At 60.7% G+C, this 115343-nt stretch carries 105 protein-coding genes and 6 pseudogenes (2 of these 111 cut by a window edge); 38 read left to right on the plus strand and 73 right to left on the minus strand.

Annotated elements, in window-relative coordinates:
- Positions 1-135, minus strand: the 5' portion of a protein-coding gene (locus tag BC363_RS09395; protein ID WP_065781954.1) for a protein-L-isoaspartate(D-aspartate) O-methyltransferase. The gene continues 537 nt to the left of window position 1, outside the view; the window shows 135 of its 672 coding nt (coding positions 1-135); the start codon lies at positions 133-135; the stop codon falls past the left edge of the window.
- Between the two features lie 413 nt (positions 136-548).
- Positions 549-734, minus strand: a pseudogene (locus tag BC363_RS09400) (Tn3 family transposase); the annotation flags it as partial.
- Between the two features lie 223 nt (positions 735-957).
- Between BC363_RS09400 and BC363_RS09405 the strand changes: the two are divergent.
- Positions 958-2733, plus strand: coding sequence for an adenylate/guanylate cyclase domain-containing protein (locus BC363_RS09405; protein WP_065781950.1), 1776 nt, complete (start codon positions 958-960; stop codon positions 2731-2733).
- Between the two features lie 414 nt (positions 2734-3147).
- On the opposite strand, the gene BC363_RS35385 is transcribed toward BC363_RS09405, so the two are convergent.
- The 3 genes from BC363_RS35385 to BC363_RS09420 are packed head-to-tail and all read right to left on the minus strand — an operon-like array spanning position 3148 to position 5784.
- Entirely contained in the window at positions 3148-3405 is a 258-nt protein-coding gene (locus BC363_RS35385; RefSeq protein WP_065781948.1) for a hypothetical protein, read from the minus strand.
- Positions 3406-3451: 46 nt separating this feature from the next.
- Entirely contained in the window at positions 3452-4660 is a 1209-nt protein-coding gene (locus tag BC363_RS09415; RefSeq protein WP_065781946.1) for a metal transporter, read from the minus strand.
- Complete coding sequence (locus BC363_RS09420) at positions 4657-5784, minus strand: multicopper oxidase domain-containing protein (RefSeq protein WP_141690264.1); 1128 nt, start codon at positions 5782-5784, stop codon at positions 4657-4659. Before BC363_RS09420 ends, BC363_RS09415 begins: the two co-directional genes overlap by 4 nt.
- 194 nt (positions 5785-5978) lie before the next feature.
- On the opposite strand from BC363_RS09420, the gene mntR reads away from it, so the two are divergent.
- On the plus strand, positions 5979-6464 hold the full coding sequence (gene mntR / locus BC363_RS09425) for a manganese-binding transcriptional regulator MntR (protein WP_065781939.1): 486 nt from the start codon (positions 5979-5981) through the stop codon (positions 6462-6464).
- Here the strand turns inward: mntR and BC363_RS33395 are convergent.
- Positions 6455-6742, minus strand: a pseudogene (locus BC363_RS33395) (MerR family DNA-binding protein); the annotation flags it as partial. The gene mntR and the pseudogene BC363_RS33395 overlap by 10 nt on opposite strands.
- A gap of 20 nt (positions 6743-6762) precedes the next feature.
- The gene (locus tag BC363_RS35080) at positions 6763-6945 is read right to left on the minus strand and encodes a hypothetical protein (RefSeq protein WP_065781937.1); all 183 of its coding nucleotides are present in this window, start codon (positions 6943-6945) and stop codon (positions 6763-6765) included.
- 88 nt (positions 6946-7033) lie between these two features.
- Here BC363_RS35080 and BC363_RS09435 point away from each other — a divergent pair, with 88 nt between their 5' ends.
- From BC363_RS09435 to BC363_RS09450, 4 genes are all read left to right on the plus strand, one after another.
- Positions 7034-7405 (plus strand): hypothetical protein, encoded by a 372-nt coding sequence (locus tag BC363_RS09435; RefSeq protein WP_244519825.1) that lies wholly within the window; start codon positions 7034-7036, stop codon positions 7403-7405.
- A gap of 112 nt (positions 7406-7517) precedes the next feature.
- Positions 7518-7922, plus strand: a complete 405-nt coding sequence (locus BC363_RS09440) for a FixH family protein (RefSeq protein ID WP_065781933.1) — start codon at positions 7518-7520, stop codon at positions 7920-7922.
- Positions 7919-9346, plus strand: a complete 1428-nt coding sequence (locus BC363_RS09445) for an efflux RND transporter periplasmic adaptor subunit (RefSeq protein ID WP_065781931.1) — start codon at positions 7919-7921, stop codon at positions 9344-9346. The genes BC363_RS09440 and BC363_RS09445 overlap by 4 nt, the downstream gene beginning before the upstream one ends.
- Positions 9343-12519 carry a CusA/CzcA family heavy metal efflux RND transporter gene (locus BC363_RS09450; RefSeq protein ID WP_065781929.1) on the plus strand — a complete coding sequence of 1059 codons (3177 nt, stop codon included), beginning with the start codon at positions 9343-9345 and terminating at the stop codon, positions 12517-12519. Before BC363_RS09445 ends, BC363_RS09450 begins: the two co-directional genes overlap by 4 nt.
- A gap of 221 nt (positions 12520-12740) precedes the next feature.
- On the opposite strand, the gene BC363_RS09455 is transcribed toward BC363_RS09450, so the two are convergent.
- A complete protein-coding gene (locus BC363_RS09455) occupies positions 12741-13175 on the minus strand; it encodes a hypothetical protein (RefSeq protein WP_065781925.1) in 435 nt (144 codons plus the stop codon).
- A 106-nt stretch (positions 13176-13281) separates the two neighbouring features.
- Here BC363_RS09455 and BC363_RS09460 point away from each other — a divergent pair, with 106 nt between their 5' ends.
- The 6 genes from BC363_RS09460 (at position 13282) to BC363_RS35880 (ending at position 17209) form a co-directional block, all read left to right on the plus strand.
- Positions 13282-13689, plus strand: a complete 408-nt coding sequence (locus tag BC363_RS09460) for a hypothetical protein (protein WP_244519826.1) — start codon at positions 13282-13284, stop codon at positions 13687-13689.
- 101 nt (positions 13690-13790) lie between these two features.
- Positions 13791-15245 carry a multicopper oxidase family protein gene (locus BC363_RS09465; protein ID WP_065782132.1) on the plus strand — a complete coding sequence of 485 codons (1455 nt, stop codon included), beginning with the start codon at positions 13791-13793 and terminating at the stop codon, positions 15243-15245.
- Between the two features lie 30 nt (positions 15246-15275).
- Entirely contained in the window at positions 15276-15716 is a 441-nt protein-coding gene (locus BC363_RS09470) for a DUF411 domain-containing protein (RefSeq protein WP_065781924.1), read from the plus strand.
- A gap of 207 nt (positions 15717-15923) precedes the next feature.
- Entirely contained in the window at positions 15924-16289 is a 366-nt protein-coding gene (locus tag BC363_RS35390; protein ID WP_141690266.1) for a hypothetical protein, read from the plus strand.
- Positions 16290-16292: 3 nt separating this feature from the next.
- Positions 16293-16985, plus strand: coding sequence for an SCO family protein (locus tag BC363_RS09480; protein WP_065781922.1), 693 nt, complete (start codon positions 16293-16295; stop codon positions 16983-16985).
- Entirely contained in the window at positions 16982-17209 is a 228-nt protein-coding gene (locus tag BC363_RS35880) for a GDCCVxC domain-containing (seleno)protein (protein ID WP_083223434.1), read from the plus strand. Before BC363_RS09480 ends, BC363_RS35880 begins: the two co-directional genes overlap by 4 nt.
- Positions 17210-17364: 155 nt before the next feature.
- On the opposite strand, the gene BC363_RS09485 is transcribed toward BC363_RS35880, so the two are convergent.
- The 10 genes from BC363_RS09485 to BC363_RS09530 form a co-directional block, all read right to left on the minus strand.
- Positions 17365-17577, minus strand: a complete 213-nt coding sequence (locus BC363_RS09485; protein ID WP_065781920.1) for a hypothetical protein — start codon at positions 17575-17577, stop codon at positions 17365-17367.
- A gap of 136 nt (positions 17578-17713) precedes the next feature.
- Entirely contained in the window at positions 17714-18940 is a 1227-nt protein-coding gene (arsK, locus tag BC363_RS09490; protein ID WP_065781918.1) for an arsenite efflux MFS transporter ArsK, read from the minus strand.
- A gap of 2 nt (positions 18941-18942) precedes the next feature.
- Positions 18943-20427 (minus strand): FAD-dependent oxidoreductase, encoded by a 1485-nt coding sequence (locus BC363_RS09495; protein ID WP_083223433.1) that lies wholly within the window; start codon positions 20425-20427, stop codon positions 18943-18945.
- Positions 20394-20714: a metalloregulator ArsR/SmtB family transcription factor gene (locus BC363_RS09500; protein WP_065781915.1), complete on the minus strand. Its 321-nt coding sequence runs from the start codon at positions 20712-20714 to the stop codon at positions 20394-20396. The genes BC363_RS09495 and BC363_RS09500 overlap by 34 nt, the downstream gene beginning before the upstream one ends.
- 107 nt (positions 20715-20821) lie before the next feature.
- The gene (arsH, locus tag BC363_RS09505) at positions 20822-21532 is read right to left on the minus strand and encodes an arsenical resistance protein ArsH (RefSeq protein ID WP_083222589.1); all 711 of its coding nucleotides are present in this window, start codon (positions 21530-21532) and stop codon (positions 20822-20824) included.
- Positions 21525-21953: an arsenate reductase (glutaredoxin) gene (gene arsC / locus BC363_RS09510; protein ID WP_065781913.1), complete on the minus strand. Its 429-nt coding sequence runs from the start codon at positions 21951-21953 to the stop codon at positions 21525-21527. Before arsC ends, arsH begins: the two co-directional genes overlap by 8 nt.
- The gene (gene arsB, locus BC363_RS09515) at positions 21950-23023 is read right to left on the minus strand and encodes an ACR3 family arsenite efflux transporter (protein ID WP_065781911.1); all 1074 of its coding nucleotides are present in this window, start codon (positions 23021-23023) and stop codon (positions 21950-21952) included. The genes arsC and arsB overlap by 4 nt, the downstream gene beginning before the upstream one ends.
- The gene (locus tag BC363_RS09520) at positions 23023-23550 is read right to left on the minus strand and encodes an arsenate reductase ArsC (RefSeq protein WP_065781909.1); all 528 of its coding nucleotides are present in this window, start codon (positions 23548-23550) and stop codon (positions 23023-23025) included. Before BC363_RS09520 ends, arsB begins: the two co-directional genes overlap by 1 nt.
- Before the next feature lie 63 nt (positions 23551-23613).
- The gene (locus BC363_RS09525) at positions 23614-23952 is read right to left on the minus strand and encodes a metalloregulator ArsR/SmtB family transcription factor (protein ID WP_065781907.1); all 339 of its coding nucleotides are present in this window, start codon (positions 23950-23952) and stop codon (positions 23614-23616) included.
- A gap of 145 nt (positions 23953-24097) precedes the next feature.
- The gene (locus tag BC363_RS09530) at positions 24098-24931 is read right to left on the minus strand and encodes a nickel-binding protein (RefSeq protein ID WP_065781905.1); all 834 of its coding nucleotides are present in this window, start codon (positions 24929-24931) and stop codon (positions 24098-24100) included.
- A gap of 346 nt (positions 24932-25277) precedes the next feature.
- On the opposite strand from BC363_RS09530, the gene BC363_RS09535 reads away from it, so the two are divergent.
- The 4 genes from BC363_RS09535 (at position 25278) to BC363_RS09550 (ending at position 28842) form a co-directional block, all read left to right on the plus strand.
- Positions 25278-25595: a hypothetical protein gene (locus BC363_RS09535; protein WP_139110067.1), complete on the plus strand. Its 318-nt coding sequence runs from the start codon at positions 25278-25280 to the stop codon at positions 25593-25595.
- A 215-nt stretch (positions 25596-25810) separates the two neighbouring features.
- Entirely contained in the window at positions 25811-26407 is a 597-nt protein-coding gene (locus tag BC363_RS09540; protein WP_244519827.1) for a GTP cyclohydrolase I, read from the plus strand.
- Positions 26408-26534: 127 nt separating this feature from the next.
- The gene (locus BC363_RS09545) at positions 26535-27248 is read left to right on the plus strand and encodes an RNA polymerase sigma factor (protein ID WP_065781899.1); all 714 of its coding nucleotides are present in this window, start codon (positions 26535-26537) and stop codon (positions 27246-27248) included.
- A 64-nt stretch (positions 27249-27312) separates the two neighbouring features.
- A complete protein-coding gene (locus tag BC363_RS09550) occupies positions 27313-28842 on the plus strand; it encodes an FAD-dependent oxidoreductase (protein WP_065781897.1) in 1530 nt (509 codons plus the stop codon).
- A 48-nt stretch (positions 28843-28890) separates the two neighbouring features.
- On the opposite strand, the gene BC363_RS09555 is transcribed toward BC363_RS09550, so the two are convergent.
- A complete protein-coding gene (locus BC363_RS09555; RefSeq protein ID WP_065781895.1) occupies positions 28891-29622 on the minus strand; it encodes a GntR family transcriptional regulator in 732 nt (243 codons plus the stop codon).
- Positions 29623-29839: 217 nt separating this feature from the next.
- On the opposite strand from BC363_RS09555, the gene BC363_RS09560 reads away from it, so the two are divergent.
- Positions 29840-30853 (plus strand): SIS domain-containing protein, encoded by a 1014-nt coding sequence (locus BC363_RS09560; protein WP_065781893.1) that lies wholly within the window; start codon positions 29840-29842, stop codon positions 30851-30853.
- An 83-nt stretch (positions 30854-30936) separates the two neighbouring features.
- Positions 30937-31749, plus strand: coding sequence for a PfkB family carbohydrate kinase (locus BC363_RS09565; protein WP_065782128.1), 813 nt, complete (start codon positions 30937-30939; stop codon positions 31747-31749).
- A 12-nt stretch (positions 31750-31761) separates the two neighbouring features.
- On the opposite strand, the gene BC363_RS09570 is transcribed toward BC363_RS09565, so the two are convergent.
- From BC363_RS09570 to BC363_RS09635, 15 genes and pseudogenes are all read right to left on the minus strand, one after another.
- Entirely contained in the window at positions 31762-32649 is an 888-nt protein-coding gene (locus BC363_RS09570; protein ID WP_065781892.1) for a DMT family transporter, read from the minus strand.
- A complete protein-coding gene (locus BC363_RS09575) occupies positions 32639-33610 on the minus strand; it encodes an amino acid ABC transporter permease (RefSeq protein ID WP_065781890.1) in 972 nt (323 codons plus the stop codon). Before BC363_RS09575 ends, BC363_RS09570 begins: the two co-directional genes overlap by 11 nt.
- 21 nt (positions 33611-33631) lie before the next feature.
- Positions 33632-34912 (minus strand): FAD-binding oxidoreductase, encoded by a 1281-nt coding sequence (locus BC363_RS09580; protein WP_065781888.1) that lies wholly within the window; start codon positions 34910-34912, stop codon positions 33632-33634.
- Positions 34913-34976: 64 nt separating this feature from the next.
- Entirely contained in the window at positions 34977-35804 is an 828-nt protein-coding gene (locus tag BC363_RS09585) for a transporter substrate-binding domain-containing protein (RefSeq protein ID WP_065781886.1), read from the minus strand.
- A 326-nt stretch (positions 35805-36130) separates the two neighbouring features.
- Positions 36131-37561 (minus strand): FAD-binding oxidoreductase, encoded by a 1431-nt coding sequence (locus BC363_RS09590; RefSeq protein ID WP_065781884.1) that lies wholly within the window; start codon positions 37559-37561, stop codon positions 36131-36133.
- A gap of 55 nt (positions 37562-37616) precedes the next feature.
- Positions 37617-38198, minus strand: a complete 582-nt coding sequence (gfa, locus tag BC363_RS09595; RefSeq protein WP_065781882.1) for an S-(hydroxymethyl)glutathione synthase — start codon at positions 38196-38198, stop codon at positions 37617-37619.
- 117 nt (positions 38199-38315) lie between these two features.
- Positions 38316-39443, minus strand: coding sequence for an S-(hydroxymethyl)glutathione dehydrogenase/class III alcohol dehydrogenase (locus BC363_RS09600; RefSeq protein WP_065793295.1), 1128 nt, complete (start codon positions 39441-39443; stop codon positions 38316-38318).
- 49 nt (positions 39444-39492) lie between these two features.
- A complete protein-coding gene (locus BC363_RS09605) occupies positions 39493-40179 on the minus strand; it encodes an ABC transporter permease (RefSeq protein ID WP_065785894.1) in 687 nt (228 codons plus the stop codon).
- Positions 40180-40182: 3 nt separating this feature from the next.
- Positions 40183-40890 carry an ABC transporter permease subunit gene (locus BC363_RS09610; protein WP_065785893.1) on the minus strand — a complete coding sequence of 236 codons (708 nt, stop codon included), beginning with the start codon at positions 40888-40890 and terminating at the stop codon, positions 40183-40185.
- A gap of 103 nt (positions 40891-40993) precedes the next feature.
- Positions 40994-41791 (minus strand): transporter substrate-binding domain-containing protein, encoded by a 798-nt coding sequence (locus BC363_RS09615; protein WP_065785899.1) that lies wholly within the window; start codon positions 41789-41791, stop codon positions 40994-40996.
- Between the two features lie 77 nt (positions 41792-41868).
- A complete protein-coding gene (locus BC363_RS36320) occupies positions 41869-42621 on the minus strand; it encodes an ATP-binding cassette domain-containing protein (protein WP_065785898.1) in 753 nt (250 codons plus the stop codon).
- A gap of 162 nt (positions 42622-42783) precedes the next feature.
- Positions 42784-43881: pseudogene (locus BC363_RS36325) on the minus strand (DUF2817 domain-containing protein); the annotation flags it as partial.
- 73 nt (positions 43882-43954) lie between these two features.
- Positions 43955-45070, minus strand: coding sequence for a histidinol-phosphate transaminase (gene hisC / locus BC363_RS09625; RefSeq protein WP_065785892.1), 1116 nt, complete (start codon positions 45068-45070; stop codon positions 43955-43957).
- 61 nt (positions 45071-45131) lie between these two features.
- Complete coding sequence (locus tag BC363_RS09630; protein ID WP_065785891.1) at positions 45132-46232, minus strand: FAD-binding oxidoreductase; 1101 nt, start codon at positions 46230-46232, stop codon at positions 45132-45134.
- 12 nt (positions 46233-46244) lie between these two features.
- Positions 46245-47291 (minus strand): aromatic ring-hydroxylating dioxygenase subunit alpha, encoded by a 1047-nt coding sequence (locus BC363_RS09635; protein WP_065785890.1) that lies wholly within the window; start codon positions 47289-47291, stop codon positions 46245-46247.
- Between the two features lie 124 nt (positions 47292-47415).
- On the opposite strand from BC363_RS09635, the gene BC363_RS09640 reads away from it, so the two are divergent.
- On the plus strand, positions 47416-48348 hold the full coding sequence (locus BC363_RS09640) for a LysR family transcriptional regulator (RefSeq protein ID WP_065785897.1): 933 nt from the start codon (positions 47416-47418) through the stop codon (positions 48346-48348).
- Between the two features lie 505 nt (positions 48349-48853).
- Here the strand turns inward: BC363_RS09640 and BC363_RS09645 are convergent.
- The 7 genes from BC363_RS09645 to BC363_RS09675 all read right to left on the minus strand — a co-directional run bounded on the left by BC363_RS09645 (position 48854) and on the right by BC363_RS09675 (position 56185).
- A complete protein-coding gene (locus BC363_RS09645; protein ID WP_065785889.1) occupies positions 48854-50473 on the minus strand; it encodes a dihydroxyacetone kinase subunit DhaK in 1620 nt (539 codons plus the stop codon).
- 11 nt (positions 50474-50484) lie between these two features.
- Positions 50485-51480, minus strand: coding sequence for an ABC transporter ATP-binding protein (locus BC363_RS09650; protein ID WP_065785888.1), 996 nt, complete (start codon positions 51478-51480; stop codon positions 50485-50487).
- Positions 51473-52570, minus strand: coding sequence for an ABC transporter ATP-binding protein (locus tag BC363_RS09655; RefSeq protein ID WP_065785887.1), 1098 nt, complete (start codon positions 52568-52570; stop codon positions 51473-51475). Before BC363_RS09655 ends, BC363_RS09650 begins: the two co-directional genes overlap by 8 nt.
- A 3-nt stretch (positions 52571-52573) precedes the next feature.
- Positions 52574-52762, minus strand: coding sequence for a hypothetical protein (locus BC363_RS09660; RefSeq protein WP_065785886.1), 189 nt, complete (start codon positions 52760-52762; stop codon positions 52574-52576).
- Positions 52759-53700, minus strand: a complete 942-nt coding sequence (locus BC363_RS09665) for a carbohydrate ABC transporter permease (protein WP_065785885.1) — start codon at positions 53698-53700, stop codon at positions 52759-52761. The genes BC363_RS09660 and BC363_RS09665 overlap by 4 nt, the downstream gene beginning before the upstream one ends.
- A complete protein-coding gene (locus BC363_RS09670) occupies positions 53697-54644 on the minus strand; it encodes a sugar ABC transporter permease (protein WP_065785884.1) in 948 nt (315 codons plus the stop codon). Before BC363_RS09670 ends, BC363_RS09665 begins: the two co-directional genes overlap by 4 nt.
- Before the next feature lie 203 nt (positions 54645-54847).
- Complete coding sequence (locus BC363_RS09675) at positions 54848-56185, minus strand: extracellular solute-binding protein (protein WP_065785883.1); 1338 nt, start codon at positions 56183-56185, stop codon at positions 54848-54850.
- 289 nt (positions 56186-56474) lie between these two features.
- Here BC363_RS09675 and BC363_RS09680 point away from each other — a divergent pair, with 289 nt between their 5' ends.
- Entirely contained in the window at positions 56475-57497 is a 1023-nt protein-coding gene (locus tag BC363_RS09680) for a LacI family DNA-binding transcriptional regulator (protein WP_065785882.1), read from the plus strand.
- Between the two features lie 263 nt (positions 57498-57760).
- On the opposite strand, the gene BC363_RS09685 is transcribed toward BC363_RS09680, so the two are convergent.
- Positions 57761-58558 carry a DUF1194 domain-containing protein gene (locus tag BC363_RS09685; RefSeq protein WP_065785881.1) on the minus strand — a complete coding sequence of 266 codons (798 nt, stop codon included), beginning with the start codon at positions 58556-58558 and terminating at the stop codon, positions 57761-57763.
- 404 nt (positions 58559-58962) lie between these two features.
- Here BC363_RS09685 and BC363_RS09690 point away from each other — a divergent pair, with 404 nt between their 5' ends.
- From BC363_RS09690 to BC363_RS09705, 4 genes are read left to right on the plus strand one after another with little or no spacing between them, the layout of a single operon-like run.
- The gene (locus tag BC363_RS09690; RefSeq protein WP_065785880.1) at positions 58963-59220 is read left to right on the plus strand and encodes a hypothetical protein; all 258 of its coding nucleotides are present in this window, start codon (positions 58963-58965) and stop codon (positions 59218-59220) included.
- Between the two features lie 38 nt (positions 59221-59258).
- A complete protein-coding gene (locus tag BC363_RS09695; protein ID WP_065785879.1) occupies positions 59259-61208 on the plus strand; it encodes a PrkA family serine protein kinase in 1950 nt (649 codons plus the stop codon).
- Positions 61209-61232: 24 nt separating this feature from the next.
- The gene (locus BC363_RS09700) at positions 61233-62549 is read left to right on the plus strand and encodes a YeaH/YhbH family protein (RefSeq protein ID WP_065785878.1); all 1317 of its coding nucleotides are present in this window, start codon (positions 61233-61235) and stop codon (positions 62547-62549) included.
- A 12-nt stretch (positions 62550-62561) separates the two neighbouring features.
- Positions 62562-64103, plus strand: coding sequence for a SpoVR family protein (locus BC363_RS09705; RefSeq protein WP_065785877.1), 1542 nt, complete (start codon positions 62562-62564; stop codon positions 64101-64103).
- A 106-nt stretch (positions 64104-64209) separates the two neighbouring features.
- Here the strand turns inward: BC363_RS09705 and BC363_RS09710 are convergent, their stop codons facing one another.
- The 5 genes from BC363_RS09710 to BC363_RS09730 are packed head-to-tail and all read right to left on the minus strand — an operon-like array spanning position 64210 to position 70188.
- The gene (locus BC363_RS09710; protein ID WP_065785876.1) at positions 64210-65733 is read right to left on the minus strand and encodes an amino acid permease; all 1524 of its coding nucleotides are present in this window, start codon (positions 65731-65733) and stop codon (positions 64210-64212) included.
- Positions 65734-65768: 35 nt separating this feature from the next.
- Complete coding sequence (locus BC363_RS09715) at positions 65769-66128, minus strand: DUF1937 family protein (RefSeq protein WP_065785875.1); 360 nt, start codon at positions 66126-66128, stop codon at positions 65769-65771.
- Positions 66129-66166: 38 nt separating this feature from the next.
- Positions 66167-67561 carry an FGGY family carbohydrate kinase gene (locus BC363_RS09720; protein WP_065785874.1) on the minus strand — a complete coding sequence of 465 codons (1395 nt, stop codon included), beginning with the start codon at positions 67559-67561 and terminating at the stop codon, positions 66167-66169.
- Positions 67562-68788 carry an FAD-dependent oxidoreductase gene (locus BC363_RS09725; protein WP_065785873.1) on the minus strand — a complete coding sequence of 409 codons (1227 nt, stop codon included), beginning with the start codon at positions 68786-68788 and terminating at the stop codon, positions 67562-67564.
- Positions 68785-70188: an NAD(P)/FAD-dependent oxidoreductase gene (locus tag BC363_RS09730; RefSeq protein ID WP_065785872.1), complete on the minus strand. Its 1404-nt coding sequence runs from the start codon at positions 70186-70188 to the stop codon at positions 68785-68787. Before BC363_RS09730 ends, BC363_RS09725 begins: the two co-directional genes overlap by 4 nt.
- Positions 70189-70450: 262 nt before the next feature.
- Between BC363_RS09730 and BC363_RS09735 the strand changes: the two genes are divergently transcribed.
- On the plus strand, positions 70451-71221 hold the full coding sequence (locus BC363_RS09735) for a DeoR/GlpR family DNA-binding transcription regulator (protein WP_065785896.1): 771 nt from the start codon (positions 70451-70453) through the stop codon (positions 71219-71221).
- 446 nt (positions 71222-71667) lie between these two features.
- Here the strand turns inward: BC363_RS09735 and BC363_RS09740 are convergent.
- From BC363_RS09740 to BC363_RS09770, 8 genes and pseudogenes are all read right to left on the minus strand, one after another.
- Positions 71668-72688 (minus strand): annotated as a pseudogene (locus BC363_RS09740) (IS110 family transposase).
- A gap of 80 nt (positions 72689-72768) precedes the next feature.
- On the minus strand, positions 72769-73077 hold the full coding sequence (locus BC363_RS09745) for a hypothetical protein (protein WP_065785871.1): 309 nt from the start codon (positions 73075-73077) through the stop codon (positions 72769-72771).
- A 449-nt stretch (positions 73078-73526) separates the two neighbouring features.
- Entirely contained in the window at positions 73527-74549 is a 1023-nt protein-coding gene (locus BC363_RS09750) for a putative 2-aminoethylphosphonate ABC transporter substrate-binding protein (protein WP_065785870.1), read from the minus strand.
- A 197-nt stretch (positions 74550-74746) separates the two neighbouring features.
- The gene (locus BC363_RS09755) at positions 74747-75586 is read right to left on the minus strand and encodes a DMT family transporter (RefSeq protein WP_065785869.1); all 840 of its coding nucleotides are present in this window, start codon (positions 75584-75586) and stop codon (positions 74747-74749) included.
- A 214-nt stretch (positions 75587-75800) separates the two neighbouring features.
- Positions 75801-75938, minus strand: a pseudogene (locus BC363_RS34295) (DeoR family transcriptional regulator); the annotation flags it as partial.
- Between the two features lie 58 nt (positions 75939-75996).
- Complete coding sequence (locus tag BC363_RS09760) at positions 75997-78420, minus strand: FAD-dependent oxidoreductase (RefSeq protein WP_065785868.1); 2424 nt, start codon at positions 78418-78420, stop codon at positions 75997-75999.
- A 92-nt stretch (positions 78421-78512) separates the two neighbouring features.
- Positions 78513-79484, minus strand: a complete 972-nt coding sequence (locus BC363_RS09765) for a PDR/VanB family oxidoreductase (RefSeq protein WP_083223660.1) — start codon at positions 79482-79484, stop codon at positions 78513-78515.
- 7 nt (positions 79485-79491) lie between these two features.
- Positions 79492-80685: an aromatic ring-hydroxylating dioxygenase subunit alpha gene (locus BC363_RS09770; RefSeq protein WP_065785867.1), complete on the minus strand. Its 1194-nt coding sequence runs from the start codon at positions 80683-80685 to the stop codon at positions 79492-79494.
- Between the two features lie 113 nt (positions 80686-80798).
- Between BC363_RS09770 and BC363_RS09775 the strand changes: the two genes are divergently transcribed.
- From BC363_RS09775 to BC363_RS09785, 3 genes are all read left to right on the plus strand, one after another.
- Complete coding sequence (locus BC363_RS09775; RefSeq protein ID WP_065785866.1) at positions 80799-81683, plus strand: LysR substrate-binding domain-containing protein; 885 nt, start codon at positions 80799-80801, stop codon at positions 81681-81683.
- A gap of 726 nt (positions 81684-82409) precedes the next feature.
- Positions 82410-82799, plus strand: coding sequence for an antitoxin Xre/MbcA/ParS toxin-binding domain-containing protein (locus BC363_RS09780; protein WP_065785865.1), 390 nt, complete (start codon positions 82410-82412; stop codon positions 82797-82799).
- Complete coding sequence (locus BC363_RS09785) at positions 82796-83314, plus strand: RES family NAD+ phosphorylase (protein ID WP_065785864.1); 519 nt, start codon at positions 82796-82798, stop codon at positions 83312-83314. The genes BC363_RS09780 and BC363_RS09785 overlap by 4 nt, the downstream gene beginning before the upstream one ends.
- Positions 83315-83861: 547 nt before the next feature.
- Here the strand turns inward: BC363_RS09785 and BC363_RS09790 are convergent.
- Entirely contained in the window at positions 83862-84875 is a 1014-nt protein-coding gene (locus BC363_RS09790) for a methyltransferase (RefSeq protein WP_065793296.1), read from the minus strand.
- A gap of 449 nt (positions 84876-85324) precedes the next feature.
- Here BC363_RS09790 and BC363_RS09795 point away from each other — a divergent pair.
- Positions 85325-86417: pseudogene (locus BC363_RS09795) on the plus strand (RHE_PE00001 family protein); the annotation flags it as partial.
- 53 nt (positions 86418-86470) lie between these two features.
- On the opposite strand, the gene BC363_RS34300 reads toward BC363_RS09795, so the two are convergent.
- From BC363_RS34300 to BC363_RS09845, 9 genes are read right to left on the minus strand one after another with little or no spacing between them, the layout of a single operon-like run.
- Positions 86471-87352, minus strand: a complete 882-nt coding sequence (locus BC363_RS34300) for a hypothetical protein (protein ID WP_141690268.1) — start codon at positions 87350-87352, stop codon at positions 86471-86473.
- A gap of 4 nt (positions 87353-87356) precedes the next feature.
- On the minus strand, positions 87357-88475 hold the full coding sequence (locus tag BC363_RS09810; RefSeq protein ID WP_083223628.1) for an AAA family ATPase: 1119 nt from the start codon (positions 88473-88475) through the stop codon (positions 87357-87359).
- Positions 88472-89962, minus strand: a complete 1491-nt coding sequence (locus tag BC363_RS09815; protein WP_065785428.1) for an FtsK/SpoIIIE domain-containing protein — start codon at positions 89960-89962, stop codon at positions 88472-88474. The genes BC363_RS09810 and BC363_RS09815 overlap by 4 nt, the downstream gene beginning before the upstream one ends.
- Entirely contained in the window at positions 89956-91998 is a 2043-nt protein-coding gene (dndD, locus tag BC363_RS09820) for a DNA sulfur modification protein DndD (protein WP_065785427.1), read from the minus strand. Before dndD ends, BC363_RS09815 begins: the two co-directional genes overlap by 7 nt.
- A complete protein-coding gene (locus BC363_RS09825) occupies positions 91995-92195 on the minus strand; it encodes a hypothetical protein (RefSeq protein ID WP_065785426.1) in 201 nt (66 codons plus the stop codon). The genes dndD and BC363_RS09825 overlap by 4 nt, the downstream gene beginning before the upstream one ends.
- A 58-nt stretch (positions 92196-92253) precedes the next feature.
- Positions 92254-92661: a DndE family protein gene (locus BC363_RS09830; RefSeq protein WP_065785425.1), complete on the minus strand. Its 408-nt coding sequence runs from the start codon at positions 92659-92661 to the stop codon at positions 92254-92256.
- Entirely contained in the window at positions 92658-94931 is a 2274-nt protein-coding gene (locus tag BC363_RS09835; RefSeq protein ID WP_065785424.1) for an AAA family ATPase, read from the minus strand. The genes BC363_RS09830 and BC363_RS09835 overlap by 4 nt, the downstream gene beginning before the upstream one ends.
- Positions 94924-96054, minus strand: coding sequence for a DNA phosphorothioation system sulfurtransferase DndC (gene dndC / locus BC363_RS09840; protein ID WP_065785423.1), 1131 nt, complete (start codon positions 96052-96054; stop codon positions 94924-94926). The genes BC363_RS09835 and dndC overlap by 8 nt, the downstream gene beginning before the upstream one ends.
- A complete protein-coding gene (locus tag BC363_RS09845) occupies positions 96051-97211 on the minus strand; it encodes a cysteine desulfurase family protein (RefSeq protein ID WP_065785422.1) in 1161 nt (386 codons plus the stop codon). Before BC363_RS09845 ends, dndC begins: the two co-directional genes overlap by 4 nt.
- A 480-nt stretch (positions 97212-97691) precedes the next feature.
- Here BC363_RS09845 and BC363_RS09850 point away from each other — a divergent pair, with 480 nt between their 5' ends.
- The gene (locus BC363_RS09850; RefSeq protein ID WP_065785421.1) at positions 97692-98000 is read left to right on the plus strand and encodes a hypothetical protein; all 309 of its coding nucleotides are present in this window, start codon (positions 97692-97694) and stop codon (positions 97998-98000) included.
- A gap of 443 nt (positions 98001-98443) precedes the next feature.
- Complete coding sequence (locus BC363_RS09855; RefSeq protein ID WP_065785420.1) at positions 98444-99025, plus strand: intradiol ring-cleavage dioxygenase; 582 nt, start codon at positions 98444-98446, stop codon at positions 99023-99025.
- Positions 99026-99259: 234 nt separating this feature from the next.
- On the opposite strand, the gene serA is transcribed toward BC363_RS09855, so the two are convergent.
- The 6 genes from serA to BC363_RS09885 form a co-directional block, all read right to left on the minus strand.
- The gene (serA, locus tag BC363_RS09860) at positions 99260-100498 is read right to left on the minus strand and encodes a phosphoglycerate dehydrogenase (RefSeq protein ID WP_065785419.1); all 1239 of its coding nucleotides are present in this window, start codon (positions 100496-100498) and stop codon (positions 99260-99262) included.
- Positions 100499-100977: 479 nt separating this feature from the next.
- Complete coding sequence (locus tag BC363_RS09865; RefSeq protein ID WP_065785418.1) at positions 100978-101886, minus strand: homocysteine S-methyltransferase family protein; 909 nt, start codon at positions 101884-101886, stop codon at positions 100978-100980.
- Positions 101887-101985: 99 nt separating this feature from the next.
- Positions 101986-102675, minus strand: a complete 690-nt coding sequence (locus BC363_RS09870; RefSeq protein WP_065785417.1) for an ABC transporter permease — start codon at positions 102673-102675, stop codon at positions 101986-101988.
- A gap of 12 nt (positions 102676-102687) precedes the next feature.
- Positions 102688-103413, minus strand: coding sequence for an ABC transporter permease subunit (locus BC363_RS09875; protein ID WP_065785416.1), 726 nt, complete (start codon positions 103411-103413; stop codon positions 102688-102690).
- Positions 103414-103425: 12 nt separating this feature from the next.
- Complete coding sequence (locus BC363_RS09880) at positions 103426-104199, minus strand: transporter substrate-binding domain-containing protein (protein WP_065785415.1); 774 nt, start codon at positions 104197-104199, stop codon at positions 103426-103428.
- Positions 104200-104244: 45 nt separating this feature from the next.
- Positions 104245-105024: an ATP-binding cassette domain-containing protein gene (locus tag BC363_RS09885; RefSeq protein WP_065785414.1), complete on the minus strand. Its 780-nt coding sequence runs from the start codon at positions 105022-105024 to the stop codon at positions 104245-104247.
- Positions 105025-105185: 161 nt separating this feature from the next.
- Between BC363_RS09885 and BC363_RS09890 the strand changes: the two genes are divergently transcribed.
- The 3 genes from BC363_RS09890 to BC363_RS09900 all read left to right on the plus strand — a co-directional run bounded on the left by BC363_RS09890 (position 105186) and on the right by BC363_RS09900 (position 106885).
- Positions 105186-105659 carry an Lrp/AsnC family transcriptional regulator gene (locus BC363_RS09890; protein WP_065785434.1) on the plus strand — a complete coding sequence of 158 codons (474 nt, stop codon included), beginning with the start codon at positions 105186-105188 and terminating at the stop codon, positions 105657-105659.
- Positions 105660-106094: 435 nt separating this feature from the next.
- Positions 106095-106391, plus strand: a complete 297-nt coding sequence (locus BC363_RS09895; protein ID WP_053249433.1) for a DUF1778 domain-containing protein — start codon at positions 106095-106097, stop codon at positions 106389-106391.
- The gene (locus BC363_RS09900; protein WP_065785413.1) at positions 106388-106885 is read left to right on the plus strand and encodes a GNAT family N-acetyltransferase; all 498 of its coding nucleotides are present in this window, start codon (positions 106388-106390) and stop codon (positions 106883-106885) included. The genes BC363_RS09895 and BC363_RS09900 overlap by 4 nt, the downstream gene beginning before the upstream one ends.
- A gap of 580 nt (positions 106886-107465) precedes the next feature.
- Here the strand turns inward: BC363_RS09900 and fabF are convergent.
- Positions 107466-108734 (minus strand): beta-ketoacyl-ACP synthase II, encoded by a 1269-nt coding sequence (gene fabF, locus BC363_RS09905; protein ID WP_065785412.1) that lies wholly within the window; start codon positions 108732-108734, stop codon positions 107466-107468.
- A gap of 66 nt (positions 108735-108800) precedes the next feature.
- Positions 108801-109391, minus strand: a complete 591-nt coding sequence (locus BC363_RS09910; RefSeq protein ID WP_065785411.1) for a TetR/AcrR family transcriptional regulator — start codon at positions 109389-109391, stop codon at positions 108801-108803.
- A 96-nt stretch (positions 109392-109487) separates the two neighbouring features.
- Here BC363_RS09910 and BC363_RS09915 point away from each other — a divergent pair, with 96 nt between their 5' ends.
- The 4 genes in view from BC363_RS09915 to BC363_RS09930 are tightly spaced (at most 45 nt apart) and all read left to right on the plus strand, a layout consistent with a single transcriptional unit that may run on beyond the window.
- Positions 109488-110600 carry an efflux RND transporter periplasmic adaptor subunit gene (locus tag BC363_RS09915; protein WP_065785410.1) on the plus strand — a complete coding sequence of 371 codons (1113 nt, stop codon included), beginning with the start codon at positions 109488-109490 and terminating at the stop codon, positions 110598-110600.
- Positions 110600-113713, plus strand: a complete 3114-nt coding sequence (locus BC363_RS09920; RefSeq protein WP_065785409.1) for an efflux RND transporter permease subunit — start codon at positions 110600-110602, stop codon at positions 113711-113713. The genes BC363_RS09915 and BC363_RS09920 overlap by 1 nt, the downstream gene beginning before the upstream one ends.
- Before the next feature lie 5 nt (positions 113714-113718).
- Positions 113719-114519: a TetR/AcrR family transcriptional regulator gene (locus BC363_RS09925; protein ID WP_141690270.1), complete on the plus strand. Its 801-nt coding sequence runs from the start codon at positions 113719-113721 to the stop codon at positions 114517-114519.
- Positions 114520-114564: 45 nt separating this feature from the next.
- Positions 114565-115343, plus strand: the 5' portion of a protein-coding gene (locus BC363_RS09930) for an SDR family oxidoreductase (protein WP_065785408.1). The gene runs 55 nt beyond the window's last position; 779 of the gene's 834 nt are visible here — the first part of the coding sequence; it begins with the start codon at positions 114565-114567; the stop codon falls past the right edge of the window.

Raw genomic sequence — 115343 nt, forward strand, 5'->3', positions numbered from 1 at the left:
CAGCATCGCTGCCATCACCCTTTCATCGAACGCCGCCTTGCCCAGCTCTTCGCTTTCAAGGTCGGCATAGATTGCTATCACCTCGACCATGTGCCTGCGCAGAACCGCGAGGTGCTTTTCGTTCATTGGCTTCATGAGCGCGGGCTCTCCTCAGCCAGTTGGCTGCCAGCTACAGCGCCGCGCGTCAAATATGACGCGCTAACGACGCTGTAACACTTTAAACTTGCTGCATAATTTGAACCTTAAACCGGATCCGATTTAAGGAATTATGCAGTAGGCTTCTGACATTAAAGGGCCATGGGTATACGAGCGCAAGATCAAAAAGCGAACAGTGGCCCCAGCGATCCGGCGCCTCACAGGCAAACTGGCGGCAGGGTGTGCGTGCCCAGAACGCGGTAGCCGATCGCGTCAGCGAGTTTGATGTTGTCGGCGGTCGGCTTGATGTCGGGATATGCGGTGCGGAAGAAGTCACGCGCGATGGCTGGCGCAGCCTCGCTTCTCCAAGCGAGCTCGCTGACGAGGGGTCGTTTGCGGAAGGGGGCGATATACTACCTTAACGGCGGCCACCGATATTCCCCGGTGAGCGTTATATGCTCCCATCCGAGCGGTGAGACGTGAGGAAGCAGCCCGAGGTCGATCTGTTCGCCGCTGGCGATTTGCTCGGCGACGATTTCGCCGAGCTTCCTTGTGTTCCAATAGATGATGATGGCGGTGAGGAGGTCGAGACCGGCAATGCAGACATTCCTAAATGAACGTGGACGCGCCACAGTCGCTGCTCTTTCTAAGCTGCCACCATTCCCGCTCGGCATCGGCAAGCCGAAGAGAGAAGCGGATCCCTTCGGGTGCGACAGCGCATTCGCTCTGGATTTTTCGTTCCTATCCTGATTCGCCCGGTTCCAGAGCGCTTTCGCATTTGCTTATCAGGCGGTACTGTATTTTCTTGGCGGAGGGGCAAGCGTGGAACGTCGCCTTACCACAATAATGGCTGCCGATTTGGTCGGCTATTCTCGTCTCATGGCGGCGGACGAGGAAGGCACCATTTCGCGGCTGCGCGATGCGCGAACCTACGTGATTGACCCGGCGATTATGGAAGGCGGTGGCCGCATCGTCAAAACCATGGGTGACGGGCTCCTAGTCGATTTCCCATCGCCAGTGTTGGCGGTAAGAGCGGCTCTTCTAATGCAGCGCAACTTGATCTCGCGCGAGTCTCCCCAAGGGGAAGACCGACGTCTGCGTTTCCGGATCGGTATTCATCTGGGAGACGTGGTGATCGATGGGGACGACATCCTCGGCGACTGCGTCAACATCACTGCGCGTTTGGAAACCATCGCACCCGCCGGAGGCATCTGCATATCTCGTGCAATCTACGATCATGTGCAACGCAAGATAGAGGCTGGGATGACGTGGCTCGGGCCACAGTCCGTTAAGAACATCCCCGAACCAATTGACGTGTGGCAGGTCGAGGTGGACGGCACGGCGCCCAGCCCGGTTCGGCTCTCTGGACAGGAACGTGCTTCGATCGCGGTTCTCCCATTCCAGAATTTTTCTGCCACGCCCGATCAGGACTTCTTTGTCGACGGACTGGTCGAAGACGTCATCACGGAACTAGGTCGCTTTCGATGGTTGTTCGTGATCGCTCGCAACTCGACTTTCGCCTACAAGGGAACAGCCAAGGACGTACGCAAGATCGCCCGGGAACTTGGTGTGCGCTATGTCGTGGAAGGATCGGTTCGGCGGTCCGGTGATCGGTTGAGGATCACCGTGCAGCTAATCGACGCGCTGTCCGGAGCACACATCTGGGCCGAGCGGTGGGATCGTCCGATCGCGGATTTTTTTGATGTGCAGGACGAGATAACGCGCCGGATTATCGCGGGCATCGAACCAGAACTGGGAGCGCACGAACGGGGTCTCGCCCTCGCCAAATCGACGGACAACCTTACTGCTTGGGAACTTTGTCACCGCGGCTTTGCTGAATTGCTTTCCTTCGAAGCAGGTTCTCAAGCCACTGCCGAGAAGTTGCTTCGACAAGCGCTCAAACACGATCCGAATTTCGCACTTCCCTACGCCTATTTAGCTCGTCACCGATACGCACTCGTCCTTTGGGGGCGTGCCGCAGACGTGCCTGTCGCTGTCAAGGAAGGACTATCGTTCGCCACGAAGGCCTTAGAAATCGACAGGCGGAGCGATATCGCGTACGCGATGATGTCGCTCCTTCTTACGGTGGACGGGCGAGCGGCTGAGGCCATGCCCGTCGCTGAACAGGGCCTTGCATTAAATCCCAACTACGCGTTTCTTCACTTCGCACATGGAATGGCAGCCGTGCGGCTCAGGGACGCCGATACGACGATTAGAGCCGCACAAAATGCCATCGATCTCAGTCCTCACGATCCGTCTATGTTTGCGTTCAAGACACTACTCGGTATTGGCTTGATGCTGAGAGGCGAGCCCGATGACCTCTCAACGGCCCGGATGCATCTACGGGAAGGCGCGTCCTTCGAACGCACAACCTATTATCCATTCATTGGGGCAGCGTTGCTCGCCCTCAGGGCGGGCAATACCGATGAAGTGAGGATCTGGATCTCTGATGCTTTGAAGAAGTTTCCAAACCTGAATGCGGAATACGTCCGAGAGGCGGCCCACCCATTCTATGAAGGCAGTCCTTACTGCGACTACCTCGACAGGTTGATCGAGCAGGGGCTTCCCCCGGGAGAGAAGCGTCTGATCGAAGAATAATCGCGCCACTTAGAAGACTCCTGTTCCCGGCTTCTATGCCGTGTTCAGGCAGAAATTCCACTTATAACCCCTGTCCACGTTTCCCGATCCAGCTCTGGCCGCTGCGTCGACGGCATTGGAAGGCCGGCGGAAGCAAACACCTTCGCACGCGCAGACTGTCAGCACAAATGTATCGCGGAGTGTCGCTGATCCCGCACGCATGTGCCCAGGCATAGGTAGATGACATCGCGCGGGCGGGCGGCGGCAGGCAGCGCGACTACGGTTCAATTATTGCCCGCAACGAACGACCCCTCTCCACGCCTTTCGCGTCGTTGCCGCTGTGCAGCGGCAATGACCGGTTCGGGTCATCGGCGTGAATTCGCCCTCGACGAACGAACTTCCGCTCGGGGTCGCACTTTGCCGTCTACAGGGAGACTATCCAACGGCTGTTGTGTGGCGAAACCCGCCAAAAATCCCTATCGTGTGAAAGTTGTCATGGTCGCTAGTGTAAACCGCCCGATCGCTTAAGGTAGTATTTCGCCCCCTCCCGCAAACGACCCCGACGACGGCAAAGCCGCCGGTCCGCAGCGCCGCCTTCCGCAATGAAAGCGCGTCGGTGAAGCCGATGTCGTAGGCAGCGCCTTCCGACCAGAGCAGATCGATCGAGGAGAAGACGTCCGGAATGTCGCTCATGTCCTGCAGCGCGGCGCTCTCGCAGGTACATCTGTTGGCGATGGCGTCAGATCTTGACGAGCATGGCGGTCGCGTACATGAACGCCAGCCCGGCCGCGATGCCGCTCAAAGCTGCAGGTGTCAGAACCTGAGTGTAGCTGGCCCGGTCGCTGTCGCTCCGGGCAAGCAGGCCCGTAACTTCCAGTATGACCTGCGCGATAGCACCAGCGCCGATCGCCAGGGCAATTGCGGTCCAATGCGGCGCGACGGCGAGGCTTCCGAGCCAGATCCCGAACACCGCGGGGCCGCCGGCGAGCAACGTCAGGCCGAGAAAATGAACGAGCTTCGGGCCGACTTTCAGCATGGGGGCGGCGATACCGATCCCCTCGGTGATGTTGTGAAGCGTGAAGCCGAGCACCAGGAACGTCCCGAGCCCCGCCGCGCCCGCCGCAAACGCCGCACCGATGGCCAGACCTTCGCCGAAATTGTGCAGCCCGATGCCGAGGGCGATATAGGTCGCAAGCGCAAGACCGGTCGGTGAACCCTGGCGGCGGCCGATCGCGACGAGCATCAGGAAGCTGCCCACTACTGTCAGGATCACCATCACGCTGCCCTGGAAAATCGCCGCCGACTCAGCCGCGAATTCCAACGCTTCCTGGATGGTGTCGACGAACAGGAAGGCGAGCAGACCGACGGTCATCGCCAGCAGGAACGTCATGGTGTTGCGGCCCGCGCCGCGCAGCGCCGGATAGCACAGCAGACCGACCGCCACTGGCAGGATTCCGACGAAGGCTCCGAGCAATGCTTGGGAAACAAGGGCCTTTCCGCTGACCTTCGGCGTAGGGACGGCCACCGGAATTTCATGTTCGAAAGTCGCACCGGTGTTGGTGACGAATGTGACATTGTGCGCCTCACCGAGAACCCACGGGAATGGGATCGCAACCCAGGCAGTGTCGCCGCGCGGGATCGTTCCGGCGGGTTCCTGAGTGAACTGCCAGTAGGCGGCGTCGACCTGCACCTGCGCGATCGTCATCGGTTCCGATCCGCCGCCGCGCACCTTGAGCCTCAGGCCGTTCTCGTCGAGCACGGTTCGCTCGATCGTCAGGTTCTCGACAGGCGGAGCGCCGTTGTTAAAGCCGCTCAGAAGATTGCTCTGCAGCAGCCAGGCCGCCGCGGCGACCAGCACGATCAGCGGTAAGGCGAGCCAAAGGAGATGTTGTGCCCCACTCGAAGCGACGGTGGAGACCGGGCGGAGGTTGCGGGGATTTTCGTTCATGACAGCGTCTCCACAACATCGAACATGCCCATCCAGCCGAGTTCGGTGAATTCGGACTGGTGGGCGTGGAACATGTAAAGCCCGGCTTCGTGCTCGCCGTAGGAAAACTCGAGGATGCCGCGCTGCGCCTGGCACTGCATGACAAGATCGACCATGCGCAGCGTCGGCGTGAGCGTCGTTCCCTGGTCGAAATAGTTGAAGAAGTTGCCATGGAGATGGAACGAGTTGACCGGATCGAACTCGGTGACATTCACCAGGTAGATGCGAACCTTACGGTGCTTTTCGATCCTGATCGGTTCCTTGGCGTAGCAGTGCGCGATCGTGTTGCAGGCATAGAACTCGTTCTCGCCATCGAAATTGGTGTCGAACGCATTCATGATCATCGCCAGTTCCTGCCATTCGGCGTTTTCCGGCGAGCCGAAGAGGCGGGACTTCGCTACCTCGGCATTGTCAGGGTGGCGAGCCGGGTCGGGGTCGATGACGAAGAGGCCGTACATGCCCTTGTGAATGTGGCGTGCGAGCGGAAGGGCGTGACAGTGGTAGAGGTGGCAGCCGAACGGCTTGGCATCGAACTCGTACACGAATTCCTCACCGGGTCCGATCAAGCCCGCTCCAGGCACACCGTCCATGCGCGCCGAGTGGATCCCGTGGAAGTGCATCGAATGGGGATGCGACGCGTAGTTCCTGAAGACTATCCTCAGCCGCTCGCCCTCGGTGGCGCGGAGCGCCGGGCCTGGCACGCGGCCATTGTAGGTCCAGGCGGGAAACATCACGCCGGGCGCGATCTCGATCTCCCTGTCCTCGGCGGTGATCTCGAAGGTCCGGAGCTTTCGTCCGTCTGGAAGATCGGTCAACGTGCCGGTGTACCAGTCCGTCAGGATGCTTGAAGGATGGAAGCCGTTGCGTTCGTTGTCCACCGTCCCGACGGTAATCATCGCCCCGTGCCCGGACTGATGGGATGGCGCCGCGGCGGAGCTCTGCGCGGTGGCTGCCGTTGTATGGTTGCCGTGGTTTTCCTGAGCCATCGTGTTGGTCGAGCAGATCGCGGTCGCCCCGATGGTCGCCGCGCCGCCGCCCAACAGCAAGCTCCGTCTGCTCAATGCCGCCTGCGCCCATCTCAACATGTCGGCTCCGCTCCCAATTAGCGATTGACAAGAAATAGAGCATAGGAGGTGGATTATAGCAAGTGCTATAATTTGATGGATATGCTAAGCGCCGCTGTCGTTCTCGCGCGCAATGAATGTTCGGTTCCGGATTGAAAAATAGCCCAGGCTATACTATCTCATAGACGTAGCAATTTCATACGAGGAACACTGGATTGTCGAAGCATGAGAAAATCGGGCCCGAGGTGGAATCGAGCCTGATCAATGCCGACGCGCAGGTCGAGAGCTTCCGCCAGACGCGGAACAATCGCCGTACCGAACTCGTCGAAGACTATGTCGAACTCATCGCCGATCTCATCGAGGATGGTGGAGAAGCCCGCCAGGTCGACATCGCCCAGCGCCTGGGGGTTGCTCAGCCGACAGTCGCCAAAATGCTGAAAAGGCTGATAACCGAGGGATATATCCAGCAGCGTCGCTATCGGGGCATTTTCCTAACGGAGGCCGGGCGCAAGCTCGCGGAGCTTTGCCGCGAGCGGCACCATATCGTTGAATCGTTCCTATGCTCCATCGGGGTGTCGCCCGAAACGGCGCGCATTGACGCCGAAGGAATGGAGCATCATGCCAGCGCGGAGACGCTCGAGGCGTTCAAGGCCTTTCTAGCCCGCACCACGCCACCGCGCCGCGTCGCAGGTCAGGCGTGATCGGCCTCGCAGAGGTTGTGGTTTGCCAGCGCCTGGATGACATAGCAGGCGCGAACCTGGCTACCATGGCAATGTGTGGCGATGCGCTCCAGTTCCGTTTCCAGCTTCGTCAGCCGGGCGATCTTGCCGCGGACCGCCTGTAGCTGTTCGGCGGCGATGCGGTCGGCCTCGGCACACGGCTTCTCCGGATGGCGGCTGCGGTCAATGAGTTCCCGGATGGCCTCGATGGTCAGACCTAGTTCCCGCGCGTGCTTGACGAAGGACAGGCGCTCGCGCTCGCGCGACTCCTTTTAGTCCGCTAGCTCCGGAACCACAAAACGCCGTCGCTGGTCGAGATGACCGCGCTCTGGCAGAAGGACAGGATTACCGGACGATTGATAAAGGCGATCGTTGCCGAGTTCATCGAAGCGTTCAAGACGAGGCAAGGCTCATCGTAGTTCTCTCGTGACCAGAAATGGTCCTTTTCGAGAAGGATCTTCATTGGACAACCTGTTGACCCACTGCGTCCGTCCGTCGCAACTTTCCGTGACCGACTTCCAATCGGACTTTGCCTATGCAAGCATATACGCATGTTGTTCGTTGCCCTCCGGCGTTTGCTGCTTTCGCTCGCATTGCTCGGGATCGTGTTCGGTCCGGTGAGCGTCGGCGTGGCCGCCAGTGCAATGGCGCGTTCCAGCGAAATGCAGATGGCGGCCATGCCCGGCATGGACAATCCCGACGACATGTCTTGCTGTCCAGAAGAGAAACCCGTTCAGAAGAGCGACTGCGCGAGCGCATGCCCATTAGCGTTGATCTGCTCCTCAAGCATCCTGGTGCATGAGCCGAAAAGCGACGGCTGGCAGGTCAATCTTGCATGGCATGGCCTGTCGCATGATCTCCTTCAGGAAAGCCATCTGCCCTCGGCCCTCGTCGAACCGCCGGCGCGACCTCCCAAGGCCTGATCTCCCTCCGAGTAACCGGATCGGCGCTTCCCTTATGCGGGGACGCGTCCGCTCGATCATCGCTGTTTTTGAAGGGCGGGGCCCGACGTGCCCGTCCTGGGTGAGATTTTCCATGACCGCAAATTATCTTTCGCCGAGAGCAATCCTCGGCTCCCTGGCCATTGTGCTGGCCGCAACGACCACATCCTTTGCAGCCGCAACGGATTACGAGTTCCAGCTCGTCGAGACACAGGTCTCCCAAGGCCCCGAAGCGACTGTCGCAGTCCGCCTCATCGACAAGAGGACGGAAAGACCCGTGCCCGACGCCGTCATCTTCACGACGCGGATGGACATGGCTCCGGAAGGCATGGAGGCCATGACCACGCCCGTCGAGCCGCTGTCGTCGCCCGAACCAGGGGTATACACGTTCAGGACGAACCTGAGCATGGAAGGTGGCTGGCGCTTCAAGCTGGCGGCCAAGGTCCAGGGCGAGACCGACACCGTCCAGGGCGAACTCGTTTTGCAGGCGACGCCGTGAATACGTCCAAATTCCTGCTCCTCGTCAGCTCCCTCGCCATATCAGGCGGGGGAGGGTACGTGGCTGGCACGCGTGGCCTTGCCCCGGAACTCAACGCATTTCTCTCCGGGTCCGCGCTCGGGGAGACCGTCAGTCACGGGCCTGTTGCGACGGGCGAGATCATCTACTACCAGCACCCGGACGGAACGCCGGACTATTCCGCCACAGCGAAATCGACATCGGACGGGCGGGCCTTCCGGGCCGTGCGGCAAAGCGAAGACGTGAGCTTCGAGCCGACAAAGGCGTTCGCGACCCACGCGGATGCGGGTTCGTCCGGCGACGGCCGGAAGATACAGTACTACCGGAACCCGATGGGCCTGCCGGACACCTCGAAGGTGCCGAAGAAGGATTCCATGGGCATGGACTACATTCCCGTCTACGACGGTGACGAGGAAGACAGTTCGATCGTGAAGGTCTCCCTGGGCAAGCTGCAGCGCACGGGCGTGAAGACCGCCACCGCGGAGCGCAGCGTGATCGCCCGCGAGGCGCGCGTACCGGGCACAATCGCCTTCGACGAGCGCCTGATCCGGATCGTCTCGATGCGGGCGGACGCCTTCATCGACGACGTCGCGAATGTCACGACCGGCGACCGTGTACGGAAGGGTGACGATCTCTTCCATTTCTACTCGAAGGACATAGCGAGAGCCGGAGCCGAGTACGCCACCGAACTCCTGAGTGGCGGCAAGGCGAACGCCAACGTTGGAGCGGCGCTGCAACTGCGCAACCTCGGCGTCGCGGACGAAACGATCAGAGCCATTGCCAAGACCAGGGCGGTGCCACGGAGCATTGCCTATCTGTCGCCGAGCAATGGAGTGGTGCTGGAGCGCAGCGCGACGACCGGAATGATGGCCGAGGCAGGCGATGTCCTGTTCCGCATCGCCGACACGTCGCGGATCTGGGTGATCGCGGATGTCCCGGAGTACGATGCCGCGTCCATCCGGCAGGGCGCGGCGGCGACGGTGACGCTCCGGAACCTGCCTGGCAGGACCTTCAAGGGCATCGTCGACCTGATCTATCCGGAAGTGCAGATGCAAACCCGGACCGCCAAGGTTCGCATCGAGCTTGCGAACGCCGAAGGCCTGCTGCTCGCCAACACCTATGCCGAGGTCGACATCGCCACGGATGGGGCCGAGGCGGTCGTTGCCATTCCCAACAGCGCCATAATCGACACGGGCGACCGCCAGTTGGTGTTCGTCGACAAGGGCGAGGGGCGGTTCGAGCCGAGGAACGTGTCGCTGGGCATCCGGGGCGAAGAACAGACCGAAATTCGCAGCGGGATCGATGCGGGTGACAGGATCGTGGTTTCGGCGAACTTCCTGCTCGACGCCGAAAGCAACCTCAACGCGGCGCTGAATGCGCTCGCCACCAGCGAGGCAAAGCCATGATCGCCAACGTCATCGCCTGGTCGGCTCGCAACCTCGTTCTTGTCGTCATCGCGGCGGCGCTGGCCATCGCTGCGGGCGTCTATTCCCTGCGCACGCTACCCCTCGATGCGATCCCCGACCTTTCGGATGTGCAAGTGATCGTCTTCACCGACTATCCGGGGCAAGCCCCGCAGGTCGTCGAGGATCAGGTCACCTATCCGTTGACGACGTCGATGCTGACGGTGCCGCGCTCGAGGGTCGTTCGTGGTTTTTCTTTCTTCGGCGTATCCTTCGTCTACGTGATCTTCGAGGACGGCACCGATCCCTACTGGGCGCGCAGCCGCGTGCTCGAATACCTGAACGCCGCCTCGAGTCGTCTCCCCGACGGCGTTTCGCCGAGCCTCGGGCCGGATGCGACCGGCGTCGGCTGGGTCTACCAGTATGCGCTCGTCGCCAAGGAACTGTCGCTCGCGGAGCTGCGGTCGCTTCAGGATTGGGTGGTCCGCTTCGCGGCTTCCAAATCCGAAGGCGTCGCCGAGGTAGCAAGCGTCGGCGGCTTCGTGAAGCAGTATTCCGTCGTCGTCGATCCCGTGCGGCTGAAGGCCCAGAACGTCACGCTCAGGCGGATCGCCGACGCGGTGCGTGCCAGCAACCGCGATGTGGGCGGGCGGACCGTCGAAATCTCCGAGTTCGAGTTCATGGTCCGCGGCAGAGGATACCTCCGGGGCATCAAGGACATCGAAAACATCGTGTTGGTGACCGAGGGGGGCACGCCGCTCCGCCTCGGCGATGTCGCCCGGGTGGAGATCGTACCCGACGAGCGGCGCGGCATCACCGAACTGAACGGCGAGGGCGAGGTCGCGAGCGGCATCGTGCTGCAGCGCTTCGGCGCGAACGCCCTGACCGTCATCGACAACGCCAAGAAGAGCCTCGCTGCGATCAAGGATAGCTTGCCCGCCGGAACGGAAATCCTCCCCGTCTATGACCGCTCCGAACTGATCAATGCCGCGATTGAGACGCTGAAGGGAACGCTGGTCGAGGAGTCGATCGTCGTTGCGCTGGTGACCATCGCCTTCCTTCTCCATGTGCGCAGCGCTCTTGTCGCGATCATCATGTTGCCGATCGGCATCCTGATATCGTTCATCGCGATGCGCGCATTGGGAATCGGGGCGAACATCATGAGTCTCGGCGGCATCGCCATCGCGATCGGCGCGATGATTGACGCCGCGATCGTCATGATCGAGAACGCCCACAAGCACCTCGAACGCGCGCCGCCCGACAAGTCCCGCACCGAGGTCCTGATCAAGGCCGCGAGCGAGGTCGGGCCTGCGCTGTTCTTCAGCCTGCTGATCATCACCGTTTCGTTCCTGCCGATCTTCACACTGGAATCGCAGGAGGGCCGCCTGTTCGGGCCGCTTGCCTTCACCAAGACTTTTGCCATGGCGGCGGCCGCGCTGCTGTCGATCACGCTGGTCCCGGCGCTTATGGTTGTCTTCGTCCGCGGCCACATCGTCCCGGAGCACAGAAACCCGCTCAATCGCTTACTGATCTGGATTTACCGCCCGGTCATATCCGGCGTGCTCCGGGCGAAGACGGCTACGATCCTTCTGGCCGTGGTCGCCCTGGCCGTGACGGTATGGCCTGCGCGGCAGATCGGCAGCGAGTTCATGCCGAGCCTGAACGAAGGCACGCTGATGTACATGCCAACGACGTTGCCGGGTCTGTCGGTGACCAAGGCGGCCGAGTTGATGCAGACGCAGGACCGGATCATCAAATCCTTCCCGGAAGTGGAGACGGTATTCGGCAAGGCGGGCAGGGCGCTGACCGCGACCGATCCGGCACCGACGGAGATGTTCGAGACCATCATCACCCTGAAGCCGAAGTCCGAATGGCGGCCGGGCGTGACGATCGACAGCCTCAAGCAGGAGATGGACAAGGCGCTGCAGTTCCCAGGGGTCTCGAATGCATGGACGATGCCGATCCGCGCGCGCATCGACATGCTCTCGACCGGGATCAGGACGCCGGTCGGCGTCAAGGTCTACGGCACCGACCTCAAGGAGATGGAGCGGATCGCCCGCGATGTCGAAACCGTCCTGAAGACGATCCCCGGCACATCGAGCGCCTATGCCGAGCGGGTGATCGGCGGATACTATCTCGACATCGTTGCGGACCGCATCGCGCTCGGGCGTTACGGCCTGAGCATCGACGACGTCCAGGAGGTCATCGGCACGGCGCTCGGCTCCGAGGTGGTCACCTCGACCGTGGAAGGCCGCGAACGCTACGGGGTAGCGGTGCGTTATCCGCGCGCCTGGCGAAGCGATCCGCAGTCGATCGCCCGCGACGTCCAAGTGGCGCTGCCGGGCGGTGGAACAGTCCCTCTCGGCGAGGTCGCCGAGGTGAAGCTGACGCGGGGCGCGACGACGATCCGAACCGAGAATGGGCAACTGGCGGTCTACGTCTTCGTCGACATCGCCGGACGCGATCTGGGCGGCTATGTCGGGCAAGCACAGCAGGCGGTCGCCGATAGCGTCAAGCTACCGCCCGGATATTCGGTCGCCTGGAGCGGCCAGTACGAATATCTCGAACGGGCGAAAGCACGGCTGGCGATCGTCGTTCCGCTGACGCTCGCGTTGATCTTCCTGCTGCTCTACCTGAACTTCAAGGCGCTCGCCGAGACACTGATCGTCATGCTGTCGCTGCCGTTCGCGCTCGTCGGCGGCATCTGGCTGATGTGGTGGCTCGGCTTCAACGCCTCCGTGGCGGTCGTCGTCGGCTTCATCGCGCTCGCCGGAGTCGCGGCCGAGACCGGGGTGATCATGCTCATCTACCTCGACCAGGCCTGGAAAGAGCGGCGGTCTGCCTGCCAAGCCGAAAATCGGGACCTGACGAGAACCGATCTTCACCAGGCGATCATGGTCGGGGCGGTCGAACGCGTACGGCCGAAGATGATGACCGTCGTCGCGATCATGGCGGGCCTTGTGCCGATCCTGTGGAGCACGGGCGCCGGCTCGGAAATCATGCAGCGCATCGCCGTGCCGATGATCGGCGGCATGATCTCGTCGACGATCCTGACGCTGGCGGTGATCCCGGCGATCTACGGGCTGGTCAAGGGATGGCGGCTGCCGGCTGCAGCAGCCGTCCCGTCGGTCGCAACTGAGGTCGAGCAGGCCGCCCTGAAGGAGGCTGCCGAATGAAGGGAGAATGCCATGATGAACGATATGATGGGCGGCGGCATGATGTGGGGTATGGGCGGCGTCGGAATCCTCGCGCTGCTTGTGATCGCGCTCGTGATTTCGGCCCTGATCAAGTATCTGTTCTTCCGCTGAAACTAAAGCGGGATGACCATTGGACGCCATGCTGGTTCCAACCGGGGCCGTGGCGATCATAGAGCCGCGGCCCCGTCGGGGCGATTTGATCAGGCGGGTACCAGTTCAATAATCCGCATGGTACTGGGTTTGTCGCTCTTGTTCGTGTCGGTTTCTACGTTTCCGACCGGGCAGAAGTAAATGTCGCCGGGCTGTAACGTGAAAGGTTCCTTCCCTTCAATTTCCACATAGAGGGGCGCACCCTGTATTTCGCAGATATCGACGGTCTTCGATGTGTCAGGGCCGAATTTTGATCCGGGCTGGAAGGTGATTTCCATCAGCAGCGCTTTCGAGAAACCGGGAATCGGCGCTACAGGTGCGGCCTCTTTGAACGTTTTCAACGTTACCCCCGGAGCAAGTTCCTCCACTTTCACCTCGTCCGACAGTGCGGGCGAAACTCCTCCGAAGATCGCGGCAACGCCCGCCGCACCGAAGATCAGTACTGACCGCCGATCGATTTCAGTCCGCGTTTGAACATGTTCCATGTTCTCCTCCTGTCTTTCGGAAAATGAACACGTGAGAGTAGCATTTCGAGACGTAATCTACCATCACCCCAGCGAGCGACCGAATGCGGACAGAGGCTGACGCGGCTTGTTTTTGGCGCAGTTCGGCGTAATTCTTTTCTTGATGAAACTTTGGTCGGTCCGACAGCTTGTCACCTCGCTCCTCGCGGTCTTCGTCGCCGCGGGGATGAGCCTGTCGGTCGCCCATGCGAGCGGCATGGCCGCCAGGATGGCGACCAGGATGGCGACGATATCCGACATGGCCATGCCCGACCACGGCGACTGCCAGGATTGTCCTGAGCCGTCTCCTGACGGCAGCATGAAGGCGATGGCTTGCGGCAATGTTTGCGCCGCTCCCGTAGTCGCGCCGCTGCCAATCGCGGTGCTCCTGCCGATCGGGGAGAAGGTGGCTTCCTTCGCGGCCGGCAGTCTGCTCCTCAGTGGCAGGGCGTTGCTGCCCGATCCCGATCCACCACGAACCTCCGACATCGGCTGATTTCCGGCTATCGCGACCCAAGCGACCGAGCCGGACAAGCGAACGCGTGCGCATTGAAGGTCCACGCGTTCCATCATCCTCGATGATTGGAAGGATCGAACGTGAATAGAGAGTCCAACGGCCTCGTATCGCGTCGGAGCCTGCTCCAGACCGGAGCGGGCCTTCTGTTCGCGACGGCGTTGCCGCCGTTCCCGGCACGGGCTGCATCGTCCGACGGTTACCGGATTGTCGCAGCACCAGCCCGCGCACGGCTTGTCGGTGCAAATCAGCCCGAGACGGATGTCTGGGCCTACAATGGCACTGTGCCCGGCTCGCTCGTGCGGCTCCGCCAGGGCGAGCCCGCTCGCCTGCTGGTCGAGAACCGCCTCGACCAGGACACGACCGTCCATTGGCACGGCATAAGGCTGCCCAACGCCATGGACGGTGTGCCCGGCCTCACACAGCCGCCCATCAAGCCTGGCGAGACCTTCGTTTACACGTTCACCCCGCCCGACGCCGGGACCTTCTGGTACCACCCGCATGCGAACAGCCTGGAGCAGCTCGGGCGCGGTCTTGCCGGGGCCGTGATCGTCGAGGAACGCGAAGCCGCCGCCGTCGATCGCGATCTTCTCTGGTTCGTAACCGATTGGCGGCTGAACGAGGAAGGTGGGATAGCCGCCGGCTTCGGCAATCGCATGGAGGCGGGGATGTCCGGGCGGGTCGGCAATACCGTCACGCTCAATGGCCGGGTTTCTGAGGCAGAAGCGGTCCGCGCCGGCGAACGCGTCCGCCTGCGTCTCGTCAACGGATCCCTCGCGCGGATCATGGCGCTGCGTTTCGAAGGGCACCGGCCTGTAATCGTGGCGATCGACGGACAGCCGTGCGATGCGCACGAGCCGGAGCGCGGCCGCATCCTGCTCGGCCCGGCCATGCGTGTCGACGTTATGCTCGACATGCAGGCAGAGCCAGGGCGGCGCTACGGCGTCATCGACGATTTCTACGAGGGGCTGTCGTACCAACTGACGCAGCTCGCCTATGAGGAGAGACGTCCCGTCCGCGAGCATCCGCTCGATGCTCCGCTTGACCTGCCGCGCAACCCTTTGCCGGAGCCAGACCTTGCTGCAGCACTGCGACAGGATCTGACCATCCAGGGCGGCATGATGAGCGGTATGATGACCGGAACCGGCGGCATGATGGGTGGGGGGATGATGCACGGCACCATGAAGGGTATGGCCGGTGGCCCGTCATGGACGATCAACGGCATGTCGATGACGGGCGACGGCCATGCGGGCATGGAACCTGCCCTTACGTTCCAGCGTGGACGCAGCATCATGCTGGTGTTGCGCAACGATACGGCCTGGTGGCACCCGATGCATTTCCATGGCCATAGCCTGAGGGTGCTGAGCCGCAACGGCACGCCGGTACTGCATCGCCAATGGCAGGACACCGTGTTGATGGCACCGAAGGACGTCGTCGAAGTCGCCTTCGTTGCCGACAATCCCGGCGACTGGATGCTGCACTGCCATGTGATCGACCACCAGATGGCCGGGCTGATGACCGTGCTTCGTGTCGCCTGAAACAAACAGAGCTACTCAAGGAGAACCGAAATGAACCGCACCATCCGCTTCGCCAGTCTCACCGCTCTCGTTGTCTTCGCCACCCCGGCACTGGCCGACCCCCTCCAGGCGACGCTCTACAAGAACCCGCAATGCGGCTGCTGCGAGGGCTATGCCGCCTATCTTCGGGAAAACGGCTTTAACGTCGACGTGAAGCCTACCAACGACCTCGCCGAAATCAGCCGCAAGGCGGGCGTGGCTGAGGGAATGCAGGGCTGTCACACCATGTTCATCGACGGCTATGTGGTCGACGGGCACGTGCCGGTGAACGTCGTCCGCAAGCTTCTCACCGAGAGGCCCGCGATCGCCGGCATTACCCTGCCAGGAATGCCGATGGGGTCGCCCGGCATGGCCGGCACCAAGACCGAGAAGTTCGTGATCTACACCGTGCCCAAGGACGGCGAGGCCCCTTCCGTCTATGCGGAGGAGTGAGGTCGGACGGGAGGTCATTGCCATGGCCGAAATCATCATGGAGGCAACATCGAAGGCGGAGGGCGGGCCGACATCCGCCTTGAGTCGTCGGTTGCTCCTGGCATGCCGGCTGTCGCATTCGCGCGACTGGCCGCCGTGCTTGCCTGGGGCGTCAGTCGTGATCCGCGGCGGCTTCCGTCGGCGCTGATCGGCAAGGGGAGAAATCTTATGAGAGCACCCATTTCGGCCGAAGTTCAATCTCGTACCCAATCGCAGCCGCTTGGTCACAGGCTTCCGTGCTCGCTGCGAGGCCGGCGGGGACGGCTTGTTCTGCTGGGCATCCTCGTGCTTGGCCTTGGCGCGGCCCTCAACTGGAGTTGGCTGGTCGCCGTCGGCGTTGCACCACTGCTGGTGAGCGTGCTGCCCTGCGTCGCCATGTGCGCGCTCGGATTCTGCATGAGCCGCGTGGTTGGCTCTCCGGATGGGGCGTCGTCGGCCATTTCGTCGGAAACCGACGATGCCTCCGCTTCACTCGCGGTTCCGCGGTCGTATTCGTCGTCCAGGCACGGCGATGCCACCGCTGTCGGGAGGTGACCCATGCGCGCATTGCATTCAGCCCTGATTGTCATCGCAATGACGGTGGCTTGCGTCGCCCCGGTGCTGGCACATTCGCTCGAGGAGGTCGATCAGGACCTCCGCGCCACGGAGACATACTTCCAGGCGGTCGACAACGAAGGGCCCGCATTCACATTGCAGGATTCGGCGGGCCGCACCGTCAGCCTGTCCGACCTTCGAGGCAAGGTCGTAGTGTTGAACTTCGTCTACGCCAACTGCCCGGACGTCTGTCCCCTGCATGCCGAGCGAATCGCGGAACTCCAGACGATGATCAACCGGACGCCGATGAAGGCGATGGTCGAGTTCGTCACCATCACCACGGACCCGAAGCGCGATAAAGGAACGGTGCTCAGCGAGTACGGACAGGCGCACGGCCTCGACCCGGTGAACTGGATGTTTCTGACCGCAGTGCCGGGCCAGCCGGAAGACAGTACCCGCAAGATCGCCGAAGCTTACGGCCTCAAGTTCACCGAAAGCGAGGAGGGCATGCAGATGCACGGGATCGTCACCCACGTCATCGATCAGGACGGCCGCCTGCGCGCCCGTTTCCACGGCCTGAAGTTCAAGCCTGTCAATCTCGTCGTCTTCGTCAACGCGCTCACCAATCAGACCCAGAAACCCCACGGACATCCGGTACCGGGATTGTGGGAACGATTGAAGGGGTTGATACGATGACGACCGGCGAGTCCCGTAGCCCGTCCATTCTCGAATCCGTGCTGACCTGCCCACATTGCGGCTTTGCCAAACGCGAGACCGTGCCCTTGGATGCCTGTCAGGTCTTCTATGAATGCCTCAATTGCAAAACCCTGCTACGCCCAAATCCCGGTGACTGCTGCGCGTGTTGCTCGTTCGGTTCGGTGAAGTGCCCGCCGATCCAGCAGCACGGGTCCTGCGGGTAGGGCTCGGCTCCGATTTCCGAGGCGATTTCCCGGTTTATCGACCGGTTCAGGGCGGCGCCTGCGCGCCTACAGCGCCGCGCGTCAAATATGACGCGCTAAGGACGCTGTAACACTTTAAATTTGCCGCATAATTTCATCCTTAAATCGGATCCGATTTAAGGAGTTATGCAGTAACGAAGTTTGGCCACAGTGCGATACGCTTTGATCAATGCTTCACGACCACGGGGCAGCCCGGCGCGGCTGCCTTTTTCGCTCGACGCTTCGAGTGCTTGTAGCAGGTGCTCGGCGACGTCCAGCCGACCCTGTCGGCAAGCTTGCTTGAACAGAGTGAGGATGTTCTCTTCTAGTTTGTCGGCGCGACGGTCCATTCCTGATGACCTCCATGCTGGGCGGAATCTTAACGCTTCCAACGATGGCAAGGTCAAGCGAACAGAAGGAGGAGAATATCCGGCTCCAGCTTCCTGGAAGGTCAAGGCGCTATCCGAATCTCAGCGCGTTCTGAGATCACTGCATGCGTCTGACGTTCACCGTTTGTCGAAGGGCCACAGGGCGCCGCTCGACTGACACGATCGCAAGGAATGCCAAAGCCCCGGCTACACCGATAGCTATCGTCACCCCGATCGAGACGACGACGCCGATCCCCGCCATAGACATGGACATGGCGAGTGGCGCAATTGCCGACATCATCTGTTTCGCAGACGTGGCCCAGCCGAGGCGGCTGCCGTACCCCTTTGATCCAAACAACTCGAGCGGCAATGTCCCCCCGACAATGCTTGTGAGACCGGAGCCCAGTCCAAAGCAGATTGCGAACATTACCGCTCCGGGCACCCACGGTGTCGTCATCAGCAGGATCGTCAGACCGATTGGTAGAAGTCCAGTCGCGATGACGGCCAGCCATTTCTGTGACAGCTCGCGGCCGAAGAGCAGGTTGATCAGGCGGCTTGCAACCTGGGCTGGACCGAACAGGGAAGCAACCAGCAGACCTGCTGCACCAAACCCGAGCGCCTGTGTCAGCGGTACCATGTGAACCAGGATCGCCGACAGGGCATAGCCCTCGATGGCAAAGCCGAGCAGCATCAGCGAGAACAGCAGTGTTCCGTTCGCAACAGGCCGGTGTTCGCTAATAGGGACAGTGCTGGTCTTGGAGGCTGACACTGCTGTGGTCGTCAGCCGGGCAAGCGCCAAGTGCACTGGAAGGCAAACGAGGAGGTTCAACGCTGCGAACAGCAGATAGACTTCCCGCCAGGACAGAAAACCATGCAGCCAGGACGTCAGCGGCCAGAACACCGAGGAGGCGAAACCGGCGATCAGCGTCAGGTGAACAATGGATTTCTGCGCATTTTGTCCCCCGGTCTGAACGATTGCAGTGAACGCGGTGGCATAGAGAACGGCGACCGAAACGATCTCGGTCAGCGCCAGTGCGACAGCGAAGGTGATCGGTCCGGTGGACACGGCCATCAAGGCGAGTGTTGCGGACGCCAGCAGCGATCCTGCCGCCATCAACCGCCCCGCGCCAATCCTGTCGGCAAGGTAGCCTGACAGGGGTGCAGCAAGGCTGCCAACGAGCAGAGCCACCGAGAAGGCTCCAAACACCCATTGCTGCGATTTGCCGATATCTTCCGCGATTTCGGGCACAAGGATACTGAAGGCATAGTAGAGCGTGCCGTATCCGATGATTTGCGTTGCGCCGAGCCCCGCAAGCGCCCATGCGGGTAGCTTTCGTTCTCCCATCATCACGCTCGCGCTTTTTCGACAACTGGTGCGGCACAGCCGCATCCGGATTTTCCAGCGGCCTTCGCGGTCGCATCAGCGGCACAGCAGGCGTCCGCCTCCACGGGCGCGGGTCCGCCGCAGCATCCCGATGTGGCGTTTACTGCGAGATCGACGGAGCACACACCTGTTTCAGGAAGAACCAGTTCCACCCGCCGCGCGGCAACGTGATCTCCTGCAAGCTCGGCGACCACGGAACGGACCTGTTCGTAGCCGGTCTTCATCAGGAATGTTGGAGCGCGGCCATAGGACTTCGAGCCGACAATGTAGAAATCCTTTTCCGGATGGGCCAATTCGTCGACGCCATGGGGTGGAACGGTGCCGCAGGAATGAAGGTTCGGATCGATGAGGGGCGCCAGGGCTGGCGGGGCCTCGACGGCAGGATCGAGATCAATGCGGAGTTCTCGGAGAAACGATAGGTCGGGCCGGAAGCCAGTCGTGACCACCACCCGATCTAGCGCCAGTGTCACCGGCTCTCCATTTGCCATGGCCTTGACGACGAGCCCTTCGTCTTCGGATATCACGCTCTTGGCGGCAAAGGACGTCAGCATTCTGAGGCGACCCTCGTCCATGGCCTTCTTCGCAGCCAATCCGAGGGCACCGCGCTCGGGAAGCTGGTCATTGAGACCGCCGCCGAGCAGGCGAGCCACTCCATGATGGCGGAGCGCCCAGAAGATTTCGGTAGCAGGATCACTTTCCTGAAGTTCCAGCAGGGCCAAGGCGACATTGATTGCTGAATGACCGCTTCCGACAACCAGTGTTCGCTTGCCGACGAAGTCAGACCGCCTGATTCCGGCAACGTCAGGTATGCCATAGGAAACCCTGCTGGAACTGCGTTCGCCAAAGACGGGCAGACCGTTGATCCCCATCGGGTTCGGATGCGTCCATGTGCCGGAGGCATCGATGACAGCTCGTGCCAGAACGTCGTGCTCGCCCCAGATGTCGTCGTATCGGACTACGAAAGGCGCATCCTGGCGACCGTTTGATGAGACCTTGTCAAATCCCTGACGGGTAATCGCCGTGACCGTTGTGCCGAGCTTGAGGTTGGCCGCAATCTTGGGAATACCCGCCAAAGGCAGAAGATAGTTTTCAGCGATTTCCCGGCCTGTCGGCACACCATCAGGCTGCGGGGCGTTCCAGCCGAGATCATCGAGCAATCGTCGCGCGGCATCGTCGATATTGTATTTCCAGGGGGAGAAAACCCGCACATGGCCCCAGTCGATCAGGGACGAGCCTACGGAAGCTCCCCGCTCCAAGATGAGGGGCGTGAGGCCTGCCTCCACCAACCTCGCGGCAGCCGCGAGTCCAACGGGGCCAGCGCCAATGACAGCGACCGGAAGCCTTTCAGGGAATACCACGTGCCTCTCCTTTCGTATTTCTGGAAATTTCGAAATTTGAATGCAAAAAAACGCCTTCAGGCCACGGTTTCGCGGGTTTGCTTCGAGCATCCCGCATCGGCGCAGCACTCGTCCGCGAGGTAACCGATCAGGGCATTCATGTGCTTGTAGTTCGCGGTACAGATCAGCGTCGTCGCCTGACGGTCCTGGATAACAAGGCCAGTGTCGATGAGCCGCTTCAGATGGTGTGAAAGCGTGGAAGCTGGAATTTCCAGCTTTTCTTGGAGCCTCCCGACCGGCAGGCCATCGTCACCTGCACGCACGAGCGCCCGGTATATCTGGAGGCGTGTGACGTTGCCGAGGGCTTCGAGTTGGGATGCTGCTTTTTCGATAATCATGGAAATAGGCTACGGCCCCGTCCACATTCTCGTCAAGTGTTATTTCCACGATTATCGAAATATCGACGAGGCGAGCGACCTGATCGTCTCGCAATTGGTGCTGCATGTCAGATGGCTTTGAGCTGGACCCGCTTTTCCAGCTTCTCCGCATCCTCTTTCCGCTCGCTGTAGCGGTCGGTGAGGTACGGCGAAGCATCTCGGGTCAGCCAGGTAAACTTCACCAGCTCCTCGCATACATCGACGACGCGGTCGTAAAAGGACGATGGTTTCATTCGGCCGTCGGCATCGAATTCCTGCCATGCCTTGGCAACCGAAGACTGGTTCGGGATCGTGATCATCCGCATCCAGCGCCCGAGAATGCGCATCTGGTTGACGGCATTGAAGGACTGGCTGCCGCCGGAGACTTCCATGACGGCCAGCGTCTTGCCTTGCGTCGGCCTGATGGAGCCGAGGGAAAGCGGTATCCAGTCGATCTGGGCCTTCATGATGCCAGTCATCGCGCCATGCCGTTCTGGGCTGACCCAGACCTGGCCTTCCGACCACTCCGAAAGATCGCGCAGTTCCTTCACCTTGGGATGGCTGACCGGCGCTTCATCGGGCAACGGCAGGCCCTTCGGATCGAAGACCCGTACCTCGCATCCGAAGTGCTCCAGGAGACGACGAGCTTCGTGAGCGAGAAGGCGGCTGTAGGAGATTTCCCGAAGCGAACCGTAAAGGACCAGGATGCGTGGTTTGTGCATCGAGAACTGAGGACGCAGCGCATCGAGATCAGGCATGCGGAAGTGTTCGGTGGCGGCGGCAGGCAATGCTTCAGACAATGCGCTGCCCCTTCTCGTCGAGGACCCTTTCGCCGTCTTCCTTGGTGAAAGCGCCCTTGTGGGTGTCGGGAAGGATTTCAAGGACGACTTCGGAGGGACGGGAAAGACGCGTACCCATCGGCGTGATGACGAACGGCCGATTGATGAGGATCGGGTCCTTCAGCATGGCGTCGAGCAACTGTTCATCTGTCAGTTCCGGGTTGTCGAGGCCGAGTTCCGCGTACGGGGTGCCTTTTTCGCGAATTGCCTCACGAACTGTGAGCCCGGCATCGGCAATCATCTGCACAAGCCGGTCGCGCGTCGGAGGCGTGTCCACGTATTCAATGACAGTTGGCTCAATACCCGCATTGCGGATCATCTCCAGCGTGTTGCGCGACGTTCCGCATTCGGGATTGTGGTAGATGGTGACGTCCATGATCATGCCCTTTCGGCAACGGTTTTTTCGATGACGGTGTTCTTGGCGACGGAAGGGCTTGCTTCGTACCAGCCCTTGGAGCGGTTCACGATCCAGATGACGGACAGCATCACCGGCACCTCGATGAGGACCCCAACGACGGTTGCGAGCGCAGCACCCGATTGGAAGCCGAACAGACTGATGGCAGCTGCGACCGCGAGTTCGAAGAAGTTTGATGCTCCGATGAGTGCGGACGGTCCCGCAACACAATGCTGTTCGCCAGTCATCCGGTTCAGCAGATACGCCAGGCCAGAATTGAAATAGACCTGGATCAGGATCGGGACGGCAAGCAGCGCGATGATGGTCGGCTGGGCTATGATCTGTTCGCCCTGGAAACCAAACAATAGGACCAGCGTTGCCAGCAGCGCCACGAGCGATAGGGGCTGCAGCTTGGTCAACAGCGCATCGAGAGCCTTCGTCGTGCCATCGGCCATCAACATTTTCCGAAGGACCTGCGAGATCGCCACCGGGATCAGGATGTACAGCGCGACCGAGATCATCAGCGTGTCCCACGGCACGGTGATCGCCGAAAGGCCGAGAAGCAGGCCGACGATGGGGGCAAACGCGACAATCATGATTGCGTCATTGAGCGCGACCTGTGAAAGCGTGAAATGCGGCTCCCCCTTTGTCAGGTTGGACCAGACGAAGACCATGGCGGTGCACGGGGCTGCGGCAAGAATGATCAGCCCGGCTATGTAGGAGTCGATCTGATCTTCGGGCAGCCACGAGCGAAACAGGTAGCCCACGAATAGCCAGCCGAGCAGTGCCATGGAGAAAGGCTTGACCGCCCAGTTGATGAGCAGGGTGACGCCGATTCCGCGCCAGTAGCTACCGACCTTGGACAAGGATCCGAAGTCGATCTTCAGCAGCATGGGAATGACCATCAGCCAGATGAGGATGGCCACGGGAATGTTGACCTTGGCGACTTCCGCTGCACCGATCGCCTGGAAGACGCCTGGCATGAAATGACCAAGCGCAATGCCAACAAGAATGCAGAGAAACACCCAGACGGTAAGGTATCGTTCAAACGCGGACATCAGCTTGCCTTCTCCCGGGGCTGCGTGGAGCCTTCCATCTTGCCGATCTGGCGCAGATGCTGCTCAAGGGCGAGCTTGTCGATAGAGGAATGCGGAAGACTGAGAAACGCCGATATACGGTTCTTGAGGAACCTCGCTGCTTGAGCGAAGGCCTGTTGCACCTCGACTTCTGTCCCTTCGACGGCCGCCGGGTCTTCGATACCCCAATGTGCGGTCATGGGATGGCCGGTCCAAACCGGGCATGCTTCGCCCGCCGCGCTGTCGCAGACGGTGAAGATGAAGTCCATCTGCGGTGCGCCTGGCTCAGCGAAGACGTCCCAGCTTTTCGAGGAAAACCCCGTGGACGGATAACCGAGTGCCTCAAGCTCCTTAATGGCGTGAGGATTGACCTCGCCCTTCGGATTGCTGCCAGCGGAATAGGCGCGGAAGCGGCCCTTGCCCTCGCCGTTGAGGATGGATTCGCCAAGAATAGAGCGAGCGGAATTGCCCGTGCACAGGAAGAGCACGTTATAAACACGGTCAGACATTGTCCTTGTCCCTAGTGGTGTTGATCCGGCTTTTGAGAAATACGCAAGCTCATGCACTCGCCTTCATCGCGGGCAGCAGGGCGTGAGTTCGGCGACGAGCGGCATGCAAATCTCCGCGTTGCCCCCACAGCAGTCCTTGATCAGGAACAGCGTCAGTTCGCGGAACACGTCGAGGTTTGCGCGGTAGATGATTGAACGGCTTTGACGCTCTCCGGATATTAGCCCAGCCTGAGCCAGCGTCTTCAGATGTGCCGACATCGTATTTTGCGGCACGCCGATAATCCTCGCCAACTCGCCGACGGGCAGGCCCGCTGGCTCATGCTTGACGAGCAGGCGGAACGTGTCGAGACGGGTGCTCTGTGCAAGAGCGCCGAGTGCGGTGATAGCTTCTGAGTTATCCATATATCTGCATTACTGGATATATGGATGTTCGTCAACCGTAAAGCCTGTAACCCTCTGAGGCGGCGCTTTTAACCGGTCAAGCGGCGTGCGAACCGGTTCTGGCAGCGTTGCAGCCGGCGCAGGGGCTGAATTACAGCGCCGCGCGTCATATTTGATGCGCGGCGCTGTAATTCAGCCACTCGCACCGGTAGGCCCGGATTGGCTTTGCAAATCCCTTTAGCCGGTGGCGGCCACCATGGGTGAAAACATCAGCCTTGCCGTACTCTTGGTATATGTTTTCGGATATCAGGATTTGATCGCTATGGGCGGCAGCGCAAAGCCTTGCTGCCAGCTGCACCGTGGTACCGAAGAGATCATTGCTGTCCTCGACAGGTTCGCCACAATCCAGTCCGATGCGGATGTGAATTGGCTCGGCATTGCCTGCGTTGTAGTGATGGAACTCGCGTTGGATCTCAATTGCACAGTCGACTGCAGATACCGTGGAGGCGAACGCCGCCATTATTCCGTCGCCAGTGTGCTTGACCTCACGGCCGGATGATCGTCCCAGGCAACCGCGAACGAGGGCATCATGAGCTCTGATGAGTTCAATGGCCATACGATCGCCAAGGCGCGATGTCATCTCGGTAGATCCAACCATGTCGGTGAAAAGGATCGCCCGGTGACCGGCGTCCATGTCTTTCGAGATCGATTCAGCCGCCTCAGGATCTTGTATTCGCCCGAGAAATGCCTCGACAGCTGAGAGCGCCACCTCCACGACTTCGCCGGCAATGAACCCGTGGGCCTCGCGATGAACGCATTGCGCGGTTTCGGCGTCCGGCGCATCTATCAGACAGAAGGTCGTTCCCCGCCGGTGGTCAAACCAGTAGGTCAGGAACTTGACGCCGTACCGGTCCTGTATGCTGAGATCTTTAAGATGTGCTTCGGCGACATCAGCGGCGGAAACGCCTGCAAGATCATGCCGGTCCATGAAGATAGGCATTCGTTCGCTCCCGAAGGGACGGTCGCCCCAGCCGGCCCTCAGTTTACGACAGTGCCGGGCTATCGTCTATCTCGGACAGAGCGCCGTCGCGCCCGAGTCGTCTATGACTTAAGACCTCTTCTTGATGATCCCGGCACGGTGGCCGACTGTTGGCAGTCCTGCCTTGACCGGGCTTTGTTGTCGTCGCCTAGCTCTTACCTTTTGCCATATCCAAAAAAATTTCATCTGAACTTGGGAACACGGCGGGCGATCACCTCATCCAATGTGCAGGAAGGGATGTGGCAGATGCCGGCAAATGGCCGGACGTATGTCCGATCCTGCGATTTGTGCGACCGCGGAGACTGTCATGCCGTTTTCTAGGTTTTCCCGCCCGGCCATCAGCCATCACCTCGCTCTCACTGCGGCCGTGGCTGCATTGACGGCGTCGCCCGCTTTCGCCCCTGTGTCCGCCTACGCTCACACGGCGTCGCATGAACGGGCCGATTTCCTTGCCAAGGCCAATTCGAACTGGCCGCAGGATACCGTGCGGGAGATGCTGAAGGGGCATATCGTCTCGTGCTGCTCGATAAGGGCGGCTTTCTCGCTCTTGCCGTTGGCGGGTGGTTCGGTGGCCGGCTCGTCTATCGCCATGGCGTCGGAAGTGACCAGGCATGAGCACAAGTAATGCTCGTCAGCAGCCGTTGATGGGGCGGGCTCAACCAACTGCCGCGCCGGCCTCCGAAGCCGGGCGCAAGTGACCGGAGATTATCGTTGCTCAAGACTGCACTTGCTCCTGCCTTGGAAAATGAGATCGCTGCAATGAAGGCGTCCGACCGGGTTCGGCTGAGGCTGCTCAAGGCTGGGCAGACCTTTCGCGCCAATGACAACATCTGGGGATTCGTGGAAGACGGCGAGTTGGATGAGCTGCGTCTTGAGGTGGAAGAGCGGATGAAGGAGGTGCTCCGCGCCCTCGTCATCGATATCGAGAACGACCATAATACAGCCGACACCGCGCGCCGCGTGGCCAAGATGTTCATCAGTGAGGTGTTTTCCGGCCGCTACCAGGCCGCGCCTTCGGTCACGGCGTTTTCGAACGTGTCGCGGCTCAATGAACTGATGATCGTCGGCCCGGTCAAGGTGCGGAGCGCCTGCTCGCACCACCTGTGCCCGATCATGGGAAAGGTCTGGATCGGCGTCCTGCCGAATGCCGCGTCCGACCTGATCGGGCTGTCCAAATACGCCCGCCTATGCGACTGGATCATGAGCCGACCGCAAATCCAGGAGGAGGCTGTGGTCATGCTTGCGGATGAGCTCGAGCATCGCATCAAGCCCGACGGGCTGGCGATCATCATGGAAGCGGATCATTCCTGCATGCATTGGCGCGGCGTCAAGGACGAACGGTCCGTATTGACCAACTCGATCATGCGAGGCGCTTTCCTTGAAGATGCGGCCTTACGCGGCGAGTTTCTGAGCCTGCGGAACCGAGGCAAAGATTAATCTCATGAACTGGTGTGCCTGTCATGTACCTCAATACTATTGCAGTTCACGATCATGACGCCGACAATCGGGGCGGTGACAGAACACGGCACCGGTATCTTCGTCCATTCAACGAACGGTGGCACATATGCAAGTCCCATCTCGCCGGGTGACGCCTCGGCCCTCGGAAGACGCCACGGAGGCTCAGCTGATCTCGCGCGCCGCCAACGGCGATGGAGCAGCCTTCGCGGCTATCATGCGCCGCCACAATCAGCTTCTATTCCGCACGGCGCGCAGCATTGTCGGAAACGACGCCGAGGCGGAAGATGTCGTCCAGGAAGCCTATCTGCGCGCCTGGCGCGCCCTGCCCAGCTACCGTTCCGAGAGCAAACTCTCGACCTGGCTGGTGCGCATCACAACCAATGAGGCGCTTGGGCGGTTACGGCGCAAGAGCGCGCAAGTGATCCCGTTAGAGGTTGCCATGATTTCTTCCGAACCCGAAACCCAGGCGGCACTGACCGATGAGCCTGGCCGGGGCCCAGAGCAATCGGTGATGCGCGTACAGATGCGCAAGCTGATGGAGGCGCGCATCGACCTGCTTCCCGAGGCGTTCCGGACGGTCTTCATGCTGCGTGCGATCGAGGAGATGAGCGTGGAGGAGGTGGCGCTGGCGCTGGAAATTCCGGCGGCCACCGTGCGCACCCGCTTCTTCCGCGCCCGAAGCCTGCTGCGCGAAAGCCTGGCTCAGGAAATGGATTCCGCCCTTGGTGACGCCTTCTGCTTCGATGGCGCCCGTTGCGACCGGATTGTCACCGCCGTGCTGGCGAAAGGCAGGGCGGCGGGGCTTTCCGACGAGGAGTGAACATTCAACAGGGGGAACGCTTGCCGCGCCCCGTCACGATGAGTCGCGTGGAAGGAGAAATGCCATGGCCTCACATGCAAACGAGGATGCCGGCCCCGATCTGACCGAGGGCGTCACCCTTGCCAATTTCGGCGACACGCCGATGCTGCGCGGACATGTGGGCAAGAAGGCGGTCCTGCTCGTCCGTGTCGGCGATGAGATCCTGGCGGTGGGGGCCAATTGCACCCACTACAGCGGGCCGCTGGAAAAGGGTATCGTCGTCGGTGACACGGTGCGCTGTCCCTTGCACCATGCCTGTTTTTCACTGCGCACCGGCGAGGCGCTTGGCGCCCCTGCCTTCGATCCGCTGCCTTGCTGGCAGGTCGAGCGCGAGGGCGACCGGATCGTGGTCCGCGAGCGCAAAACATCCGAGCCGCAGCGCGCTGGATCGGCAATGGGCCAGCCGCAGGACATCGTCATCATCGGTGGCGGCGCGGCGGGATTTTCCTGCGCCGAGATGCTGCGTCGGCGCGGCTATCAGGGGCGGCTCACCATGCTGAGCCAGGATGCTGATGCGCCCTATGATCGCCCGAACTTGTCGAAGGACTACCTGGCAGGCAACGCGCCGGATGAATGGATGCCGCTCAAGTCCGAAGGCTTTTACGGCAAGAGCAACATCGATCTCCAGCTTGGGACTGAAGTGAGCGGGATCGACGTGTCGGCGCGCGTCGTCACGATTGCGGGCGGCCGCACCTTCCCCTTCAACCGCCTTCTCATTGCGACGGGGGCCGAACCGGTGCGGTTGCCGATCCCCGGCGCGGACCAGCCCAATGTCTTTACCCTGCGCTCATTTGCCGACAGTCGGGCCATCGTCGAACGGGCGAAATCGGCCAAATCGGCGGTGGTGCTGGGATCGGGCTTCATCGGCCTGGAAACAGCGGCCGCGCTACGAGCACGCGGGCTGGATGTGCAGGTGGTCTCGCTCGATGCAAGGCCGCTGGAAAAGGTGCTCGGCCCCGAACTCGGCGACTTCATCCGGGAACTTCACGAAAATCATGGGGTGAGGCTCCACATGGGCACTTCGCTTGCTTCGATCGGAGCAGACGCGGTCACGCTGAGCAGTGGTGCCGAACTGCCTGCCGATCTCGTGATCATCGGCGTGGGCGTCCGGCCGAATACCGCGCTCGCCGAAGCGGCGGGTATCGCTACCGACCATGGCATCCTCGTCGATGATTATCTCGAAACAGCTGCACCGGGCATCTTCGCGGCGGGCGACGTGGCGCGCTGGCGCGACGGCCAGAACGGTCAAACCCGCCGGGTCGAGCATTGGGTGGTCGCCGAACGCCAGGGACAGATCGCCGCGGAAAACATGCTCGGCGCAGGGAAGCCCTTCCGGGACGTGCCCTTCTTCTGGAGCCCGCATTACGATGTCACGGTCCGCTATGTCGGCCATGCCGAGGGCTGGGACAGACTGGAGGTTGATGGCGACATCGCCGCGCGCGATTGCCTGGTCAGCTACAAGAAGGGTGGCAAGCTCGTCGCGGTCGCGGCCATCGGCCGTGACGCGCAGGCGCTCGAATATCATGCCCACCTATACAAAAACCCGAAAGATTAAGCCGACGCTCCCACATCGCGTCCAGCACGCCTGTTCTTCGGAAATCGCCTACTTGCGCGTCAGGCTAAAGGAGAAATGGCTGCCGCGGTGATAGTCAATCGCGTAGTTCACCGGGACGCCGGCTGCGGTGAAGCAGGTTTCGGTGATGAGCAGGGCTGGCCCGAAATCCCTGAGGTCATGGCGCTCGACGACGTCATCGGGAAGCATGACGGAGGATACGCTGGCGGCGGACATGCGCGGGCGGCTGCCGTATTCCTCGAGCAGGTCCATCAACGATCCGCTCCAGTCGAGGTCGTAGAGCTTCGCCGGGATGATGCTGCGCGGAACGTAGTCGATGCAGTAGAGGATCGGCTCGTCATCATGCAGACGGATGCGCTCGATGCGGATCACGCGGCCGGCGGGCGAGAGATGCAAGCTGTCGGCGACGCGCGTGTCGGGTGTTTCCTCGGAAATCGACAGCACCTTGTTGACGGTGGTGTAACCGTAGTGGCGCGCCATGTCGGTGACGCTCTCGAAGACGGTGATCGGGCGATCGACCTGCACGGCCGAGAGCGCCGAAACGAAGCGGCCGCGGCCGTGCTCGACATAGATCACGTCGTCCTGTTCGAGCAGCTTCAGGGCTTCGCGCAGCGCCGGGCGGGAAATCTTGAAGCGCTGCGTGAGCTGCGCTTCGGTGGGCAGCTTGTCCCCCGGTTTCAGCCCCTCCAACCGGATGAGATCGGCAATCCGGTCCCGAAGCTGAATGGCCAGGGTGCGCGAGTCGCGAAGGGGCTCCTGCACTTCTATGCCTCGTGTTGTCGTTGATCGTCTAATCGTTCTTGTCTGACAAATCCTTGCCGGTCAAGTGTACGAAAGCCCGGCTTGTGGGCGCGTCCGCTTCGCTTCACGTGGGCATTTCCACAAATCGCGGAAAGCCGTCTTGACAGGTATTTCCCACGATGTCAGTTGTCTTACAACTAAAGCGTCACCGCTTCCTGCAAACATCGAGAGCAGAACCATGCTGAATTTTGACGAACAGAGATTCCTCCGTATCCAGTCCGGCGCAGTCGCGCTGCAGAACCGCCTGGAAACAGTGATTGTATCCTGTCTTTCGGCGGGCGCAGAGAACATCTTCTTCCTTGGCACCGGCGGCGCGGCGATCCTGATGCAGCCCGCGGCTCAGTTGCTGCAGCGGCGCTCGCGCTTTCCTGCCTTCATCGACATGCCGGCGGAACTGGTGCTCACAGGCTCGGCTCACCTGACGGACAAGTCGATCGTCGTCATGCCGTCGCTTTCCGGTACGACGAAGGAAAGTGTGGCCCTTCTCGCCAGGCTGAAGGAAATCGGAGCGACGGTTGTGACCCTGGTCGGCCACGAGGAGACGCCGCTCGGCAAGGGCGGAGACCACGTCTTCGTCAATTTTGCCGAGGACGATACGTCCTGCGAATCCTTCTATCTGCAGTCGCTGTTCATCGCGCTCGCGATCCTGAACCATCGTGGCGAGATCGAAAACCACGCCGAGATCGTCAGCCAGCTCTCCCGCATGCCGGCGCTGCTGCTGGAGGTGAAGCGGGCCTATGAGCCGAAGGCGGAGGCCTTTGCCAAGATCCTCGCCGGCTCGGATTATCACATCATTACCGGTGCCGGGAACGTCTGGCCGGAAGCGTTCTACTACGGCATGTGCATCCTCGAGGAGATGCAGTGGATCCGCACCCGTCCCGTACACGCGTCCGATTTTTTCCATGGCACGCTCGAACTCGTCGAAAAGGGCGTCAGCGTCATTCTCTTCAAGGGCGAGGATGCGGCGCGCCCGCTTGCCGACCGCGTCCAGAACTTTGCGCCGGTCTACACAGACAAGCTGACCGTTCTCGACACCGCCGAGTTCGCACTGCCCGGCGTTTCGGCCGATGTGCGGGCGCTGGTGTCGCCCGTGCTGCTGGCGACTGTGCTGGAGCGCATCAGCGCCCATCTCGAAGTCCTGCGCAACCACCCGCTCACGACAAGGCGCTACTACAAGCGCGTCGCCTACTGATATTTGCTGCTTGACGCGATAATCCGGAGCTGCGAATGCGCATCATCGCGTTCGCGGCTTTGGCGTCCTATCCCGAGATGCGCATGAAAACCTTCCGCTTCGCCGCCGTCGGCGACAATTGCATAGACCGCTTCCAGCCTCCGCTTTCGCAATCGCTTGTTGGCGGCAACGCTGTCAACGTTGCGGTACAACTCGCCCGGCTCGGCCACGTCTCGCACTATTTCGGCGCCGTCGGTTCGGATCCGGCCGGCTGGCGAACGCGGCATCTCCTGGCTGACAACGGTGTCGACGTCACGTATATGCGGGAACGTGTCGGCGTCACCGCCTATACCGAGATCGACGTGCTTGCCTCCGGCGACCGCGTCTTCACCTTCGAGGATTTCGGCGTCTGCGCCGGCTACGAGCCGGACGCGGACGAGATTGCCGTCCTGAAGACCATGGATCATGTGCATATCGGCTGGATGGACGATGGGGGCGTTCTGCGCCGCACGCTCGCCGATGCCGGTATCAGTGTGTCGCAGGATGTGTCCGTCAATGCCGATCCGGTCAATCTCGGAACCGAGGGCCTGGCGATCGCCTTCGCTTCCGCCGGCGACGACGACGCGACGGCGGAAGCCTTGCTGCGCCGCCTGCTGGAATGCGGCGTGCCGCTCGCCGTCGTCACGCGGGGCAGCAAGGGGGCCATGGTCGGCGATGGAAGACAAACTGCTTCGATCGGCATCCGGCCGGTCGAGGTGGTCGACACGACCGGTGCCGGCGACAGCTTCATTGCCGGCTTTCTCGCAGCCCGAATTGCGGGTCTGCCACTACCTGATTGCCTTGCGGCCGGGCGCGACCGGGCTGCCCTGACCTGCATGCATGTCGGCGGTTTTCCGCAGCTGCCGCAGCCGCTCTGACGGGGCCGGGGACTATTTCAGAACGAGCAAGCCCGAAAGCATGATGATTCCAGCCCCGGCGATCATGTGCAGTTCCACCGGGGTCGAGAAGAGAAGAACCCCGTAGATGCATCCCCAGATGATCTGGCTGTACTGGAACGGTGCGACCACCGAGGCCTCGCCGATCCGGAATGCGCGCACCAGCAGCGCATGGCCGCCGAGAAGCAAGAGGCCGCCGGCAATCGCAAGACCGAGGTCGGCAAGGTCGATCGGCAGCAATCCACCGGACGCGGCAGCGACACCAAGCGCAACAGGCGTCATTACGACGAGAAGGCTTCCGACGAGTGCTTCATCCGTTTCCGCCACTTTCGCCCGGCGCAGCAAGATCAGGGAAAGCGCGAACAACACCGCAGAGCCGAGCGCCGCGGCATGGCCGAGATTGAGGGGCGCCACACCCGGCTTCAGGGCGACGGTAACGCCAGCGAAGCCGATCAATACGCCCACCCAGCCGACCGCCGAAAGCCGTTCGCGGAGAAACACGAAACCGAGAACTGCAACGAGGATCGGCGTGAGAAAGGCGATCAGGTAGGCCTCCGCCAACGGCAGCTTGGCGAAGGCGTAGTGGATCAGCATCGTATCGATCGCCAGCAACAGCGCACGCCAGAGGGCGAGGCCGGGCTGGCGCGGTATCAGCCGCCCGCTTCGGCCGGTTGCGAAAGACTGGATCAACAGTGCAACGAGGGCGGCAGCGGTGACAAGGAACGTCACCTGTGGCGCCGGCAGGCCCGATGCCATGACCTTCACGATGGCATCGGTGGCCGAGAAGATCGCGAAGGCGACAACAACGAGAAGGGCGCCACGGCCGTTCGACGGCACGATCGACGCGCCGCCGCGGGCCGTGGCGGGCGCGTCAACGGGCATTGAAGCGGCCGAAGCGCTCCTCGATGCGAGACTGGGCGTATTCCAGCCCGATCGACAGGATCCAGTAGATCATCGATGCGGTGATCAGCATCTCGATGTGGCGGAACTCGGTCTGGCCCTGGGTGCGGGCGAGATACATGATTTCCCAGACGCCGACGACGGAGACGAGGGAGGAGTCCTTCAGCATGGCGATGAACTGGTTTCCGGTCGGCGGAATGATGACCCGCATCGCCTGCGGCAGGATCACGAGCGCCAGGGTCTGGTTGGGGCTGAGCCCGAGTGCGGTGGCGCCTTCCGTCTGGCCGCGTGAAATGCTCTGGATGCCGGCGCGGAAGATTTCCGTCATATAGGCGCCGTAGCACAGCGAAAGCGCCAGGATGCCGGCAGGCACCGCGCCGATCACATAGCCGACCTGCGGCAGGCCGAGATAGATGATGTAGATCTGCATCAGGAGCGGCAGGCCGCGAAACAGCGAGGTGTAGAAGGTGGCGAGGCCGTAGACGACACCGTTGCTGGACAATTTGGCGATTGCGCCGGCCAACGCGATGACCGTCGCGATCACGATGGAGATCGCGGAAATGTAGAGCGTCGTCACCACGCCCTGTGAGACGAGAAAGCCGATCTTCTTGGCGATGAAGGCGAAGGACAGGTCGAACGAGTAGAAGAAGAGCATCAGAAGCACGAAGAGCTCAAGCCAGACGCCGACCACCTGCTGGCGCTGTGAGAGCTGGCGCAACGCTTTCCAGTTGGCGGCAACGATGAGCGCGATCAGGAGAGACGAAACCAGCCGCCCCATGGTCGGGTTTTCGCCAAGCCAACCTGCCGTGGCGGGCAGGACATGGCCGATCCAGGCAGAGCTGACACCGAGCATGTAGAGCGCAAGGACCACCAGGGTGAGGATCAGCAGCGCGCCGGCACGGCGCGAGGCTTCGGGATAGATGAGTATCAATCGACCGATCATGGTTCAGACCTTTCCCGTTTCTCAGGCGGCGCGCTCGCGCCACCAATCCTGTGCCTGGAGCTTCCAATAAGTGAGCTGGGCGACGGCAAGCCCGGCAAGCCCGCCCGCCCAGACGAGGCCGAACGGTTCATAGAGCTTGTAGCGTTCGGTCTCACCGAGAATGCCTTCGGCGATGACCTTGCCGCCGATCGCCGTCGTGTTGAGGCCATGTCCGCCGAAGGCCGTGCAATACCACACGCCGGGGCTCATGCGCCCGATCTGGGGCATCAGATGGCGGGCGTAGGACATGAGGCCCGACCAGGCGATTTCGGTCTTCAACCCGGCGAGTTGCGGATAGGTGCCGACCATTTCGGCGCGCAGTTCGCGCACGAGCGCGTCCGTCGAGGCTGCGCGAGTGGTTATGCGACCGCCCCACAAGAGGCGCCGGCCGCCATCGATCACGCGGTAGTAGTCGCCCGCGCGGCGGTTGTCGCCGACGGCGTCCTTCGTTGCGATCGCCGATGCGATAAGATCCGGCGCATCCTCGCTGACCATGACGTAGGTTGCGATCGGCAGGAAGGAGCGCTTCAGCTTTCCGTTGAGCGATCCGGTATAACCACCTGTCGTGAAGACGACATCGCGGGCCGTCACGCCTCCACCTGCCGTTTTCACCCGCTTCTGTGCGCCTGCCAGGTCCACGGATTTTACCGCGGACCTTTCGCAGATGCGGCCGCCAAGACGTTCGATCTCGCGGGCGATGGCGCGTAGATAGTTCAGCGGGTGCATGTGGAACGCATTGCGGTTACGCAATGCCTGGAAATAGCGGTCCGACTTGAGGACCGCGCGGACCGCGTCGCGATCCATGAATTCGAGTTCGTAGCCGTAGCGCCGGCTGGTGTCTTCCGCATAGGCCTTGAGGCTTGCAGCATCGTCGTAGCGCAGCACGCTCATCAGGCCGGGTTGCGACTGCGCGTCATCGATCTGAAGGGCGCGGATGTTTTCACGGATGAACTCCGTGCCTTCGATCGACAGCAGATGGAGGCTGCGGGCTGCTTCTTCGCCGGTGACGCGCGCGATTTCGTCGCCGTCCGTTGCGTAGCCCGGGCTGACGAAGCCGCCGTTTCGGCCGGATGCGCCGTAACCCACGCTTTCGGCTTCCAGAACCGTGACGCTTTTGCCGGCACGCGCCAGTTGCAGGGCAGTCGACAGCCCGGCGAGGCCGCCGCCGACGATCACGACGTCGCAATCGTGCGAGCCAGACAGAGCAGGGCGCGCTGTCTGATCCACCATGGTGCGCTTATAGTAGGTATCAGGATAGGTCATGATGTGCGGCTCCCCCAGATGCGTGTTGCGGCGCGGGCCAGATCGACCCACGCCGCTATGCTCGTCAGTCCGTGCTGTAGTCCTTGCCGTACCACTTGGTGGTCAGCGTGCTGAGAGTGCCGTCCTTCTTCATCTCCTCGATGATGCTGCCGACCTTTGCCGTCCAGTCCTGATCGACTTTCTCGGCGATCACGACGAGCGGCTCGCGGAAGGCATATTCACCTTCCAGGCTGCGGAGCGGATAGCCATTCTTGATGGCGTTGAGGGCCGTCTGCTCAGGCGCGATCACCGCGTCGAGGCGCACGCCGCTGCCAAGACGAAGATCGTCGAAGGGCAGCATCGAATCGGCAAAGGTTCGCACTTCGCCCGGCTCCAGTTTGTATTCGATCGGCGGCAGGCCCGGCGCGTCGATTTCCAGTCGGCGGTTGATGAAATCTTCCGACGTCGTCGCGGTCTCGACGCCGATGACCTTGCCGTTGAGGTCGGTCACGGACTTCGCCTCACTGTCCTTGTGCACGACATAGACATAGGGGCTGTAATAGTAGATGCCGACGAAATCGATGACCTGCGCGCGCGCTTTGGTCGGCGTTACGGAACCGACGCCGAGATCGTAGCGTCCCTGCCAGCGGCCGCCGGTCAGCGTTGCCCAGTCCGGCGTCTCGAAGCTCACCTCGACGCCCAGGCGCTTGGCGATTTCGCGGGAGACGTCGATATCGAAGCCGACCATCTCGTTGCTGTCGTCCAGATAACTCTGGGGCGGCCAACCGCTGTTGGTGGCGACGACCATCGCCTTCTTTTCGATGACGCGGTCAAGCGTCTGCCCGGCATGGGCAGAGGCGGCCGTGGCGACGAATGCGGCGCCTACGGCCAATCGTACAAAGAGCTTCCTCACATGATCCTCCTATTCGATCCGTCAGCCACGATCCCCTTTTATGTAAGATGTCTGACAACTGAATGTGTCAGTGCTCGCATTCTGGAGTCAAGGCCGTCGAGAGGACGAAATCATGAAAGAATAAGATAAAATCATATATTTCCGTTATGAATGGCAATCTTAACGCAGGAGCATTTGAAATCGTCGCAGAGATTGGCTTTGCACGCAGCGGCCGCCTTGCCACATTTTAAGGGAGGTCAGCCTCTACTGCATAATTCCTTAGATCGGATCCGATCTAAGGATAAGATTATGCAGCAGGTTTAAAGCGTTACAGCGTCCTTTGCGCGTCATATTTGACGCGCGGCGCTGTAAAGCGCGTCCGCGCACAACACCTTTCCGGGATTGAGGATCGCCGACGCATCGAGCGCGTCCTTGACCCGATACATCAGCGCCAGCTTGACCGGATTCGATGTGGCTGACAGTGACCCCGCTCTCTTGGTGCCGATCCCATGCTCGGCAGAGAACGACCCGCCGATCGTAACTATGTCCCTGTACACCACCTTCTCAATGGCTTTCGCCTTTTCGCCCGGAATGTCACGGCCGGCCGCGTTGAGGACGATATGGAGATTTCCGTCGGCAAGATGGCCGAACACGTAGGGATCGAGCGCGGCATCCACTTCGCTCAGATCCGCAAGGCAGCGATCGAGATAGCTCCCGACTTCCGAAAGAGGGACCGAGACGTCGTAGGATGGCGCGCTCGGATGCTTTCGGTAGATGAGGTCCGTGTCTTCGCGTAGCCGCCAGAGATCCGCCTCCTGCGTGCCCGAGGACGCAATCACGGCCGAGACGTCGGGGTGAGCTTCGATGAGGTCTTCATAGATACGGCCGAGTTCCGATTGCAACGCTGCCTCTTCGGTCCCGCCGAGCGAGACCAACAGGTTGACTGGATGGTCGGCATTGTAGTCCGTCGCCGACCAGCGATGGTGGCCGGATGTCAGGCGGAAATAGGTATTCCAGATCGCCTCCGCCGCGCGTAGATGACCATATTCTGCGTCGAGCCCTCGACGAACCGTCTCGAGCACGGCATCCACCGATGGTAAGCCAAAGAGGGCTGTTGCTGTGGCAGGGGGCTGGGGTTCGAGTTTGACGGCAATGCGCGTTATGATGCCGAGCGTACCTTCGGCCCCCACGAAAAGATGCTTTAGATCATAGCCGGCGGCGTTTTTCACGACGCGTGTAAGGTCGGAATAGATCGAGCCATCCGCGAGCACGGCCTCCAGACCAAGAATGCGATGCCGCATAACCCCGAACCGAAAGGCTGCAATACCCCCGGCATTCGTCGAGGCCATGCCTCCGATAGTTGCCGAACCGCGCGACGGCAAATCGATCCCTGTTTCAAGTCGATGCTCCGCGGCCGCCACTTGCAGCGCCTGTAGTGTCACGCCAGCCTCCACGACTGCAACGCGCTCGATCGGTGAAATATGCAGGATCCGATTGAGGTGGGCGGTCGAAAGCACCAGTTCGCCCGGCCGAGACATCGCCCCGCCTACGAGCCCGGTTCGTCCTCCATGGGTGACGAGCGAGACCCCGTTGGTGAGGCAACATTTGACGATGGCGGCAACCTCCCCGGTGGTTCTCGGGAGGACGACAGCGCCTGCCCCCAGGTTTTCAGGCGCAACTCCGTGGTCGATCGTGGAAATAGCCTCTCCGTCCTTGAGGTTTCCTTCACCGACAATTTTACGGACTTCGGCTTTGAATTCGGGGGGCAGGCTATGCATTCGATGTTACCTGTTGGTGGATATCGAGAACGATGAGGTGCTTGCGGCAAGTCGCTCAGGCGGTGTCCGTCCTAAGCGCGCCACTCTTTTTCGCCGTCCAGGTGGCGATGTAGTCCATCAGGCCGGGGTTGAGGCAGTCATAGGGCTCGATACCAAGGTCTCGCAGGCGGGCACGCACGCTATCCATCTTTGCCGGATCGTATCCGCTTTCGATGATCGAAGACACGAAGGCCGCAAACCCGGGCTTTGCCCAGCCCGTTTCCTGGAACCGCTCAGGATGCAGGAAGGAAAGCCCCTTGAACGCATGGTCGCGTTCGACGGGGCCGTACATGTGCACGCCGCAGTCCTTGCAGGCGTGGCGCTGAATAAGAGCGGCCGGATCCACGACAGCGAGCTTGTCGCCGTTTTCGAGTATCTCGACATTGTCCGTCGGCGCGACGGCGACGATCGAGAAGACAGCACCATCGGGCTTCCAGCACTTGGTGCAGCCGCAGGCATGGTTATGGGCAATGTCGCCCTTGATCCGGACCTTCACAGCGTTGCTCGTGCAGTTGCACACAAGTGTGCCGCCCGAGAAGGCCGCGTCGGTCGCCTTGAAACCGGAATCGAGGGATGGATGTATCGCAATGCTTGGCATGGGCTTCTCCTCCTTCATGGCCGGCGCGCTATGCCCGGCCGATCACTGGCATCGCTAGGCGGACGCTTGGCGATGCGATGAACGGATTGCATTCGTGATGCGGTTTTGAACCCGCGCTCAGTATACCACGACGCTGCGGATGCTCTCGCCGGAATGCATCAGCTCGAAGCCCCTGTTGATGTCTTCGAGCGGCATGGTGTGGGTGATCATCGGATCGATCTCGATCTTGCCCTCCATGTACCAGTCGACGATCTTGGGAACGTCGGTGCGGCCGCGGGCGCCGCCGAAGGCGGTGCCCATCCAACTGCGGCCGGTGACGAGCTGGAACGGCCGGGTGGAGATTTCCTGGCCGGCGCCGGCAACGCCGATGACCACCGACTTGCCCCAGCCGCGATGCGAGGCCTCGAGCGCCTGACGCATCACCTTGGTGTTGCCGGTGCAGTCGAAGGTATAGTCGGCGCCGCCGATCTGGTCGGCCCCGCGCTTCGTCATGTTGACGAGGTAGGGCACGATGTCGTCGCCGATCTCCTTGGGGTTGACGAAATGGGTCATGCCGAAGCGTGTCCCCCACGGCTTCTTGTCGTTGTTGAGGTCGACGCCGATGATCATGTCGGCACCGGCAAGCCTGAGCCCCTGGATGACGTTGAGGCCGATGCCGCCGAGGCCGAAGACGATCGCGGTTGCGCCCATCTCGACTTGTGCCGTGTTGATCACCGCGCCGATGCCGGTGGTGACGCCGCAGCCGATGTAGCAGATCTTGTCGAACGGCGCGTCGGGGTTGACCTTGGCGACGGCGATCTCCGGCAGCACCGTGTAGTTGGCGAAGGTGGAGCAGCCCATGTAGTGATGGATCTTGTCCTTGCCGATCGAAAAGCGCGAGGTGCCGTCCGGCATCAGGCCCTGGCCCTGGGTCGAACGGATCGCCGTGCACAGATTGGTCTTGCGCGACAGGCAGGACGGGCAGGAACGGCATTCCGGTGTGTAGAGCGGGATGACGTGGTCGCCCTTCTTGACCGAGGTGACGCCCGGGCCGACATCGACGACGACGCCGGCACCCTCATGGCCGAGGATCGCCGGGAACAGACCTTCGGGGTCGGCGCCCGACAGCGTGAAATCGTCGGTGTGGCAGATGCCGGTGGCCTTGACCTCGATCAGCACCTCGCCGGCCCGCGGGCCTTCGAGCTGAACGGTCATCACTTCCAGCGGCTTGCCGGCCTGAACGGCAACGGCGGCGCGTACATCCATGGGCATTTCTCTTTCCTTTCAAAGTTTCCGGCCGTTTCAGGCGGTAGGCCTATCGGGGCAGGTAGCGCGTAAGACGGGCTTCCAGGAGCCGTACGAGCGTGATCAGCGCCAGATTGATCAGCAGATAGAGCACACCGGCGATGGCGAATATTTCGAGGATTGCATAGGTCTGGCTCATCAGCCGCTTTGCATGGCCGGTGATTTCCAGGACGGTGATGGTGGAAGCGAGGCTCGTTCCCTTGACGACGAGCACAAGCTCGTTGCCGTAGGCCGGCAGCGCTTGCCTGATGGCAAGGGGAAACGTGATCCGGCGAAAGCACAGGAGCCGCGACATGCCGCAGGCCTGAGCAGCTTCGACGAGCCCTCCCGGAATGGACATGAGGCCGCCGCGCAGGATTTCCGACGTATAGGCCGCCGTGTTGAGTGCCAGCGCCATGACCGCGCAATGGGCGCCATCGCCGACGATCCACCAGAGTATGGGGTTGTCCCGCACGAAGGAAAGCTGGCCGAGGCCATAATAGAAGAGAAAGAGCTGGACCAGCAGCGGCGTGCCGCGGAAGACGGTGCTGTAGCCTTTGGCAAAACCGCTCAGAGCCGTGTTTTTCGACAGGCGCATGACCGCGAGCGCCAGGCCGAGATTGAAGCCGATGGCGATCGAGGCAACCGTCAGGACGGCGGTGAGCCACAGTCCCTTGGCGAGGGTCGGAACTGCGAGGCGAACGAGTTCGAAGTCCATGGCCTATTTCCTCGTACGGGAACGCAAAAGGCGTTCGATCCAGTCGAATCCACCCTGGCTGACCAGCGTGATCGTGAGGTAGACGACAGCGGCGATGAGATAAAAGATGAAGGGATGGCGGGTCGAACCCGCCCCGACGAAGGCGGCGCGCATCAGTTCCTGCAAGCCGACCACGGAGACAAGCGCGGTGTCCTTGATCGTGGTCTGCCAGACATTGTTCATGCTGGGCACCGCGATCCGCAGCATCTGCGGGGCGATAATGCGGCGGAAGATGCGCCTGCCTGGAATCCCAAGCGCCCGCGCCGCCTCGATATGTCCGCCCGGAATGGCAGCCAGAGCCCCCCGCACGACCTCGGTCGAATAGGCGCCCGATATGGCTGCGATGGCAACGACTGCGATGGTGAAGGCGTAGCCGTTGCCAGCCAGTCCCTCGTAGCCAAACGCCGCGGCGATCCGGGCGACGAATTCCACGGAGGAAAAAAAGAGGAGGTAGATGATCAGAAGTTCCGGCACGCCGCGCACGATCGATGTGTAGACATCCACGATAAGCGTCAGCGGGAAAAGTCGTGCCCACTTGATCAGGCCGCAGGCGACGCCGATGACGATGCCGAAGGCCATGCTCGCGACCCCGAGGGCGATGGTGATCGCCGCGCCGCGCAGGATTGCGCTGATCCAGCCGCCTTCCCATACCTGCCATAATCCAAGTTCCATCGAACCAGCCCAAACCTGTCTATTGTCCTGTCGGATGCTGAGTCCCCCGGAAGAAGAGGCCGGCCTGACGGCCTTTCCTCACCCGGGAGACGTCGTGTTGGTGTTACTGGCAGGGACGGGAGATGTCCGTCTTGAACCAGGTCTGGCTCGCCTTGCCGATCGAGCCGTCAGCGACCAGTTCGCAGAGCGCCTTGTCGATGCGGGCCTTCAACTCGGTATTCTCCTGCGAAATGCCGACGCCGATGCCTTCGCCAAGCGTCGGATCGAAAGTGCTAAGCACCTTCACATCGACGAACTGGAAGTCCTTGCCATCCGGGCGCGCCAGGAAATCCTGAAGGGCGGAGGCATCGGCGAAGGCGGCCTCGACACGGCCGCTGGCGAGATCGATCTGCATCTGATCGAGCGTGTCGTAGGTCTTCAGGGCGGCGGAGGAGGCGCGCTTTTCGACGAAATGGGCATGGGTCGTGCCGGCCTGGACGCCGACCGTGCGGCCGTCGAGTGATTTCAGCAGCGTCTCGATGTCCTTGATGCCGACAAGATCGGAATCCTTCTTCACCACGAACATGTTTGCGAGCTCCGCATAGCCGACCGAGAAGTTGATCTGCTTCTTGCGTTCAGCCGTGATCGACATGCCGGAAATGATGATGTCGAAACGTTTGGCTTTGAGCGCCGGAATGAGGCCGTCGAAGGCCTGCACGACGAAATGGCACTTCATCTCCAGCTTGGTGCAGAGCAGGTTCCCGACATCGGCGTCGAAACCCGTCACGTTACCGGCGGAGTCTGCCATGCTCCATGGCGGATACTCGCCCTCCGTCCCGATCGACAATTCGCCCTCAGCGGCCTGGGCCGCGGTGAGGCCGGCGGCGAAGAACGTGGCGAGCAACAGACTTTTCAGCTTCATGTTTTGGTTCCCCATGTTGAGCATTCTTGTTGGCTCTCGTCCGGAGAGATCCCCGGACGGGTGATGGCGGCGGGATGTCAGAGCGTACGGGCCAGGAACTGGCGCATGCGTTCGGAGCGCGGGTTGGTGAAGACATCCGCCGGGGCACCCTCTTCCTCCACCTTTCCCTGGTGGAGGAAGAGGATCTTGTGCGAGACCTCGCGCGCGAACTGCATTTCGTGCGTCACGAGGATCATCGTATTTCCGTCTTCGGCCAGTTGCCGGATCACGCGCAGCACCTCGCCGACAAGTTCGGGATCTAGCGCGGAGGTCGGCTCGTCGAGGAGGATGAGCTTGGGGCGCATGGCGAGCGTTCGGGCGATGGCGGCGCGCTGCTGCTGGCCGCCCGACAGCTGGCCGGGATACTGGGCGTGCTTGTCGGAGAGGCCGACTTTCTTCAGGAGCGCATGGGCATGGTCGACAGCCGCCCGCCGCTCCTCCTTCAGGACATGCAGCGGCGCCTCGATGATGTTTTCGAGAACCGTCATGTGCGGCCAGAGATTGAAGTTCTGGAACACCATGCCGACGCGCGAGCGGATGCGCTCGACCTGCCGCATGTCGGCCGGCGCGGCGCTGCCGTCCGGCGTTTTCTTCAGGCGGATTTCTTCGCCATCGATAACGATGCGCCCGTCGTTCGGCTGTTCGAGCAGATTGATGCAGCGCAGGAAGGTGCTCTTTCCCGAACCGGAGGAGCCGATCATCGAGACGACCTCGCCAGGTTGCGCGGAGATGCTGACGCCGTTAAGCACGGGGAGGGGGCCGAAGCGCTTGTGGATGTCGTGCACCTCGATCGCCGGCTTTTCGTCAAGTCTTGGACCGGCAGCCTCCGGATGGGCGACGACGGTAACGGCCGCTGCGGCAGGAACGGATTTTTCGACACCCGCGCCGCCGACGGCTTTGAGGTCGGCAAAGGCGCGGTCGAAGTGGCGAAGCGAGGCCGCCAGACAGGTGCGCTGCCAGTCCGCGTCCTCGGGAATGAAGGCGGCGCGCAAGGTCTTCTTGATCCTGCCGCCGAGCGGCGTATCGATCTTGCCGAACAGGTGGAGCCAGTTGTCCGCCTGAACCGCATCCGAGACCGTGGCACCGTCGAGGGTTCCGCATTCGACCACCAACGGCAGGACGCGCGCCTTCGGCAGCGCGTCTCGCACCGCGGCCGAGACATAGCCGGTGGCCGTTGCGGCGATGCCGGTATCTGTCGTCGCATTCTCGCCGGTGACGACGACCGAAAGCGCGGGGCCGAAGATGCGCCGCCCCCAATCCAAACCGTCGTGCTCGCTCTTGGCGACGGAGAGGAGAGCAGGATAACCGTAAGGGCCTGCGCCCGTGTGCAGGTCGAAGACGACGACCTCAGTCGCCTGTTGCGCGAATGTCGACAGGATCTCGATGAGGGTGCGGTTGGACCAGACTGGACCGTCGCCGCCATAGAAGAGACCGTCCGGAAAGTCGTACTGGCCGGCCTCCACGATGGGGGCGATGCCGGCATAGCCGCCGAGCCGCCGCTTCGCGGCGTCGTAGGCCTCAGCGGCCGCATCGCGCTCCGGGCCTTCCCAGGCGCGACAGACGAGGGCGCCGTGCAGCGCGGCATACCGTTCGTTTTTCGGCGGCGCCTTCTGCCAGTCGATGAAGTTGCGGTTGAGGTCGACGTTGTCTTCGTTCACCCGGCGCGTCCAGGCCGTCCCCCAGGGGTTGATGAGGTGGATCGCCAGAACGGCGGTATCGTCGGGAATTTTCCAGGGGGAATTCTGCGAAAACCAGGCGGCCTGGCAGGCCGAGCCGAAGGGGCCTTCGACGCCATGCGTGCCGGAAATCAGCACCAGGAGCTTTTCGGCATCGTTGCGGCCGAGATAGGCGACGTCCGTCGCCAGACGCTCGCCGTTCGGTCCGTGCAGCGGATGCAGGTATTCGACCAGGCTGGCCCCAGCGGTGCGCGCGGCGGCGAGAAACCGGGCGCGCAGGGCGGAAAAGTCACCGGCGAAAAGACCGGATGGCGTTGAAGGGGACATGCGAGGGGGCTCCCGGTTTGCTTTGTGCAGACGTGCGTTTGCGCTCATTGTTCGTTCCCGTGGGGTCGTGGTCCGACCCCTTGTTCTGTGTTGGATTGGAGGGGACGTCGCAGCCGTCTCCTCATCCCTCACGCTCGGCGAGGGCGCGAAGCGCGTCGAGAAAGCGGTCGTTTTCCGAGGGGGTGCCGATCGTTACGCGAATGAAGGTGTCGTAACCCTCTTCTTTCCACGGCTTGACGATGATCCCTTTCGACAGAAAGTGATCCAGTGCCGCCCGGCTGTCCCAGGCCACGTCGATGAACAGGAAGTTCGTCTGCGATCGGGCCGCCGAAAGCCCCATGGCGGCAACGGCCTCGGCCACACGTGCCCGCTCGCGTTTCAATGCGGCAACCGAAGAGCGCATCCATGCCTCGTCCTCCAGCGCTGCGACGGCAGCGACCTGCGCGGCGGCATTGACGTTGAAGGGCGTCTTGGCGGCGGTCACGGCGCGCGCCAGCCGCGCATCGGACATCACGGCGTAGCCGACGCGCAGGCCTGCAAGGCCATAGGCCTTGGAAAAGGTTCGCAGCACCACCCAGGACAGGTCCGTGGCCGAGAGCGCGGCAAGGCCGTCGGGCATGTCTTCGTCCGTGAACTCGAAATAGGCCTCGTCCAGAACGAGAAGCGTCTGCGGCGTGACCGCCGCGACAATGCGCTCGAGGCTCTCGCGGTCGAGCGCCGGACCAACCGGATTAGAGGGGGAGGAGAGGAAGAAAATCGCCGGCGCCCGGGCGAGCATGGCGACGATCGCCGGTATGTCGAAGTCCAGATCCGTCCGCATGGCGACCTTCTCGACCTTGGCGCCATTGGCCAGCGCCTCGATCTCGTGCAGCCCGAAGCCGGGACAGACCGTCGCCGCGAGGGCACCGGGACGCAGCACGGCGCGACAGACCGCGGCGATCATCTCCTCCGAGCCGTTACCGGCCACGATGCGTTCAGCGGGAACGCCGAGCTTATGGCTGAGCGCCGCCCGCAGCACCGTACAGGCCGGGTCGGAATAGCGCGACGGATTGAGGTTGGCGAGCGCCGCGGCGACATCCGGCGAACAGCCATCCGGGTTTTCATTGCTGGCAAGGGCCGCGATGTCCTGCCGACCGCTGTGTTTTTGTGCGGCGGTGATGTTCATGCCGGCATTGTACGGCGGCAGGCCGGCTACATGCGGATTGAGCGGGATTTCGGTATGAAGCGGTTTCGTCACGGATCCTCCTTCGGGGATTGGACACCCTGGTTTTCAGGCCGCAGCCTCTTGTTCTGAGCGGTCAGAGATCGAGCACGATCGAGGATTTCGGCCTGGTGCAACACAACAGCACCCGGTCGTCCGGCATCGCGTCGAGCGGCTCCTCGAAATAATCGACCTCGCCTGAGACGAGACCCTGTTCGCAGGTCCCACAAACCCCCGCCCGGCAGGAGAATTCGGGCTCGATGCCCTGTGCCTCCAGGAAGGCAAGGATGGATTCGCTCGTCCCATCCCAGGCAAGGCTGCGCCCCGACTTCTGGAGAACGATGCGGGGGCCATCCCCTTCGGTGGTGGGCTCGGCGGCGCGCGGCGCTGCGGGTCGCGCTGCCGTCTGCCCGGCCTCCGACAACAGGCTCGCCGGCCCGAAGAATTCGTAGGCGATGCGTTCCTTCCGCACTCCGAGGCCGGTCAGAATGCCGTAGAGGGCCTGCATGAACGGTGGCGGCCCGCACATGTAGATGTCGTAGTCGTCGAGCGGCAGAATGCTCTGGAGCGTGGTGCGCGTCAGGAAGCCCGTCGAGTGGCACCGGGCAACCTCGAGATCGCCGCTCTCGGCGAAGCGGTAGCAGAAGTGTACGGCGATGCCGGGCCGCAGGGCGGCGAGATGCTCGACTTCCTCTCGCAACGCATGGACGGCCGCGCTGTCGCAGGCATGGATGAACCAGACGGGGCGGTCGCTTGCCCTTGCCAGCGCATCCAGCATCGAGACTGTCGGCGTCAGCCCGACGCCGCCGGAAAGAAGCACGACAGGCCTCGAACTCGCGCCGTCGAGCTTGAAGGCGCCGCGCGGCGGGTCGATCTCGATGACGGCACCCGGCTCGATCTCGTCATGCAGCCAGCAGGAGCTCAGGCCTTCCGGAACATCCTGCGATGGTGCGGCTTCACGCTTCACGGTGATCCGATACGTGCCTTCCTCGCGCGGGGACGAGGAGACCGTGTAGTTGCGCAGGACATGGCCACCCTTGCGGTCGGGAACGCGCATCGTGAGGAACTGTCCCGCCTCGAACCGCCGCCAGTGCTGGCGTTCGAGAGGGGCAAGGCGGAAAGAGGTGATGGTGGCGCTTTCGCGCACCTTCGAGACGACTTCGAAGGGGCGGAAGCGCGAGGCCGCGGCATCGAGCATCCGAATTGGTCCTTATTCAGCCGCTTCGCTGGCCGTGTCGGCTTTCGCCTCGGCGGCAATCAGCTGGGCCAGCTTGCGGCGAAAGCGCATCGGGCCGACGTCGATCTTCAGGTCGAGGTTCGACGTCTGCATGTTGGCCATTCCGTGATGGACCGCCTCCAGCACGACGCGATCCTCCTCGAAGGCGCCCCGTACGGATTTTGCGAAACTCTCGGAAACCTTGGCGTCGTCAGGCGCGAAGTTGCGCATCTGGAACCAATAGTATTTGGTCCGGTTTTCATCGACCGGCGTCATGAAGTTGTAGCTGTCCATGAGGAAGGTGTTTTCTGGCAGCGCGCGGCCTTCCCCGCCGGTGTGGGCCGGCGCGAAGATGGCCTTAATGATCGCGTTGCTCGGATAGCGCACCTCGTAGTGCTGCTTGCGGTCGGTGTTACCCTCGAATTGCAGGAAGGGCGCGTAGAACGGGGCCGGTTCGGAATCGATCATCCAGCGCCAGACGGTGACGCCGTCGTCCTTCACGGTCGTCTCGAGCGGCGTTTCCTCACAGGCCGAGCTCGCGAAGGACGACTGATGGACCCAGGCGACATGGGACGGGTCGAGCAGGTTGTCCGTCATGTAGAGGTAATTGCAGTTGAGCGTCATGGACTCGCCGCGATTGATTCCCCAGGCGGGATTGCCGAAATATTCGACTTCGAAGATTTCCTTCGGGTCCGCCTTCTCGGCATCGCCCATCCAGATCCAGAGCAGGCCGTAGCGCTCGTGGACTGGGTAGGAACGCACCTTGGCGACATGGGGAATGCGCTCGGCGCCCGGAACCCGCGTGCAGATGCCCGAACAATCGAAGGTCAGGCCGTGATAGCCGCATTCCACGTCGTCACCCTTGATGCGGCCCATGGAGAGCGGCAGCTTCCGATGGGGACAGGCATCCTCGAGCGCGGCGGCCTGGCCGTCCCGCTTGCGGTAAAGAACGATGTTTTCGCCGAGGATCGTGACGGGTTTCAGCTCGCGGCCGACCTCGTGATCCCAGGCTGCGACGTACCAGGCATTCTTGAGAAACATTTCGCTCTCCTTGCGTTTTGTTAAGCGAATGTCCGTCGTTTTTTTTGTGCCAACAAGTTGCCAGCTCCTGCGTTCTTTTTTAGATTTTCTAAATTGGAGCGACTGGCTGAAGGAGTGCTTTACGATGCCGAACCCGTCCTTGCGCGGCTTGCAGGCCTTTGAGGCGATCGGACGATGTGGCACTGTCAGCGCTGCGGCGGAGGACCTCGGTGTCTCGCCCGGCGCGGTGAGCCAGTTGGTACGAAACCTGGAGCACTGTCTCGGCCTGACGCTATTGGAGAGACGCGGGCGGCGTGTGGAGCTATCTTCCTGGGGCCGGTTGTACTATCGGGAAGTCGCGAAAGGCTTCCAGCAGCTCTCCCATGCTGCCAACGTTCTCACCCGCGCGCGCAACGAGACCGGGATCGTTCTCAGCGCGCTGACGTCGGTCGCCAACAAGTGGGTCAATCGCAAGATCTTCGACTGGCAAACGCTCTGTCCGGAATCGAGTGTCCGCATTCTCGGGCAGGAGCAGGAGCCTCGCATCGGTGCCGAGCAAGTGGATTTCCGTATTACCTACGGCCGGCGCTCCTATGTGCATGAGCACGTGGCAACTCTGTTCACGGACTGGATCGTACCGGCCTGCTCGCCGATGCTGATCGCCGGACGTAGCCTTGAAACGCCGCGCGATATCCTGACATTTCCGCTCCTCCATGTGGAATGGGAGGCGGACTACAAGGCTTCCCCGCAATGGAATGACTGGGCGGCGCTGGTGCACGCCGATGGCCGCCAGAAGTTCTCCGGCCTCTCCTTCACCTTGTCGAGCAGTGCGATCGACGCGGCCGTGAACGGCAGGGGATTCGTTCTTGCGCAAGTCTCCATGATCAAGGATGAGATCGCCTCTGGAAGCCTGGTTGTGCCCTTCGACATTCGCATGAAACTACCCGAAAGCTATTATCTGGCCTGGGATCGGGCTGCTCTCGAAAAACCGTTCGGGCAGAAGTTTCACAAATGGCTAATCGGGGTAGCGAGACAACAGGAGCTGCTCTCCGCTCCGCCTACAGGTTTAGCCACCTGAGGTGCGGTATTGGCACGGCCGCTCTGATGCGGCGGCTTTTAGCCGCCGAACGACAAGGTTGTCCGCGGTCGGCATGTCGGCTCCATGGTGGTGGTTCCAGATCGAATGCAACGATCGCTAGAAACCTACATGCTTTGACGCTCCACAGCCAACAGGTGCTGGCTGAAGATCTCCTTCGAAGATCGTATGTGCCGGAGATTCCAGGCTCCGCGCGTCTATTTAGACGCGCAAAGGTCGCTGTAACACTTTGAGTTTCTGCATAATTTTGTCCTTAAATCGATTCCGATTTAAGGAATTATGCAGTAATCCATAGGGTGACATCATCGATATCGTTAGGCCGGGAAGGTGAGGGGGGTGGGCACTCTTTCCGGCAATCGTCTCTCGGCACGCCGCCGACACGGGATTGGTTGCCACCAAAGGCGATATCTCGCATGCCGAGGCGATGCGATGACCGCCTCGGCATGGATCGGGTGAGCGCAACCTGCAACGCAGATGCGCTCGAGCATCACGCCGCGAGATGCTCGAACAGCCGGGCGACGGCCTCCGCACCCGGATCGACATGGCCCTCCAGTTGTCGCGCGTTGATGTAGGCGGCGCGACCGGCCCTGGCCTTGAGTAGCGTTGCCGTCAGGTTTGCTCCTTCCCGCGCAGCCAGGGCGGCCGAACGGACCCCGTCGCTGAGCGCGTCGAGAGCAGGGGAAAGCGCGTCCACCATGGTTCGGTCGCCGAGCCGAGCGCCGCCGATTTCCTGCATCCGGGCAAGTCCTGCCTTCAGCGCATCCCGCATGGGAAGGCCGCTCGACGCCGCGTCGCCGGCCGCGGCGAAGAAGATCGCCAGCAGCACCCCCGACGATCCCCCCATCGTCTGGCTGAGTTCCTGACCGATCGCCCGGTAAAGCTGGGTGTGGTCGGACAGCGGCAGTCGGTCGATCGCATTGATCAGGGCGCGGGCGGCGCCAGCCAGTGTCGAACCGGTATCGCCATCGCCCGACTTGGCATCCAGTGCGTTCAGGTCCTGCTCGGCTGCAATCAGGACCCGGCAGCAATCGATGATGAACTCGCGCGTTTCCTTGTGGTTGGACGACAGGGGGGCAATGGGCGTCAACCCGTCGGGCAGCACGCTGACGATGACCGGCTTGACAGCCGACAGGCCGGGCCATGCCGCCATGGGAACCGGTGTGCCGAGCGCCTTGAGATCGGCTTCGTCGGCGGGATAGACGGAAACCGAAAAGCCGCGCATGTCGAGGGATGTCATCATCGGCGCGGGACCGACCACATGCGAAATCCGCGCACCGATCGAAGACGCGACAAGTTCGTGCGCCAAAACCGACATTTCCAGGCTGGAGGTGCCGCCGAGATTGTTGATGAGCGCCACATGTGGCCTGTCCTCCATGGCAGCGGCGAGCTTGCTCGCGACCGCCTCCATGGCCGTTCTGGCATCGATGAATTCGACTTGTTCGACGCCTGCCTCGCCGTGGATACCGAGCCCGAGTTCGGCCATGCCGGCCGGAATGCGGTCCTCCTTCGGCGATCCGGGAACCGTGCATGTATCGAGCGACATGCCGATGCTCTTCGACCCGGCCGAAACGCGCCGGGCAGCAGCCGTCACCGTTTCAAGATCCGCACCGGCCTCGGCCAACGCTCCTGCAATCTTGTGAACGAAGAGAGTGCCGGCAACGCCGCGGGCCTGCGGCAATTCGGGCAATGCCACGTCATCGCCGACGATGACCATGCTGACATTGAGGCCGAAGGCACGGGCGCGTTCGGCGGCAAGGCCGAAATTCAGCCGGTCGCCGGTATAGTTCTTGACGATCAGCAGGCAGCCGGCAGGGCCCGTGACTGCGAGAATGCCGGCAAGCACCGCATCGACGCTCGGTGAAGCAAAGACGTCACCACAAACGGCCGCGGTCAACATGCCCGCCCCCACGAAACCGGCGTGGGCTGGCTCGTGCCCGGCCCCGCCGCCGGACACCAGCGCCACCTTGGACTTATCCCAGTCGTTGCGTAGAACCACGCGAATATGCGGATAGCCGTCCAGACGCGCCAGCGAACCGCCGCTCATGGCCAGCAGGCCGTCGATCGCCTCGGTGACGACGTCTTCCCTTTTGTTAATGAACTGTCCCATGTATTTTTCCTCTAAGCTAAGCGCATGCCGGCCGCGTCGAAGTAGAGCGGCTTGTCGGGCTGAATTTTCACGGTATCGCCACTTTTCAGCCTGGTATGGGCGTCGGTGACGGTGATGAGATCGTTCTTCCGGAAGGACAGGTGAAGGCGGGTCTGGTCGCCGAGATGCTCGACCCGCCTGACCAGCGCTTCCTGGCCGCTGCCCTGGGTAATATGCTCCGGCCGCAAGCCGATGTGCACGGCCCTGGATGGTGCGCCCGGAAACGTGTCGGCGGGAATAATGTTGATGCGGGGCTGGCCGAGCTTTGTTGCCGCATAGATGCTCACCGGATGCTCATAGACCTCACGCGGAGAGCCGAACTGCACCAGCCGGCCTTCGTGAAGCACACCGATATGCGTTGCCATTGTCATTGCCTCGATCTGGTCGTGGGTGACATAAAGCAGGGTGGCGCCGGATTTGGCCTGGATGTTCTTCAGCTCGATGCGCAGGTCGGCCCTGAGCTTGGCGTCAAGCGAACTCAAGGGCTCGTCCATCAGATAGATCTGCGGCGTGCGCACCAGCGCACGCCCAATCGAGACACGCTGCATCTCGCCGCCGGACAGCGCCGTCGCCTTGTTGTCGAGTTTGTGGGAAATCTGCAGGACCTCGGCGATCGCATTGACCTTGCGGTCAATCGCCTCCCGTGGCGTCTTCAGTAGGGGCGATTTCAACGGGAATTCGAGGTTCTGCCGCACCGTCAGATGCGGATAGAGCGAATATTGCTGAAACACCATGGCGACATTCCGCTGCGCCGGTGTATGCCCCTCGACTGAGCGGCCGCCGAAATAAATGTTGCCGCTATCGGGGCGATCGAGGCCGGACACCATGCGCAGCGTCGTGGTTTTTCCGGCTCCCGTCGGCCCGAGGAGAACGACGAAGGAACCGTCCGGTATCGTCAGCGAGACGTTGTCGAGCGCTGTATGATTGCCAAACGTCTTCGTCACGTTTTCAAGAATGACGTCAGCCATGACGCAATACTCCCTCATTGGCTTCGGACAGAAGCGCCCGCCCATTCTCGCCCTCGAATATCGTCAGGGTGCCGGGATTGAATTCGAGGCCGATGGTCTCGCCGGCTCTGACGGCCTGCCTCGAGGATGCACGCGCCTTGACCTCGCCGTTCGGTGTCGCCAGTGTGATGATCTGCGTGGTGCCGAGATATTCGGTGGCAAGCACTCTGCCGCGATACTCAGACGCATCGGAAAAGCCGATATGTTCGGGCCTCACCCCCATTGTCAGGTTGCCCTTGGCTCCTTGCCGAGACGAAGGAACGTTGACCTTCTTTCCCGAAAGCTCGATGACAGTGTCGCCGGCATCGATCATGCCATCGAAATCGAAGAAGTTCATGGCCGGGGAACCGATGAACTTTGCGACGAATTTGGTCGCCGGCCAGTCATAGATTTCCTGCGGCTTGCCGAACTGCTCGACGACGCCATGATTCATCACCACGATCTTGTCGCCCATCTGCATGGCTTCCAGCTGGTCGTGGGTGACGTAGACGGTGGTCGCGCCGATGCGGTCGTGAAGTGCACGCAGTTCCTCGGCCATATGCTCGCGAAATTCGGCGTCGAGCGCGCCAAGGGGTTCGTCCATGAAGAAAGCCTTCGGACGGCGCACGATGGCGCGGCCGAGGGCGACACGCTGGCGGTCGCCGCCTGACAGTCCGCCGACCGGGCGATCAAGGATTGTCTCGATCTTGAGAATGCGGGCCACATCTTCCACGCGTGCCTTGACCTCGGCCCGCGGCATGCCCTGGCTCAGCAGAGGATAGGAAATGTTCTTGCGCACATTCATATGCGGATAGAGTGCGAACATCTGGAAGACGAAGGCGATGTCGCGCTGGCTTGCCGGCTTCATGCCGACTTCCTCGCCATCGATGTAGATTTCACCGCTGGTCGGCAGTTCGAGGCCGGCCATCATTCGCAATGTTGTCGTCTTGCCGCAACCCGATGGTCCAAGCAGCATGAAGAACTCGCCGTCTTCGACCGTGAACGAGGAGGATTGGACAGCTGTGAATGCTCCGAACTCCTTGCGCACATTCTCAATTCTGATCTGTGCCATGGGTTACTCCGGAAAGTGGCTGACGATGATGAACATGACCGTGCCCACCAGGGTCACGATGAACGAGTAGGAAAACATCGACAGCACGAACGGTTGCATCAGCATGAACACTCCGAGCGCAATGAGGATCGATGCGACCATTTCCCATGCGCCGCGCCGGAACCCGCGCAACCCTTTGATAAAATAGGTCATTTGCGAACAGCTCCAAATGTGATGCCACGCAGCAGGTGCTTGCGAAGGACAATCGTGAAAATCATGACGGGTACGAGGAACAATGTTGCACCCGCGGCCACGGCCGGCCAGTCCTGGCCGCCGACGCCGATGATCGTGGGAATGAAGGGTGGGGCCGTCTGGGCTGTGCCAGAGGTCAAGAGAACGGCAAAGGCATATTCGTTCCAGGCAAAGATCAGACAGAAGATCGCCGTTGAGGCAATGCCGGTCATGGCTTGCGGAAGGACGACCTTGTAGAAAGCCTGAAACCGGGTGTACCCATCGATCAGCGCCGCTTCCTCGTATTCGATCGGGATTTCGTCGATGAAACCCTTAAGCAGCCAGACCGCCAGCGACAGGTTGACCGCCGTATAAAGCAGGATCATGCCGAGATGGGTGTCGTTGAGGCCAAGCGAGCGGAACATCAGGAAGATCGGGATCGCCACGGCGATCGGCGGCATCATGCGCGTCGACAGGATAAAGAATAGCAGGTCATCCTTGAGCGGCACCTTGAAGCGGGAGAAGGCATAGGCCGCCGCAGTGCCCAGGACAATGCACAGCACGGTCGAACCGAAGCCAATGATCATCGAATTGGAGAAACGTTCCATGAAGCGCGACGGGCCGGCGATGACGAAGCCATCCTTGCGCACGATGCGGTCGTACCAGGTCGTCGGTTCCCCAAGGGCTTTCACATCCTCTTCCGTTGCCCGCGTGCGGGTGGTGAAGAGGTTCACGTACCCTTCAAGGGTTGGAGAAAAGAACGTTTTGGGCGGATAGGCGATGGCGTCGGACGGTGACTTGAAGCTTGTTCCGATGATCCACAGAAGCGGCAGGATCGTGATCAGGGCGTAGAGAACCACAAGCGTTCCCGCGAACAATTTCTGGCGACCCGAAGGTTCCGTTACGGAGTAGCTGCTCATCTCTGTTTCACCTTGTTCAGAGCCTTGACGTAGATCGATGCGAGGCCGAAGACGGTCACGAAGAGGATGACCGCGTAGGCGGACGCATAACCCGTGCGCCATTTTTCGAAGGCTTCGCGTTTCAGGTTGATGGATGTCAGTTCGGTGGTCGATCCGGGGCCACCGCCGGTCAGTTGCACCACGAGGTCGAACATCTTGAAGTTTTCGATGCCGCGGAAAAGGATCGCCAGCATCAGAAACGGAAGGACCATGGGAATTGTGATTGTCCAGAACTGCCGCCATTTGCTGGCGCGGTCGCATTCCGCCGCCTCATAGATGCTGCCGGGGATGGACCGTAGCCCCGCCAGGCAAATCAGCATGACGAAAGGCGTCCACATCCAGGTATCGACGATTACAATGGCCCACGGTGCCAGCGACACGTCGCCAATCATCGAAAAGGCGGACGGGTCGGTTCCGGTGAGGAAACCCACCGCGTAATTGAACAGGCCGATCTGCGGCTGATAGAGAAATGTCCAGAAGTTGCCGACAACCGCCGGGCTGAGCATCATCGGTAGCACGATGATCGTCGTCCACATGTCGTTGCCGCGAAATTTCTTGTTGATCAGATAGGCCAGCGTGAAGCCGATCAGAACCTGGAGGACGATCGTCCAGATCAGGAAATGGGCCGTTGCCTGCATCGTCTGCCAGATATCCGCGTCTGTCAGGATATTGATGTAATTCTTGAGCCCGACGAAGCCGACCTCGGCGTTCGGTCGGTTGACCCGGAAATTGGTAAAACTCAGCCGGATTGTCCATATCAACGGAAAGATGTTGACGGCGAGCAGCAGGAGGATCGACGGCGCGACAAAAAGCCAGGCAATGGCCCGATCCGAGAGTCCTTGAATGCGTTTGGCAACGACAGGCGGCGTTGCGCGTGCCGCCCGTTCGATCGATGAATCGAGCATGGTGGTCCCCTAAATCATAAGCAGATTGGTTCGCGGGACCGGCCAAAGAGAGCCGGTCCCGCACCGACACCTGAAACCGCAGGGAGGCACGCGGTCAGTGTCTAGAGCATTTCCAGGAAAAGTGCGAAGCGGTTTTCCGTCTGGAAATGCGTAGAAACAAGGAGATAGAGCGTTTCTGTGACTCCGTTTAAACCGGAAACGCTCTAGTATTTGCCTTCGTCATCGAAGATCTCGGTCCAATCGGCAACCAGGCCGTCAAGCGCTTCCTTGGCCGTGCCCTGACCGGCGACGACGTAGTTGTGGAAGCGTTTTTGCGAGGCTTGCAGAAGCGAGGCGTAGGACGGCTCCGCCCAGAAGTCCTTCACGATTGCCATGGAATCCAGAAAGGTCTGCGCGTAAGGCTGGCTCTTGGCAAAGCCGGGGTCTTCAACGACCGCGCGCAATGCGGAGTAGCCACCCAGCTGCCACCATTTGGCCTGGATATCCGGTTGAGCAAACCATTTGATATATTCAAGGGCAGCATCCTGCTTGTCGGATGCTGCGACCACGGAAATACCCTGGCCGCCCAGCTGTGCAAACTGCGCGCCGCCCGGGCCAGCCGGATTCGGGAAATAACCAGACTTGTCGCCACCGACCTTGGGGTCGGCATTGATGCCGGGCCAGGTGAACGCGAAGTTCATCTGCAGGGCAACCTGGCCGGACTTATAAGCGTCGATGTTCTCGGACATGTAAGCGTCGGACGATCCGGGAGGAGCGCAGCAATTGTAAAGTTCCTTGTAGAATTCCAGACCTTTCACGGACTTGTCTGAATTGACATATCCTTCGAGCTCATAGGGCTTGGCCGGATTCTGATATTCGAAGCCATAGCTGTAGAGCACGTCCATCGCGCCCATTGTGATGCCTTCGGACCCGCGTTCGGTATAGATCGCAGCGCCGTAAACCTTGTTGCCGTCGATCTCGCGATCCTGGAAAAATTCGGCAATATCCTTGAGTTCCGCAAGCGTCTTCGGGACGGCGAGATCGCGGCCGTATTTCGCCTTGAATTCGGCCTGCAGTTCGGGGCGCGAGAACCAGTCCTTGCGGTAGCTCCAGCCGACGACGTCGCCGAATGCAGGGAGCGCCCAGTAGTTCGGCGTACCCTTCGGCCATTCGGCATAGCCTGTCACGGTTGCCGGAATGAAATCGCTCATCTTGATGCCTTCCTTGTCAAAGAAGTCATTGAGCTTAACGTATTGGCCGTTTTCCGCTGCGCCGCCGATCCATTGGCTGTCACCGATCATCAGGTCGCATAGCTTGCCGCCGGAATTCAGCTCGTTGAGCATACGGTCAGCAAAGTTGGGCCAGGGCACGAATTCGAAGCTCATCTTATGGCCGGACTTGGCTTCGAAATCCTTGCTGAGCGCGACGAGCGCATTGGCCGGATCCCAGGATGCCCAGCACAAAGTCAGGTCTTCTGCTTGCGCTGACGTCGTCGCTCCGAGGGTTAACAGCGCAGTGGCAACGCCAGCCCCCAGTACCGACTTGAAATAGCAATGCGTCATGAAACAATCTCCTCCCGTGCGGCAGCCCGACCTCCATCGGCACGTGCCTTACGCTCTCGATGAGCAACAATAGGCGCAAAGAGTCTGCCTTTTCGGGCGCGCGCCTCCTCCTCCAACATCGGGACTTTCGCCATTGGGCCGGCTTTGTCACCGTGTTGTCAGTCATATAATTGAGGTGCGCACCTCAGCGCAAGGTTTTTTTGAGGTGCGCACTTCAATTTCTTGCATTTTTGCTTGCGCTGTTGGAGAAGAGGCGGTGGCGACAGCAGGGGGATGGTGAAGGAAGATGATGCGACCGACGGCGAAAGACCTGGCGGAAGCAGCCGGAGTGAGTTTGGCGACTGTTGATCGAGTGCTGAACGAACGGCCGAATGTCAGTGCTAAAGCCGCACAAAAAGTGCACGAAGCCATTGAAAGGATTGGCTTCGTTCGCAATCCAGCGGCCGTTGTCCTGGCCCGCAACAAGCTCTATCGCTTTCGCTTCGTTCTCCCAAGCAAAGGCGATCAATATCTTCTGGAGTTGCTACAATGTGTCCGGGAGGCCAGTCAGACGCTCAAATCCGAGCTGACAGAAGTAACCGTGGATCAAATTCCAACGGATGATCCGCATCAGCTTTCACGCCATCTGGCTTCGATCGAACACGAAGCGGTGGATGGCGTCGCCGTCATGGCGCCTGAGTCACCACAGGTCCGCGACGCGCTCAGCCGGCTGATGTTGCGGGGCATTCACCTGGTTCAGTTTCTATCCGGGCAGGAAAAGTTGGAAACCGCGGACTTTGTTGGTGTCGACAACTTCGCAGCTGGTGCAACAGCGGGCAAGATTATCGGCCGTTTCCTCGGCAGGGAAGTCGGCAAGGTGATGATCGTTGCGGAAACGATGGTGGCGCGGGACAGTATCGAGCGCCGTCGCGGCTTTGACAGTATCATTAATCAACAGTTCCCTGGCCTGACAAACCTCCCGTCGCTTGAGACTTATGGGGATGAACGCCGGGCCACGGCGATCATACGGCAAGTCCTGGAACATAATCCGGATATCAAAGCGGCGTATATCATGAGTCCGGAAAGCCGCGTGCCTGTCACTGCGATCAGGCAGAATACTGACGCGCGAAGGATCGTCATTGTTGTCCACGAGCGCACGCCCTTCAGCGAAGAAGCTCTCCGCAACGACCAAATCGATACAATTATCGCACAGGACCCCGGGCACGCAGTGCGCAGCGCTATCCGCATCATGCGCGCGCGCACCGACGAGCGCGAACCCATCGCGTCACAGGAAAAAATCCGTATTGAGGTCCTGCTCAAGGAGAATCTGTGATTGAGGGATGCCAAGTGCGCATCCGCGTGCCTGCGTGACGAGTATGATGGCCAAGGCGCGCTTTGAATCGGGTTGCCATTTGAATCGTCGACAGGATCGCTGCCGAGTGCCTCGGCGATTATTAATCGAAATGGTCTTTTTGTTAATTAACGAGACTGTCTATCTAACGGTCTCTGCAACCAGAACCTTGGTACGAATCCCGTCAAGGCGAGCGGATTGAGACATCGGTTCTTGAACCTCAGCAGACATCTCTGCGCACAGAGCTATTGTCCTATGCGGCGCTCCTGCATTTCTTCGCCCACAAAGCAATTGTAGTCTGCTCGGTCGTCGACGCGTTGCAATAGTGGCTCGAACTGCCTCAGGTTGCTCACGCTCGGTCCAAGTATCTCGACGATGAGCTTGCTGAGAATAGCCTCCGCAAAGTCGCCAGGATCCGACACTTTCAACAGAAAGGCCCCATCTCCACCGATCACACAATTCTCATAATAAGCGTCGAGGTCCGGAATCGATGCGGAATCCTGGCGCGTCAACATGATGGGCAGTCCATCAATCACGATGCCTTGGGCGACAGTCGAATTACGGGCAACGGGCGCCGGCACACCGGCGTTGTTCGGCCCATCTCCCGATATGTCGATCACGCGTCGCATTCCCTGGAACGGGTTAATTAGAAAGAGGCTTCGTGAAAACGCCAGCGTGTTGGAAATCGAGGTGAACGATATCCTCCTCATCGGTTGCTGGCGCAGAGCATCTGCGAATTGACCCGCGGTGCTGGGGCCGTCGATTAGCGTCCAGGGTATGATCTGGACAGCCGAGCCACCCCACTCAACGTATGTCACTGCGATTTTGCCGACAGGTCCGCTCCGTATTGCATTGACGAGTTCAGGCTGGAGAAATGCACTCACATAGCCCTGACGTTGAGTTCGTTGTTCGTCGATGTCCATTGAGTAGGAGACATCAACCGCAAGAACCAGCTCAAGATCGACGCCGAATGGAGAAAGTTGGGCGGGCGTGCTGCCCCCCAGAAGGCCAAAGCAGACAAGAAGCGCGCATTGCCGTTTCATCGCGATAGGAAGCCCGGTGCGTCAGAGAAAACATTTTTACCAGGTGTTGTTGGCTCCGTTGAGATCGGCCTAGCTATAACAAGCGGAATCATTCCTCCCGCCTTTAGAACCTGGAGTTCGAGATCAGTTTCGATAGCTGCCTTGCAAGCTAAGCTTTTCTGCTCCACCAGGTTTTCGATGGTGACCGCCTGCTCATCTCCACTGCATAATTCCTTAAATCGGAATCGATTTAAGGACAAAATTATGCAGCAACTCAAACTGTTACAGCGACCTTTGCGCGTCTAAATAGATGCGCGGCGCTGTAGGCGCTCGTCTTTGGTGTAAATCGTGAGGGCCCTCCATCGGGAGGTCATATAGCGGATCGCCTTGGCGAATTCGCTCTTGCCGGTCGGAGTTCAGACCCAATGCCCTTTCGGCTGCCGGTGAGCGGTTCCGAAGGAATTGGTTACGAGATCGCGGCGTGCATAGGCCCAACACGCCACCTGGGTCAGACACATCTTGCCGGTGATCACATTGCTCTCATAGAGCTTGTCGAAGCCCGCATGGGCGTCGGCATACAGAAAACCAAGGCACTCCGGCAGAAAATGCTGGGCACGCGCCCTTTTGTGAAAAAATACAGGGAACAAACGCGGCTCAATTTCGTTGAAAAGATGTGGCCGTAGGAGAAGCGCGTGACTTCCGGCGACTGCGGGAGAGTTCCATGAGAGTTAGTGATGGCGATGTTTTCGACCTTTTTTCAAAAATTTACGCGAGCGGAGCACACGAGGAGTTAAGTCTACAGGAATATCTCCTCGCCTGCCGCGACGACAGGAACATGTATGCGACGGCGCCGGAGCGCATGGTGGCTGCCATCGGCGAGCCGAAGTTGATCGACACGAGCGCGGATGAGCGCCTCGGCCGGATTTTCGCTAACCGCACCATCAAGATCTACCCCTCCTTCTCGGACTTCTATGGAATGGAGGATACAATCGAGCGGATCGTCGGATATTTCCGATATGCCGCTCAGGGGCTCGAGGAACGCAAGCAGATCCTTTACCTCTTGGGGCCGGTGGGTGGTGGCAAGTCGTCGCTTGCCGAACGTCTCAAGAAGCTGATGGAGCAGCAGCCGATCTACACGTTGGCCATCGACGGCAAGATAAGCCCCGTCTTTGAATCGCCCCTTGGCCTGTTCAGCCGCGACCGTATGGGAGATCTGCTCGAAGACAAATACGGAATTGCGAAGAGGCGGCTCACCGACCTGGTATCGCCTTGGGCGACCAAGCGGCTGGACGAAATCGGCGGCGACATTTCGAAATTCAGCGTCGTCAAGCTCATGCCCTCGCGGCTGCGCCAGATCGCCATCGCCAAGACGGAACCGGGCGACGAGAACAACCAGGACATTTCCGCGCTGGTCGGCAAGGTCGATATCCGCCAGCTCGAGAATTTCAGCCAGGCCGATCCCGACGCCTATTCCTTTAGCGGCGGGCTCAACAGGACCACGCAAGGGCTGCTCGAATTCGTCGAAATGTTCAAGGCGCCGATCAAGGTTCTGCATCCACTGCTCACCGCCACGCAGGAAGGAAGCTACAACGGCACGGAGAACTTCGGCGCCTTCCCCTACCACGGCATCGTACTTGCCCATTCCAACGAGTCCGAATGGCTGCAGTTCAAGCACAACAAGAACAACGAGGCCTTTCTCGACCGGATTCTGGTCGTCAAGGTTCCCTATTGCCTGCGTGTCACGGAGGAACGGCTGATCTATGAAAAGCTGCTTCGCGAGAGCGAACTGGCGGAGAGCCCCTGCGCGCCCGAAGTGCTGGAGAACCTTAGCCGCTTCACGGTGGCGACGCGCCTTGCCCTGCACGAGAACTCTCCGACCTATACGAAGATGCGGGTCTATGACGGCGAAAACCTGAAGGATACCGATCCCAAGACGAAGTCCCTGCAGGAGTACCGCGATGCCGCGGGCGTCGATGAGGGCATGACCGGCGTCAGCACCCGCTTCGCCTTCAAGGTGCTATCGGAGACCTTCAACTACGACACCAAGGAGGTCGCGGCCGATCCGGTTCATCTGATGTATATCCTGGAACAGGCTATCCGGCGCGAGCAGTTTCCCAAGGAGGCCGAAGCGAACTATCTCGATTTCATCCGGTCGGAACTCGCCGCCCGTTATGCCGAGTTCATCGGTCACGAGATCCAGAAGGCCTATCTCGAATCCTATAGCGAATATGGTCAGAACCTGTTCGACCGTTACATCTCTTACGCGGATGCCTGGCTCGAAGATCAGGACTTCAAGGATCCTGATACGGGTCAGATCCTCAATCGCGAGATTCTCGACAGCGAGCTGTCGCAGATCGAAAAGCCTGCCGGGATCGCAAACCCCAAGGATTTCCGCAACGAAGTCGTAAAGTTCACCCTGCGTGCCCGCGCCAGGAACAACGGGCGCAACCCCGCCTGGACAAGTTACGAAAAGCTCCGGGAAGTGATCGAGAAGCGCATGTTCGGCCAGGTCGAGGACCTTTTACCGGTCATCAGCTTCGGCTCGAAGAAGGACAGCGCGACCGAGAAGCAACACGCTGAATTCGTTGAACGCATGACCGAACGGGGCTACACCGAGCGTCAGGTCCGGCGGCTCGTTGACTGGTACATGCGGGTCAACAAGGCCGGTTGACGATGCGGAAGCGGGGGTGGGCACATGCCGAATTTCATCGATCGCCGGCTTAACCCTAAGGACAGGAGTCTCGGCAACAGGCAGCGCTTTTTGAGGCGGGTCCATGAGGAATTGAAGCGGACGATAAGGGATCAGATAAAGTCGGACAGGATCACCGATGTGGACGCCGCCCACGGCGTTCCGATCCCGAAGCGTGGTGCGGACGAGCCCAGTTTCCAGCATTCGAGGACCAGCGGCGAGCGGCACTATGTCCTGCCCGGAAACGAGACCTTTTCGCCGGGAGACCGACTTAGGAAGCCGGAAACAGGCGCTGGTGGAGGGCGCGCCGGCCCCGGACGGGGCGAAAACACGGACGACTTTCTCTTCGCGCTGTCGCGCGAGGAAGTGCTCGATCTTTTCTTCGAAGATCTGGAGCTTCCGGATATGGTGAAGCTGAGCCTGCGGGAAACCGTCAGCTACAAGTCCCATCGCGTCGGTTTCTCGACGGTGGGCACGCCCAGCAACATCAATGTCGGACGAACGATGCGCAACAGCTTCGGGCGCCGCATGGCCCTGCGTCGCCCGAGCGAGAAGGAATTTCAGGCGCTTGCCGACGAGATCGCGGCGTTGGAAAGGGAGGAGCAGCCATCCCCGCAGCAGCGCCACAGGCTCTCGCACCTGCGCGAAGAACTGGAAGTGATCGAACGGCGGCGGCGGCGTATCGCCTATGTCGATCCCGTCGACGTGCGGTTCAACCGTTTCGAACGTCAGCCTTTGCCGAATGCGAGCGCGGTGATGTTCTGCCTGATGGACGTCTCCGCTTCAATGGGTGAGCGCGAGAAGGATCTTGCCAAGCGCTTCTTCGTTCTCTTGCACCTGTTTCTCAAGCGTCGTTACGAGCGGATCGACATCGTGTTCATCCGCCACACGGACGAGGCGCGGGAAGTTGACGAGGAGACGTTTTTTTTCAGCAAGCAGAGCGGCGGCACGATCGTTTCCACGGCGCTTGAGGAAATGCTGCAGGTCATCGAGGACCGCTATCCCTCCAATCTCTGGAACATATATGCGGCCCAGGCCTCCGACGGCGACAATGCCAACGGCGACTCGGAGCGGTGCGCCGAGCTTCTGCGGGAATCGCTCATGCGTCTGTGCCAGTATTACGCCTATGTCGAGATCATAGACGAGCGCGAAAGCGAGATCTTCGGGTCGACGGACAACGGCACCTCGCTCTGGCGCGCCTACCGCAAGGTCGACAGTGCGGTACCGAATTTCCAGATGACGCGCGTTGCACGGCCCGCCGACATCTACCCCGTCTTCCGCAAACTCTTTGCCCGGCATCAACCCGTTCAGCTGCGCAGGTGAGGGGAAGATCGAATGGCAAGACGGCCAGCCTCCACCCTGCTGTTCGACGGTTCCGAATGGAACTTCGCGACGCTTTCGCGCGCCTATGATGCGATCGAGGCGATTGCGATCGGTGAGATGGGGCTGGACGTTTATCCGAACCAGATCGAGATCATCTCCTCCGAACAGATGCTCGACGCCTATTCGTCCGTCGGCATGCCGCTGATGTATCAGCACTGGTCGTTTGGCAAACGCTTCGTTTTCGAAAGCCAACTCTATCAAAAAGGCTATCGCGGGCTGGCCTACGAACTCGTGATCAACTCCAATCCCTGCATCACCTATCTCATGGAAGAAAACACGATGCCGATGCAGACGCTGGTCACCGCGCATGCGGCCTTCGGCCACAATCACTTCTTCAAGAACAACTATCTGTTCCGCCAGTGGACGGATGCCGGCGCGATCCTCGGCTACATGGACTTCGCCAAGAAATACATCGCCAAATGCGAGGAGCGGCATGGTCTCAACGCGGTGGAGGAGATTCTCGATTCGGCGCATGCCCTGCAGGATCACGGCATATTCCACTATCGCCGTCCCCCCCGGCTCTCATCGGAAAAGGAGAGGGAGCGGGCCCGGGAGCGGCTGGAATACGAAGAACAGACCTATAGCGATTTATGGCGGACGCTGCCGACGGCAGCCGGAAGTTCCGGTATCGAGGAGGCGAAGCGCGAGGCTTTGGAACGGAAGAAGGTGCTTAGCCTACCCGAGGAGAACCTGCTCTACTTCCTCGAGAAGCACAGTCTGATCCTTGAGCCGTGGCAGCGCGAAATCTTGAGGATTATTCGCGTTATCGCGCAATATTTCTACCCGCAAGGTCAGACCAAAGTGATGAACGAGGGATGCGCGACCTTCGTCCACTATTCCATTATCAATAGACTGTTCGATCAGGGCAAGATCAGTGAAGGCGCAATGTTGGAGTTGCTGGCAAGCCACGCCAATGTTGTTTTTCAGCCGGGCTTTGACGATTCCCGCTTCTCCGGCATCAACCCTTACGCGCTGGGCTTTGCAATGATGCAGGATATCGAACGCATCTGCACCATGCCGACGGAGGAGGATCGAGACTGGTTCCCCACCATCGCCGGCAACGGCAACTGGATGAGCACGCTGATCGACGCCTGGGAGAACCACCGCGACGAGTCCTTCATTCTGCAATATCTGAGCCCGGCGCTGATCCGAAAATTCCGCCTGTTTCGTCTCTCTGACCGCGCGGCCAACAAATTTTGTGAAGTCACTTCCATCCATGACGAGCGGGGCTACTCTGCCGTGCGTGCCGCGCTCGCTCGGAATTATGACCCGATGGCCCATAGACCGGACATACAGGTGGTCGATGTCGACCTGCTGGGAGATCGGCAGCTTCGATTGAAGCACGTGATCAAGAACGGCATTTTGCTGGAGGAAAGCAATCGAGACGCGACTCTCGCGCATATAAGCCGGCTTTGGGGATATGAAGTGAGCCTGGCAGGCATCGACGCGTCGACCGGCAAAGTCCTTTATGAATGCTCCTCCACGGGAGCGTGACCGCAAGCGAGCGACCCTGCTGCCCGCGTCGCTTCGTTTTTTCATATCCCTTTTCGAAGCGGGTGATCGGTCAATGGCATTTGGCCCCGGCCGATCAACCCTCAATCTATTCCGCAGGTGTCGAAGCGAGTTCGGCGCCGCGGTCCGCGTCGAGGATCGCGTCGATGGCGATCAGTTCCGGCATTTTCAGCCCGCTTGCGCCGCGTGAGGCCAGTAGGTAACCGAGGTACAGCGCGCCGATCGCGAACATGATGGCGACGTAGGACCAGGGCTTTGCGAAGGACGCATCGCGGAAGATCGCAAGCTCGAAGGTGAGCCATGCGATGGCGAGGACGAGCACCGGCAGTTCCCAGGCGCCCAGCGAAAAGCCCTGGCTCGGTGGCAGCTGATGGCGCTTGACGGCATACATCAGCACCGTCACGGCATAGATGATCGCCGGAAGCAGTGTGGCGGCCGAGAAGAGCGAGAACAGGGCGTCTGTCTGCTGCGAGAACAGGGCGAGGATGATTTCGCCGATGGCGGCGACGAAGATCGTCGCATTGACCGGCGTGTGCAGCGTCGGGCTGATCTTGTGCCACAGCTGCCAGCCGGGGAAACGCTCATCGCGCGACATGGCCCAGACGAGGCGGGTACCGCTCAACAGGATGACGAGGCCGCACGAGAAGATCGATATGACGACCAGCACGAGCAGGAAATTGCCGACGATGGGACCAAGAACGCGGGAGATGACGTCGGCGATGGGGGTTGCCGAAGAGCCGACGGTGGTGGGATCTCCGAGAAGGGCGGTGATGGCGATCAGGAACAGCATGCCGATGATGCCGAGGCTGAGCACCGCCTGCCACATGGCCCTCGGCACGACCCGCGCCGGCTCCTGTGTTTCCTCGGCGAGATTGGCGGCGGACTCGAAACCGACGATCGTGAATGCACCCAGCAGCGTTCCCATGATCCAGGGGCCGGCCTTGGTCAATTCACCGAAGGCATAGTAGCCGTCGCCAGGCACGTTGCCGGTGCTGAAGAGGTTGGCGAAATCGAGCTCGTTGTTGATGTAGCCGACGGTGAAGAGCAGGACCACGAGCCCGATCATGCCGATGAGCTGGATGGTGACCGCGATCGCGTTGAAGCGCTGGGTGAACCTCGTCGAGAAGGCGATCATGACGGCCTGAGCGATGATGACGAGGCTGGTGATCCACCAGGCGTTGGTGGGGGTGCCCTCATAGCCGAACATGACCGGTAGCACGGTGGAGGCAATCGTATAGTCCACCGCGCACAAGACGATGGCGAGGAAGGTGAAGCTGATCCAGCCCATGATCCAGCCGAAGACCGGGTTGGAGATGCGCGAGGCCCACTGGTAGACATAGCCTGTGACCGGGATACGGGCTGCGAGCGAGCCGAGGATGAAGGCGACCATCAACTGGCCGACGACCACCACCGGCCAGGTCCAAATGCCCATCGGGCCGGACGTCGACCGCATCGCGCCATAGGCGGTGAAGATGCCGGTCGCGATCGACACGAAGCCGAAGGCGACGGCGAAGGATTGGAATGCCGTGACGTCGCGCTTCAGCCTGTCGTGCTGGCTTGCATGATGGGAAGACGGCCCGGACGCGGGCCGCGCTTGGGTATTGCTGTTCATAGTTCCCCTCCTGTTTCAGGTTTGTTGATTTCAGGTCACGCCGGAAAATCGCTCTGCGCCTCGCTCCAGAGGCTGACGCGGCGGTTGCGCTCCTTGAAGAACTCGATCTCGCGTGCGACACCGGCGCTTTCCTTCCAGCCGGGCTCGTCGATGACGATCAATTCCTCCATCGCGTCCATGAACACGGCGTCGACGGGGGCCCAGAGCGCGCCGATCGCCGCCTTGTCGAGATGGGCGAGATGCGCGTTGATCGGATGGGACATCGACACTTGGCTGAAGACGGTGGCGCCGTTGCGCACGATGCGGGCAGCCACCGCGTTCGAGATGTCGAAGCGCCGCTCCACGACGGCTTTGTCCGTATGCCCGTAGGGGCATGCGAGAAAGATTTTTCGCATGTAAAACTCCATGTTGTTCTTGTGGCGTGGCGACGGCGTTAATGCCGCCAGGCCCGTGCCCGTTCGATGGCGCGGGCAAAGCGCAGATGATCGTCAGCACCGACCGTGCCGTCCGGCCGGAACGTCCTCGCCGCGGTGCGCGCACCCCTGACATCGACCCCGCAGAGTTCTGCAAGGCCGAGGGCCGTCAGCTCGTGCATGGGCGCCACCGTGATCGAGCGGTTGCTCGCCGAGGCGAGAAATTGGGCGAAATAGGCGCTCTGCGAAAGGCCGCCGTCGATGGAGATGCTCGGCCCCAGTTCGCCCACCTTCGCGGCCGCCTCGATGAGGCCGACCGTCAGCATTGCGATTCCTTCGAGCACCGCGCGCACGAGGTCGCGCCGGTCTGTCGCGTGGTCCATGCCGATGAAGAGCGGTGCGGCCTGGCGATCCCAATAGGGAGCGGCAAGACCGGAAAGGGCGGGCACGAACACGATGCCGCGGCCGAGGGCCGAAGGCCCTTCGAAACTGCCGAGTTCCTCCATTGCCGAGAACAGGCCGATGTTGCGCGCCCATTCGAGCGCCGAGCCGGCATCATAGACGCCGCCTTCGATCGCGAATGTCGGCCCTTCGCCCCGGCGGTGCCAAGCAATGGTCGGCAGCAGATCGGATTGAGGCGGGCGCCGTTCGCCTACGATCGCTAGCAGGAAGGCGCCGGTGCCGAAGGTGATCTTGCAATCGCCGGGTTTACGGCAATCATGGCCGAAGAGGGCCGCCTGCTGGTCGACGATCGACACTTTGACCGGCGTTCCGTCGATCTGCCCGAAGCCGGCATCGACGACGGCAATCTCCGGCAGGCACTGGCGCGGGACGCCGTGCAGCGTACACATCTCCTCGCTCCAGTTGCCGGTTGAAAGATCGAGCAGGCCGGTACGTGAGGCCGTGGCCAGATCGGTGCGGAAGGTGCCGCACAGCCGGTCGAGAAAAAAGGCGTCCGTCGTGCCGAGCCGCAGGCGGCCGGCCTCAAGGGCAGCGCCGACGGCGGGTAGGTGCTTGACCAGCCAGGCGAGCTTGCTTGCGGAAAAATATGGATCGAGCGGCAGGCCGCAGACGGCTTTCGACCGTACCTCCGCCGCCGGCGGCAGCGCGGCGAGATTGGCTGTCGTGCGCGAATCCTGCCAGACGATGACGGGCGACAGCGGCTTGCCGGTCTCGCCGTCCCAGGCGAGGCAGCTTTCGCCCTGGTTGGAGATGCCTATGGCATCGACAGCGCCCGCGCTTGCCAGCACGGCTTCGATATTGCGCAGCAGCTCCTCCGGGTCGTGCTCCACCCAGCCCGGCGCCGGATGATGCTGAGCGTGACGGCGCGTACCGGCGACGCTCCACCCGCCCCCGTCCTCGATGACGAGGCAACGGGTGGACGTTGTGCCCTGGTCTATGGCGGCAACCCGCATTTACTCTTCCTCCCTGAAACGAAAATGGACGTGCTGCGCCTGCGGTGCTGCCGGCGGAATGGGCACGAGCACCCGCCGCTCGGGCATCCAGGTGCCGCCCGCCTGCCAGACCGCCTGCCCATCGACTTCGAGCGAGAGCCGGCCGCGCACGCGCTGCAACACGCGCAGTTGGAAGTGCCGGAAGGCCGGCGAGGGCGCCGATGCTCGGCGCAGGATGTTTGGCACGACGAGCTTGATCGGCGCGTCGAAGGTGACGGGCACCGCCGCGCCGGCATCGGGCTCGCGCCGAAGATCGTCGGCGACGGCTTTCGCGATGGCGCGGCCCTCGCGATACGCCCAGCCGCCGGTCTCGACCGCGCGCAACACATTGCCGGCCGCAAAATAGCGCGGGTTGAGCGAGCGGCCGTACTGATCGACGACCGGTCCGGCGCTGCCTTGGTCGACGCCCATCGACGACTGGAGGAACAGCGCGGATTCCGGCGTGAACTGGCCCGTGAGCAGGACGCCGTCGCACGCGAGCGTCTCGGTTGCGCCATGCTTGCGGATGGTCACGGCTTCGACGCGGGTGCGCCCGATGATGTCGACGAGGTCGGCGCCACGGTGAAAGGGGATGCCCATCACCGTCGGGAACCAGGTGAGTGGTGCACGGGCTACCGCATGGGCGCGCGGCTCGATCATCGCAACGGGCCTTGCGCCATGCGTCAGGCAGGTCAGCACCGCCGAGAGCGAGACGAGCTCCGAGCCGACGATCAGCGGTCGCTGGAACGGCAGCAACCCGTGAAAGGCGAGATAGGACTGCAACGTGCCCGTGGTGACGACGCCGATCGGCCGGTCGCCGGAAATCAGTCGGGCGGAGCGCGGCTTTTCCCGCGCGCCGGTGGTGACGACCACGCGCTGCGCTGTGAGCCGCTCGAGACCGCGCCCGGAGGCGACGAGGAGCGAGCCGTCGTCTGCAAGCTCGACCACGGAGTGGCCCGTGCGGACCTCGATGCCAGCCTTTTCCGCTTCCCGCGTCAGCTTGCGGCCGTAGGCGGCGCCGAAATAGACCCGTCCGAATTCGATCATGCCGAAGGGCGAATGGCTGCAGTGGCGCGTGGCGCCGCCGAGTGCCGGTTCGCGATCGAGCAGGACGACGCGTTTCGTGCCCCGCCGGCGAAGCTCGATTGCCGCCGCTACGCCGGAAGGCCCGCCGCCGACGACGAGGACATCTGCGTCGAACGCGCTCATTGCTTGCCCTCCTTCTCGACGGCCAGCGGTGTGGCGAGCTTGCCCTTGGTCATCTCCGCCAGGCGCGCGTTGCAGTAGAACCCCTGACAGCTGCCCATGCCGGCGCGCGTGCGCCGGCGAAGCCCGCCGAAATCGCCGGGGGGCACCGCGCTTTCGAACGTCGCCTCGATTTCCCGACGCGTGACCAATTCGCAGTGACAGACGATCTCGCCGTGGTCAGGGCGTTGCCAGTCGCGTTCGCGGCATTCGGCGAGATTTGGCGTCGCGATAGCCGGTATGTTTTCCGGCGGGCGATAGCCGCCGGCAAAGCCGGCATGAAGCTTCAAGGCATGCTGGGCAAGGCCAAGCGCCGAGCTGAGGCCGGTGGAACGGATGCCGCCGAGCGTGATCGCCCGCCTTTCAGGCCGCACGAAGACCCGGTAGCCCTTTTCTTCGCTCGCCGGCCGAAGCCCGGCATAGACGGCGGTGACGGGAATGTCGGCAAGGGCGGGAACGATCTCTGCCGCGCGGCGGACAAGCGTTTCGAGCGTTTCGGTTTCGACCGTGGCGCGCACCCGGTCTTCCTGTTCTTCCGCCGTCGGACCGACGAGCACGTTGCCGAAGGCGGTCGGACAGACGACGATGCCCTTGGTGATCTCTGTCGGCACGGGCAGGATGATGCGGGGAACATGACGACAGGCCGCCTTGTCGAGCACGACGAACTGACCCTTGCGCGGCTTGATGCGGAAGCCGGCGCCGAGGCCGAGGCGGTCATCGACGAGGTCGCCATAAAGCCCGGCTGTGTTGATCACGGTGTCGGCGACGATCTCGCCCGCAGTTGTGTCGAGCCGCCAGGCGTCATCGAACGTCCCCTTGAGGAGTTCGGCGCCGCGCACGAACCGCGCGCGAAGCGCGATCGCCTGGGTGAGATAGGCAAGAGGCGCTGACCAAGGGTCGATGACGTGTTCGCCCGGCACCTCCAGCGCGGCGGCAAGACGCTCGGAGAGCGAGGGCATGGCGCTCCGTGCCTCCTGGCCCGTGAACAGCGAGACATCAGCCGTGCCGTTGTCGCGCGCCTGGCTGGCGATCGCCTCCAGCTTGTCCGCCTCCTGCGCGTTCCAGGCGCAGACGAAGGCTCCCGTCGTTACCAGCGGCAGGTTCAGGCTGTCTTTTATCTCGAGATATTCCTGCCGACCGGCTCGAACCAGTTCCAGCTCAAGGCTGTTCGGCGGTGCGTCGAAGCCCGTGTGGAGGATGGCGCTGTTGGCCTTGGACGCTCCCGATAGGATGTCAGGGCCCTTTTCGAGAAGCACCACCTTTGCCCCTGCAAGCGCAAACCGGCGGGCGACCGCGCAGCCGACGACGCCCGCGCCAATGATGGCAACGTCGAAAGGGTCGGCAGTCGGCGACTGGATAGGCAAAACATCGTCTCCCGTTCGGTCATTTAATGACTGAACGGTATAAACTAAATGACCGAATGTAAAGCGCGCCGGCAAGTGAAGGGCCGCCAGGATAGGGCCTGAGAGGCCTTCCACTGGCCACTGGCCGCGGCGAGTAGAATTCGATGTGATGACTGAACGGGCATGTTTCGGTCGTTGACTTGACCGAATTGCACGGTACAAGGAGAGAGATTCTGGAAATAGAGTGGATTTCTGCTCGAAATCGTCATCGGAAGGAGGCGCCGTGAGGCCCGCGGATCGCCACGAAAAAATTGTGAAACTCGTGCATAAGGCGGGCGAAGTCAGCGTCGATGACCTCGCGCAGACGCTCGGTGCGTCGCGCGAAACGATCCGACGCGACCTTGCCAATCTCGATGCGATGGGACGTCTGAAGAAGTTTCACGGCGGTGCCCGCGTGCGTTCCAACACTTCGGTCGAGCCGGCTGTGGAGGGCCCCTTCGCATTGCGCATGGCGGAAAATCTACCCGCCAAGCGCAAGATTGCCCATGCCGCGGCCAGCCTGCTTGCGCCGGGTGATGCCGTTTTCATCGACACGGGAACGACCACACTGATCCTCGCCGAGGCGCTGGTGGATCTTCCAGCACTTGTCGTTGTAACGAACTCCTGGCGGATTGCTGCCACTCTGTCGGCAAATCCGGATCACAAGGTTTTCCTGATTGGCGGTGCTTATGGCGCGGATGCGGGGGAATCGCTCGGCCAGTTCGCGGTCGAGCAGATCCGCAAGTTCCGCGCCCGCCATGCCTTCCTCACGGTCGGTGCGGTCGACGAGAATGCGGTGATGGATTTCGATGCGCAGGTAACGGAGGTCGCGCAGGCGATGATCGAGCGGGTCGATTCTGTCACGGTGCTGGCAGACGCCTCGAAATTCGGCAAACGCGGCATTTTCGAAGTTGCTCCCTGGGCCAGGATCGACAGGCTTGTCACCGATGATGCGCCGCCCCCGGCCCTCGCTGAGGCGCTGAAGGGGGGCGGAACGCAAATCGTTGTCGCCTAGGTGTGAGCCTTCAGTAGGTTGTCCATTCGGACCGAACCGAGGAGACTGGAGTTACCAAGCTTCAGCACTCATGGGAGGGTCCGAATGAACATCCACAAGAATGCCCGTCTGACGCGACTGCGTCGAGATGTCAATCGGCGTCCAAAAATCACCCCATATCGGCGTCCAATTTTGGCTCTGACTCATATGTGGAACGGCCCGGTTAGCAAGGTTGTCGTCGCGTAATTCTCCGTCGGACGGTGCAGTCATATGTCCGGCCTGTCAGCGCGGTCATCGACCGCTGGCCACGATGAGATCCGCGATGCCGATCGCCTAATCAATTTTGCGCGCTCAAAGGCACAGTGAGTCAGACGGTCTGATCGGCATCGAGGTGTCGCCCCTCGGGTTCATCACGCTTTCGCACCTTGCTGCTTTATCCCAGCGCCGAGGCCCTGGGAATTCTGTTTCTACGCCGTCGGCGTAGTCGACGGTGGTTGGTAGGTGCCACCCTTGACGAGAAGGGCCCATATTGTGCGCGCCATCTTGTTGGCTAGCGCCACGGCGGCGACCTTGTAGGGTTGTCGTGCCATCAGGGACCCGATCCAGGCAGGTAACTTTACGCCTCTGCGAGCCTACTTCAGGATAGACGTAGCACCGACAATGAGCAGAGTTCGCAACTGCTTATTGCCTCGCTTGGATATTTTGCCGAGCCGCTCCTTGCCGCCGCTCGAGTTCGCTCGCGGTGTGATACCTATCCAGGCGGCCAGATCCCGCCCGGTTCGGAAGGCTGCGGGATCTTGGACGGCGGCCCGGACGGTCGCAGCGATGATAGGACCAACACCGGGAATGGTCGTCAGGCGGCGGGCCGCATCATCGACCTTCACCGCCGCGACAATTTTGGTGTCGAGCATCTCGATCCTTTCTGTGAGCGTTTCAATTTGCTCGGCCATCTCGAGAAGCGCGGCGCGAGCCGGAGCTGGTAGACGCCTGTCTTGGTCGTCGCGCAGTATGGCAACGAGCTTGGCAATGCAGGTCATGCCGGTCGCGGCGATGATCCCGAGCTCAGCCATGTGGGCACGCATGGCGTTCGCCGTCTGGCTTCGCTGGCGCACGAATAACTCTCGGGTCTTTAAGACCATACCAGCAGCTTGCTCCTCAGCCGATTTGATGGGCACAAAGCGCATCGTCGGGCGCGTTACGGCCTCGCAGATCGCCTCAGCATCCGCTGCGTCGGTCTTGTTACGTTTGACATAGGCCTTCACATAGGCGGGCGGCATCAACCTCACGGTATGGCCAATTTCGCTGATCGCGTTCGCCCAGTGATGCGCACTCCCGCAAGCCTCGAGGCCGACCAGACAGGGACCGAGGCCTCGAAAGAACTCCAGCACCTGCGATCGCCGCAACGTACGTCGGACAGCAACATGTCCGTCTCCAGTGACGGCGTGAACCTGGAAGACCGACTTGGCCCAAATCCAATCCGATCGTGATCGGGCCGCCTTCGGACTCGGCGTAGTGCTTCTGCGCGGCCGCGGCGATGATCTCCTTGCGACCGCGCCAAGTCAGGTGGATCAAAGACCGTCTAACGGCCAGAAACTCCTCCGCGCCGGGGGGGTGAGACCGTTCCCGTCGTTCTCGGTCAGCCTCCAACGATCGACGCCTTGGCCAATCCTCTGCCTGAGGCGGGCGAACGATCCGGCAACGCCCTGTGGTGGCGATGTCGGATCGGGTAGCAAGGAGCGGATACCGGCATTCAATCGGGCGATGTCATTGATCGACCGCATGAGATCCACGATGCGTGTCGCGCGTTCCGCTAGTTGAGCAGCGAGCGACGATTGGGTTTCGCGAGGATTTGGCTGGGTGTTCGTTTCAGTCGTCATCGGCCTTCTCCCTGTGCCGTCCGGCCCCAGCGTTTTCGTGCGGGCAAGGGCGTCCATGTGCGCTCTTTAGATGTGGCGATTTCCTGTCTCATGTTGCTGTCAGTTCAATTCCAGTCTTCGGATATGCCTAGGGCTGAAAGACGATGCGGCAATCGCGCCGGGAAGGCGGTTGTCTCGGCCTGCGCATCGAATCCCGCAAACGCTCTGAGAAGCGCTGATCTTGCAGCCGAAAGGGCCGAGGGGCGCAGATGAAGTCGCGCTCCTTCATTTCAAGCGAGATGTTCTTCAGCCTCTGAAACTGCCGAGGCCTTTCCAGGCCTTGTTTATTCTGAGGTAAGCGCGTTCGGCCCCGATCTTGGTGGCGCTCTCCGGTTTCTGGGGCGATCGGGTGCGTTCAGCGCGCGGCGGGGCGCCGACAGCGACGACGCCCCGCCACCTGGTCGACTGTGTCAACCCTTCGGCTCGGACTTGCTGTCGTAGCGCTTCTGCCATTCCTCGAGGATCGCCTTGCGATTGTTGGCAGCCCACTCGAAGTCGTTGTCGATCATCTTGTCTTCGATGTCGGCGGGCAGGTGCGGAACTGGCTTGGCGACGCCCGGCATCGCCACAACGGCGTAGCCGACGTTGTACATCTCGTTGGCTTTCTTGCTGACGGACCAGTCGAGGAGCGTCTTGGCCGCCTCTTCGTTGGCAGTGCCGGCGACGATCGCAGAGGCTTCCATGTCCCAGCCAATGCCTTCTTCGGGAATGATGATGTCGAGAGGCGCGCCTTCCGCCTTCGACTTGGCCGCCCGGAACTCGAAGGAAATGCCGATCGGAACTTCGCCGGCCGCCGCCATCTTGCACGGTTTGGAGCCGGAGTGCGTGTAGGTGGCGATGTTCCGGTGGAGCTCGTCCATGTAGGCCCAGCCGCGCTGCTCGCCGAAGAGTTGCAGCCAGCTCGAAACGTCGAGGTAGCCGGTACCGGACGAGGCTGGATTGGGCATTACCACATGGCCCTTATACTCCGGCTTCGCGAGATCCTTCCAGCTCTTCGGTGCGGTCAGGCCAAGCTTTTGTCCCTCGACGGTATTGAAACAGATGGAGGCCGCCCAGGCATCCATGCCGACCCAGCTTGGCGGCGTGTCCTTGTCGATGAACTTCGGCTTGAGAAGCTCGGCGCCCTTCGGCGCGTAAGGCTCGAGCATGCCTTCGGCCTTCAGGACGAGGAGCGAGGTGGCGGCGAGCCCCCAGAGAACGTCGGCCTGCGGATTGTCTTTTTCGGCGAGAAGCTTGGCAGTGATGACGCCGGTGGAATCCCTGACGAAGTTGAGCTTGATGTCGGGATGGTCCTGATTAAACGTTTCGGCGTAGCGCTTGAGGTCCTCGGCCTCGATGGCAGTGTAGACCGTTAGCTGATTCTCGGCCAATGCAGCCGTCGACATTAGCGTTGCGGCGAAGGCGGCAAGTACGACAGATTTCTGCTGATGCATTTGTATCTGCTCCCCTTTTTCGGCTTTAAGCGCGATGCATTTGGGAGAGGCTTCAACTGGCATTTGAGCATAGCAGATGCCTGGAATTACGCCTCGTCCGACTTGATACTGGAAACCGGCAGTCAATAAGTAAAATCTATTATTTTTATAACATGGAAGGTAGAATTTATACTTTCTGCAGCGTGTCCGGACGTACGTCATGCAGAAAACGCGAGGGTGACGACACCGCCGGCGACGATCGCTGCACAGACGATTCGTCCGAGCCATGGCCTCTCGCCGAAGATGGAAAGCCCGATCAGTGCCGCGATGATTACGCTCGATTCTCGCACCGCCGATACCGCTCCGAGCGGAGCGACCGTCTTGGCATAGATGACGAGGCCATAGGCGGTGACGGCTCCGACGCCGCCAACGAGGCCGAGCGCAACGGTGCGGCTCTCTATGGTGGCCGAGCCGCGCCATTTGCGGGCGAATACGCAGAGTGACACCGGCAGCTCCAGCAGGAAGAGCCAACCCATATAGCCGAAGGGATTGCCACTCAGCCTCACGCCGATGCCGTCGACCACCGAATAGGCGGCGATCAGCAGGCCGTTGATTGCCGCCACGCCGACTGCCCGTGGATCGGCCCCGGCGGCTCCCCTCTGGATCGCGAGATACCCTATGCCGGCCGAAATTGCCGCCAGGCCGGCCCAGCCCGTGGGCGAAAGGTTCTCGCCAATCAGGAGGAATGAGCTGGCGGCCACGAGCGCCGGTGCGAGTCCGCGGGAGATCGGATAGACCTGCGACAGGTCACCGATCCGGTAGGAGTGGAAGAGGAAAACGTAGTAGCCGTAGTGGATGACCGTCGACAGGAAGATGCAGATCCAACTGGCTGGCGCCGGCGGCTCGGCAATAAGTACGAGTGCCGCGCCGAGCACGGTGTGCATGGCGGAAACCGCCGCAAGCACGACGGCGCGGTCTGTCGCCGCCTTGACCAAGGCATTCCAACTCGCATGTAGGAAAGCCGCGACAAGCACAATGGTAAGCGCAAAGGTTGACATGGGCCAAACCCGGGGCAGGAGGGGTGGAGCGGTGAAAGATCAGCCGCCAAGTCGAGCGCATTGGGATAGGTGCAAGTGCACGGACTTTTCTTGGAGATCCCGATGGACGGGAGCAAGGGCGCCGAGGCGGCGCCCTCGCGATTATGATGTAACGTTCTCGTTGAGGGCCATGGCAGCGAATAGGTCTTGACGCTGGTGTAGCTCTTCATTGTTTCGTCTCCCGCGACACGTCGAAGAATGTTGCCAGCTCCGTGATGCTCACGGAGCCGTCGGTCGCGACGCGCCTTAGTATTTCGTCGTGGCGGCGCGGCGCGAGCGCCCGAGGTTTTGCGAGTCGGACATGCGGCAACATCATTCGCCAGGGCAAAGAAATGTTGCAATTTGTGGAAACTGGTTCGTTTGCGACGAAGCTAGATGCGGATACGCTCGCCGGAAGGGTCATAGGCGCAGCGCTCGACGGCCCTTGCTCTGCTGCGGCGGCCGAACGCCTCTACTTCGATTTCACTGAGCGCCATGTCCTCCCCCTTGAGATATCCGAACACGAGCGAAGCGCCGACGGTGTGGCCGAAATCGCCGCTGGTGGTCATGCCGACGACGCGGCCGTCCACCGACATCGCTTCACCGCCATATACCGGCAGAGGCTCATCGAGCCGGAAGCAAGCGAGTTTGCGGACGATGCCCCCCTCCTTCTGCGCGGCGATCGCGTCGCGACCGTGGAAATCGCCCTTCTTCATCGACACGGCAAAGCCCAGTCCCGCCTCCAGGGGCGAGTCGTCGGGAGTGATGTCGGCGCCCCAATAGAGGTAGCGCTTTTCCATGCGCAGACTGGAGATTGCCTTGTAACCGACGTCGGCGATGTCGAACGCGGCTCCCGCCTCTTTCAACAGCTCGTAGACGTAAGCCATGTATTCGGTCGGCACATGTAGCTCCCATCCGAGCTCGCCGACATAGGTGACGCGCGCGGCCATGACCGGCGCCCAGCCGATACGGATGTCGCGACACGTCATGTAGGGGAAGGCGTGGTTGCCGACGTCATCCTCGCTCACCTTGGCAAGGACGTCGCGCGAAAGCGGGCCGCACAGGTTGATGACGCCGTAGGCGCCGGTCACCTCCTGCACCTGAACCGAACCGTCGCGCGGCATGTGGCTGCGGATCCAGCCGCCGTCGCGCGTGCCGAAGGCCGAGCCGGTGACGACATGGAAGACATCCTCGCGTCGCCGCATGATGGTGAGGTCGGCCTCAATGCCGCCGCGCCTGTTGAGCAGTTGCGTGTAGATCACGGCGTTCTCACTGCGGTCGACATTGGCGGCCGCCAGCCACTGCAGGTAACGAAGCGCACCCGGGCCCGTCACCTCGAATTTGGAGAAGGACGATTGGTCGACCAGCGCCACACGCTGGCGCACGGCACTGTGCTCGCGGCCGATGACCTCGGCGTAAGGTGCGCGCTCGAAGGTTTCAAGCGGCGGTTTTGCTTCGCCGGATTGCAGGAAATAGTTGGGTCTCTCCCAGCCGAACTTTACGCCGTTGACGGCGCCTTTGGCCGTGAGGGTCTCATAAAGCGGTGAGCGGCGCAGCGGCCTGCAGGCCGAGCGTTCCTCTTCCGGCCAGGCGATGGCGTAATATTTCGAATAGGCTTCGATGGCGCTGTCGCGCAGATAGGCAAGTCCGCCGTGCGGCCCCCCGAAGCGGCGAAGGTCGAAGGCCCAGAGGTCCATGCCAGGATCGCCTTCCAGGATCCAGTTGGCCATGGCGCGGCCGGCGCCGCCCGAGGCTGCGATTCCGGAAGTGAAGCCGCAGGCGACGAAGAAGTTCTCGAAGTCGCCGGCAAGGCCCATGACCGGCTCGCCGTCGGCGGAGATCGGGATCGGGCCGTTGACCACCGAGCGCACGCCGAGTTCGCCGAGCATCGGAATGCGGTTCGAGGCGCCTTCGATCACTTCGGCGATGCGCTCGAGGTCGTCGGCGAACAGCTCCTGGCCGAAGCTCATCGGCAACTTACCGAGGCCGTAGGCGGCGCGCGTCTCCTTCTCCCAGCCGCCGATCGCCATCGCGCCCGGCTCGGGCTTGACGTAGAAATTGGCGTCGGGGTCGCGCAGCGTCGGCAGGTCGTCCGGCACCAAGGGCGATTTCTCGGTGACGAAGTATTCGTGCTCGACCACGGTGATCGGTAGATCGATGCCTGCGAGTTCGCCGAGCTGGCGCGCCCAGAGGCCCGCAGCGTTGACGACGATCTCGCAACCGATCTCGCCTTCACTCGTCTTCACGGCGGTGATGCGGCGGTCTTTGATAGTGAAACCGGTGACGGTGACCCCCTCGACGATGCGCACACCGCCGGCGCGCGCACCCTTGGCATAGGCATGGGTCAACGAATAGGGATCGACATGGCCGTCCGAGGCGATCCAGGTCGCACCGCGTAGCCCCTTGGTGTCGATGAGCGGGAACAGCCGCCTGATCTCATCGGGGCCGATCAGTTCCATGTCGAAGCCGTAGCTCTTGGCGGCCGTATGGGCGCGCTTCAGTTCCTCCCAGCGCGCGTCGGAGGCGGCAAGCCTGAGGCTGCCGACGTTCTTCCAGCCAACGTCCTGGCCGGTCTCGGCGCCGATCCGGGCGCAGAGGTCGGCGCTGTACTGCATCAGGCGGGTGAGGTTGACCTTGCTGCGCAGCTGCCCCATCAGCCCGGCGGCATGCCAGGTGGAGCCTGCGGTCAGCGCGGTTTTTTCGAGGAGGAGCACATCCTTCTCTCCCGCTTGGGCAAGATGGTAGGCGATACTGGTGCCGATGGCGCCGCCGCCGACGATGACGATGCGGGCGTGCGCGGGAACTTTGCTAGACATTTTCGGCCTTTCCGGATTGAGCTTACGACAGCGAGAGATTGCCGGTTTGTTTGCCCGTTGAGACGGCCTCCCGCCGGCGCAACGCAAATTCGTCAGAGGTCGAGGACGAGCCTTGGTGAAAGCGCGCGTGAGCAGCAGGCAGTGAGGTATTCCTGCCGTTCGACTTCGGAGAGTGCCTCGTCGCGATGATCGGGAATGCCGTCGAGGTAGCGCACCATGCAGGAGCCGCAGATCCCCTGCCGGCAGCTCGTCGCGATACCATGTCCGCGCTCGGCCAGCGCTGCGAGCAGCGTCTTGTCGGCCGGCACTGCAATGACCTCGCGGCTCGAGGCTATCTCGACCTCGAACCCTTGGTCGCCGTCGCCCAGGCGCTCGTTGGGGACGAAACTTTCGACATGTATCTGATGACGCGGCCAGCTTTCGGTCGCCTTGCCAAATGCCTTGAGGAACCCTGCCGGGCCGCAGGCATAGACATGGGCTCCGGCGGCAGCCTCGCCGACCAGTGCGGCCATGTTGGGACGGCGGGCGGGATCGTTGCCGTCGTGATGGAGCGCTGCGCGGCCGGCGGCGACTTCGTCGAGAACGAACGCGCGGAACGCTGTTTCTTCGAGAGCGCGCGCACAGACATGGGCGAAATAATCCGCCTCGGCCTGCCGCAGATGATGGATCATCGCGATGATCGGCGTGATACCGATGCCGCCGGCGATCAGGACATGACGCCGGGCATCTTCGGCCAGCGCAAAACCGTTGCGCGGCCGGTCGGCGCGCACCACGACCCCGCGCGCAAAAGTTCTGGCCACCTCCAGCGAGCCGCCTTCGCCCTGTTCCTCGCGCTGGACGGCGATCCAGTATTCGGACGTCCGGGCGGGGTCGCCACACAGCGAGTAACAACGCGAGCGGCCGCTTGGCAGGTGGAAGTTGAGATGAGCGCCCGCGTCCCAGGCCGGCAGGTGCTCGCCAGAAGGGGAGACCAACCTGTAGGCCGAGACTCGCGCAGTCAGCGCCTCGATATCGGCGACTTGCAGCAGGATTTCCGGCCTGGAGAGCATGGCTGGCACCATCATGGGAGCATCATGCGCTCATCCGCCGGGCATACCAGCGGATATAGCGATCGACGTTCTGCTCCTTCGTCGGCGAATAGGGGCCGGGGTCGAAGCCGGGCGAGGTGACGCCGATCCATTGCCGGCGGCAGATCTCCCAGTCCTCCGACATCACCTGATCGTGGAAGGCCGCGACCTTCTCGGGATCATAGTCGCGGCCCTCGACGGCCGCCTCATCGACAAGCCAGTAGCCGCGCACGATCGTTTTCGTCGGCGAGACCGGAGTGATCCGCACCGTATGGGCATAGTCGGAGTTCGCGTGGCACCAGAAATTGATGTTCGTGTTGGCGCGGGCCGTCCCCATGTCGGGGTCGGCGAAACCGGCCATCAACACGTTGCACACCAGCTGGCCGTCCGGGCTTTCGGTGACCATACCCTTGCGCACCGGCGTGCGGTTAGCACGGAACCATTCGGCGGTGTTGTTCGACGAGGTGTTGACCCGGGCGACGTCGAGGCCCGCCTTTTCCCACCGGATCGTGCAATCGGCGAGGCGTTCGGCGATCTCGCCTTTGAGCGCCGGATTATCATTCTCGGTGTCGTACTGAACCGAGACGTAGCCGTGATGGTTGGCCTCGCAATGGTAGCACTCGCGGTTGTTCTCGACGACGATCTTCCAGTTCACGTCGAGATGATAGTCGCGGATGAGCGCTATCTTCGCGCGGGCGACGCCCTGGGATTTCAGGATTGGCGAAAGGTGGTCGCGCAACTCGCTGAACGGGGAAGGCGTCTCGGAGAGATTGACGAAGATCAGTCCATCCGATTCCTCCGCATGAACCGGCTTCAGCCCGTGGGCGCTCTTGTCGAATTCTTCGCCCATCATCGGTGCGCCGATCAGCGCGCCGTCATGGGCGTATGACCAGGAGTGGTAGGGGCAGACAAGACGCGCAGCCGTGCCCTTTTCCTTGGTGCAGATGATCGAGCCGCGGTGTCGGCAGACATTGTGATGGGCGTGCACCTTGCCACTACGGTCTCGCACGAGGACGACCGGCGCACCACCGACATCGAGCGTGATATAGTCTCCGGGCTTCGGCAACTCGACCGTGTGGCCGGCAAAGAACCAGTTGTTGCGGAAGATCTTCTGCTGCTCGGCGGCAAAAATCTCTTCGCTCAGATAGAACTCGCGCGGCAGCCCCTTCCCAGGACAATAGGTCGAAAACATATCCATTTCGGCACCTCTCCAACAGAACCTTGGTCGAGTGGAGGCGAGGCTACATGCCTCTTGTTCCGTCGCGCAAACGCGAATACCTTTGGGTCAGAGCAAGAAAATCTAAGGGTGCCATGCCTGCCGAACGCGTTCCCCTGAACTGGCTCCGTGCCTTCGAAGCCGCCGCCCGGCTCGGCAGCTTTGCGGCTGCGGCCGCCGAACTCCATGTGACGCCGTCGGCAATCAGCCAGCATATTCGCGTCCTGGAGCAGCGTCTTGCGAAGGACCTGTTCGACCGCCATGCAAACGGTGTCAGGCTCACAGGCCCCGGCCGCCGATACGCCGAGGATCTGGGGCGCGCCTTCGCGCTGATTGAGGAAGCGACGCAGAAGTTCAACGACCGGGGCGCGCGCGACGTGCTTGTCGTGCACGTGCCGACATCATTTGCCAGCCAATGGATTGCCCCAAGGCTCGATCTTTTCCGTGCTTCGCACCCCAACATCGATCTCAGGTTGACGGCGCTTGATCAAGGGCAGGGCAAGGTGGATGCCGAGATCCGCTACGGCTGGGGCAACTGGCCGAGACAGGAGGCCGTCTTGCTGATGCGCGACGAGATCTTTCCGGTTTGCGCGCCGAAGGTTGCGGCCGAGCTCCCGAGCGCCGGTGCGCTTTGCGGCAGCGATCTCCTGCATGTGCCGGGCTATGCGGAAGACTGGGACGCCTGGCTCGCCCACGCCGGCATCGCGGACATCGACACCACTGCGGGTGCTGCCTTCGATCAGTCGATTATGGCGATCCGGGCGGCGATCGAAGGCAAGGGCATCCTACTCGGACGCTCGACGCTGATCGAGCGGGAGCTGCGGTCCGGCCTGCTCGTCGCCCCGTTCAAGGAGCGGCTTCAGAGTTCGGGGGGATACTGGTTCGTGGCCTCAGCGCAAAAGGTCAAAATGCCGAAGGTTTCGGCGTTCCAAGACTGGCTGCTGCAGACGGTCTCCGCAGCGGGAGCCGGGGAGCACTGAGTGCCCCAAACGCGGAATTTCGCCGCATTCGCTCACAGCGCGTTCCGTAGGCGCTTTGTCTGCCCGAGTATGCATGCGGGTGAGATTCGACAGTGCACCTATGACCTCTGCCGGCCCGTGCAGGACGGAGGTCGTAGCACTGGCTGGATTTTCCGAAAAGACCGCCGCTGGAGCAGGGCTGACGGGGGGGGGGGGAGCGGTCGTTCTTGGCTTTTGAGGATGACACGCGAGAATTGGAATAGGAGCAACCGATGGGAAAGGATGTGTCGCTTGGCAGGTAAATGTGAGAATGCGGCTGTTTCAGTTCGATTTGGCATTTAATGATGAGAAACTGAGCGGCCGGATTCTCAAATTGACTGCTAAGGCATTAACTCTCAGGCCGCGGCGAATTGGGCATTCGTTCGGCGCTGTGGCTGAGCCACAGCTAATACGGCTCCGCCGATTCCCGATCGCTCCATTCTCACATTAAGTGCAACCGACGCGGTACGGTTATCAAATTAAGTGCTCATTCTCAAATTACGTGCAAAGCTAAGCCGCTGACTTCATTGACTCTAGATTCTCGCAATTAACTGCCAAGCGACAGTTGGGCTCAGGAGGGGCATGAAGCTCATAGCTGGCGCCCCCTTAGCCTGGACAGGAGTACTTTCTTGCCGGCCGCTTGCATCCGCGACAGAAGTGCCATATAATTTGCACAATAAATGAGTTGTCCGATATGGCGAATTGATCATGGTTCAAGTTCTCAAATCTCCCGAACAGAGCGGTCCTCTGGTCCTTTCCTATATGGATCGGGCGGGAAAGATCGCCGTTGAACGCGTCGCAACCGGCTTCGGCATGTCGAAGAGCCAGTTGGCCGAGACCGCGGGATTGGCGCGCGAAACGCTGTACAGAAGCGAGCGCAGCCAAGGTGCAAAAACGCAGGGTCGCCTTCGGGAAATGCTGGAGATCATCAGTCGTGTCTCAGATTGGGCCGGTGGCAAGGAGCAGGCAATGGCTTGGTACCGCGCTCAGCCCCTGCCTGCCTTTGGCGGGCGCACGGCTGAAGCGCTGGTGAAAGACGGCAAGGCGGGGGCGGTGCGTGATTACCTCGATCATATGGCCCTCGGGGGCTTCGCTTGAGGTTTGTGGGGAATTGCTACCGAGCGCATGACCCGCGCTGGGCTTTCAAACCCGTCTCGGGAGATGGTGCGGCTATCAGGGGCGCGCGCTTCAACCCAAAAGGTGTGCCGGCTCTCTACCTCGCACTCAGCGTCATGACGGCGGTCAAGGAAGCCAATCAAGGCTTCGCCCATCGTATCGACCCGTGTGTCCTTTGTTCCTATGATGTCGATTGCGATGACGTCGCGGATCTTACTTCTGAAGTTGGACGCGCAGCGAATACCGTCACTCTTGAGGAAATGGCCTGCAGTTGGGCGACCACGCTTTCCGAAGGCAGGAGACCTGCATCCTGGGCGATATACGATCGCCTGAGCGCACGGGGTATGGCGGGCATCTTGGTGCCCAGCTTTGCGCCGGGTGCCGAAGAAGGTGATCGTAACCTGGTGCTTTGGAACTGGGGGCAAAACCTGCCGCACAAGGTGGAGGTGCATGACCCCAGTGGTCGGCTCCCTAAGGATCAGTTGTCCTGGGAATAGGCTTGTGCCGTGTTGGCGGGAATAGCTGAAAAGCCCGGATTTCAGGCGAATCCACCGATCCAGGGACGACTGACATCGAGCTTTTGCGACTCAAAATCCATCACTAGCGATACGGGGAACCTATCGATAGTGATTGGGCGTGGAAATTTCCGTCCGTATGACGGAAACGTAAAGCCGATTAATTTCCGTTTGTGAAATTTAAAGCGTTAATTCATATGGTTAATCAATGCTCAAGATGACCAAGATGAGAATTCTAGGGTAACTGGGGGCATATTTTCTGGCTGTGGCTGTGGCTTTGGCTTCCGGATTTCAATTGAAGCCGTAAGCGAAAAATTTGGTCTTCGATTTCGACGTCACAATTTCGCCCGGGCAGGGGAGGATCGAACTCCAAGCCCGGAATTCCGTCGTGAGGCTTTTGGAGCCGGTGGGCGTTATTTGCAGCCGCTGTTCAAAATCAGATTGACCGACGGCGTTGTCAGCGCCAGGCAATCGACATTGCCCCCATGGGTCGATCTTGCGGAACACCGACCGGGGGCGTGGTTTCCGCTCAGCCGGGCTTGAAGCCGATCACCATCGAGTCCGGCCCCAGCAACGGCTCGACGCGCGTGGACACGAAACCGGCGTCGTGCATCCAGGTCTGGCAGTCGGCGCCGGTGTAGTCGAACCCGCCGCGGGTCTCGATCAGCATGTTCAGGCTCATCAGCAGGCCGAAGGCGTTGCTGCGGCGCTCGTCGTCAATGACGGCGTCGTAGACGATCAGGGCCCCGCCGTTCGGCAGCGCGGCGAAGGCCTTTTCCAAAAGCTTCCTCTTCTCGGCAAGATCCCAGTCGTGCAGGATATGCCCCATCACGATCACATCCGCATGCGGCATCGGGCCGTCGAAGAAGTTGCCGCTTTGAAAGCGGATACGGTCAGCGAGGCCCTGCCGGGCGACGAATTCGTCGAATATCGGCTGCACGGCGGGCAGGTCGAAGCCGATGGCCTGGAGATGCGGATGGGCGCGCGCGATCACCACTGGCACCATGCCCTGCGCCGCGCCCACGTCGGCGAAGGTCGTATATTTCGACCAGTCGAACCTGGCGGCGATCGCTTGCGCCGCACCGGCGCTGATCCCGCTCATCGCCTCGAGGAACCCGCGCAGCCGTGCCGGCTCCGCATAGATCGCAGCGAAGAAGTCCTCGCTGTGCTTGGCTTCGTTCTGCGGCTCTCCCGTGTGCAGGGCTTCGGTCAGCGAGCCCCAGAAACCGTAGAGCCGGGCATTGGCCATTTCGAGGATGCCGCCGATATAGGACGGCTTCGCCTTGTCGAGGAAGAGGTCCGTATCAGGGGCATTGCGATAGCGGCCGTCCTCGCGTTCGAGCAGCTTCAGGGCCACCAGGGTGTCGAGGAAGTCGCGGGCCGAGCGGGGATGCAGTTTCAGCCTGGCCTGCAGGTCAGGCAGGCCGGCCGGTCCGGCCGCGAGCTCGGTGAAGACGCCGAGCTCGACCGCGCTGAGCATGGCCTTGGAGGCCCAGAAGCCCATGCCGAGCTGCATGATGGTTTCCGGTGTCGTTGCGCCCATCGCTCGTCTCCTCGTGGATCGCTTCGTCGAACGGCATCTGGGATTGGTGCGGAAACCGAACCGGTCCGGCGGCGCTGCGAAGCCGTCCCGTCTCGTCGAGGCACCCTGCAAGGGAAAATAGAGCGTTTCGCGATAGGGGGCAATTAATCCAGAATCACTAGCTCAGAGCCCAGCCGAAAAATTGAGTTGAGTGATGTCAGGCGACAGGTGGAATTGCTCGCGTAGTGTCGTGCTGATGATTGCCTCGGCCCGTCCGCAGGCGCTTGCGCCATGCGTCGCGCCGTCATCCGAAATCGCTCGAGCAGCCGTTGAGGTTCGATTTTGCAATCACTTCGGCAAAATAGGAGTTTCACTGAAATCGTTAGCGGAAAATTAGGTCGCATGTATCGGCTAAAGCTAACGAGCATATGACATTTTGCCGTTTGCAATGACGAAGTAAAACCCACACCGGCGTCGCGCTCGCCCGTCTCGACGAGCGCATCGCCCGTTCGCCGGTCGGCGAGGGCATTGTCGAACGATCCCATTTTGCCGATGCCTGCGCCTCGCTATGGATCGACGGCGAGCTCGTCCATCTCGAGGACCTGGTGCTGCACGACGCCGGCCACGACATCCGCACCCCGACGCATGAACTGACCATCGCCCGTGACGTGCTGCGCAGCCGCCGGCGCATCGCCGCGCAGCCGCCCGGCTGGGCACTCAGCCCCGATGGTCTCCGGCAGGCGTGGCCTGCAGCATCTGTTCGTGCCTACAGTCCCGTGGCTGTCGGAGCGACGGAGGATGCTGCTTCCGTCGGAGGAGGGGAGGGCGCCTCCGAGCAAAAAATCCAATCCGTTCGACGCCGAGCTCGCCGCCATCGATTCGCTGCTCGCCCGATCGGACGCCGTCATTGAAGAGGCAAGGCGGACCGGCCCCGCGAAAAGCGCTCGGGCCGAAAAGGATCCGCTGGTCTACGATCTCGATTGGGACGAGGACGAGCGGCTCGAGGAATGGCGCGGCGTGCTCAAAAAAATCGGTGAGCTGCCGCCGGTGTTGCAGGCGATCGTCGCTCTCGATGCCTGGAATGAACTGGCGGTACTGCAGCATGCGCCCTGGCTCGGCCGGCTGCTGGCCGCGTCGATCCTGCGCCAGGCCGGCATCACCACCGCGGCCCATCTCGCCGCCCTCAACCTCGGCCTGAAATCCATCCCCGTCGATCGCCGCCGGCATCGCGATCGCGAAACCCGGCTGCTGGCGATCGCCCACGGCCTGATCGCAGTCGCCGAGGTCGGCTTGAAAGAGCACGATCGTCTGGCGCTGGCGCGACAGATGATGGAGCGAAAACTCGCCGGCCGGCGGACCTCGTCAAAACTGCCGGAGCTGGTCGAACTCGTCATGGCAAAACCGCTGGTGTCGGCCGGCATGGTGACCAAGACTCTCGAGGTCACGCTGCAGGCGGCGCGGCCGATGGTCGGCGAGCTCGGTTTACGCGAGATGACGGGGAGGGGGAGGTTTCGGGCATGGGGGGTTGTCGTAGCGATTCTGGACTCACGTTCGGTGCGGTAGATGGATATATAGCAACGGATCACGATCTACCGCACCAGCTCTTGGCTAGTGGATCACGCATTCGCGTCAGTCTTTTCAAGCAATAGGTTCCGGAAATCCGTGGCGAACTGGCCTCTGGTTACAGTTTTTGTCAGATGCCCCTCCCATCTGGCCGTGTTGTTGTAGTGCGACCTCATCTTGTTCAACAGCTGCTTGCCATCCGCCAACCGAACCATTTCCGTCGACCGTCTCGCGACCTCAAATCCCTCGCCTCTAAAGCGGCTACGAACTTGATCAATGATGTCCTTGAGGGTCGTGCGGAATAATGTCCAATCTACTCCTTCGCCTACGAGCTCGTTCCGGATATCGCGGAACACCGACGTTGCGGTGACCTTACCTTGGAAGCGGCCGACATCTATAATCTTGCAATCGCCGCCACCCCGCCTAATTTCCTTTGCCGTGTACTTGTAGAGGGCCGCCGCGAAAAAACGCTGCTTCAAATGGCGCAGCATTTCTTCAACTTCCTCGACCGTCCGCTTGCCGAGCTCGGGCATTCGAACATCATCGCTGATGTGTTCACAGAGGTCGCCATGAAGGATCAAAATGGTCTCGAGTTCGTGACCGAAGAGAAAAAGCAATCCATCGACACCCGGAATCTCAAAAATCGGCGCCTCACATTCGATAAAATGGCCCATGCCGCCAAACATTGCGGCTTCCTCGCCGTCGAGAAGGCCGAACACTTTCGGGTTGGTGGGGCGCTCCTCAGCCACCTGGGCTATGACGCCCTCGTTTCCCGTCGTCGGCGGTACTTTAAGTTCAAGGCAATGGCCGACATTCGGCCCGAGGAGTTTCTGGTAAAATTTCTCGTCAGGTTCACCTTCCACATAAACGATGACCTTGTCGACATAGCGGTTGTCGAGCTGCTCAAAGTCTGAAATTTCCGAAAAATCTGTCACGTTATCAAACGCCTTCCTCGATCAGATGCCCGCCTTTCACGAGACCTGGCTCCGTACGCTGGTGATCGAACACTTTCAGCAGCTCCCGATTATGCGTCGAGAAGACGATCGAAAGTTGCGGATGGAGAACCAAGAGACGCTTCAACGCCTGGAAGGCCCGGTGCATCCACTTGGAATGAAGATGGGTTTCGACTTCATCAATCAGGATGATTGTGTTGCGCGTCATGTGGCAGGCGACGCGAATGTAAAGTTGCAAAAGCGCACGTTCCCCGTGGCTTAGATGCGAGAGAGGGTGCTCACCAGATGACGCGGAAACGACGGATTGAAGATCTGCCCGCCTCGGCGGCAGCAGAGCCTTGTCTTCCTCACCGAAGATTTCCCCGTTGATATACTTCAGAAGGCTCTCGAGTCGTCCGTCGTCGAGCCATTCGAACCAGACCAACAGATTATCGACCGATGTGGACCATTCCGGTCCATCAGACCCGAAGACTTGGGCCGGTGAATAGCCGAAGTTTTTCGGTCTCGTCACCGATCTTTCTCCGCTCGGAGCGACCAGCCGACGATCGGCCGGGAAGAACAGAATGGTCGGCAGCTCCTGACTTTCGCCGAAGATCGCAGTCGGAGCGCTCCCCTGCTTCGATCGAATGTTATCAAGGAGGAGCTGACCGAGCGCGTTAGCCTCTCTTACATGGCCGAGGCTATCGACGCAGATCCTCGCCCACTCAGAGGCTTGCGCATCCTCGTCGAGCATTGTCGGTGTCCAGTCGACAAGCGGCACCTCGATGCCTGTCCAGATCGACAGCAGAACCGTCTGCGTCTTCCCACCGATTGTCCATGTTGCACGTAGGTCCGCCTGAGCGCGTTCCCTCGAGCGCCGTTCGGCAAAACGGCCAGTCGGCGGATCCGATAAGAGGCCAAACAGCCCATGGATCGACTCAAGAATCGTCGTTTTTCCATGCCCGTTCTTTGCAAGGATCATAAATAGGTTGGCCGGCGGAGGGTCGGGAGTTTCCTCAGTACGCACACCGGTAAAATTGACCGTTCTGACGGCGTCCTGAAAAGGGCCCGTCTGGTCGAGGGTTAGCTTCAATAGCTTCCAGTCGGAAATCGTTAGATCTGTCATGAGGACCTTATCGCTGAAATGATGTCTGCTTGATCGACACGGCAACCATGAGCTCTCACGGTACTGCGTCCGGCGAACCGCACCAGCATGTCGCCTCGCATGAGCAAGGACTCCGCGCCGCCTTCGTCGAGAATGATGCGAGATTCGGATTGTTTCTGGACCGTCAACGCAATGCGGCTCGGCGTGCTGGAGCGCAGCAGACCTGGGAAGGTGGCAGCTTCGGGTCTTTGGGTTGCCAGAACAAGGTGTATTCCTGCCGATCGTGCCTTCTGAGCGAGACGAACTAGCGGCGTTTCAACCGCCCGCCGCGTCAAGATCAAGTCGGCAAGCTCATCAATGACAACTACGATATGCGGCATGTCCGCGCCATTGGCACGGGCTTCCATGAGATTACGAGCGTCTAGCCTGCGCATCCCTTCTTGGCGCCGATCCATTTCCTCCACGAGGCCATTGAGGACGGCAAGCGCATCGTCGGAAGACGTCGTGACCGGTCCCCTAAGCCTCTTGGAGCTGACGTAAGCGGAAAACTCTACCGCCTTCGGATCGATGAGGACCAGCTGGGGCGCGTTTGCGTTTTCCAGCAGCGACAGCAGGATGGAATGAAGGCACATGGACTTTCCGCTGCCCGTAGTGCCACCGACAAAGAGGTGGGGTGCGTCCGCGAGGTCAATTACGAAAGCTTTGCCCAGAATGTCGGTACCGAGGCAAATCGGGAGAGACATTGCCCGAATTTCGGGTTCGCTCAACATAGGTCTCAAATCCGCCCACGTCGTAATCCGCCAGGAGGCTGGTGGACGCGGAACGATGAGGTAAACCTGTCGCTCGGCCGTCGCAAGAGCGACAGACACCGTAGCCTCGCCGAAACCGAGCGCAAACGAAAGCTTAGGCACGCCTCTCCTGAGGCGATCCAGGTCGTCGAGTTCATGAAGAACCAGTGTGAAACGCGTCAGTCTCGGTCCATCAACGGTCTCCAGGATTTTCGCGCCGACTCCGAGCTGTCCGAGCACCCGTTCGATCCGGGGCCCGATTTCGTCGTCAGCGATATCTGGTGCCTCGAACCGGCTTGCCACACCTGCAAACAGCTGGTTTGCCAGATAGTGATGGAAATCGGAATCGGTAGCCCATTCTTTGGAAATTGCATCAATACCGCGGCGCACGTGTTGCTGGAGTGCGTCGTGAAACGCGTCGTCGTCGTCGAAGAGATTCCGGCCCTCGTAAACAGAAAGCAAGGCACGATAGAGGTCTGTGAAGTCCTCAGCCTCACCCTTGCCTTCACCCGTCATCTGGTTTGAATGGATCGTCGAGCCCTGCGGCTGTGAACTTTGCCGCTTGAATGCGGTGGGGCTCGGAGGCTCCAGGTTCTGCAGCGACCTCGCAAGACCAAGCCGGGCGGCCGTCCACTGGTCGACGCGCGCGCGAAGTCCAGCATCGGTAATTTGGCGCAGGAGTTCCTTCTCGGCCTTTGATAGTTGGATACGATCTACCATTGTTCCTCCACGACCAACCCGCCAACTTCAATTCCTCCCATATCGCCACGGTCGTTCCTGATCGTGAATTCGCGGGCGATATACGGTCTCAGCCTGGCAAGCTTTCCGCCTTCGAGCTCGGAGTTCGTCGGTAAGATGATGACCTGATGCGAGATTTTCGGATAATAGTTGGCCAAGAGGTTGATCTGATTTTCCCGGTCGATGCGGCCGAGCGGTGTGTCAATGATGACCGGTACGTCGTGTCCTGCGACGTCCTTCATTGCCCATAGCAATGCGGTGGCCGCAAGCTGGCGCAGACCGCTTGAGAGACTGGATCGTCCGATCCGGTCGCCAACCCCGTCGATGAAATGCATAACGTAATTGTCGTCCAGTTCAACACGCGCAATCAACGGATGCTCGTAAATCAATTCGAGCAGGCGTTGATTAATCCTCTCCTGAATTTGCTCGCGTGTCTCCACCCGCATTGCCTCTCGCAAATCATTGAGGGTTTTAGCGATTTTTCTAATAGCGCGCGCTTCCTCCGAGTTCTTCGTTGCCTGGGCTTGGGAGGCGCCCAGTTGATCGAGGGTCTTTCTGGACCGAGCAATCTCTTGACTTGCATCCTCCAGCCGCGTTTGTTGATGGCCCTTGCGCTCATATACCTCAGCGATACGACTTTCGAGCTCCACGATCGTTGCTGTAACGCGACGAAACTCGTCGAGATTGGCCTGAGACCCGACTTCGATGCGAAGCAAGGCGTCGGAAACCTGCGACAGATCAAACTTCAGCCGGGTCACCTCATTGAGGCGTGCCAATTGCAAGGCTTGCCGGTCCGGTCCGGACTCGATCAATCTGACCATCATGCGACGCAGACGTTCCGCACGAGCCAGCTCCAAGCCACCAAACAAGCCTTCCGGTGTTGGATTGCGAACGAGTTCTTCGACCTTTTCAGCAAGTCCCGATGACAAACGGGCCCTCGAATCGTTCGAAAGATCATCGGATGCAAGCTCTTCCAGCCAGAAAGGCAGTGCTTCGGTGACCTTGCGCACAACGATCGCTTCGGGCGCCCCTACAGACGACAGGCGTTGCTCGATCGACTGCATGGCCTGCTGCAACAGCTGAAAATTTGCAAGGGGCGGTGCGAAAAACGGCACGTCTTCAGCGACCTTGTCGCGCGCCTCCTCGAGGCTCCCTTCGATCTCTTTCTTCCGCGCCTCGAGCTCGGCTCGCTGGCTTTCCGAAGCCCCAGAGGAAAGGTTCTCGCGCCTCGCCTGCAATCGTCTCAGCTCGGGCACGTCGACGGAAAGGTGCTCGTCGATCTCGGTCAAAACATGCTCCGCAGCCTGCTTGCTACGCATGGCGCGCGCCAGAGTGCTTTCCGCCGCCCCGATCTTATCGAGGAGCGTAGAATTCAGGTTCTTTCTTTCCCTTTCCTTGGCGATCGTTTCCAGTTCGCCGGACAACTCCGAAACAAAGCTGATCCTCAAAAGCCGGTCAAAATCGACAGGCTGACGGTCGACTCTCTCCGAGATGGCTTTGACCTCTTCGCCATCAAAAAAGAAGAACCCGACATAATCCTTCGGTAGTATCGACTCCAGACGCTCCTCAGCTTCATCGTTTGTCAGCCGGTGTTCGCCATCGATAACAACAAGTTGCTCGCGAAACGTCAGTCCGTCATCGGTGGTCCAGGAGCGATCAGCCTTGAATCGTCGGCCGCCGCTTTCGCACACGGCGGTGACACGTGCAGTCACGGAAGAACCGTCGGCCCGCGCTCTTTTGAGTGCCTGCCGATTGATCACTCCATACCAATTACCGGTGTCGCCGAGGACATACCGTTGCGGGGGCAATATTTGCGGAGGAAAACCAACCTGCCTCGCCTGGCCGCTCTCTGTGCCCGTGAAAAGGAGTTTGACCGCATTAAGGAAACTTGTCTTTCCCATGCCGTTTCGCCCCCAGATCAAGAAGACATTCTTCTCCTCGTCCTCCTGGGCAAACTCGACCCGGGCTTGGCTGCGGTAGGCAAATATATTTTCGAGTTCAATCGAGATAAACTTCATTTGTCGCTGATTCCAGAGGCCCGCAGCTCTTCGTCAACGACCGCTGCGATGCGTCGTCTCAACGCGGGGCGCATGCCCCACGCGTGCAGATTGGAAAACTCTTCTTCCAGATTGAGGAGCATCTCCAGCAGAGACCCAGAGACATTGTTGGCCGCAGAAACGCGAGCGACCAACCTTTGGCGCGTATCGTGGTCCAATTGTCCCCTCCAAATTCTTCTCTAAGCAACAGCCGGCTTTGTTAATAAACCGATATGATCAAAGGCTCATTAAAAAGTTGTGTGGCTCTCCGGCATAAACTTTAAATTTCTTCTCTAGCGAGTCTAATCCGCGGGCCCAGTGGGCCGCCACCAGTTCGAAGAATTGCTTTCGCGAAGGCGCGCGAATATTCGCCTGCGCGCAGATCAGTGTCACCCAGAGAGCCATTTCGCTCTCCTCTTGACCAAACAATGTTTCGCCTCTGATCGGCTTGCCCAAGATATCGGAGGAGGGGCGCGGGGGCGTTGACTGTGCCAGGGAAAGGCCAATAGCAACACGCGCGGGCTGATAGCGATAGTCGAAACAGAGAGCCTTCTGCAAGGCGGTGTTGATCGCATCGCCCGATTGGGAAGTCCGAAAATCGGCACGGAACAGGTCACCCAGTTGAATCGACGATAAACTGGTCATGCCGCGACCTCATCAAAGTACCCGCTCCTTGCAACGCTGCTGCCGATGCCGGCGGCGTGGACACGATGGTCGAGGAGGAAGCTCCCTCCAATCTTGTTTCGTATCAGTTCGAGATACCTGCCATTGATCTCCTCCGGCTGAGACAAGAGAATGGTTTGAACGGCACTCGATGAGAAGTACCGCAAGAGACGCTCGCGGTGATCGGAGTCCAGGCGGCCAAGCGGAGTATCGATGATCGACGGCAACTGGACCGCCGACAGCTGTCCGATCGCTGCGATCAGCGCCATCGCAAAGATTTGGCGTTCTCCTGCTGAACGATCGAGCGAACGGACGTCCTGACCGGCGTGGTCGAACAATGAGACATGCCCGCCCGACGCGACAACAATGCGAGCGATGCTACCCTTGTGGGCCAGGAAGCCGTAGACCTCCGTAACTTTCTGGCTGATCTTTTCGAAGCAGCCGGGCAAAAGCTCGTTGGTGACGAGTTCGATCTTGTCCGCAAGACTGAGCGCCTGATCAACGGGTCGCCTGTGTCCCAGGCCGCCACTCTGGGCGTTGTCATCACCATCGAGCGTCCCAGTTAGCCTGGAGATTTCGGCCTCGATCAAGGTCAGTTTTTCCGATCCATTGGAAAGACTGCGCTCCAGTTGCTCGACTTCGGACTGCGAGGTCGCGATTGCGCCCTGAGCGCTTCTGATGGCATCATCACGTCGATTTCCCTCATCGATCGCGGTTTCCGTTTCCCTTATTGAGGCTGCAAGCGAAGAGATGTGTTCGGCAGCTTCTGCCAAGGCAGTGCGTTCATCCTCATGGCGCCGCAGCCGTTCGGTCACACTCTTGCGCAACACCGCTGTAAGGTGCGGAAACTGCAACGCGTCGCTTTGACCAGAGACCGCCTTGGACAGGGCATTCCAAGCCTTTGAGACGTCTTCACGGGTTGATTGCGTCTCGCCGCCCAATCCTTCAATAGCGTCGAGCAGCCGTTTAAGTGCGGCATCATTTTGAAAGACACCGCCCGTTGTGTCGTCGTCCAGATCGTCGGCGTTGAGCGTCGCCAGCACAGAGTTGCGGAGCTTCTTGCCAACGAGCGCGATCGGCAGTGTCGTGGCCGCCAGTCCGGCGAACTCATGAACTGCACGGGCATGTTCGAGAGTGAGTGATTGGCGTTGCTCTAGGAGTTCATGCATCGATGCATAGGTTCCGCCATTTTGCAGGCTCATCAGTCGAGCCAAACTGGCATCTCGCTGCTCGCGGGTGGTCTCAAGCGCGTTGGCAAGGCTGGCAATCTCCCCGGCAACTCCCTTCTTGATATCTCGCGCAGTCAGAAGATCCGAAACGATCTTGCTTTGCTCATCACCAACCTTCTCCTGGCGGCGGACGCGATCGCGAGAATAGCTGCGCAAATCATCGACGATTGCCCGGAAACGCCATAGACCAAAGGCGCTCTCAGTGATCGCCAGAACCTGCTCGTCGAGGTTTCTTTCAGAGAAGGAAGACGTCTGTTCGGCGTCGAACAGGAAAAAGAAAGCGGCCCCGACGGTCATCAGACGCCGCTCGACTTCTCCTTGGTAAAACTCGGTTGTATCGACATCGCCAGGGGCGGGCAGGATATTGCCATCTTCGCCGACATAAAGCGTCAGCGTTTCATCCTCCTCATCCATCGCTCCGGCTTCGTTGAAGTACCAGCGCCGCTCGACCACAAGAATTCCCTCAGGGGTTTCCCATTCCGTACGGACGGTGGCGCTTGTCTCTCCTCGATCCTTTGCGGGCCGATGAAAGGAATTCTGGATGAATTGCCGATATGCCGAACCGCGCGTCCCTGCTGCGGAGCTTTCTCCCAGGAAGCGCGACCTCTCGCTCAACGCCGACTTTCCAAAGAGGCAAAATAGAATGCCTTCAAGAAGGCTGGTTTTGCCATAGCCGTTCTTGCCGCCAATCAAAATCACCGGCTTCGACAGGTCGAGGCTCGGAAGATTGATCGTCGTATTGCCGAACACTTTCCAGTTTCTGAGCGACACCTGCCGAAGCGACACAAGGCCCTTGGTCGGAAGACGCTCTGTCATCCGAGCCCCATGTTGCCGGTCAGGCTCGTCTGCCAGCATCGTGTCAAAGGCATTATAGAGGGGACGACGGTTGCCGCTTCCTTCGAAACGCCTGCGAGCATCAAAAAGCATAGCCAGCTTCTCGATGGGGAGGTGGAAATTGTCGCATGCGGCGACGAGTTCGTCCAAGTCTATGCTGGAAGGAACGAAGTCGATGATATCAGGCATCTGCGCGTCCGGCCGTTTCTTTGAAGTCTTCCGCCCAAATGCGCTTGATCTCCTGGATTTCATCAACATGTATCAGCTGGAAGTTCACTTCATCTTGAACTTCCAGCAGGCGTGAGAGGATTGTATTGCGCGCCTCGAGGGTGAAGGGCCCTGGTATCAGCCGGCCTTCTCCGACGAAGTTCAATGTTCCGTTTCTTCTTACGGCCATGCGCATATCGCCCCGTTCGCGAATATCCTTCAACCAGTCGCGGAACTCTAATAGCGGTTCAACGTCGTCATAACCGGCTTCTACGAAGGCTGCTGCACTCCTGTCCTTCTCTACGACCGTGCAGGTCCAGCACCCAAAACGTGACGATGTACTGCCGCACGAGGGCGCATCGCTTTTATCTGTAACCAGAGGGCATTCGGCACCCCCCGCGTTGCGATAGATCGTCACCAGGTCCCGGTGCGTTCCGCCCCAGGGTGGCTGAGATTGCAGGAGGGTCTGCCACACCTCGTCGGTATCGAGCTCGACGATGGGCTTATAGACCATGCACCCCTGCAAGCTCGTATGTGGGTTCAAACGTTGTCCGTTTTCATGGCGCTCGACACTTCGCCGACGCTGCATGGACTCTGACCGTCTGACGCCCAAGAGCAAAATGGCCTCTCCCGCACCGCTCACCTGGTCTCGAATGTACTGTGTTGTGGGCTGGATTTTCATGCGATCAGTGCACCAGCGGAACATCTTGCTCGGTGACGGATACCCCCGTCCGATCAAATTGACCCAGAAGGTCTGGTCGGTCTTCGGAGTCGTCTTGGCGACGGTCAGGGGAAGGCGCAACGGACCGACCGCAGCAGAGAGCTTCGCAAGTACACTGTCGAGGTGACGTGCCAACACAGGCGATTCCACAAGCGTGTCATTGGCAACGACATGGATCGTCCTGGATCGCTCCCGCGGTGGGAGATCCAGGACCATTTCCAATACAAGCTGCAAGAGCAGCGTGCTGTCCTTGCCGCCCGAAAATCCGATGATCCACGGCGTTTTGTGCGGTTGACGATATTCGTCGCGAAGATCCGAAGCGACAGCCGCAAGTTTGTCGGCAGTCTCAAGCGCGGGAAGCTCGCCCAAAGAAAATGAAGTCATGACGCACGCAGCCTTCCGCTCATCGCTCTCAAATCATTCACGGCGGCACATAACAGACTCGCAGCACGATCAACTTCGTGCTCAGTCGTGAACCGGCCGATTCCGATCCTTATAGCTGATTCTGCTTCGCCACGCGTCAACCCGATCGCCAGCAGGACGTGCGATGGTTCGAGCGACTTCGAGGAGCAGGCAGAGCCTGTCGAAATCACGAGGTTTTCGCGAACGCGCATAACAAGCGCCTCTCCGTCTACGCCGGGAAACCGCAGATTAAGGTTGCCGGGCAGACGGTTGTCCATATCCCCGTTGACAAATACCTCGATCGAAGCGGTCAACCGCTCAAGGAGGCGATCGCGAAGTGCTGCAACGCGCTGGGCTTCGGTCAAAAGGCGCTCGGATGCAATTGAGCATGCGGCTCCCAAGGCAACGGCAAGAGGGGCCGGAACCGTTCCCGATCGCATCCCGCCTTCCTGACCGCCGCCGCGGAGAAGCGGCGTTAAAAGCCGCCGGACACGCCTACGAGCGCATAGTGCCCCGATTCCGATGGGACCATACAATTTGTGAGCGGTCAGGCTCACCATATCAACCTGGCTGAGCTCGAGCGGAACCTTCCCTGCGGCTTGCGCGAGGTCGGAATGTACGATCGCGCCAAGAGCTCTGGCGGTCCTGGCGATGTCGCTGATCGGCTGCAGCGTACCGATTTCGTGGTTTGCTGCCGCAATCGACACGAGCCCTGTTTTAGGACCTAGTGTTTCTGCAAAAGCATTCTGGTCGATACGCCCGGACCTTGATAGGGGGACGACGCGGACATCGAAATCGTCCTTGATTGCCGCCACAGCGGAAAGGACTGAGGCGTGCTCTCCAGCAGATACTAGGATCTGTTTGCGGCCAGTTTGCCTGAGATGCGCCAGGACACCAGTAATGGCCAGATTGTTTGCCTCGGTGGCACCTGACGTAAAGATAACGTCGGAAGGCGCAAACCCGACAAGCGCGCCTACGGCCTGGCGAGCGGTCTCGATGGCTATGCGCGCTGCGTCACCGTTCTTCGACTGAGAATGCGGGTTGGCATCCAAGCCAATATACGCCTCGAAGAGTGCCGAACGAACCTCTGGGTCGAGGGGCGTATGGGCATGATAGTCAAGATAGGATGCGTCCGGCATCGCATTCTCCGATCAAAGCATTCATGGGTAACACAGGCGGTGAGGGTCTCGCCAGAACAGGTTGCGGCGCACGTTGAAATTCCACACATTATCAGCGATGAGCTATTGTGTCGTAGCCTGACGAATTGCGGATCAAGAGACAGGCCACGAACGGAGCACAGCCTGAGCGGATTGCTTGACTCCCCCTATGTACGTCCCATTGCCTTCAGGATCGCCAGCGGCGATCACGGGTTGGGGCACGGCACAGGCCAGTCCGCAGAGCGCTGGCTTTCTAGGACAAAGCCGATGAAAATGCCATGGCGAGCGCCTATACGGAGACCAGCCGCGGCGCCCATCTTCCCGTCGGCTTCTCCGAGGAGGACTGGGTGCGCCTGTAGCGCAAGCTTGCGCTGACCGCGCCTCAAGGGAAGCTGTCGGCATAGACGATTGACGTGAGGTTGCGTACGTCTAGTTCTGGCATGTGGGGGAGAGGGGAAAGTGATGCAGTACGTGGTCCGAACCATTGAGGAGCCCGAAGGCGAGGCCAAGTTCAAAGTATTCGGGACGAAGCCGAATGCGGAGGCGTACTTCCGCAGCCAGGCGGAAGCCGCACGCACAGGAGAGATCGAGATTGCCACTCTCTTCGAGGTAGATTGTCATGACGTGCGCGATGCCGTTGAGGCCGTCAAGGCGGGTAACAAGAAGCAAGTCGCGTTACTCGCGCAACGCCTCTCAACCGACGCCCTTATGGCGAGTTGCATAAGAAAGGCGATCGCGAGCTGGCACTTCGGAGACCTCGACCTGCCTTAACTTTTCATCTCTGGCTCACATTTCATGGCAGAAGAGCCGGCGTTCACGTGTGTTCTCGTTCTGTGCTTCGAAGATCGCATAATGTATCGTCAGGAACGGCGCAAGCTCGCTTGCCGGGGAGAGAGGTGTAGGAATCCCTATCCGCGCTTGCGCGTTATGGACAGCTTTCGCTCGTTGCTTGGTTCCGAACGTGAAGGGAACGCTTTTTTGTTCTTGGCGGCTGATGGACCGCAACTTTCAAACGCGTCGCGAGTTCGAGAGGTGATTGATCTTCGCGTGCGAATGTTCGCAGCAGCAAGCCTACCGAGCAAATCCAGCTGCTCCGACGCTTCAGCGGTCCTCGCCTGATAACGTTGCCGGTCGAGATTTCTGCTAACTTCCGCCCCACTTCTGCCCAATGGGGCCGCAACGATCTTAGCTTCCATGTTTGGAGATACAACGCCATGCCGACCCGGCGACATTTCCTTATCAGCTTCGTCGCCACGCCAATTGTGCTGCCGAGACTCGGCCATGCGGCCGGCTCTCCTGTGGAGCTGCCGCTTACGGCCAGTTGCGGTGATGACCACGATCTGACGCCACCACAGACCGAAGGCCCGTATTTTAGGCCGCAAAGCCCTGAAAAACAGGACTTCGCGAGCGATGCACCGGGCGGTGAACGGCTGACACTTGCTGGTTACGTACTAACCAAGGACTGCCAGCCGGTAGCGAAAGCGTTGATCGAGCTATGGCACGCTGATGAAAGCGGCACCTACGACAACAGCGGATACAAACTCCGCGGACATCAATTCACGGATGCAGAAGGCAAATGGTGGTTCGAGACGATCGTGCCAGGACTCTATCCTGGACGGACCCGGCATTACCATGTGAAAGTCCAACGGCCCGGCGGGAATGTGCTGACGACGCAGCTCTATTTTGCCGATGAGCCGGACAATGAACGAGACCGCATATTCAACGCAGCCTTGTTGCTCGATATCAGGGCGACGAGTGACGGAAAATTCGGCCGTTACGATTTCATAGTGGCGTAGCTGGCGCGTTGCATCCACGGGGTGTTCACCTCGTTGCTCGCTGCCGGGCGGTCGCATGCGGCCCACAGAACCCACAATCAATGCCAGCAAAAATCTCCAAGATCGATCCGACAGGGACCTGAGATCACAGATCGGGGATTGGTGGGCCCGGCAGGACTCGAACCTGCGTCTACTTTTTCGTCAAGGGGACGGTCTGCGTCAGAAACACACAGCGGAGGTGGTTGCCGGCCAATGTCAGTAAAGCAATCGGGCTCGTATCGTTCCCGGAATTTGGCGAAGCGCTTCGAGTATGTCGTTCGCTGTCCCGCCGACGTCCTCGATTTCGATAACCACGTAACCCGTTTCGCCGTATGTCTGCAGAAACTCACCGACGATGTTGAGCCCGCGGGACGAGAAAATCGTATTTAGGCTGTTTAGCATACCCGGGCGATTTTCATGAACATGGATGAAACGCGTGCCATTTGGACGTGGTGGCAGTTGAACTTGGGGAAAATTGACAGCGCCCAGCGTCGAGCCGACGTCGGAATATTCCACAAGCTTCCTGGAGACCTCCCTTCCGATACGCTCCTGAGCTTCTTCCGTCGATCCACCAACATGCGGAGTGAGAATGACGTTATCCAAGCCTTGCAGCGGCGTTTCGAAGCGCTCATTGTTTGACGCCGGTTCTTTCGGGAACACGTCAACCGCCGCGCCTGCGAGATGTCCTTCTTTCAGGACCTTCGCAAGGGCTTCAAGATCCACCACCGTGCCGCGGGAATTGTTGATGAAAAAGGCTCCCTTCTTCATCCTGCGCAGTTCGGCCTCGGTTATCATGTTTTGTGTCGAACTGGTTTCAGGAACATGCATCGTTACGAAATCTGAAACTTCAAGCAGTTCACCGAGCGACGCCATGGATTCTGAGTTGCCATGGCGAAGCCTGTCTGAGGGATCAAAATAGCGAACGTTCATCCCCATGCTTTCCGCAAGTACGCTAAGCTGCGAGCCGATATTGCCATAGCCTACAATGCCGAGCGTTTTCCCACGCACCTCACGGCTGCCGACAGCGGATTTATCCCATCCTCCTTCATGGGCAGAAGCCGAACGCGGAACTATTCTCCTTGTCAGCATGATGATCTCACCGATCACAAGTTCAGCGACCGAACGTGTGTTGGAGTAGGGTGCGTTGAATACGGGGATCCCACGTCGGCGAGCTGCATCCAGGTCGACCTGATTTGTCCCGACAGAAAAACATCCAACGGCCATAAGCTTATTGGCGGAACTGAAAATCTCATCTGTCAGGTGGGTACGCGATCGAATGCCGACTATATGCGCCTCGGCGATCAGACTTTTGAGATCCTTGTCATCCAGTGCTTTCGGCAGATGGGTCAGATTGACGTAACCTGAAGATAAAAAATAATCCGCAGCGCTCTGACTGATGCCTTCCAGCAGAAGTACGGAAATGCGATCGCGCGAAAGAGAGAAAGATCTGGTCATTGGATGGCTCTCGATGCTCGAATTCGATTCCGCCGAGGCCGTCGCACGGCCACGATGGCTAATAAGATCTGAAAAGTGTTCTAGCGACTATTTCACGGGTTGCGCAACAACATACTCAACTCCGCTAACGGACTTACAAGGTTGAAGCGACCGTGCGCAAAACCGGACCGCCTCCGACCGAGCACGCAGCGTGACCAACAGCATCTGATGTTTCTCAAGAAAACCCACTTGGCCCGCGCGCGTAACACACGGCTCGTGCGCGGAAAGTCCAGACGAGTTGACCGCTTGCTGAGAATGCCGAACTTCCCAAGCGAATTGGACTGCGATCAACCCGTTGAGGCGGTCACGCGTCCTTGCCGCGCGTTGACCGATCTCCCCACCAGAGCCATTCCAGGAAAAGTGCAAAGCGGTTTTCCGTTCGGAATTGCGTAAGAATGAGGTGGCAGCGCCTGCATGGCGAACCGCCGCTACCCCGGCACTTAGCGTAGGAGCGTCTTGCCGAGGCGGTGGATATGGGCAGCACCGATGCCGCAGCAGCCGCCAATGATCGTAGCGCCAGCCTCGGCCCAGGAGCAGGCAAAACGCGAATAGGCGTCGTCGTTCAGGTCGTCGCGAGTCTCGTGCAGGCCCTCATTGGCAGCCGATTCACCCTGGTCTCCTTCAAAAGCATTGGCATAAACGCCGATTTCGATCTGGGCGTCTGTCTTTCGGAACACCCTCGCTGCCGTCTCCACCGCTGCCTGCATGACCTCGGGCTTGCTGCAATTGAACAGGAAGGCCTCCGCACCTGATGATACCGCCCAGGATGCGGCCGCCTCGACGCTTTCGCCGGAGCGAAGCCTCGGCTTGCCGCTTTCGATGTCTGCCTCGTCATCCGCCAATGTGAAGGAAATCCAGAAAGGCTTGCCCGATGCCGCCACTGCCTCGCGGACGGCCTCGCCCTCGGCGATCAGGCTCAGGGTCTCGCCGAGCCATATGTCGACGAAGGGATCAAGGTTTTCGACCAGCACTTTGAGATAGTCCTGCACCCGCGCAGGCTGGAAATTCTGCGGCTCGTAGGAACCGAAGATCGGCGGCAGCGAGCCGGCGACCAGCACCTTGCGATCGGCAACGGCATCGGCCGCTTCGCGCGCCAGGCGACCGGCGAGACGGATCAGTGCCGGCCCCTCCTTCTGAAACCGCTCCTCACCGATATGGAAGGGCACAAGTGCATAGCTGTTCGTCGTAATGACCTGCGAACCGGCGGCGATGAATTCCTTGTGCACCTCGCGGACGATATCCGGCGAGTTGATCAACGCCAGGGCCGACCATTCCGGCTGTTTCAATTCGGCGCCGAGCCGCAGCAGCTCGCGGCTCATGCCGCCGTCGAGAATTCGTGTTGTACTCATGAGTAATCTCCTGCTGCCGCGCCTTGATCGGCGGCGGGCTTTTTAGAAAGGGGCGAGGTTCGCGTCGATACACGTGGGGTCCATGGTCAGTTCCTCTCGCTAACGCCGAACCGGCACCTGCGCTTCGAGACCTCGAAAGACGCGGGCAATGACTGCGGTCAGGGCGAGATAGAAAAGGGTGACGACGAGCAAAGGTTCGTAGACCAGCAGCGTGTCCTGACGGACCTTGCTGGCCACGGCGTAGAGATCCATCACCGTCACCGTGAAGGCGAGCGGCGTCGCCTTCAGCTGCATGACAATCTCTCCGGCAATCGTCGGCAGAGCAATGCGGATGGCGCGCGGCAGCCAGATACGGCGGATCAGCTTCCAGGGCGACAGGCCGAAGGCCCGGCCCGCTTCAAGCTCGCCCTTGGGCACGGCAAGCAGAGCACCGCGCAAAACCTCCGCCTCATAGGCCGCATAGTTCAGCGTGAAGCTTACGGCGGCGAAAAAGAAGCCTTCGCGCAGGATCGGCCAGAACAGGCTCTGCCGGATGCCGGGGACCATAGGCAGCAGCGAGCCGACGCCGTAATAGAGAAGCCACAGCTGGATCAGCAGCGGCGTGCCGCGGAAGAAGGTGCAATAGCCGCGGGCCAGCAGCCGCGTCAGCCTGCCGCCGCTGACCTGCGCGAAGGCGAGACCGACGGCGACCACGAAGCCGAACGCCACGGAGATGACCAGCAGCGACACGGTCTGCCAGGCGCCGGTCAGAACAAGCGGCCAGTAGGAGGAGATCCAGGTGAAACTCATGGGGCGCTTTCTTCAGGCAAGGCGCGGCTGTCCCCGCCGCACCCGCCCCTCGATCAGCTTGAAGGCGACGTTGGAAACGAGCGTGATGACGAGGTAGAGAAAGGCCGAAGCGAGGAAAAACACGAAATAGTGTTTGGTGCTTGCCCCGGCGAGGCGGGTGGCGAGCGCCAGTTCCTGGTAGCCGACGACCGCGACCAGCGCGCTGTCCTTGGTGATCGACATCCACAGATTGGCAAGCCCCGGCAGCGCGTTCGGCAAGAGCGCTGGCAGCAGGACGCGGCGAAACCTTACCGCAGGCCCCATGCCGAAGGCCTTGGCCGCCTCGATCTGACCCGTGGGAATGGCGAGAATCGCACCGCGCAGCACCTCCGTCATATAGGCGCCCTGTACGAAGCCGAGCACGGCGACCGCCGCGACAAAACCGTTCACATCGATCGGCGGCAGTTCCAATGCCGCCAGCAGCCGGTTGAGGCCGTCGGTGCCGGCATAATAGAGCCCGACGATCAGGATCAGCTCGGGAACCGCGCGGATGACCGTGGTGTAGAGATCGAGCAACAGACGAAGTGCGCGGTTGCCGGAAAGTTTTCCGAGCGCGCCGCCCGTGCCGAGCAAAAGGCCGACCGCGAAGGCGCAGGCCGAGATGGCGACCGTGGAGACCGCACCTGCCAGAAGAACACCGCCCCATCCCGGAGGATAGGGAGACAGCAGGTCCAGAATGCCTTGTTGCGTGGTCGCCATCTTCCGGACCGCTTACTTCGCGCCGTAGATGTCGAAGTCGAAGTGTTTCTTGGTGATGGCGTCGTACTGGCCGTTGGCCCGAACCGCGGCGAGCGCTGCATTCAGCTTGGCTTTCAGCTCGGTATCTTCCTTGCGCAAGCCGCCCGAAACGCCGGCTCCAAGAATTTCCTTGTCGTCGGCGACGTCTCCCATCTTGGAGCAGCAATCCTTGCCGCCGTCGCTTTTGAGGAACGCATCGAGCGCCAGGGAATCGCCGAAAACGTAGTCGATACGGCCGGAGGCCAGATCCTGGAAAGCCTCGTCGAGGGTCTGGTAGGTCTTCTCCTCGGCGGCGCCTGCAAAATACTTCTTGTAATATTCAGACTGGATCGTCGACACCTGGATGCCGATGGTCTTGCCCTTCACGTCTTCGGCGGTGGCGCCCGGCTTCTGGTCCTTGGGGCCGATCAATGTGCTCGGCGTGTTGTAATACTTGTCGGTGAAGTCGATCGCCTTCGAGCGTTCTGCGGTGTTCGACATCGATGACCAGATCACGTCGAACTTCTTGCTCTGGAGAGCCGGAATGAGACCATCCCAGGAAATGTCGACGATCGAGCATTTCTCCTTCATCTCTTCGCAGACGGCGTTCATTAGATCGATTTCCCATCCGTGCCACTCACCTGAGGCGTCCTTGGCGAAGAAGGGCGGATAGGATTCGTTCATGACGCCGAAGCGGACTTCGGCCTGCGCGGTGACGGCGGAAAGCGCAAGGGCCGCGCCGGAGAAAAGCATGGGAAGCAGTTTCATTTGCAGGATTCTCCTGGTTCGTGTGCTATCGATGATGGATGCGCATCAGTTGGCGCTGAGACGGGTGAATTCCCGGCAGCGGGCGCTGACGGGCGAGCCGAAGACTTGCTCGGGCGGGCCTTCCTCCTCGATCAATCCCTGATGCAGGAAGAGGACGCGGCTGGAGACATCTCGGGCGAAGCGCATTTCATGCGTGACGATCAGCATGGTCCGGCCTTCTTCCGCGAGATCGCGGATGACTTTGAGGACCTCACCGACCAGCTCCGGATCGAGCGCCGATGTTGGCTCGTCGAATAGCATGACGGCAGGATCGATGCAGAGCGCCCGCGCGATCGCCGCGCGCTGCTGCTGGCCGCCGGAGAGGAAGGCGGGATAGGCATCGCGCTTATCGAAGAGCCCAACCTTGTGGAGCAGGACTTCGGCCTTTTCGATCGCCTCCCGGCGAGGAACGCCCATGACATGCACCGGCGCCTCGATGACGTTTTCCAGCACGGTTCTATGAGCCCAGAGATTGAAGCTCTGAAAGACCATCCCAAGCCCCGTCCGTAGCCGCTCGATCTGCCGCCAGCTCTGCGGCTGCAGCCGCCCGCCGCGGCCGGGTTTCAGCGCGACCTCCTCGCCATTGACGGCAATACGTCCGCGGTCGGGCGTTTCCAAAAAATTGATGCATCTGAGGAAGGTGCTCTTGCCAGAACCCGACGAGCCGATAATGGAGATGACATCGGACTTGTGAGCCTCGGTCGAGATACCCTTGAGAACCTGTTGCGAGCCGAAGCTTTTATGGAGATCTTCGACGCGAAGAGCAGGAAAGGGTTGATCCGACATGCGTGGGTCCGGCTGAACTGAAGCTGCGAAGGATAATGACAATTTGCGCGGTTTTTTCGCGCAATTTCCATCTCTTTTGCATATTCTATGCAAAATAATCTTTTCCGCGCGGCGGATACGGCAGAATGCAGCCGCGCGAAGAGTTCGAAGTGGACAGGACAATGGAACAACTGGATCGTTTTGACCGCGACATTCTCGATATCGTTCAGCGCGACTGCCAGCTGAAGGCCGAAGCGATTGCCGAGCGGATCGGCCTGTCGGTCTCGGCCGTGCAGCGGCGGTTGAAGCGGCTGCGCGAGGAGGGGATCATCAAGGCCGAGGTCGCCGTCGTCGGCAGGAAGGCGACGGGAACATCGATGGTGTTCATCGTCGGCATGGAGATCGAGCGGGACAACTACGACGCGCTGGCGAAGTTTCGTGTTTGGGCGGAGAAGCAGGATCATATCCAGCAAGTTTATTACGTCACCGGCGCGGTCGATCTGATCGCGATCGTCACCGCCCGCGACGTCGAGCATTATGACGACATCGCCGCCCTGATCATGGCGGAAAACCCGCAGATCCGGCGCATGCATACCAATGTGGTGCTTCGGGACATTAAGCTCGGCTTATTCGTGCCCCTGGCCGCGAATCCTTAAGGCTAAATGGTCTGGCTGATGCCTGGGCCACGCCGGACTTTCGTTATGGAAGGTGTCGAGGCGCGCATTCCGGATCAACGGTCTATCGCATCGGAAATGATGTGGGGCGGTTCGATCGCTTTCGCGGGCTGGCAATTTCGACAGCTGGGGTCAGGACTCATTGATTCAGAAGATGAAGGCGGCAGGGGATGTGATGGCTGAAGGAATGTGAGCGCATCGGTCGTAGTTTGTGCACGCTCCGCTATCGAATCTCTGGTCGATGTAGAATGACAAAACCATTGAGCGCGATGATGCTACGTCACCGGTTCGATTCCGTTCAAGGCGACTCAATGAGGGCAGCGAGCACGCAACAGCAGGAGCACGTAACGACAATATCATTACAATGCTTGTAAAGATGGTGTCATTACGCTATATGGGGTGAAGATAGGAGTTTCCATGCCCACGTCACACACCAGTAAAAGCCCGGAAGCCAGCGTGCCGCTGAATATCCGCATTAAGCCGGCGACACGCAACCTGATCGACCGTGCCGCCGAGTTGCTTGGGAAGACGCGCACGGATTTCATGCTGGAGGCGTCCGAGCGCCGCGCCGAGGAAGTGCTGCTCGACCGTGCCATATTCACGGTCAACCCCGAAATCTTTGCAGAGTACCTTGCCCGCCTCGATGCGCCCGCGCAACCTAATGAACGCCTGAAACGCACCATGACGACCAAAGCGCCGTGGGATGAGGCGTGACGCTTAGCGCACCGGCACCACTTGCCGACCATCACGAACTGACCGAATTCCATTCCGGCGTCTCTGAGCTGGATGACTGGCTGCGTCGTCGTGCCCGCGCAAATCAGGCCGGCGGCGCATCGCGCACCTTCGTCGTGTGCGAGGGCAACCGTGTCATCGCCTACTATGCGCTCGCCTCCGGAGCGGTGAAGCAGCCGGAAGCACCTGGCCGTTTCCGGCGCAACATGCCCGACCCGATTCCGGTTGCCGTCCTCGGCCGCCTCGCCATCGACCAGACTTATCAGGGGCGGGGCATCGGCAGGGCATTAGTGCGCGACGCAGGCCTGCGTCTGCTCAATGCCGCTGAAGTTCTCGGCATCCGCGGCTTGCTGGTGCATGCGATCTCCGATGATGCGCGAGCCTTCTATGAGGCGGTCGGCTTCCTGCCTTCACCGTCCGATCCCATGATGCTGATGGTCGGGCTGCATGATCTCAACAGCGCGCTGAATCCCTAACCACGTCAACTCGCTCGGCCTTTGTGGAAGATGCGCTGCGCTCAATCCCCGCGCGGCGGTATCGCGCCCAACGAGGCCAGCTCTTTCTCGAGTCGGGTAACACGTCGTTCAAGGTTCAGAATAACCTCCCCCTGAAGATCATCGATTCCGGCGAGGGCTTCTTCCCATTCTCTCCACTTTTCAAAAAAGCGTTTTAGCATGCTGCTACCTCTGATGTTTATGATGCTCGACTGGCTCGTTCGACTTTCAAGCCTGTTGTTATCCCAGAGCGTGAATGGAAGCGGGCTTCTGCGCGTGCTCCGCCAGGATCACCACATCCGCCGACCGCCTGAGCCCGGTCGCTACGATCGAAATCTTTAGTTTTTCGCCGAGAGTTTCATCAAATAGGCGCCCAGAGTGATTTCTGGATTCGCGTCGACCTGATCGCGGAGGCACCGCGCTGCCTCGTAGACGTCGAACAACGTCAGTTCCCGACGGGCCGCGATCGACACGAGAATGCTTCTGGCACCCCTGAGCGTCGCCACCCCGAAGAGCGGGTTTTATAGCGCGTCATCGTCCGGACCTGTGCTGTTTAGGCCGGTCATTCGCTCCAACGCCGGAACAGGGCGCTCGCGTTCACACCCCCGAACCCAAATCCGTTGGTAATTGCATAGTCCATCTGAACCGGCCGGGACTTGTTCGCGACAAAGTCGATTCCGTCGCCAGCGGGATCGGGCGCGTTCAAATTCAACGTTGGCGGTGCGACCTGATTCCTGAGTGCCAGGATAGTGAAGATTGCTTCCAGCCCACCTGCAGCGCCGAGGAGGTGCCCGGTCGCGGACTTCGTGCCACTGACCGCTATCCCTGCTGTGGAACCGAACACTGTCTTGATCGCCTCGATTTCCCCTCGATCGCCGAGCGGGGTCGACGTGGCGTGAGCGTTGAGATGTCGGATCTCGTGCGCGGAAATACCCGCCTGCCTGATGGCAATTTGCATCGCTCTTGCGGCGCCTGATCCGTCTTCAGGACCGGAAGTCACGTGATAGGCATCCGCCGTCGTTCCATAGCCTACCAGTTCGGCGAGCGGCTGCGCTCCACGCGCCAAAGCGTGGCTCAGGGATTCGATCACCAGGACGCCCGCACCTTCACCCATTACGAAGCCGTCACGCATCATGTCGAACGGCCGGGAGGCGAGCCCAGGGGTGTCGTTAAACCCGGTTGAAAGAGCCCGGGCGGCGGCGAACCCGCCGAGGCTTACGGTGTTCATGCACGCTTCCGTTCCGCCGCAGACGGCAATGTCCGCCTCGTTCGCCCGGATCATCCGGGCCGCGTCGCCGATTGCCTGGACGCCCGCCGCACATGCTGTCACCGGAGCGCCGAGCGGCCCTTTGAGGCCATGTCGGATGGATACCTGGCCTGCCGCGAGGTTGACCAGGAACGATGGAATGGTGAAGGGCGAAAGGCGCCGCGGCCCTTTCTGGTCGACAGTTCGTACCGCGTCCGTGATCGCTGGAAAGCCTCCGATCCCGGAGGCTATGATCGTTGCCGTTCTGAGGCGGCCCTCTTCCGAGACAGGTTGCCACTGTGCCTGCGCAAGGGCTTCGTCTGCCGCCGCCAACGCGAAGAGGATAAACCGATCGACCTTGCGCTGATCCTTTGGCGGCAAGACGCTGTCAGGATCGAAGCCAGCTTCGGCATCCTCTTCCAGGCAAGGGACAACACCTCCAATCTTGGCGGGCAGATCGCCGACGACCTCTTCAGGAAGACGGCGGATGCCAGACTTGCCCGCCAACAGGCGGCTCCAAGAGCTGCTGACGTTGGCACCGAGCGGACTGACCGCCCCCATTCCTGTTACGACGACACGACGCATGATGACTCCAGAAATAAAACCGCGAACTCGCGGACAGCGGATGCTGAACCGGTTGAGAACTTGTCGTTACTCGGCCGCCTCCGGGGCCGCGACACGTTTTGCTTCAGCCGCTGCTGCTTCAAGCAGACGGTCTGCCACCTTCTCGTCCGTCACGATGCGCGACAGAGTGACCGCGCCAACCATGAGTGCGAGCATCGCCATGGCCTTGCGGGGCGCATCGTCATCGTCACCGCTGGCCGGCAACAGCTCTTCGATAACCTGCAGGTGGGCTTTGATCCCGTCCTGAAACGGCTTGCGGACGTCGACGCTCTGGCGAGCAGCATCGGATCCAAGGGCGACCAGTGGGCAGCCGTCTCCGGTTTCCCCGCGGTGTCCTGCCGAAAGATAAAGATCGATGACGCCTTGGAGCGGATCCGGGCTCGAGGCAGCGACCGAGGACCATCTGCGGGTCGCGCATTCCATCGCTCGCCGCGACGCAAGCGCTGCCAGATCATCCTTGGATTCGAACTGCTTATAGAAGCCGCCCTGGGTGAGACCGGCACCTTTCATCAAATCCTTAAGGCCGATGCCATCGAAGCCGCGCTCACGAAAGAGCCTGCTGGCGACGTTGATGACTGTCTCTCGGTTCGCTTCGGCCTGGGCGCGACTGACTCTCATGATCGTTCCTTTTAGATTTCAGTTGACATCTATAATTCTTTTAGAGTTAGATTGCAATCTAAGAATTATGCCGCCACCGTCAAGAAGGCCAGTGTCATGAAGCGAAAAATCCTCCTCTCAACCGTGGCAGTGGTCGCCCTCGTCGGGGTCGCCGCTGCGATTTTGTTGCTCCCGCAGACGAACAAGGAAGCCGAGGCCGCGGATCCCCGCAGTCTGGCTCCGCTCGTCAGCGTGACGAAGGTCAAGACCCCCGACACAGCCAGCCGAAGCTTCACCGGCACAGTTGCTGCCCGGGTGCAAAGCGATCTCGGCTTTCGAGTCCCCGGAAAGATTGTCGAACGACTTGTCGGCCTTGGCGAAGAAGTCAAAGCCGGGCAGCCGCTGATGCGGGTTGACGACACCGACCTGCGTCTCGCTCTGTCGGCAAAGCGCAATGCCGTTGCTGCGACCAAGGCAACATTCATTCAGGTGCAGGCCGACGAGCGGCGGTATGCTGTCCTCGTCAAGAACGGCCTGGCAGCGTCTCCGCAGAGATACGAACAGTCGAAGGCAGCGCTCGATACCGCGACTGCCCAGCTCGCTGCGGCGGAAGCAGAAGCGAAGGTCGCCGAGAATGAGGCGGCCTATGCGGTTCTCGTCGCGGACGCGGATGGCACGATCGTTGAGACTTTGGGCGAGCCGGGGCAGGTGGTCTCAGCAGGCCAGCCGGTTGTCCGGCTGGCAAAGGCAGGACCTCGCGAGGCGCTCGTTTGGTTGCCTGAAAATCTCAGGCCTGAGATTGGTGCCGTAGCGCAGGCCACCATTTATGGCCGGAGCCCGGCCGAAAAGGCGGCGCTCAGGCAGATCTCCGATGCCGCCGATCCTCAAACCCGTACCTATGAAACGCGCTGGGTATTGCAGGGTTCTGCGGCGTCTGCGCCCTTGGGGGCAACCGTCACGATAAGCCTGCAGAACGAAGCGGCACAGTCCCATGCCGAGGTTCCCGTTGGCGCGCTTTTGGACGACGGCGCCCGCACAGGTGTCTGGGTTTTGGATGAGCAGAGTTCCAGCGTTCATTTCCGGGAAGTGAAGGTCGAGCGGATCGGCGAGGAGAAGGCCATCGTCTCGAACCTGACGGCCGGGGAAGCGATCGTTGCCCTTGGAGCGCATTTGCTTCGAGACGGCGCAAGCGTGCGCACCGGCGTGGAAAAAGCAGAGGTGGCAAACTGATGAGCTTCAATCTCTCCGCGCTTGCCGTCCGTGAGCGAGCCGTCACCCTGTTCTTCATCGTCCTGCTGGCCGCCGCCGGCGCCTATGCCTTTGTCAAGCTGGGCCGAGCCGAAGACCCGTCATTCACCATCAAGACGCTGACCGTTACGTCCGTTTGGCCGGGCGCGACCGCGCGCGAAATGCAGGATCTCGTTGCCGAACCGCTCGAAAAGCGCATCCAGGAACTCACCTGGTACGATCGTGTGGAAACAACCACGCGGCCGGGTTACGCCTTCCTGACGGTCACGCTCAAGGACAACACCCCGGCGTCGGCAGTCGAGGGGGAATTCTACCAGGCGCGCAAAAAACTCGGCGATGAAGCTCGAAATCTTCCCCCCGGCGTCATTGGTCCTTTTGTCAACGACGAATATTCCGACGTCAGCTTCGCCCTTTATGCCTTGAAAGCAAAGGGCATGGCGATGCGCGACCTCGTGCGACAGGCCGAGACGATCCGCCAGGACATGCTTCACGTTCCTGGCGTGAAAAAGATCAACATTCTCGGCGAGCAGCCGGAACAGATTTTCGTCGAGTTCTCCTATTCCAAGCTGGCAACCCTTGGGATCTCGGCGCAAGACATCGCCGCTGCCCTGCAACGGCGCAATACCGTGACCCCGGCGGGATCGATTGATACGCAGGGCCCCCAAGTTTTTATCCGATTCGATGGTGCATATGACAGCGTCGAATCGATTGCCGATACACCGATCGTCGCGGCCGGACGCGTCCTCAAGCTGTCGGACTTCGCCGAGGTGCGCCGCGGATATCAGGACCCGGCCACTTATGTCATTCGCCATGACGGCGAGCCCGCCATCATGCTTGGGGTGGTGATGCAGCAGGGCTGGAACGGGCTGGAACTCGGCAAGGCGCTGGAAGCGCGGTCCGCGACAATTGCGCAGAGCCTGCCGCTTGGTATAACACTGACGAAGGTCAGCGATCAGGCCGTCAACATCGACGCGGCGGTCGGCGAATTTATGCTCAAGTTCGCGATGGCCCTTGGCGTCGTTCTGTTCGTTAGCCTCGTCGCTCTCGGCTGGCGCGTCGGCATTGTGGTGGCACTTGCCGTGCCTCTGACGCTCGCAGTCGTCTTTCTTATCATGTTGGAAACCGGCCGGTTCTTCGACCGCATCACGCTTGGTGCCCTGATCCTGGCGCTCGGCCTGCTCGTCGACGATGCCATCATTGCTATCGAGGTCATGGTGGTGAAGATGGAAGAGGGCATGGACCGTATCAAGGCGGCCGCCTACGCCTGGAGCCATACAGCCGCCCCGATGCTGTCGGGCACACTCGTGACGATCATCGGTCTCATGCCAGTCGGCTTTGCCAAATCCACCGCCGGCGAATACGCCGGCAACATCTTCTGGGTCGTCGGGTTTGCTCTAATCGTATCCTGGATCGTCGCGGTGATCTTCACACCCTACCTCGGCGTCAAGATGCTCCCTGCAATCAAGCCGGTCGAGGGCGGTCACCACGCCATCTATAATACCCCGAACTACAAGCGCCTTCGCAGCGCGATCGAGTTTGCAGTCCGTCACAAATTCCTGACCTGCGGTCTCGTCGGCGTCGTGATGGCTGTCTCGGTCGTCGGCATGGGCTCCGTGAAGCAGCAGTTCTTCCCGACGTCGGATCGTCCGGAGGTTCTGGTGGAAGTGCGCCTGCCGGAAGGAACCAGCATCGAGACGACCACTGCAACGGTCGAGAAACTCGAAGGCTGGCTAAGGGAACAGCCTGAAACGGAAATCGCCACCAGCTACATCGGCCAGGGTGCGCCGCGCTTCTTCTTTGCAATGGCACCTGAACTGCCAGACCCGGCATTTGCAAAGATCGTCGTTCTGACTCCCGATGCGCATGGACGCGAAGCATTAAAGCATCGCCTGCGTGAGGCAGTTTCCAGCGGCTTGGCACCGGGAGCCTTTGTGCGGGTGACGCAGCTCGTCTTCGGCCCCTACACGCCGTTTCCTGTCGAGTTCCGCATCATGGGCCCGGATCCGGATGAGTTGTACCAAATCTCCGAACAAGCTCTTGCTATCATGAAGACCGTGCCGGACGTTCGTCAGGCGAGCCGCGACTGGGGTAATCGCACGCCTGTGTTGCGCTTCGTTCCCGATCAGGACCGGCTCAACCTTATTGGCCTTTCTCCCGCCGAGGCTGCCCAACAGATGCAGTTGCTGCTCAGCGGGGTGCCGATCACGCAAGTGCGCGAAGACATTCGTAACGTCCCCGTGGTTGCGCGGAGCGCCGGTGAAAACAGGCTCGATCCTTCGAGGCTGGCGGACTTCTCGCTGATGAGCAGGAATGGACGGCCGGTCCCGCTCGATCAGATCGGCCACTCCGAGATCCGCTTCGAAGAGCCGATCATGAAGCGCCGTGACCGCACTCCGGTCATCACCATCCGCTCTGACATCAACGAAGCGACCCAGCCGCCGGAAGTATCGCAGCAGGTTCTGAAGGCGCTTCAGCCGCTGATCGCCTCTTTGCCTGTGGGCTACCGCATCGAGATGGGCGGCAACATCGAGGAGTCACTGAAAGCAAACGTGGCACTCGTGCAGATTTTCCCGGCCATGATTGCCGCCATGCTCATCGTCATCATCCTTCAGGTACGTAGCCTGTCGACCATGACGATGGTGATGCTCACCGGGCCGCTCGGGCTCGCGGGTGCTGTTCCGGCTTTGCTTTTGTTCAATCAGCCCTTCGGGTTCAACGCCATCCTGGGCCTGATTGGCCTCGCTGGCATCCTCATGCGCAATACCTTGATCCTGACGGAACAAATCAAGGAGAACCAGGCGGCTGGTCTGGATGATTATCATGCGGTTATCGAAGCGACCGTGCAGAGAACAAGGCCCGTCATCCTGACCGCCCTTGCTGCCGTCCTCGCCTTTATTCCGCTGACGCACTCGGTCTTCTGGGGATCAATGGCCTACACGCTGATCGGCGGCACAGCCGTCGGAACGGTTATGATTCTGCTGTTTCTCCCAGCGCTTTACGCAACTTGGTTCCGCATCAAGCCGCCTAAGAGGGAGTCGCATCAGCAGTCCGGGGAGGAGGCTCCCAACCTTAAACTGGCGATTGCGGCGGAGTGACCCTCATGTCCAGTCTATGCACGCGCCTGGGCGACCCTGGGAAGGAAAAAGACAGCGGCTCAGCATCGATGACCCGGGACGCCCATTGGGCGTCCGGGGAACATAAGCCGAATAGTCAAGCGCTCGAGGTATTTTCCAGGAATTCGGACGGTGTGGTTTTGGCACGGTGGCGCAGGCTTATTCTGGATGTCGCGGAAGAGCACATTCGCCGTATCGGCCATCGCAAGACAACAGTTGCTGACATAGCGTTCAACCTGGGTGTAAGCCGAGCGAACGTGTACCGCTTTTTTCCCACGAGAGCGGCAATAAATGAGAGTGTTTGCGCCCAGATCGCCAACAGGACCCTCGACGTTGCGCGCGAAATCTCGAAAAAAGGCGCTCCAGCAGGCAGCAGGCTTGCTGGGATGTTTGCCGCTCTTCATCGACATACGCAGTTGCAACTGGCGGAAGAACGGCACAGTCACGAGCTTTTCGTCGCCGCCATAGAGGGCAAGTGGGAAGTCGCAAAGTGGTACTTCGATGAAATGACGAGGATATTTGAAGCGACCATTCGTGAGGGCTTGGAGGCCGGGGAACTTAAAAGCGGTGATGCGGGTGATGCTGCTCGGTGCGTCATGGCAGCGATTGTCTCGTTCGTTCACCCGGGCCTCATAGAGCAACGGATTGGCGGTGGTGAGGATGTGGAGGATGAGCTCGAAGCTCAGACCCGCTTCGTATTGTGGGCCCTGGAGAACGTACCTGGGCCGCCCCTCGGCGTTCGGGAGTTTGTCCAACAACACGCCCACGTATATCGCGCAGAAACCTGATGGCAGTTGCGGGAGGCATGGCCCAGTTAATTGAAAGGAAAACAGATGCAACACACCGCTGATACGGGAACACAAATCTCCGCTGTTGAAAACTTGGATGCCCCCTCGGGGAAACGGGCCCTCATCACAGGCGCATCAAGCGGCCCTGGGCTCGAATTTGCCGAGCTGCTGGCGGCGCAGAAGGTCAATCTCGTGCTCGCTGCCCGGCGAAGGGAGCCAATGGAAAAGCTCGCCGGGGACCTTCGCCGGAAACATGGCGTCGATATCCTTGTTGAGCCAATCGATCTCGCCGCGCCTGGAGCCGCTGCCCGTCTGAAAAGCAGCCTGGATGAGAGGGCGTTACAGATCGACATCCTGGTGAACAATGCCGGATACGGATTGCACGGCGAATTTCTGGAAACGCCGCTCGAGCGCACAACCGATATGATTCAGCTCAACATCACCGCGCTCACCGAGCTGAGCTATGTTTTCGGGCGAGACATGGCAGCCCGAGGATCCGGGCAGATCCTTCTCATTGCTAGTCTCTTGGCGTTCCAACCTGTTCCCACGTTTGCTGCTTACGCCGCGACGAAGTCTTATGTGCTGGCCTTTGGAGAAGCTCTGCACGACGAACTTCGTCCGCAAGGGGTGATCGTCACCAGTCTTTGCCCGGGGCATACCGAAACGGGATTCGATGCAGCAGCAGGCGCTCCCGTCTCGCCCATGCTGCGCTTTCTGACGATGAAGCCCCGCCCCGTCGCCGTGACCGGTCTCCGAGCGCTATCACAAGGGCAGGCGTCCGTGATTGCCGGGGTCATGAACAACATCGTTGCATTTTCAAATCG

The sequence above is a fragment of the Ensifer sp. LC384 genome (genome assembly GCF_001695865.1).
In the GTDB taxonomy this organism is placed as follows: Bacteria; Pseudomonadota; Alphaproteobacteria; order Rhizobiales; family Rhizobiaceae; genus Ensifer.

Bases quoted from the DNA above. Each gene is read 5' to 3' on its own strand.
- BC363_RS35385 (WP_065781948.1), bottom strand. From the start codon at position 3,405: ATGAGCGACATTCCGGACGTCTTCTCCTCGATCGATCTGCTCTGGTCG.
- BC363_RS09415 (WP_065781946.1), bottom strand. From the start codon at position 4,660: ATGAACGAAAATCCCCGCAACCTCCGCCCGGTCTCCACCGTCGCTTCG.
- BC363_RS09420 (WP_141690264.1), bottom strand. From the start codon at position 5,784: ATGTTGAGATGGGCGCAGGCGGCATTGAGCAGACGGAGCTTGCTGTTG.
- BC363_RS35080 (WP_065781937.1), bottom strand. From the start codon at position 6,945: ATGAAGATCCTTCTCGAAAAGGACCATTTCTGGTCACGAGAGAACTAC.
- BC363_RS09435 (WP_244519825.1), top strand. From the start codon at position 7,034: ATGTTGTTCGTTGCCCTCCGGCGTTTGCTGCTTTCGCTCGCATTGCTC.
- BC363_RS09440 (WP_065781933.1), top strand. From the start codon at position 7,518: ATGACCGCAAATTATCTTTCGCCGAGAGCAATCCTCGGCTCCCTGGCC.
- BC363_RS09450 (WP_065781929.1), top strand. From the start codon at position 9,343: ATGATCGCCAACGTCATCGCCTGGTCGGCTCGCAACCTCGTTCTTGTC.
- BC363_RS09455 (WP_065781925.1), bottom strand. From the start codon at position 13,175: ATGGAACATGTTCAAACGCGGACTGAAATCGATCGGCGGTCAGTACTG.
- BC363_RS09470 (WP_065781924.1), top strand. From the start codon at position 15,276: ATGAACCGCACCATCCGCTTCGCCAGTCTCACCGCTCTCGTTGTCTTC.
- BC363_RS35390 (WP_141690266.1), top strand. From the start codon at position 15,924: ATGAGAGCACCCATTTCGGCCGAAGTTCAATCTCGTACCCAATCGCAG.
- BC363_RS09480 (WP_065781922.1), top strand. From the start codon at position 16,293: ATGCGCGCATTGCATTCAGCCCTGATTGTCATCGCAATGACGGTGGCT.
- BC363_RS35880 (WP_083223434.1), top strand. From the start codon at position 16,982: ATGACGACCGGCGAGTCCCGTAGCCCGTCCATTCTCGAATCCGTGCTG.
- BC363_RS09485 (WP_065781920.1), bottom strand. From the start codon at position 17,577: ATGGACCGTCGCGCCGACAAACTAGAAGAGAACATCCTCACTCTGTTC.
- arsK (WP_065781918.1), bottom strand. From the start codon at position 18,940: ATGGGAGAACGAAAGCTACCCGCATGGGCGCTTGCGGGGCTCGGCGCA.
- BC363_RS09495 (WP_083223433.1), bottom strand. From the start codon at position 20,427: ATGCTCGAAGCAAACCCGCGAAACCGTGGCCTGAAGGCGTTTTTTTGC.
- BC363_RS09500 (WP_065781915.1), bottom strand. From the start codon at position 20,714: ATGATTATCGAAAAAGCAGCATCCCAACTCGAAGCCCTCGGCAACGTC.
- arsC (WP_065781913.1), bottom strand. From the start codon at position 21,953: ATGATCATGGACGTCACCATCTACCACAATCCCGAATGCGGAACGTCG.
- arsB (WP_065781911.1), bottom strand. From the start codon at position 23,023: ATGTCCGCGTTTGAACGATACCTTACCGTCTGGGTGTTTCTCTGCATT.
- BC363_RS09520 (WP_065781909.1), bottom strand. From the start codon at position 23,550: ATGTCTGACCGTGTTTATAACGTGCTCTTCCTGTGCACGGGCAATTCC.
- BC363_RS09525 (WP_065781907.1), bottom strand. From the start codon at position 23,952: ATGGATAACTCAGAAGCTATCACCGCACTCGGCGCTCTTGCACAGAGC.
- BC363_RS09530 (WP_065781905.1), bottom strand. From the start codon at position 24,931: ATGCCTATCTTCATGGACCGGCATGATCTTGCAGGCGTTTCCGCCGCT.
- BC363_RS09535 (WP_139110067.1), top strand. From the start codon at position 25,278: ATGCCGTTTTCTAGGTTTTCCCGCCCGGCCATCAGCCATCACCTCGCT.
- BC363_RS09545 (WP_065781899.1), top strand. From the start codon at position 26,535: ATGCAAGTCCCATCTCGCCGGGTGACGCCTCGGCCCTCGGAAGACGCC.
- BC363_RS09550 (WP_065781897.1), top strand. From the start codon at position 27,313: ATGGCCTCACATGCAAACGAGGATGCCGGCCCCGATCTGACCGAGGGC.
- BC363_RS09560 (WP_065781893.1), top strand. From the start codon at position 29,840: ATGCTGAATTTTGACGAACAGAGATTCCTCCGTATCCAGTCCGGCGCA.
- BC363_RS09565 (WP_065782128.1), top strand. From the start codon at position 30,937: ATGAAAACCTTCCGCTTCGCCGCCGTCGGCGACAATTGCATAGACCGC.
- BC363_RS09570 (WP_065781892.1), bottom strand. From the start codon at position 32,649: ATGCCCGTTGACGCGCCCGCCACGGCCCGCGGCGGCGCGTCGATCGTG.
- BC363_RS09575 (WP_065781890.1), bottom strand. From the start codon at position 33,610: ATGATCGGTCGATTGATACTCATCTATCCCGAAGCCTCGCGCCGTGCC.
- BC363_RS09580 (WP_065781888.1), bottom strand. From the start codon at position 34,912: ATGACCTATCCTGATACCTACTATAAGCGCACCATGGTGGATCAGACA.
- BC363_RS09590 (WP_065781884.1), bottom strand. From the start codon at position 37,561: ATGCATAGCCTGCCCCCCGAATTCAAAGCCGAAGTCCGTAAAATTGTC.
- gfa (WP_065781882.1), bottom strand. From the start codon at position 38,198: ATGCCAAGCATTGCGATACATCCATCCCTCGATTCCGGTTTCAAGGCG.
- BC363_RS09600 (WP_065793295.1), bottom strand. From the start codon at position 39,443: ATGGATGTACGCGCCGCCGTTGCCGTTCAGGCCGGCAAGCCGCTGGAA.
- BC363_RS09605 (WP_065785894.1), bottom strand. From the start codon at position 40,179: ATGGACTTCGAACTCGTTCGCCTCGCAGTTCCGACCCTCGCCAAGGGA.
- BC363_RS09610 (WP_065785893.1), bottom strand. From the start codon at position 40,890: ATGGAACTTGGATTATGGCAGGTATGGGAAGGCGGCTGGATCAGCGCA.
- BC363_RS09615 (WP_065785899.1), bottom strand. From the start codon at position 41,791: ATGAAGCTGAAAAGTCTGTTGCTCGCCACGTTCTTCGCCGCCGGCCTC.
- BC363_RS09630 (WP_065785891.1), bottom strand. From the start codon at position 46,232: ATGCTCGATGCCGCGGCCTCGCGCTTCCGCCCCTTCGAAGTCGTCTCG.
- BC363_RS09635 (WP_065785890.1), bottom strand. From the start codon at position 47,291: ATGTTTCTCAAGAATGCCTGGTACGTCGCAGCCTGGGATCACGAGGTC.
- BC363_RS09640 (WP_065785897.1), top strand. From the start codon at position 47,416: ATGCCGAACCCGTCCTTGCGCGGCTTGCAGGCCTTTGAGGCGATCGGA.
- BC363_RS09645 (WP_065785889.1), bottom strand. From the start codon at position 50,473: ATGGGACAGTTCATTAACAAAAGGGAAGACGTCGTCACCGAGGCGATC.
- BC363_RS09650 (WP_065785888.1), bottom strand. From the start codon at position 51,480: ATGGCTGACGTCATTCTTGAAAACGTGACGAAGACGTTTGGCAATCAT.
- BC363_RS09655 (WP_065785887.1), bottom strand. From the start codon at position 52,570: ATGGCACAGATCAGAATTGAGAATGTGCGCAAGGAGTTCGGAGCATTC.
- BC363_RS09660 (WP_065785886.1), bottom strand. From the start codon at position 52,762: ATGACCTATTTTATCAAAGGGTTGCGCGGGTTCCGGCGCGGCGCATGG.
- BC363_RS09665 (WP_065785885.1), bottom strand. From the start codon at position 53,700: ATGAGCAGCTACTCCGTAACGGAACCTTCGGGTCGCCAGAAATTGTTC.
- BC363_RS09670 (WP_065785884.1), bottom strand. From the start codon at position 54,644: ATGCTCGATTCATCGATCGAACGGGCGGCACGCGCAACGCCGCCTGTC.
- BC363_RS09675 (WP_065785883.1), bottom strand. From the start codon at position 56,185: ATGACGCATTGCTATTTCAAGTCGGTACTGGGGGCTGGCGTTGCCACT.
- BC363_RS09680 (WP_065785882.1), top strand. From the start codon at position 56,475: ATGCGACCGACGGCGAAAGACCTGGCGGAAGCAGCCGGAGTGAGTTTG.
- BC363_RS09685 (WP_065785881.1), bottom strand. From the start codon at position 58,558: ATGAAACGGCAATGCGCGCTTCTTGTCTGCTTTGGCCTTCTGGGGGGC.
- BC363_RS09690 (WP_065785880.1), top strand. From the start codon at position 58,963: ATGCCCTTTCGGCTGCCGGTGAGCGGTTCCGAAGGAATTGGTTACGAG.
- BC363_RS09695 (WP_065785879.1), top strand. From the start codon at position 59,259: ATGAGAGTTAGTGATGGCGATGTTTTCGACCTTTTTTCAAAAATTTAC.
- BC363_RS09700 (WP_065785878.1), top strand. From the start codon at position 61,233: ATGCCGAATTTCATCGATCGCCGGCTTAACCCTAAGGACAGGAGTCTC.
- BC363_RS09705 (WP_065785877.1), top strand. From the start codon at position 62,562: ATGGCAAGACGGCCAGCCTCCACCCTGCTGTTCGACGGTTCCGAATGG.
- BC363_RS09710 (WP_065785876.1), bottom strand. From the start codon at position 65,733: ATGAACAGCAATACCCAAGCGCGGCCCGCGTCCGGGCCGTCTTCCCAT.
- BC363_RS09715 (WP_065785875.1), bottom strand. From the start codon at position 66,128: ATGCGAAAAATCTTTCTCGCATGCCCCTACGGGCATACGGACAAAGCC.
- BC363_RS09720 (WP_065785874.1), bottom strand. From the start codon at position 67,561: ATGCGGGTTGCCGCCATAGACCAGGGCACAACGTCCACCCGTTGCCTC.
- BC363_RS09725 (WP_065785873.1), bottom strand. From the start codon at position 68,788: ATGAGCGCGTTCGACGCAGATGTCCTCGTCGTCGGCGGCGGGCCTTCC.
- BC363_RS09745 (WP_065785871.1), bottom strand. From the start codon at position 73,077: ATGACGACTGAAACGAACACCCAGCCAAATCCTCGCGAAACCCAATCG.
- BC363_RS09750 (WP_065785870.1), bottom strand. From the start codon at position 74,549: ATGCATCAGCAGAAATCTGTCGTACTTGCCGCCTTCGCCGCAACGCTA.
- BC363_RS09755 (WP_065785869.1), bottom strand. From the start codon at position 75,586: ATGTCAACCTTTGCGCTTACCATTGTGCTTGTCGCGGCTTTCCTACAT.
- BC363_RS09760 (WP_065785868.1), bottom strand. From the start codon at position 78,420: ATGTCTAGCAAAGTTCCCGCGCACGCCCGCATCGTCATCGTCGGCGGC.
- BC363_RS09765 (WP_083223660.1), bottom strand. From the start codon at position 79,484: ATGATGGTGCCAGCCATGCTCTCCAGGCCGGAAATCCTGCTGCAAGTC.
- BC363_RS09770 (WP_065785867.1), bottom strand. From the start codon at position 80,685: ATGGATATGTTTTCGACCTATTGTCCTGGGAAGGGGCTGCCGCGCGAG.
- BC363_RS09775 (WP_065785866.1), top strand. From the start codon at position 80,799: ATGCCTGCCGAACGCGTTCCCCTGAACTGGCTCCGTGCCTTCGAAGCC.
- BC363_RS09780 (WP_065785865.1), top strand. From the start codon at position 82,410: ATGGTTCAAGTTCTCAAATCTCCCGAACAGAGCGGTCCTCTGGTCCTT.
- BC363_RS09790 (WP_065793296.1), bottom strand. From the start codon at position 84,875: ATGGGCGCAACGACACCGGAAACCATCATGCAGCTCGGCATGGGCTTC.
- BC363_RS09810 (WP_083223628.1), bottom strand. From the start codon at position 88,475: ATGACAGATCTAACGATTTCCGACTGGAAGCTATTGAAGCTAACCCTC.
- BC363_RS09815 (WP_065785428.1), bottom strand. From the start codon at position 89,962: ATGGTAGATCGTATCCAACTATCAAAGGCCGAGAAGGAACTCCTGCGC.
- dndD (WP_065785427.1), bottom strand. From the start codon at position 91,998: ATGAAGTTTATCTCGATTGAACTCGAAAATATATTTGCCTACCGCAGC.
- BC363_RS09830 (WP_065785425.1), bottom strand. From the start codon at position 92,661: ATGACCAGTTTATCGTCGATTCAACTGGGTGACCTGTTCCGTGCCGAT.
- BC363_RS09835 (WP_065785424.1), bottom strand. From the start codon at position 94,931: ATGCCTGATATCATCGACTTCGTTCCTTCCAGCATAGACTTGGACGAA.
- dndC (WP_065785423.1), bottom strand. From the start codon at position 96,054: ATGACTTCATTTTCTTTGGGCGAGCTTCCCGCGCTTGAGACTGCCGAC.
- BC363_RS09845 (WP_065785422.1), bottom strand. From the start codon at position 97,211: ATGCCGGACGCATCCTATCTTGACTATCATGCCCATACGCCCCTCGAC.
- BC363_RS09850 (WP_065785421.1), top strand. From the start codon at position 97,692: ATGCAGTACGTGGTCCGAACCATTGAGGAGCCCGAAGGCGAGGCCAAG.
- BC363_RS09855 (WP_065785420.1), top strand. From the start codon at position 98,444: ATGCCGACCCGGCGACATTTCCTTATCAGCTTCGTCGCCACGCCAATT.
- serA (WP_065785419.1), bottom strand. From the start codon at position 100,498: ATGACCAGATCTTTCTCTCTTTCGCGCGATCGCATTTCCGTACTTCTG.
- BC363_RS09865 (WP_065785418.1), bottom strand. From the start codon at position 101,886: ATGAGTACAACACGAATTCTCGACGGCGGCATGAGCCGCGAGCTGCTG.
- BC363_RS09870 (WP_065785417.1), bottom strand. From the start codon at position 102,675: ATGAGTTTCACCTGGATCTCCTCCTACTGGCCGCTTGTTCTGACCGGC.
- BC363_RS09875 (WP_065785416.1), bottom strand. From the start codon at position 103,413: ATGGCGACCACGCAACAAGGCATTCTGGACCTGCTGTCTCCCTATCCT.
- BC363_RS09880 (WP_065785415.1), bottom strand. From the start codon at position 104,199: ATGAAACTGCTTCCCATGCTTTTCTCCGGCGCGGCCCTTGCGCTTTCC.
- BC363_RS09885 (WP_065785414.1), bottom strand. From the start codon at position 105,024: ATGTCGGATCAACCCTTTCCTGCTCTTCGCGTCGAAGATCTCCATAAA.
- BC363_RS09890 (WP_065785434.1), top strand. From the start codon at position 105,186: ATGGAACAACTGGATCGTTTTGACCGCGACATTCTCGATATCGTTCAG.
- BC363_RS09895 (WP_053249433.1), top strand. From the start codon at position 106,095: ATGCCCACGTCACACACCAGTAAAAGCCCGGAAGCCAGCGTGCCGCTG.
- fabF (WP_065785412.1), bottom strand. From the start codon at position 108,734: ATGCGTCGTGTCGTCGTAACAGGAATGGGGGCGGTCAGTCCGCTCGGT.
- BC363_RS09910 (WP_065785411.1), bottom strand. From the start codon at position 109,391: ATGAGAGTCAGTCGCGCCCAGGCCGAAGCGAACCGAGAGACAGTCATC.
- BC363_RS09915 (WP_065785410.1), top strand. From the start codon at position 109,488: ATGAAGCGAAAAATCCTCCTCTCAACCGTGGCAGTGGTCGCCCTCGTC.
- BC363_RS09920 (WP_065785409.1), top strand. From the start codon at position 110,600: ATGAGCTTCAATCTCTCCGCGCTTGCCGTCCGTGAGCGAGCCGTCACC.
- BC363_RS09925 (WP_141690270.1), top strand. From the start codon at position 113,719: ATGTCCAGTCTATGCACGCGCCTGGGCGACCCTGGGAAGGAAAAAGAC.